The sequence below is a fragment of the Streptomyces huiliensis genome, from assembly GCF_020037025.1.
GTDB classification, from domain to species: domain Bacteria; phylum Actinomycetota; class Actinomycetes; order Streptomycetales; family Streptomycetaceae; genus Streptomyces; species Streptomyces huiliensis.
The window spans coordinates 1-113,458 of the sequence record NZ_JAIQLH010000004.1 but is presented as its reverse complement, the minus strand read 5'-3'; the positions used below and the strand labels follow the sequence as shown (position 1 = coordinate 113,458).

Genomic DNA, 113,458 nt, shown 5'->3' with positions numbered 1-113,458 from the left:
CCGCGCTCGTTCAGTCCGCTCAGCTCGGAGAGCAGGACCGCCGGGTCGACGACGACACCGTTGCCGATGACCGGGGTGCACCCCGGCGAGAGGATCCCGGAAGGGAGGAGATGCAGCGCGTATTTCTGGTCACCGACGACCACCGTGTGACCGGCGTTGTTGCCGCCTTGGTAACGCACCACATAGTCCACGGAGCCACCGAGCAGGTCGGTGGCCTTTCCCTTGCCCTCGTCACCCCACTGAGCACCGAGCAGCACAAGTGCGGGCACAGGCGTACACCCCTTCCGGGCGGGGCATGTCCAACGTGCGCGGGTGGCGTGAGCCCATGTTTCAGGGCGTCCACCACCGCTAGAGCCGTCGAACCGGTGCCCCGGATAGACGAAGCCCCTGGCGCAACAGCGACAGGGGCTCTTGCACCGAGAGGTTACCTGAGGAAGGACGAACGTGTCGGCTGCAGACCCGACTGGACAGCAGCTGCTGATCGTCGTCGACCCGGTCGCGCGGCGCGTGGACGGTGAATCCGTGCGGATCGCCAAGGACGTGCTGACGGCCGGGTCGATGGCCAGAATCTGTCTCCCGGACGGCCCCGGCGAGGTCGCGCGGGCGGTCGCCCGGCGCGGCCGGCGGCGGACGGTCGTGGTCGGGGACGACCGCGCGTTACTCCGAGTGGTCGGCCAACTGCACCGGCAGCGGGAGCTGGCCGAGACGCCCCTCGCCTGGGTCCCGGTCGGCCCGCTGCCCGCCCTCTCGGTCGCCCGCGCGCTGGGCGTACCCCTGGGGGCCGTGGCGGCCGCCAGAGCCGTCCTGGACGGCGTCGAGCGGCGGCTGGGCCTGCTCGCCGACGAGGACGAGGGCGTGGTGCTCGGCGGGCTCTGGGCGCCCGCCGCCCTGCCGCGCGAACGCGCCGGCCATCCGGCGGCGGCCCGGCCGGCGTACCGCCCGTGGTGGTCCCCCGCCGCGCGGACGGCCCGGACGGCGCTGGCCCTGCTCTCGCGGCCGGCGGGGCGGCCCGGGGTCGGCCCTCGGCTGCGCGTCGAGGCCGACGGCGTCCTCCTCGCCGACGAGGACCATCCGCTGGAGCGGGTCGCCGTCACGGCGGCGGGCGGCTTGGCGGAGGTCTCCGTCCATCCGCAGGGCGACGGTGCGCCTCTGCGCTGCCGCGCCCGGTCCGTGACCCTGTCGGGTCCGGATTTCCGCTACCGGGCGGATGAGCGGCTTCGGGGGCCGGTGGGGGAGCGGACGTGGACGGCGTTGGGGGAGGCGTGGCGGTTGGTGTTGCCGGGGTAGGGGGAGCCCCGGTCCCGCCCTTTCACCGTTTCGCTGAAATCAGCCCGTCCGGCGTTTGAGGACAGCGCGCGCAGCGCGCTTCGGGGGTCTGGGGGCTTCGCCCCCAGGAATCGGCGAAGGGGCGGGTCTGGGGCACCAGCCCGCCGCAGGCGCCCCGCTCCCGCTACCCACCCGGCGTGATCAACCCCGCCTCGTAGGCGAAGACCGCGGCCTGCGTCCGATCCCGCAACCCCAGCTTCACCAGAATCCGGCTCACATGCGTCTTCACCGTCGACTCCGCCACCACCAGATAAGAAGCGATCTCCGCGTTCGACCGCCCCTGGGCGACCAGCACCAGCACCTCCGTCTCCCGCTCCGTGAGCTCCCCGATCCGCTCCTGCGTGGGCTGCCGCGGCGTGCCGAGCCGCGAGAACTCGTGGATGAGCCGCTTGGTCACGGTGGGCGCGAGCAGCGCCTCGCCGGCGGCGACGACCCGGACGCCGTCGGCGAGCTGCCGGGCGGACGCGTCCTTGAGGAGGAAGCCGCTCGCCCCGGCCCGCAGCGCCTGGTAGACGTACTCGTCCAGGTCGAAGGTGGTGAGGACGAGCACCTTCGCGTCCGCGTCCGCCGCGACGATCTCCCGGGTGGCGTCCAGCCCGTTGAGGCCGGGCATCCGGATGTCCATGAGGACGACGTCGGGACGCAGCTCCGCGACCTTCTCCAGCGCCTGGTGCCCGTCCACCGCCTCGCCGACGACCTCGATGTCGGGCATGGCGTTGAGCAGCACGGAGAAGCCCTCGCGCACCATCATCTGATCGTCGACGATCAGCACCCGGATGCTCACGCGGCCGCCTCCGCCCGGACGTCGACGGGCAGGAAGGCGCTGACCTCGTAACCACCGTCCGCGGTGGGCTCGGCCGTCATCTCGCCGCCGAGCATCCCGACGCGCTCCCGCATGCCGAGGACGCCGTGGCCCGCGCCGGGCGACGGCTTGGCCAGCCGGTCGGGCGGCCCGTTGACGACACGCAGGCCGAGCCCGCCGAGGACGTACGAGACCTCGACACGCGCCTCGGCGCCCGGTGCGTGCCGCAGGACGTTGCTGAGGGCCTCCTGGACGATCCGGTAGGCGGAGAGCTCCACGCCCTGCGGCAGCGGCCGGACGGCGCCCGTGACGACGTGCTCGACGGTGAGGCCGGCCTGCCGGACGTTGGCCAGGAGCACGTCCAGCGCGTCCAGGGTGGGCTGCGGGGCCTCCGGCCCGTCGAGGACGTCGGAGCTGTCGGAGCGGATGACGCCGAGGACGCGGCGCAGCTCGGTGAGGGCGGCGACGGCGTTCTCCCGGATCGTCGCGAAGGCGGCGGCGAGCTCGGGCGGGGTGTCCTGGACCCGGTAGGGGGCCGCCTCGGCCTGGATGGCGACGACGGACATGTGGTGCGCGACGACGTCGTGCAGCTCGCGGGCGATGGTCGTGCGCTCCTCCAGGACGGTCCGCCGGGACCGCTCGACCTCGGTGACGGCCGCCTGGGCGGCCACCTGCCGGCGGGAGTCGCGCAGCACGCGCAGCGCGAGGACGGCGAACAGCAGGACGCCGGAGGCGACGAGGTACTCGAAGAGCGAGGGGCCGGCGAGCACCGGATGGATCACGGTCAGGAAGACCCCGATGCCCGCCGTCAGGAGCCACATCTCGCCGGCCACCCGCGGCCGGCTGCGCATCGCGACGAGCAGCATGACCAGGGCGTGGACGGCGAACGGTATCGACATCGACAGGCCGGACCCCGCGGCCGTGACGCTCGACAGGAAGATCGCGGCGACCGAGCACCACCAGGCGCCGATGGGCCGGACGAGGGTCAGGAGCACGGGCACGCCGACGAGCAGCGAGGTCACCGGCGTCCCGCCCTGGATCAGCGCCTGGAACATCAGGAACAGGGTGAACGTCACCAGCGCGGTGTGCGGCAGCCACCGGACGTACCGGCGGGTCGCGCGCGGCACCACGGCGAGGAGCCGGCTGCCGTCCGCGAGCGGCGCCAGCGGCCGGAAGGCGAAGGCGTCGGTGAAGAGGTCGCGGTGGATGCCGTCGAGGGCGCTCTTCAGCATGAGCAGCTCACTGCGGAGGGTCGTCCCGGGGGAATGGTTCACGCGTTCCACCGTAAGCACCCGGACGGCGTACGTCGTCCCCGTTCATGGGGATCCGTCGGCATCCGTCTCAAGTACTACGCGGCCCGCTCCCGGCCACGGATCCGGCTTGGTGCTCGACGCGACGAGCGCCAGCAGCACGTCGCAGGCGGGGGTGCCGGGGGTGACGGGCGCGTAGTGCCCGACCCCGGGCAGGACGCGCAGCTCGGCCGCGCCCAGCAGCCGGGCGGCGACGGCGTACCGGTGGGACAGCTCGACCGGCACCTCGGGGTCGGCCGAGCCGTGCAGCAGCGTGACGGGGACGCGGGGCCGCAGCAGCGCCGGGTCGGCCTCCGCCGCCGGCCGGTCGCCGAGCAGGGCGTCGACGGCGCCGCCGCCGGTGCCCAGCTCCCGGGCCCGGGCCAGGTCGGCGACGGCGGCGACGGCCACGACCGCGTCCACCCCCGCGTCCTCCCGCGCGGCGGCGCACAGCGCGAGGTGGCCGCCGGCCGAGTGCCCGACGAGGACGTGCGGCCGGGTGCTCGGCGGCCCGACGGCGAGGGCGGACCGCACGTCCGCGAAGGTGGCGGGCCAGCCGCCCCCGGCGCCGACCCGCCGGTACTCCGCGAGGGCGGTGTCGAAGCCGTGCGCGGCCAGCGCGGCCGCCAGCGGAGCGAGGTGCCGCCGGTCGTACGCGGCGCGCCAGAAGCCGCCGTGCAGCAGGGTGACGCGGACGCCGTTGGGCATGCCGGGGGGCAGGTAGTGGTCGACGACCTGGTCGGGGTGCGGCCCGTAGGCGGTCGTCGCGTCCGGCGGCACGTACGGGAGCCCGAACAGCTCCGCCTCTTCGTCGACCACGCCGCTCACAGCACTTCCGCCAGCGTCCGCGCCGCCCGCTCGGCGTCCGCGAAGCCCGTGTAGAGCGGCGCGAAGCCGAACCGGAGCACGTCCGGCCTGCGGTAGTCGCCCACCACGCCGCGCTCCACCAGCGCGGCCATGGCGGCGTCCGCGCCCGACGGGCAGCGCAGCGACACCTGGCTGCCGCGCTCGGCGTGGGCGGCGGGGGTGACCGGCTCCACCCGGCCGGGCGGGACCAGCGCGGCCACGCAGCGGAGGAAGAAGTCGGTGAGGGCGAGGCTCTTGGCCCGGACGGCGGCGAGGTCGACGCCGTCCCAGACGTCCAGCGCGGCGTCCAGGGCCAGCAGGGAGAGGATCTCGGGCGTCCCGGTCCGGCCGCGGGCCGCGCCGTCGGCGGGGGTGTAGGCGGGCTCCAGGGCGAAGGGGTCGGCGTGCGAGTTCCAGCCCGGCAGCGGGGAGTCGAAGCGGTCCTGGTGGTCGCGGCGGGCGTAGAGGAACGCGGGCGAACCGGGGCCGCCGTTCAGGTACTTGTACGTGCAGCCGACCGCGAGGTCCACGCCGTGCGCGTCCAGCCCGACGGGCAGCGCGCCCGCGCTGTGGCACACGTCCCAGACGGCGAGCGCGCCGGCGGCGTGCAGGGCGGCGGTGGTGCCGGGCAGGTCGTGGAGCCTGCCGGTGCGGTAGTCGACGTGGTTGACCAGGGCGGCGGCGGTCCGCGGGCCCGCCGCGGCGCCGAGTTCGGCGGCCGGGACGGCGCGGATCCGGCAGCCCGTCAGCCGGGCGGCGGACTCGGCGATGTAGCCGTCCGTCGGGAACGTCGCGGCGTCGACCAGGATCTCGTCCCGGCCCTCCCCCGCCAGGCGGACGGCCCCGACCACGGCCTTGAACACGTTGACGCTGGTCGAGTCGCCCACCACCACCTGCCCGGGCGCGGCCCCGACCAGCCGCCCGACCCGGTCGCCGACCCGCTCGGGCGCGGACCACCAGCCGGACTCGTCCCAGGAGCGGATCCGCAGCCGCCCCCACTCGCGGCCGACGACGTCGGCGAGGCGGGGGGCGACGGCGCGCGGCAGGGCGCCGAGGGAGTTGCCGTCGAGGTAGGCGACACCGTCGTCGAGGTCGAAAGCGTCGCGTTTGCCGCGCAGTTCGTCGGCGGCGTCCAGGCGGGCGGCTTCGGCGGCGAGGCCGGCGGAGGTGTCAGACACGGCCGCGCGCCGTCCACAGCTCCGGGAACACCGTCTTCGCGGCCCGCTTCTCCAGCCAGGCGACCCCCGAGGAGCCGCCGCTGCCCGGCTTGGCGCCCATCGCCCGCCGGGTGGCCACCAGATGGTCGTTGCGCCAGCGCCACACCCGCTCGGCGACCTCGGTCAGCCACTCGCCGAGCCGGCACTCGTCGCTGCCCTGGTCACCGGCGTAGATCCGCTGCCATACGTCCTCCACGCCCGGGTCCGGCTCGTAGCGCGCCGTCACGTCCCGCGCGAGCACGGCCCGGGGCACGGGGTGGCCGCGCCGGGCGAGCCAGCGCAACGCCTCGTCGTACAGGGACGGTTCGTGTAGCGCCTTCTCCAACCGGGCGCGGACGCGCGGCACGTTGCGGTACGGCACCAGCAGCGACGTCGACTTCTCGCCGAGCAGGAACTCCACCCGGCGGTACATGGCCGACTGGAACCCGGACGCCTCGCCGAGCGCCGACCGGAACCGGTTGAACTGCACCGGCGTCATCCGCGCGACCGGCTCCCACGAGGCGTTGAGCGCCCCCAGTTCGTGCACCGACCGTTCGAGCGCGGCCAGGGCCGCCGGCAGGTCGTCCCGGCGCAGCGCGCGGGCGGCGGCCTCCCACTCGTGGACGAGGAGGGTGAACCAGAGCTCCATCACCTGCGTGGTGACGAGGAACGCGGGCTCTCCGGGGTCGTCGGTGAGCGGGTGCTGGAGGCTGGAGAGGATCTCGGCGCGGACGTAGTCCTCGTAGGGCGTCGTGCTCTCGAATTCCAGGGTGGGGGGCGTGGGCGGCTGCGGCATCGTGGGCTCCTCGGCACTGCATGCGGCTTCCGGGTAGCGGTCCGCCCCTTTCCGTCGCGTGGAGCCCCGGTCCCCTGTTCGCATCATGCGTCCCTTGGGGCGCGCCCGCAAGAGGCAAGCGCCGGACGGGCAGTTCGGCCCGTCCGGCGCTGGAGGACAACCGCAGAGCGCGGTTTTGCCGGGACTGGGAGGTCAGCCCAGCGTGCTCGCCGCCGTCGGCGAACTGTCCCGCAGGAACGCCGAGCACCGCTCGTACTCCTCCTGCTCCCCGATCGCCTGCGCGGCACGGGCGAGCGCGTGCAGCGCCCGCAGGAAGCCACGGTTCGGCTCGTGCTCGAACGGCACCGGCCCGTGCCCCTTCCAGCCGCTGCGCCGCAGCGCGTCGAGGCCGCGGTGGTAGCCGGTCCGGGCGTAGGCGTACGACTCGACGACGCGCCCGGCCTCGAACGCCTCGTCGGCGAGCTGCGCCCAGGCGAGCGAGGAGGCGGGGTACTTGGCGGCGACCTCGGACGGCGCGGCGCCGGAGGCGAGCAGCTCGCGCGGCTCGGGGTCGTCGGGCAGGTGGGTCGGGGGCGGTCCCCCGAGCAGGTTCTCGTGAATGGCCATGGGCTCCAGTCTGCACTGTCGCCGCACGGGCGCCAGGAGAGGACCAGCCCGGGTACCGGCGGCCGGCCGGGTCAGCGTTCGCCGGGGTCCAGCGGTGGCGCGCTCACCCCGCAGTGGTAGTCGCACTCCGGATGGCACCCCCCGCGCCGGGGCGCCCGAATGGTCGTCCACGCCAGGGCCGCCCCCACCACCAGTGCCCCCGCGCACCAGGCCATCGCCCGCCGGAAGGCGCTCCCGAACGCGCCGGGGTCGCGGTACGCCTCGGGCCCCATCCCGGCGAGCAGCGGCAGCGCGGCCACCGCGACCAGTCCCGCGGCCCGGGCGGCGGCGTTGTTGATGCCGCTGGCGAGGCCGGCCCGGCCGACGTCGACCGAGGCCAGGACGGTGGCGGTGAGCGGGGCGACGAGGAGGGTCATGCCGAGGCCGAGGACGACGAGGGCGGGCAGCACGTCCCGCCAGTAGCTCGCGCCCGCCCCGGCGCGCGTCATCAGCAGCATGCCCGCCGCGCACAGCAGCGGCCCGGCGGTGAGCGGCAGCCGGGCGCCGACGGCCTGCCCGAAGCGGCCCGCGCGGGAGGAGAGCAGCAGCATCAGGACGGTGGTGGGCAGCAGCGCCGTGCCGGCGGCCAGCGCGGACCAGCCGACGACGATCTGGAGCTGGAGCACGGAGAGGAAGAAGAAGCCGCTGAACGCCGCGTAGACGCACACGGTGACCGCGTTGACGGCCGAGAAGGTCCGGTTCGCGAAGATGCCCGGCGGCAGCATCGGATCGGCGAGGCGCCCCTCGACGTACACGAAGAGGACGCCGAGCAGCACGCCGGCGACGGCCGGGCCGATGACCCAGGGGGACACGCCCCGGTCGGGGGCGGCGATCAGGGCGTAGGTGACCAGGGCGAGGGCCAGGGCGCCGAGCGCGGCGCCGGTGACGTCGAAGCGGCCGCGGGCCTCGGGGTCGCGGGTCTCGGGGACGTGCCGCAGGGCCACCGGGACGCAGACGGCCGCGACGGGCAGGTTGATGAGGAAGACCCAGCGCCAGCCGGGCCCGTCCACCAGCCAGCCGCCCACGAACGGGCCGATCGCGGAGGCCACCCCGCCCAGGCCGGACCAGGCGCCGACGGCGGCGGCCCGGTCGTCGGGCCGGAAGACGGCCTGGAGCAGGGCGAGGGAGCCGGGGGTGAGCAGGGCTCCGCCGACGCCCTGGAGCGCGCGGGCGGCGATGAGGATGCCGGCGTTCGGGGCGAGCCCGCAGAGCAGGGAGGCGAGCGCGAACCACACCACGCCGACGACGAACACCCGCCGCCGCCCGAACCGGTCGCCGAGCGAGCCGCCGAGCAGGATCAGCCCGGCGAGGGTGAGCATGTAGGCGTTCACCGTCCACTGGAGGACGGCCAGGTCGGCGCCCAGATCGGCGCCGATGTGCGGCAGGGCGACGTTGACGACGGTGCTGTCGAGCATCGCCATGCCGGACCCGAGGACGGCCGTGAGCAGCACGAACCGGCCGGTGGCGGTGCCCATCCGGATCCCGGGGCCGGCCGCCTCGGACGGTGTCCCCGCCGACGTGGCCGCGCGCTCGCGCTCGGACTCGCTCATGCCCCGATGGTCCCCCGGCGCGCCGGGCCCGGCCACGCGAGAGGGCCCGGCGCCGAACGCCGGGCCCTTCCCAGGGTTCCTGCCGTGCGACTACTTGAGCTTGGTGCCCGTGGAGCGCAGGTCGGCGCAGGCCTTGGTGACGCGCTCGGCCATGCTCGCCTCGGCCAGCTTGCCCCAGGTGCGCGGGTCGTAGGTCTTCTTGTTGCCGACCTCGCCGTCGACCTTCAGGACGCCGTCGTAGTTGCTGAACATGTGGGCCGCCACCGGGCGGGTGAAGGCGTACTGGGTGTCGGTGTCGAGGTTCATCTTCACGACGCCGTTCTCCAGCGCGGTGCGGATCTCCTCCTCGGTGGAGCCGGAGCCGCCGTGGAAGACGAAGTCGAACGGGTCCTGCTTGCCGTGCTTGGCGGCGATGCCGTCCTGGAGCTCGCGGAGCAGCTCGGGGCGGAGGACGACGTTGCCCGGCTTGTAGACGCCGTGGACGTTGCCGAAGGAGGCGGCCAGCAGGTAGCGGCCCTTCTCGCCCAGGCCCAGCGCCTCGGCGGTCTTCTCGACGTCGGCGACGGTGGTGTAGAGCTCGTCGTTGATCTCGTGGGTGACGCCGTCCTCCTCGCCGCCGGTCGGGGTGATCTCGACCTCGAGGATGATCTTCGCCTTCACGGCCTCGGCGAGCAGCTCCTTGGCGATGGCCAGGTTCTCGTCGAGCTTCTCGGCGGAACCGTCCCACATGTGGGACTGGAACAGCGGGTTCTGCCCGGCGGCCACGCGCTCCTGGGAGATCTTCAGCAGCGGGCGGACGTAGCCGTCCAGCTTGTCCTTGGGGCAGTGGTCGGTGTGCAGGGCGATGTTGACCGGGTACTTCTTGGCCACGACGTGCGCGAACTCGGCCAGCGCGACGGCGCCGGAGACCATGTCCTTGCTGTACTGGCCGCCCAGGAACTCCGCACCACCGGTGGAGATCTGGATGATGCCGTCGCTCTCCGCCTCGGCGAAACCGCGCAGCGCGGCGTGCAGCGTCTGCGTCGAGGTCACGTTGATGGCCGGGTAGGCGAACTTGCCTGCCTTCGCCCGGTCGAGCATCTCGTTGTAGACCTCGGGAGTTGCGATGGGCATCTGTCCGCTCCTTGTGATGTGCGGGTGAAGCTACGGATGGGCCCTGACCTAGGGGGCGACGTTCATCGTCGTCCCCATCTTCCCAGACTCCCCGATTCGCTCCACACGGTGCGTCCCGGCCAGACCGCGACGGCATACGTCGGCGGGGGCGAGGTTTCACGTGAAACCTCGCCCCCGCCGTCGACGCCCGAACCGGAAACCGCAGGTCAGGCCAGGTCGAGGTCCCCGAGCTGGTAGCCGGTGACGTACCGCAGGCCGGCGCCCTCGATGGCGGACGCGGCACCGCGGTCGACGATCGTCGCCACGGCGACGACCTCGGCGCCCGCCTCGCGGGCGGCCTCCACCGCGGTCAGCGGCGAACCGCCGGTGGTGGAGGTGTCCTCGACGACCAGCACCCGGCGGCCCTTGATGTCCGGGCCCTCGATGCGGCGCTGCATGCCGTGCGTCTTCTGCGCCTTGCGGACGACGAAGGCGTCCAGCTTGCGGCCGCGCGCGGCGGCGGCGTGCAGCATCGAGGTGGCGACCGGGTCGGCACCCAGGGTCAGCCCGCCCACCGCGTCGTACTCCAGGTCGGCGGTGGCGTCCAGCATCACCTGGCCGACCAGCGGGGCGGCCTCGGCGTCGAGGGTGATCCGGCGCAGGTCGATGTAGTAGTCGGCCTCCTTGCCGGAGGAGAGGGTCACCTTGCCGTGGACCACGGCCTTGTCCTTGATCTGCTGCAGCAGGGCGTCACGCGCGTTCATGGGCATGAGCCTATGCCAGGCTCCGCCAGGTCCACGTGGTGGAGATCTCCAGCGGGTCGATGGGGGTGACCAGGCGCGGCAGGGTGTTCAGCCCGTTGGGCGGTCCGGACTGCGGCTCGACGCAGACGGCCTCGTCCTGCTCGTCGTAGACGACGACCCACTCGGCGCGGCTGGTGACCGTGAGCTCCAGGGCCCCGGGCCAGGTGAGCGTCACCCTGACCCCGTCGGGCATGCCGAAGCAGTCGTCCCAGGGGCCGGGGCGGGGGTCGATCCGGCGGCCGGTGGGCAGGTGGTCGGCGCCGCGCTCCTCCTGCCAGGCGGGGGCGAAGTCCAGTTCGACGTCGCCGCCGGTGCCGAGGTCGCGCAGGAACCAGGGGTGCCAGCCGGCCTGGGCGGGGAACGAGTCCGAGGCCGCCTCGACGCCCAGGGTGAGGGTCAGCGAGTCCTCGGTCAGTTCCGCCAGCTGGGTGACGCGGCCGGGGTACGGCCAGGGGTCGGTGAGGTCGTAGGTGAACGCCGCGAAGGAGTCCTCGGCCCGGGAGACGCTCCAGGCGGTGTCGCGACCGGTGCCGTGGATCGCGTGCGGCGGGTGGTTCACGGGCATCTGATGCGTCTCTGCGCCGTTGCGGAAGCGGCCTTCGGCGATCCGCCCGCACCAGGGGACCATGGGGAAGGACCCGTACTTCGGGCCCTGGCGAAGGAGTTCGGTCCCGTCGATCCTGAGGCTGGAGAGGCGGCAGCCGTTCTCCGGGTCGACGGTCGCCTCGGCCTTGCCTGCGGTCAGTGTCGTCTGAGCGTTGGTCACCCTTCCGACGATAGGCGCGCGGCGGCCCGGGCACGCGGCGGCCCGCTGCGTCAGCGCCTGCGGCGCAGCACCCGTCCGACGACCACCGCGGAGGCGAGGGCGACGGCCGCCGCCGGGGCCGCCCAGCGCAGGGCCGCCCGTCCCGACGTGGTCTCGGGCGCGGGGACCGGCGCGTACCGGCCGCGCGGCGGCGCGTGGTCGACCTCCTCGGCGCTGCGGCCGATCATCGTCCGGCGGGCGTGGGCGGCCTCGGCCGGCGGTCCGTCGTCGGGCAGGACGTCGTCGGCGGGGGCGAACGTCTCGTCGTCCAGGGGCGGCAGTTCGTCGCGGAGCGCCGCGTCCCGGACGTCCTGGGCCAGTTCCTCGGCGAGCGCGGTGGCGAAGCGGTCCAGCAGTCGGCGGGCCGTTCCCTCGGCCGTCCGGGTGTCGAACTCGGCCAGCCGGCCGGCCCGCGAGACCGTGCCGGAGCAGGCCACCCGGGTGCCGCCGGGGGCCTCCTCGGGCAGGGCGCTCAGGGTGAGGGACACCGTGGCCGAGCCGCGCGCCTCCGTGCCCTCGGCCGACAGCTCGTACGCGCCGTCGTGCTCGGTCAGCCGCAACGACCCGCGGTAGGTGATCGTCGACCCGCCGATGCGCAGCCGCAGCCGGCCGGCCACCGTGATGCCGGTGCTCGCCGGCGCGCCGCCCGCGTCGTCCGTCCCGCCGTCGTCCTGCTGGAGGCCCGGGACGCACCGGGCCACCCGCGCGGGGTCGGAGAGGGCCCGCCGGACGTCATCGACGGGGAACGGAACGAAAACCTCGTGCTCCATGGCAAGCGAGCCTACCCACCGGTTCCTTCACCAGGGACTCCCCGGTCGAATCCGATCGAACTTTCCGGTGGGTGCGGCTTCGTGGGGTCAGTCGGCGACCGTGAAGCGCTCGCCGATGTGCCGCGGCTCCTCGATCTCGTCGACGAGGGCGACGGCGTAGTCCTCCGCGGAGATGCGGCTCTTGCCGTTCTCGTCCACGACCAGGTCCTCCAGGCCGGTGCGGTAGGTGCCGGTGCGCTCGCCGGGCTCGATGAGGCCGGCGGGGCTGAGGTTGGTCCAGCGGACGTCGGTGACCGTGCGGTAGAAGTCCAGCGCGTCACCGTGGGCGTGCATGATCTGGAGCAGGAACTCGGGCAGCCCCTCCGCGTCCCAGACCCGCTTGCCGTCGGGCGTGCGCAGCGAGCCGGCGCCGCCGACCGCGATCAGCCGCGGGGCCGCGTCGCCGAGCGTGCGCAGGCCCGCGACCAGGGACTCCGCGGCGGGCTTGATGGTGGCGACGTGGCCCGGGCCGTCGCCGCCGCCGACCGCGCTGACGACGACGTCCTGGCCCTGGGCCGCGGCGGCGACGGAGGCCGGGTCGAGCACGTCACCGGTGGTGACCGTGAGGTTGGGGTGCCGCTCGGTGAGCTTGGCGGGGTCGCGGACGACGGCCGTCACCTGGTGGCCGCGGTCCAGGGCCTCGCGCAGCACGCGGCTGCCGATGGTGCCGTTGGCGCCGAAGAGGGCGATCTTCGCCATGGGGATCTCCTGAGGGGGTTGAGGGGGGTGGGGGTTACGCGCCGGTTCCATGCTCGTCGAGGGCACGGGTGAGCGCCTGCGCGGAGGAGGTGGGGCCGCCGAGCCGCCGGACGCCGCCGTCGGCGGTGTGCAGCAGCAGGGTGGGGAAGCTGTCCACGCCCAGCCGCCGGACCTCGCGGAAGCCGGCCAGCGCCTCCTGGCGCACGTCGGCGCGGGCGTAGGCGGCGACGGCCTCGTCCGCGTCCAGGCCGGCCTCGGCGGCGACGGACCGGAGGGTGGCCGGGTCGGACAGGCCGCGCCCGTCGCGGTACCAGGCGCCCTGGAGGGCGCCCGCCAGTTCGAGCGTCCGCCCGGGCGCCTGCCGGGCCAGCGCGACGAGCGCCGTCGCCGCGTCGGCGGAGTCGAGCACGGTCGTGCCCTCCGCCACCGCGCGGGCGTACGCCGCGCCGAAGACCGCGCCGGTCAGGTCGGCGATCCGGGCGTCCGCCTGGGGGATGTACGAGGCGTACGCGCCCACCGGCTGCGCCCGGGGGCCGGTGAACAGGCCGCCGCTCAGCACCCGGAGGTCGAGCCGGTCGGCGTTCACGGCCGCGAACTCGCGGACGGTGGGGCCGTAGCCGTAGCACCAGCCGCAGTAGGCGTCGAATGCGTAGGTGACGGTCCGCCGGGGCCGTGCCATGGCGCTCACCTCGTTCTCCTCGGGTAGTTGTCTGTGAAATCACCGTGGTGACTGATGTCAACGCTACGAGGGCCGGGCGTGTCCAACCAGGTACGCTCGGGCCCTGTCATGGTGAAAAAGCGACACGAGTGCACCGAGTCCGTCGGTGGCGACAGCGCGGCCGACGGGATCGTCGAGCTCACCTACCGGCCGCCGCCCGGCACACCGCAGGGCATCGAGGTGATGACCGTCGCCGAGCTGCGCGCCCGGGCGCCCGAGGGGCTGCTGCCCCGGCCGCAGCGGCTGGACTTCCACCAGCTCGTGGTCGTCGACGCGGGCGCCACCTCGCACACCGTGGACTTCACCGGCTACTGGCTGACCGAGGGCTCGGTGCTCTGGGTGCGCCCCGGCCAGGTGCAGAGCTTCGGGGACGCGGCCCGGATCGAGGGCACGGTGATCCTCGTCCAGCCGAACTTCCTGCCGCCCGGCTCGCCCGTCGCGGCACTCGCCGACGACCCGTTCCACCCGGTGCTGTGGCAGCCGGTCGGCACCGACCGCGAGGCCGTGACCTGCGCGGTACGCCACCTCGCGGCCGACTTCCTGACCGGCGCGGGCCTGCCCGCCGACGTCCACGCCGACGTCCTGCGGCACCTGCTGTCCGTGCTGGTCCTCCGGCTGGCGCACCTCACCGCGCCGGTCGGCAGCCGCGTCCCGGCGGCGGCGGACGCGTTCCTCCGCTTCCGCGCCGCGGTGGAACGCGACTTCGCCGCCGTCCACCGGGTCGCCGACTACGCGCGCGCCCTCGGCTACGCGCCCCGCACCCTCTCGCGCGCCACCCTGGCCGAGGCCGGGGTGGGCGCCAAGGAGTTCATCGACCGGCGGGTGGTGCTGGAGGCCAAGCGGCTGCTGGCCCACAGCGACCTGGCGGTCGTCCGGGTCGGGGAGCGGCTGGGGTTCGAGGACGCCGCGAACTTCTCGAAGTTCTTCCGGCAGCGGGCCGGGATGACGCCGGGAGCCTTCCGCGAGACGGTCCGGGGGCCAGAGCGGTAAGCCCCCTCCCGCGCCTCACTCCTCGTACCGGGGACGCATCAGCGTCGACGGCGGCACCCCCGCCCCCGGCGGCCGTACGACGGGCCGGGCGCCCGCGCCGTACGCCTCGGGCGGGCCCGCGGGCGGCCCCTCGCCCCGCCCTGGGGCTCCGCCTCCCGGCCGGGCGGCCAGCAGGAACCCCCACTCCTCCCCCGCCGCCCCGGCCCGGTACGCCGTGGTCGTCAGGCCGACCGAGCGCAGGGTCGCGTCCACCGTCCAGAAGTCGTGCGCGTTCCCGGACACGCGCCCCGCGTGCACCACCAGGCGCCCGCCGGGCGCCAGGCGCCGCGCGGCCAGCCCGTAGAACTCCTGCGAGTAGAGCTTGGCGCCGCCGGGCCCGTCCGGCCCCGGCAGGTCGCAGACCTCCGCGTCGTAGGGACTCTGGGCAGCCCCGGCACGCCGCAGCCAGGTGAACGGGTCGGCGTGCGCGACGGCGACCCGGGGGTCCGCGTAGGCGTCCCGGTTGAGGCGGCGCAGACCGGGGTCGGTGCGGGCGAGCCGCACCACCGCCACGTCGGGCTCGACGACCGTCACCGCCGCCACGCCGGGCCGGCGCAGCACCTCGCGCAGGGCGATGCCGTCGCCGCCGCCGAGCACCAGGACGCGCCGGCGGGGGCCGGCCGTCGCGGGCCGTACCAGAGCCTCGTGGTAGCGGGAGGGCTCGCCGGCGGCGCGCAGCCGCCCGTTGAGGAAGAGCGAGAGCGGGCGGCCGCCCCGGCCGCCGCCGGCCAGGACGAGTTCCTGGAGTTCGGTGCGGACGGCGACCCGCACGTCCTCGCCGTACACCGCGTGCCGGGCGGCCCGCTCGAACGGCCCCGTGAGCGCCGAGCAGACCGCGAGCAACGCCAGGACCAGCGCGTTGGCGGCCACGACGGCCCGGCGGCCGCGGGCGCTCAGGTCGCCCCGGAACACCCAGAGCACCAGCGCCCCGCCCGCCACGGCGTTGATCGCGCCGGTCACCAGCGCGCCGGTCAGCTGGCCGAGCATCGGCAGCAGCAGGAACGGGAAGGCGAGCCCGCCGACCAGGGCGCCCACGTAGTCGGCGGCGAAGAGGTCGGCGACCGCGCCGCCCGCGTCCTGCCGCCGGACGCGCTGGATGAGCGTCATCAGCAGGGGCACCTCGGCCCCGATGAGCACCCCGATGACCAGCGAGAACACCACCAGGGCGGGCCACGCCCTGCCGTACCAGGCGAAGCAGGCGTACAGCGCCATCGCCGACAGGCCGCCGACCAGGGCCAGCACCGCCTCCACGGCCGCGAAGCCGAGCGCGGCGCGCCGTCGCAGCCGTTTGGCCAGCAGCGATCCCACGCCCATGGCGAAGACCATCACCGACAGCACGACGGACGCCTGGGTGACGGAGTCGCCGATGAGGTACGAGGCCAGGGCGACCAGTTCCAGCTCGTACACCAGGCCGCAGGCGGCGCAGACGAAGACCGTGATCAGCACGAGCAGGCGGCCGAGCCCGGCCGGTACGGGCAAGCGTGCGGGTACCGGTCGGTAGATCATGCCGGAACGCTACGTCACGATCCCGCCACGTCTTGTCACCCACACGAGTTCAATGCGGGTGTCGCACGAGCTAGTTGAGGGACGAACCGTTCGCCAGGGGGCTCGCGCCAGGGCGCAGAGCGGCCCCCCGCGCGCCCACCGGTGCGCAGTCGGCGCGCACACCCACTCGGGTACGGGTGACGACGAGCCGCCCCTCCTGCGGGTACGCGTGCCAGGTACGCCAGCTGACCTGGCCGTCCCGGCGCTGGGCGAGCAGGGCGGTGAAGGCGTGCGGATCGCCCGGAAACGTTCCGGCGAGCCCCTGGGGGTGCTCGGCGACCAGCGCCAGCAGCTCCTGCGCCCGTCCTGCGAACGAACATCGGGACAAGGTCTCGACGCGCGCCGCGAATTCGTACTCCCAGCAGCCGACGCGCTTGGCGACGCCCAGGGGCAGCGGGGTGCTGCTGCCGGGTATGCAGGCGACCGTTTCCGAACAGCTTCCGCTGTCCTCCTCCAGAAGGACCTGGTGGGAGGCGCCGAGCAGCCGCAACTGCACGTACGCCGCGTCGAGTTGGAGATCCAGTACGGCCAGCGCCGGCAGCGGCTCCCGGCCCAGGCACCAGGCCAGGTCGGCCGCACGGGTGTCGGTGTAGCTGGTCTTGAGGGTGGTGAGCATGGGTCGGCTCCGCGAGCGAACAGTGGGGGGATGGCCGGCCCACCCGAGGAGGACCAGGTCTTCGAGGCGCCGGCTCATGCCCACTTTGGAGGCTCCCGGATCCGGCGGAGGCGATTCCGAGAATCCCAGGAGTTTTCTCTGAACGTGGCTCTGATCGAGAGGAAATCATGAAGCCAAGGGCGCCCACAGCATTTTTACCCATCATCGTCGATTTTCCATCCACGCGTGGGCCGGACAGCTCACATGTTCAACGAAACAACGCCCGGCGGCAGTTGTCACCGCCGGGCGCATATGCGGTCAAGCATGGGCCACTTGCAAATCCCCAGATCAAACGGCCTTTGCCGCGGGTTTCCCGGCGCGTTTAACGGCGGATCGACGCCGGTTTTCGCGCGGGACCCCGGGGCGGGGCGGGGGCGCCCCGGCGCCCGCCGGGCGCGCATCGGCGCTCGTCAGCGCGCTGCACGTGGCGCTCCGAGACGGGCGCTCCGGGGTCAGCGCGGGCCCGCCGCCGCCTCTTCCAGCCGCCGCACGGCGTCGAGAACCGCCTCCTCGCGCTTGCAGAACGAGAATCGCACCAGATGGGACGGGGCGCCCGGGCGCACAAAGAAGGCGGATGTCGGAATGGCCACCACCCCGGCGCGCAAAGGGAGTTCACGGCAGAAACGCACGCCGTCCTCATGCCCCCACGCGCGGATGTCCGCCTGGACGAAATACCCGGCGTCCGCCCGGTACGGGCGCAACCCGGCGCGCATCAGTCCCTCGCTCAGCAGATCGCGGTTGCGCCCCAGCGTCCGCCGCAGCTCCGCCGCCCACTCCTCCACGCCCCCCAGTGCCCGGGCCAGCGCGTCCTGGAAGGGCGCGCCCGAGGTGTACGTGAGGAACTGCTTCACTCCCGCCACGGCGGCCACCAGCGGCGCGGGACCGCAGACCCAGCCGACCTTCCAGCCGGTCACCCCGAACGTCTTGCCGGCCGACGAGACGGTCAGCGTCCGCTCCCGCATGCCCGGCAGCGCGGCGATCGGCCGGTGGACGGGCCCGCCGTCCCCCTCACCGAACACCAGATGCTCGTACACCTCGTCCGTCACCACCGTCAGCCCGTACTCCCGGACCACCTCGGCGACGGCCGCCAGCTCCGCCGCCGTGAACACCTTGCCCGTCGGATTGTGCGGCGTGTTCAGCACCAGCACCCGGGTCCGCGGCGTGACGGCGGCCCACAGCGCCTCCGCGTCCAGGACGAAGGCGTCCCCTTCCGTGACCAGCGGCACGGGCACGAGCTTCGCACCCGCGAACCGGGCCACCGCCGCGTAGGCGTCGTAGCAGGGGTCGAAGGCCAGCACCTCGTCCCCCGGGTCGCAGAGCCCCAGCAGCGCCCCGGCGAGCGCCTCGGTCGCGCCCGTGGTGACCAGCACCTCGTCCCCGGGGTCGTACTCCAGCCCGTACCTCCGGCGCTGGTGGGCGGCGACCGCCTCGCGCAGCGCGGGTGTCCCGTGCGCCGGCGGGTACTGGTTGGCCCCGGCCAGCACCGCCGCCGCGACGTCCTCCAGCAGCGCCCGCGGACTGCCCAGCTCCGGCACGCCCTGCCCCAGGTTCACCGCCCCGGTGCTCCGGGCCAGCTCGGTCATCTCCGTGAACACCGACGTACCCAGCCCCGCGAGCCGCGCCGCCGCCGGCTCCCGCGTCCCGTTCCGGCCCTTTTCCGCGCTCATCCGCGCCCCTCCCGGTCGTCCTCCGGACTGTCCGTGACGCGGACCACCCTAGGCGGGCGCTACCATCCGTGCCCGGGTACCGCGCGCCGCGGCCGGGCGCTCCGGCATCGCCGTCCCGGTGCGCCAGCCGGGTGGAAGCCGCGCCCCGTACGGGCGTGACGCACCGCGCGCGCGAAGCCCCCGACGCATGGTCGGTATGCCGCACGTCCAAGCACCGTCCGTACCGGCGCCGTCCCCGGCCCCCCGACCGGTCCCGCCGCCCGGCCCGTCCCCGCGGGGCCCGGCCGCACCCGTCCCCGGCAGGCCCGGGAGGTGCCCCGAGGAGGTCCCGTGTCCGCCGACACCGCCGTGCCCGTCCATGCCCCGGAGCCGCGCCGCGACCCCGCCGGCGGCCTGGCCCGGCGCGGGGAACGGGTGCGCGAGGCGCTGCGCCGCGCCCTGCCCGCGCTCACGCTCTACGCCGCGGCCCGGCTGGCCGGCGTGGCCACGATGGCCGCCTGGGCCTGGTCGACCGGCCGCCACCCGCGCACCCTGCTCGGCCACTCCTGGGACGCGATCTGGTACGCCACCATCGCCGAGGACGGCTACGGGCTCACCCTCCCGTCCCCCACCAGCCACTCGGTCGTCTACAGCGACTACGCGTTCTTCCCGCTCTTCCCCGGCCTGGTGCACGGGGTGACCCTGCTGACCCCGTTCTCGATCGTCTCCGCGCAGCTCGTCGTCTCGTGGACCGCCGCGGCCTGCGCGGCCTGGGGCCTCTACGCCGTCGGCGAGCGGCTGTACGGGCGCCGGGCGGCCACCTGGCTGGTGCTCCTCTGGGGGCTGCTGCCGCACTCCATCGTGCAGACGATGGGCTACACCGAGTCCCTGATGACCGCCCTCGCCGCGTGGGCGCTGTACGCCGCCGTAACCCGCCGGCACGTCTGGGCGGGGGCTCTCGCGCTGGTCGCCGGGCTGTCCCGGCCGAACGCCATCGCCGTCGCCGCCGCCATCGCCGTCGCCGCGCTGGCCGTCCTGCGCCGGGAACCGCGCTCCCGCGCCGACTGGCGGCTGTGGACCGGGCTGGCGCTCGCCCCGCTGGGCTGGGCCGGGTACGTGCTGTGGGCCGGGTACCGCTCGGGCTTCGGGCCGCTGGGCTACTTCACCGTGCAGCGGCGGTGGGGGTCCCGGTTCGACTTCGGCGCCGACGCGTTCCGGTTCGTCCGGCACCTGTTCACCGGGCGCGACGTGATGGCGTACTACGGCTCCCTGGCCGTGCTGGTCGTCGCGCTGGTCGCGCTGGCCTTCCTGGTGGCGGAGCGGCCGCCGGCACCGCTGCTGGCCTACACCCTCGTGCTGTGCGTGATCGCCCTCGGCGGCTCCAGCTACTTCGCGTCCAAGCCGCGCTTCCTGCTGCCCGCGTTCCCGCTGCTGATCCCGCTGGCGCTGGGCATGACGAGAGCCCGGTCGCGCACCGTCGTGGTGACGGTCGGCGCGCTGGCCGGGCTCTCGTTCGTGTACGGGACCTACCTGGTGACGGCGGCCCGCCTGCCCATGTGAGGGCGTGCCCGGGGGATCCCCGGGATCAGGCCTCGGCGTCGGGCTTGTCGTCGCCGTCGCCGTCGCCGGACTCCAGGTCCTCCTCCAGGCCCAGCTGCTCCACCAGCCAGCGGTCGAACTCGACCGAGGCGCGGACCCAGCTGACCGTGCTGGACACGAAGTGCTCCAGCGACACCCCGACGCCGATCAGCATCTGGGCCTCGCCGATGAGGCGGACCGTGCCGTCGTCGTTGGTGTGCGTGTAGACCTTCGGCCACAGGGTGCGGCGGTTCCAGTCGTCGATGACCTCGAGCAGCTTGCCCTTGTCGTCGATGCCGTGCGGCCGGTCGTAGAACGTCCGGACCGAGAAGACCTGCTGCTCCTCCTCGCCGCGGAACATGAAGTACGTACGGAACTGCTCCCACGGAGCCGCGAGGTCACCCTCGTCGTCCACGAGGTACTTCAGCTCCATCTGCTCGAGGAGCTGCTTGACCAGGTCCTGGTCGGGGATGACGGGACCGGCCGGGCCCGTCTCTTCGGGCTGCGGCTCGGGCTGGCCCCCGAAGTTCGGAATCGAGGACGGGTCGATGCTCACCGTGGATTTCCCTTCGTACGGTTGCGGCCATCCTCCCCCACACCAGCCCCTGCCCCGCAACCCCTGGCGCATGCGTCGCTCACCGACCACGCGCCGGGAGGTGCGGTCCGGGCCGTTCGACGCTTGAACGGCCCGGCTTCGACCCGTTACGCCGCCGCCCGCACCGACAGCCCCTCCTCGCCCGGGACCCGCTCCACGCGGACCGTGTCGCCGTCCCGCACCTCACCGGCGAGGATGGCGCGCGCGAGTCGGTCGCCGATCGCGGTCTGCACCAGGCGGCGCAGCGGCCGGGCGCCGTAGGTGAGGTCGGGTGCCTCCTCCGGGCCCTCGTGACCCAGCGCGGCCAGCCAGCGGAGCGCGGACTCGTCGACGTCGAGGGTGAGCCGCCGGTCGGCGAGCCGCCGCTGGAGCTGGTCGATCTGGATCCGGGCGATCCGCTCCAGCTGACCGGTGCCCAGCGGGTGGAACACCACGATGTCGTCGAGCCGGTTGAGGAACTCCGGCCGGAACGCGGTCCTGACCGTCTCCAGGACCTTCTCCCGCTTCTGCTCCTCCTTCAGCAGCGGGTCGACCAGGAACGTCGAGCCCAGGTTGGAGGTGAGGATGAGGATGGTGTTGCGGAAGTCAACCGTCCGCCCTTGGCCGTCGGTGAGCCGCCCGTCGTCCAGCACCTGGAGCAGGATGTCGAAGACCTCGTGGTGGGCCTTCTCCACCTCGTCCAGCAGCACCACGGTGTACGGCCGGCGCCGCACCGCCTCGGTGAGCTGGCCACCCTCCTCGTAACCGACGTAGCCGGGGGGCGCGCCGACCAGCCGGGCGACCGAGTGCTTCTCGCCGTACTCGCTCATGTCGATGCGGACCATCGCCCGCTCGTCGTCGAACAGGAAGTCCGCGAGCGCCTTGGCCAGCTCGGTCTTGCCGACGCCGGTGGGGCCGAGGAAGAGGAACGAACCGGTGGGCCGGTCGGGGTCGGCGATCCCGGCGCGCGAGCGGCGCACCGCGTCGGAGACGGCCCGGACGGCCTCCTCCTGCCCGATCAGCCGCCTGCCCAGCTCCTCCTCCATGCGCAACAGCTTCTGCGTCTCGCCCTCCAGCAGCCGGCCGGCCGGGATGCCCGTCCAGGCGGCCACCACCTCGGCGATGTCGTCGGGGCCGACCTCCTCCTTGACCATGAGGTCCCGGGAGGCCGCCTCCTGCTCGGCCTCCGCCTCCGCGGCCTCCTCCAGCTCCCGCTCGACGGCCGGGATCTCGCCGTATAGCAACTTGGACGCGGTGTCGAAGTCACCGTCGCGCTGGGCGCGCTCGGCCTGCCCGCGCAGGTCATCGAGGCGTTCCTTCAGCTCGCCGACGCGGTTGAGGGACTGCTTCTCCTTCTCCCAGCGCGCGGTGAGCCCGCGCAGCTCCTCCTCCTTGTCGGCGAGGTCGCGGCGGAGCTTGGCCAGCCGCTCCTTGCTCGCCTCGTCCGTCTCGTTGCGGAGCGCCAGCTCCTCCATCTTGAGCCGGTCGACGGCCCGCTGGAGCTCGTCGATCTCCAGCGGCGAGGAGTCGATCTCCATCCGCAGCCGGGAGGCGGCCTCGTCGACCAGGTCGATCGCCTTGTCCGGCAGGAACCGGGAGGTGATGTAGCGGTCGGAGAGGGTGGCGGCGGCGACCAGCGCCGCGTCCGCGATCTGCACCTTGTGGTGCGCCTCGTAACGGCCCTTGAGCCCGCGCAGGATCGCGATGGAGTCCTCCACCGACGGCTCGGCGACCAGCACCTGCTGGAAGCGCCGCTCCAGCGCCGGGTCCTTCTCGATCCGCTCGCGGTACTCGTCCAGCGTCGTCGCGCCGACCATGCGGAGCTCGCCGCGGGCGAGCATCGGCTTCAGCATGTTGCCCGCGTCCATCGCCGAGTCCCCGCCGGCGCCGGCTCCGACGACGGTGTGCAGCTCGTCGATGAAGGTGATGATCCGGCCCTCGCTGGCCTTGATCTCCGCCAGGACGGTCTTCAGCCGCTCCTCGAACTCGCCGCGGTACTTGGCACCGGCCACCATCGCGCCCAGGTCCAGCGAGACGAGCCGCTTGTCCTTCAGCGACTCCGGGACGTCGCCCTTCACTATCCGCTGCGCCAGCCCCTCGACGACGGCCGTCTTGCCGACGCCCGGCTCGCCGATGAGTACGGGGTTGTTCTTGGTGCGGCGGGAGAGCACCTGCACCACGCGGCGGATCTCGTGGTCCCGCCCGATGACCGGGTCGAGCTTGCCGTCCCGCGCGGCGGCGGTGAAGTCCGTGCCGAACTTCTCCAGCGCCTTGTACGTGCCCTCGGGGTCGGCCGTCGTCACCCGCTGCCCGCCGCGCGCCTTCTCGAACGCGTCGAGCAGCCGCCTGGCGGAGGCCCGCTGCTGCTCCAGCAGCTCGGCGACCCGGCCGCCCTTGGCGGCGAGCCCGATCAGCAGGTGCTCGGTGGAGATGTACTCGTCCCCCAGGTCGCGGGCCCGCTCCCCGGCGTCCACCAGCACCGCCTGCAGCTCGCGGGTGGGCTGCGGGGGCGCCACGGTCGACCCCTGCACGCTCGGCAGCCCGGCCAGCACCCGCTCGGCCCCGCCGCGCAGCACCGCGGCGTCCGCCTCCACGGCGGCCAGCAGATCGAGCAGGTTCTCGTTCTCCTGCCCGGCCAGCAGCGCCAGCAGCAGGTGGGCGGGGGTCATATCGGCATGCCCGGCCGACACGGCCCGCTCATGGGCGGCGCTCAGCGCCTCACGGCTCTTGTTGGTCAGCTCGGCATCCACGACGGGGAGCTCCTCCTCGGGTTCGCTTTCGCTCTTGGGTCCTGCTCGGGTCCTGCTTCACACAACGTGCAATAAGTTGAGTCTATTCCACTCAACCCGCGCCCCGGTAGCCCGCCTGGGCGCTCCCCCTTGCGAGTGAACCGGTACGACGAACGCCTCGCCACCGGGGGCGGGGCGCGATGCTGGCGTTCGACCACGGGGAGGTGCAGCATGACGGCCATGGCACAAGAGCCAAGGCTTATGACGTCGGAAGAGACCCTCCTGGACTACTTCCTGTCCCTGGAGACTCCTGAGGGGTTCCGGGCGCAGCTCATCGAGGGGGAGATCATCGTGTCACCGGCGCCGGACGGCGATCACGAGGACGCCATCGAGCTGATCGTCGCCCAGATGTACGACCATTCGAAGGTCCGCATGCAGTACTCGGGCAACAAGGGACTGAAGATGCCCCGGGGTGGGGCGTGCCCGAAGAACTACGCCATCCCCGACGCCACCTTCGCCCCGCGGGAACGACGCCTCTTCCGTGGCGCGCCGACCTGGATGCCCCCGGACGGCGTCGCCTTGGTCGCCGAGGTGACCAGCAGCAAACCGGAACGCGACCGCATCGCCAAGCGCCACTGCTACGCCCGTGCCGGCATCCCCCTCTACCTCCTCGTGGACCGCGACGAGAGCACGGTGACCCTCTTCGCCGAGCCTGCGAGGGATGACTACGCGGAGGTGCACAGCGTTCCCTTCGGCAAGCCCCTCCCCTTGCCCCCGCCCTTCGACTTCGATCTCGACACCACCGACTTCCTCTGACCCCCGGCCCACTACCCTGGCGGCCATGGCCCACGACCTCCGCAACCTGCCGGACGCCTACGTCGCGTTCTGGCGTGAGCGCCACTTCCCGACCCTCACCACCCTTCGCCGGGACGGCAGCCCGCACGTCGTGCCGGTGGGTGCCACGTTCGACCCGGAGACATCCATAGCCCGGGTGATCACCCGCAAGCAGAGCGCCAAGGTGTCCAACGTCCTGGCGGCCGGTCCGGACGGCCTGCGGGTCGCGCTCTGCCAGGTCGCGCCGGGTGGACTGTGGGCCACCCTGGAGGGCACGGCCGTCGTCCGCACGGAGCCGGAGGCGGTCGCCGACGCGGTCGCGCGCTACGCGGAACGCTACGAGCGGACCCCCGAGCCCAACCCCGACCGCGTCCTGATCGAGATCGCGGTCACACGGGCGATGGGCTCCCAGCGGATCTCCTGACGCACTCCAACTCCCCGGCTTTGCACAGGGGTTGACGTACGTCCGGGATCGCCGCCCCGCCCCGCCGGCCCGCGATTTAGGATGCCCCGCATGGTTCCCGTGCACTGCGAGCCCGTCACCGCCGACACCTATGAGGCGGTGATGGCTCTCGACGTCCTGCCCGGCCAGCGCGACTACGTCGCCCCGAACGTCCGCTCGCTGGCGGACGCCTGGGCCTGTCCGGCGGCGGAGCCGCTCGCCCTCCGAGAGGGGGCCGAGCTGGTCGGCTTCGCCCTACTGAAACCGGCGGCCGACGTTCCGGGGACCGTCTCGCTCTGCCGCTACATGATCGACCACCGCTTCCAGGGCCGTCGGCTCGGTCACGCCGGCCTCACCGCCGTCCTCGACCGCGCTCGCGCCGCCGGCTACACCCGGGTCCGGCTGAGCGTCGTCCCCGGCAACCACGTCGCCTTCCGCCTCTACCGCACGGCGGGCTTCGGCGAGACGGGCGAACTGGAGGACGGCGAGATCGTCCTCGCCCGCGACCTCACCCCGGACGACGCGGCGATGTCCTAGCGGGACCGCGCTGGGCCCGGCGCTCCGGGCCTCTCGACCGGACGCGCCCTATCCGGACGCGCCCTACGCGGCCCGCCCCACCTCCTGCCCCGCAAGCTCCACCACCGTCCGTACCAGCCGCCCCACCCACCCCTCGTTGATCCCTTCGCGCCAGGCGACCACCGTCTCGTAGGACCTCGCGTCGGGGACCGGGCGGTACACCACGTCACTCCGGGGCGTGCCTTCCGCGAGGGACAGCGGGATCAGGGCCACCGCCTGGCCCAGGGCCACGGCCTCCATGAGCTGTGAGCTGTCGTGGATGACCGGACCGGGGACGCCCGGCTCCGACCAGTAGGCCCGTTCCGGGCCGCTCAGCCCCGGGCAGTGCGGCATGGGCATGCCTTCGAGGTCGGCACAGCGAAGTGCGGTGCGCCCGGCCAGTGGGTGGCCCGCGGGGAGCGCGGCCACCCGCGGTTCCGAGAACAACGGCTCGTACTCGACCCCGTGCCGGTCGAAGGGGGTGCCGAGGAGGGCCACGTCCGCACGTCCGTCCCGGATCATCGCCGCCTGCTCGCCGAAGCCGCTGACGGTGATCCGGACGTCCGGGGCGCCGGGCAGGGCGCCAAACGCGGTGACCACTCGGCGCAGCAGGTCCGTCGCCACGCCGGCCTTGGCGGTGAGGACCAGCGACGGCAACACCGAGCCGGCCCGGCGCGCCCGGCGGACGGCCGCCGACACCGCGTCGAGCGCGCGGGCCGCCTCCTCCGCCAGAGCGGCGCCCGCGGGTGTCAGCTCCAGCCTTCGGTGGGCGCGCTCGAAGAGCCGTACGCCCAGGCGTCGTTCGAGTTGCGCGATGGCACGGGAGAGCGGGGGCTGTGACATCCCGAGGCGCTGCGCCGCGCGCGAGACATTGAGCTCCTCGGCCACCGCCTGGAAGTACCGCAGCTCCCGCACCTCGATGTCGACCATACCCGCAGGGTATAGCACCAGTCCGAACCGGTCTTTCCCCAACCGGCCTGCCCGATGCTGAAGTTGACGCGTCGACCGCAGTACGGACAAGGAGGACGCTGATGCAGCACCGTGGCGAAGTCGCACTGGTGACCGGTGCGAACAAGGGGATCGGGCGCGAGATCGCCCGCCGGCTGGCAGCCGAGGGGATGACCGTGTACCTCGGCGCCCGCGACCCGGAACGCGGCGCGCGGACCGCGGCCGAACTGTCCGACGGGGACGTGGACATCCGCTTCGTCCCGCTCGACGTGACCGACGGGCAGCAGGCACGGGACGCGGCGCGCAGGATCGAGGAGGAGCGGGGAAGACTGGACGTCCTCGTCAACAACGCCGGAATCGTGGGCGCTTGGGGCGTCCCCGTCGACGACGTCACCGCCGCCGACGTCCGAGGCGTCTTCGAAGTGAACGTCCTCGGCGCGATCACCATGATTCAGGCGTGCATCCCTCTCCTCCGCCGCTCCCCGTCGGGCCGGATCGTGAACCTCTCCAGCCCGCTCGGTTCGCTGACCGCGCTGAGCGATCCGGACCACCCCATCAGCGGGGCCGGCCTGATCGGGTACAGCGCGTCCAAGGCGGCCCTCAACGCGGTCACCCTTCTCTACGCCAACCACCTCAGGACCGCGGGCATCCACGTCAACGCGGCCAACCCCGGCCTCGTCGCCACCGACCTCAACCGGGATTCCCCACGGAACCGCGGCAACCGCACCCCCGAACAGGGAGCGGACGTCCCGGTGGCCCTGGCCCTCCTGGGCCCCGACGGCCCCACCGGCACCTTCCGAGGCGGCGACGGCACGTCGGCGGAGGACACCGTGGCCTGGTGACGCCAACCACGGGGGGCTCCCCCCTCCCCCCTCCCCACCCTCCCCTCGGAACCTCCCTCGAAATGAGAGACCCCATGACCATGGCCTCCCAAGACGCCCGCTCCACCACCGAGCGCAACAAGCGCACCGCTCAGGAGTTCTTCTCCCTGGCCTTCAACGACAAGCGCCCGGACGAGGCGGCCGCCCGCTGCCTGGGGCCCGTCTACATCCAGCACAACCCCGGGGCCCCCGACGGAGCGGAGGCGTTCGTCGCCTTCATCACCCGTTTCGGCAAGCAGTTCCCCGAGCTGAGCATGGAGTTCAAGCGTGTGGTCGCCGAAGGTGACCTCGTCGTCCTGCACAGCCACATGCGGACGTCACCGGAGGACCGTGGCAGCGCCGTCATGGACATCGTCCGCTTCGAGGACGGCCGGATCGTCGAGCACTGGGACGTCGTCCAGGCCGTTCCCGAGGCCGTCGCGAATGACAACACCATGTTCTGAGGGGAGGACCGCCGGCCGCGCACGGCGCCTCGCGCTCGTGCCCCGGATGCGACCGGACGCACCGCCTACGAAGCGAGCCCCCACGCCGCCGGACTGGGCTCCAGCGCCCGCCGCACCGTCCGTACCAGCGACACCGGCCGGTGGAACACGTCGTCGGCCGTGAACCGCAGCACCCGCCGCACCGCCGGGCAGCGCGTCAGCTCGTTGTAGCGGGCGACGTCCCGCTGGTGGCGGGCCCGGTCGCCGTGCCAGGCGTAGCCCTCGATCTCCACCACCAGTCCCCGGTCCCTGAAGAAGAAGTCGGGGTACACCCGGCGCCCGCCGGAGAGCGGCAACTCGGCCTGGGGCTCCGGGTGCAGGCCCGCGTCGTTCATCCGCAGCCGGGCGATCGTCTCCGCCGGGGAGCCCGCCCGCTCGTCGGCGAGGGCCAGCCAGTCCAGCGCCCGTCTCGCCCCACGCATCCCCGCGCCGTCGCCCACCGCGTCCCGGACGGCGTCGAGGACCGTCAGCGGCCCGCGCGTGCCCCGCTCGCCGTCGGGCCGGCGGCTCACCGCGGATTCGACCGCCACCAGCGCGTCGTCCCGCGGCCCCGCCCGTAAAAGGTCGGCCAGGGTGCGCGGGACCGTCGTCACCGCCAGCCCCGCGCGGAGCGTCACCTCGTCCGGCCGCAGGGGAAGGCGGTGTACTTCCCGCCCGCCGGCCCGGGCGATGAACTCGGGCCGCTCCACCCGCCGTTCGATCCCGTGCACCAGCGCCGCCGACCAGTGGCTCACCACCAGCTCCGGCCGGGCCAGCTGCCGCGCCCACAGGTGCGCCACCAGCCCGGCCGGCCGCCCGGGCGTCGCGTACGCCCCCGGGCGCACGGGCTGCCAGCCCTCCTTGCGCAGTCGCCGCCGCAGCGCGCCCCGCGACCAACCCAGCCGCTCCGCCTGGGACAGGGCCACGACCCCGCCCTGCTCCTCCGCCAACGCGGCCACCGCCGCGAACTTCCGTGACTCACCGCACCTTTTCGCGCTCATGTTCACTGAGTGTGACGACCTCCGGCGGTCTTCGCCACGCCTGTGGAAAACCCCCTGTGGAGAATCGTTTCCTCCATACAAAAGAGGCCCGCCCCCTCACGGGGACGAGCCTCTCGGCGAAGAACGGATCAGAAGAACGGATCAGAAGAGCGAACCAGCGGTCAGCGATCCCGCTTCGGCGGCCGCCAGACGACCAGCGCGCTCGCCTGCTGCACCTCCTGGTACGGGACCAGGTCCCGCCGGTACGAAGCGTGCACCGCCGCCTCGCGCTGCTGCATCGCGGCGGCGGCGCCGTCGACGACCGCCTGGAGCTCCGCGACCCGGGCCGACAGCGCGGCGACCTGGTTCTCCAGTTCGATGATGCGCTTGATGCCGGCCAGGTTGATGCCCTCGTCCTGCGACAACTGCTGCACCTGCCGGAGCAGTTCGATGTCACGGGCCGAGTACCGGCGGCCGCGCCCGGCCGTGCGGTCGGGCGAGACCAGGCCGAGGCGGTCGTACTGGCGCAGGGTCTGCGGGTGCAGGCCCGAGAGCTGAGCCGCGACCGAGATGACGTACACGGGCGACTCATCGGTCAGCTCGTACGGCTGAGCGGGTTCGAAGCGCCGACGGGTGCGGCCGTCACCGTTCATCGCGGTCACTCTCCCTTCGCCGCCCGGAACAGCTCCGCGCGCGGGTCCTCACCCGCCGTGGCGTCGCGGAAGGCCTCCAGGGCGTCCCTGGCCTTGTCGTCGAGATCCTTGGGAACCACGACCTCCACGGTGACCAGCAGGTCGCCGCGGGTGCCGTCCTTGCGCACCGCGCCCTTGCCGCGGGCCCGCATGGTGAGCCCGTTGGGCGTGCCCGGCGGGATCCGCAGGGTGACCGGCGGTCCGCCGAGGGTGGGCACCTTCACCTCGCCGCCCAGTGCCGCCTCCGGGAAGGTGACGGGCACGGTGACGGTGAGGTTGTCGCCCTTGCGTCCGAAGACCGGGTGGGTGCCGACGTGGACCACGACGTACAGGTCGCCGTTGGGCCCGCCCCGCTCGCCCGGCGCCCCCTTGCCGCGCAGCCGGATCCGCTGGCCGTCGGAGACGCCCGCCGGGATCCGGACCTGCATGGTGCGGGAGGACGTGGCCCGGCCGCTGCCCTTGCAGACGTCGCAGGGGTTCTCGGGGATCAGCCCGCGGCCCTTGCAGTCGGGGCAGGGGTCGGTCAGCGAGAAGCCGCCGCCGCTGCCGCGCGACACCTGGCCGGTGCCCACGCAGGTCGGGCAGACCCGCGGGGTGCCGGCCTTGTCGCCGGTGCCGGAACACGCCTTGCAGGCCGCCGAGGAGGACATCCGCAGCGGGACCGTGGCCCCGTCCACCGCCTCGGTGAAGCTGAGCGTCACCTCGGACTCGATGTCCTGGCCGCGACGCGGCTGGGTGCGCGTAGTGCCGCCGCCGCGGTTGAACAGGCCGCCGAAGACGTCACCGAGGCCGCCGCCGAAGCCGCCGGCCCCCGCCCCGCCCTGGGCACCCCCGAAGAGGTCGCCCAGGTCGAAGTTGAAGGAGCCGCCGGCGCCGCCGGGACCGGGCCGGAAGCCGCCGTTGCCGAACAGGGCCCGCGCCTCGTCATACTCCTTGCGGCGCTTGGGATCCGCGAGGACGTCGTACGCCTCGGAGATCTCCTTGAACCGCTCCTCGGCCGAGGCGTCGCCCTTGTTGGCGTCCGGGTGGAACTCTCGGGCGAGCTTTCGGTACGCCTTCTTGATGTCGGCCTCGGCCGCGTCCTTGGGCACGCCGAGGACCTTGTAGTAGTCCTTCTCCACGAAGTCCTTGGTACTCATCCCCGGCGTCCCTCCTCCCGGTACGTACGGTGTGTACGACCCATGCGGTGCGTACGGTGTGCGCGGTGCTTGCGGTGCGTACGGTCAGTGCCCCGCGTCATCGCGTCAGCCCTCGTCCGGGCCACCGCTCTCCTCGTCCGACTCGCCCTCGGCCTTGCCCTGGACGCCCGGCTGCGGCTCGGCGACGGCGACCCGCGCGGGGCGGATCGTGCGCTCGCCGATGCGATACCCCGGCTGCAGGATCTGCACGCACGTCGTCTCGGTGACGTCGGGCGCGTAGCTGTGCATCAGGGCCTCGTGGATCAGCGGGTCGAAGGGCTCGCCCTCCTTGCCGAACTGCTGGAGGCCCATCTTCGCCACGACCGTCTCCAGGGACTCGGCGACGGACTTGAAGCCGCCGACGAGCTCGCCGTGGTCACGGGCGCGGCCGATGTCGTCGAGCGTGGGGAGCAGCTCTGACAGGAGGTTCGCGACGGCGACCTCCTTGACCTGCACCCGGTCGCGCTCGACGCGCCGGCGGTAGTTCTGGTACTCCGCCTGGAGCCGCTGGAGGTCCGCGGTGCGCTCGTTGAGCGCGGCCTGGGCCTGGTCCAGCTGCGCCTGGAGGCCCACCTCGACCAGCTCCTCGCCGGCCGGGGCCGGGCCCGCCTTGTCGGCGGGACCGGCGCCCTTCTCGTCGGCCGGCTTGTCGGAGGGAGTGCCTTCAGGCTTTTCGTCGAAGCCCGGGGTCTCCTCCGTCACGCCGACGCACCGCCCTTCGGCTTCTCGTCGTCCACGATCTCGGCGTCGACGACGTCGTCCTCGGCCTTGGCCTGCTGGCCGGCGCCCGCGCCCGCACCGGCGGCACCCTCGGCGCCCGGGGCACCCTGGGCGGCCTGCGCGTCGGCGTACATGGCCTGGCCGAGCTTCTGGCTGACCGCGGCGACCTTCTCGGAGGCGGTGCGGATCTCGGCGGAGTCCTCGCCCTTGAGCTTGTCCTTCAGCTCGGTGACGGCGGTCTCGACCTCGGTCTTGACGTCGCCGGGGACCTTGTCCGCGTTGTCCTTGAGGAACTTCTCCGTCTGGTAGACGAGCTGCTCGGCCTGGTTGCGGGTCTCGGCGGCCTCGCGGCGCTTGTGGTCCTCCTCCGCGTACTTCTCGGCCTCCTCGCGCATCCGGTCGACCTCGTCCTTCGGCAGCGAGGAGCCGCCGGTGACGGTCATCTTCTGCTCCTTGCCCGTGCCGAGGTCCTTCGCGGCCACGTGCATGATGCCGTTGGCGTCGATGTCGAAGGTGACCTCGATCTGCGGGACGCCGCGCGGGGCCGGGGGCAGACCGGTCAGCTCGAACATGCCGAGCTTCTTGTTGTACGCCGCGATCTCGCGCTCGCCCTGGTAGACCTGGATCTGCACGGACGGCTGGTTGTCCTCGGCCGTCGTGAAGATCTCGGAGCGCTTGGTCGGGATCGTGGTGTTGCGCTCGATCAGCTTGGTCATGATGCCGCCCTTGGTCTCGATGCCGAGGGACAGCGGGGTGACGTCGAGCAGCAGGACGTCCTTGACCTCGCCCTTGAGGACACCGGCCTGGAGCGAGGCGCCGATGGCGACGACCTCGTCCGGGTTGACGCCCTTGTTGGCCTCGCGGCCGCCGGTCAGCTCCTTGACGAGCTCGGCGACGGCGGGCATGCGGGTGGAGCCGCCGACCAGGACCACGTGGTCGATCTCGGACAGGGCGATGCCCGCGTCCTTGATGACGTTGTGGAACGGGGTCTTGCAGCGCTCCAGCAGGTCCGAGGTGAGCTGCTGGAACTGGGCGCGGGTGAGCTTCTCGTCCAGGTGCAGCGGACCCTCGGCGGAGGCCGTGATGTAGGGCAGGTTGATCGTGGTCTCGGTGGACGAGGACAGCTCGATCTTGGCCTTCTCGGCGGCCTCGCGGAGGCGCTGGAGGGCCATCTTGTCCTTGGACAGGTCGACGCCGTGGCCGTTCTGGAACTGCTTGACCAGGTAGTCGACGACGCGCTGGTCCCAGTCGTCACCACCGAGGTGGTTGTCGCCGTTGGTGGCCTTCACCTCGACGACGCCGTCGCCGATCTCCAGCAGCGAGACGTCGAAGGTGCCGCCGCCGAGGTCGAAGACGAGAATGGTCTGGTCGTCCTTGTCGAGGCCGTAGGCCAGCGCCGCGGCCGTCGGCTCGTTGACGATGCGCAGGACGTTGAGGCCCGCGATCTCGCCGGCCTCCTTGGTGGCCTGACGCTCGGAGTCGTTGAAGTACGCCGGGACGGTGATGACCGCGTCCGTGACCTTCTCGCCCAGGTACGCCTCGGCGTCCCGCTTCAGCTTCTGCAGGATGAAGGCGCTCATCTGCTGCGGGTTGAAGTCCTTGCCGTCCAGGTTGATCTTCCAGTCGGTGCCCATGTGGCGCTTGACCGACCGGACGGTCCTGTCGACGTTGGTGACGGCCTGGCGCTTGGCGACCTCGCCGACCAGCACCTCGCCGTTCTTCGCGAAGGCGACGACGGACGGCGTGGTCCTGGCGCCCTCGGCGTTGGTGATGACGGTGGGCTCACCGCCCTCGAGAACACTGACGACGGAGTTCGTCGTACCCAGGTCGATGCCGACCGCACGTGCCATGTCGATTCCTCCAGCTGACTTGAGTGGAACAGGCTCAAGGGTGCAACACGGATGGCGGACTGTCAACGGAGCTGAGTCAAGCCGACTCAACTCTTATGCGGGTCTTATCCGCAATGCTTCGCGACGGCGAGGCAGTCGCGGCCCGCACGCCGCCCGCGCGACGCAGATCACCGGCGCTGCGGGTATATCGCGGGCGCGAGAGTGAGTAGTCTCGTACGGACTGGATAAGTTACCGAGTAGTAATCCCCGCAAACCCGCTCTCGCAGGCCCGAGGAGCCATCCCATGCAACTCGCCGCGATCATCGTGTCGCTGGTACTCATCGCGGTCGGCTTCGCACTGTTCGGCCGCGCCATCCTGCAGATCTACCGCCACATGCGGCTCGGTCAGCCCGTGCCGGCCGGCACCCGGACCGACGACCCGGCACGCCGCACGGTGACGGTGGTCAAGGAGTTCCTCGGCCACACCCGGATGAACCGCTGGGGCATCGTCGGCGTCGCGCACTGGTTCGTGGCGGTGGGCTTCTTCTCCCTGCTGCTGACGATCGTCAACGCCATCGGCCAGCTCTTCCAGGCCGACTGGATCCTGCCGATCATCGGCGACTGGGCGCCGTACAACGTCTTCGTCGAGTTCCTCGGCACGATGACCGCGCTCGGCATCCTGACGCTGATCGTCATCCGGCAGCTGAACCGGCCGGACAAGCCGGGCCGCAAGTCCCGCTTCGCCGGCTCCAACACCGGCCAGGCGTACTTCGTCGAGTCCGTCATCCTCATCGTCGGCGTCTGCATCTTCATGCTGCACGCGCTGGAGGGCGCCCAGCACCACGTGGACGGCTACGAGGCGTCGTTCTTCGTCTCGTACCCGGTCGTCTCGTGGCTGGAGGGGATGGACGTCTCCACGCTCCAGAACCTCACCTACTTCTTCGCGGGCCTGAAGATCGCGACCTCCTTCATCTGGATGATCACGGTCTCCCTGAAGACGGACATGGGCGTCGCCTGGCACCGCTTCCTGGCCTTCCCGAACATCTGGTTCAAGCGTGAGGCGAGCGGCGACGTCGCCCTGGGCGCGCTGCAGCCGATGACGAGCGGCGGCAAGCCGATCGACTTCGAGGACCCGGGCGAGGACGACGTCTTCGGCGTCTCCAAGGTCGAGGAGTTCTCCTGGAAGGGCATCCTCGACTTCTCCACCTGCACCGAGTGCGGCCGCTGCCAGTCGCAGTGCCCCGCCTGGAACACCGGCAAGCCGCTCTCCCCGAAGCTGCTCATCATGTCGCTGCGCGACCACGCGCACGCCAAGGCGCCGTACCTGCTCGCGGGCGGCGGCAAGGACATGGAGGGCAACGAGAAGGCCACCGAGGAGCAGCTGAAGGACGTTCCGGCCGCCGCCCTGGCGGAGGCCGAGCGCCCGCTGATCGGGACCCTCGAAGAGAACGGCGTCATCGACCCGGACGTCCTCTGGTCCTGCACCACCTGCGGCGCGTGCGTCGAGCAGTGCCCGGTGGACATCGAGCACGTCGACCACATCGTCGACATGCGCCGCTACCAGGTGATGATCGAGTCCTCGTTCCCGTCCGAGGCGGGCACGATGCTCAAGAACCTGGAGAAGAAGGGCAACCCCTGGGGCCTCGCCAAGAAGCAGCGCCTGGCGTGGACCAAGGAGGTCGACTTCGAGGTCCCGGTCGTCGGCAAGGACATCGAGGACCTCACCGAGGTCGACTACCTCTACTGGGTCGGCTGCGCCGGCGCCCTGGAGGACCGCGCCAAGAAGACCACCAAGGCGTTCGCGGAGCTGCTGCACATGGCGGGCGTGAAGTTCGCCATCATGGGCGGCGACGAGGCGTGCACCGGCGACTCCGCGCGCCGGCTGGGCAACGAGTTCCTCTTCCAGCAGCTCGGCCAGCAGAACGTCGAGATGCTCAACATGGCCTTCGGTGAGGATGCCGAAGAGGGCGTCAAGGTCGAGAAGTCGAAGAAGAAGATCGTCGCGACCTGCCCGCACTGCTTCAACACCATCGCCAACGAGTACCCGCAGCTCGGCGGCGAGTACGAGGTCATCCACCACACGCAGCTGCTCCAGCACCTCGTGGACGAGGGGAAGCTGGTCCCGGTCACCCCGGTCGAGGGCCTGATCACCTACCACGACCCGTGCTACCTGGGCCGGCACAACAAGGTGTACACGCCGCCGCGCGAGATCATCGCCAAGGTGCCGGGCCTGCGGAACGAGGAGATGCACCGCCACAAGGAGCGCGGCTTCTGCTGTGGCGCCGGCGGCGCGCGCATGTGGATGGAGGAGCGCATCGGCAAGCGCATCAACAACGAGCGCGTGGACGAGGCGCTGTCCCTCAACCCGGACATCGTCTCCACCGCCTGCCCCTTCTGCCTCGTCATGCTGACCGACTCGGTCAACGGCAAGAAGAACGACGGCAAGGCCAAGGAGTCCATCCAGGTCGTGGACGTCGCCCAGCTGCTGCTGGAGTCGGTGAGGACGCCGGTGGAGCCGGAGGGCGACGGCGAGACGGCTGCCGCGCCGGAGCCGGATCCGGAGCCGGTGAAGTAGCGCCACCAGTACGCCACCCGTGCGGTGACGACGGCCGGGACTCGCGGTGATCGCGGGGCCCGGCCGTCGTCGTTCCCGGCGCCCGGCCGTTGTCGGAGGGGCGTGGGACGATGACACCGTCAGCGCTCGCAGCACGCACTCGGCAGGAGCCGGATCATGGATTACGCACGGATGCGCGCCATCGCGGACGAGCTGTCCGCTCTGCCCGACGCCGGCAAGGTCGAGATCTCGGACGGCACCATCGTCATGATGATGAGCCCGTCCGGCACGCACGAACTCGTGGCCATGCGGCTGCGGCGGCAGCTCGACCGGCAGCTTCCGGACGACCTCGTCGCCCACACCGGCGGAGACGTGGAGGATCCGGCACTCGGCATCCTCCGCCGGCCCGACCTGGTCGTCCTCCCGGAGCCGGCGATGGACACCCCCGGGCCCTTCCACCCCAGGGACCTGGAAGTCGCCGCGGAGATCGTCTCGCCGTCCAACCACGCGAACGACTACGCCCAGAAGGCGCGCGACTATCCCGCCCTGGGCATCCCCCTGTACCTCTTGGTCGACCCGCGCAAGGGCACCGTCACCGTCATGTCCGACCCCGGGCCGGGGGCCGACGGGCAGCGGTGCTACCGCGGTCGGCACGATTACGTCTTCGGCGACGAGGTGCCCGTGGGCGAATGGACCGTCGACACCTCCGAGTTCCCGCGGTACCACTCGTAGCGGTTGACAGGTCCTTGATCTCAACCGCGGTCGAGGTCCTAGCGTCGTCCCCATGACGAACCGGACCGCCTCCGTGAAGCCCGCCGACCCGGCCACCCCCGACGACTTCGCCGCCCTCGCCGCCCAGCCCATCGGCTACTGGAGCGGCGTGGCCCACGACGCCGTCATCCGGCACATCCGGAACGGGATGGCGGGCGTCGACCTCGCCCAGCCCCAGTGGTGGATCCTCAACCAGGTGGCGGGCGCCGGTCCTTCCGGACGGAGCCGGGCCGAGCTGGTCGAGCGCCTCGGCGGCACCATCGGCGTCCAGCCGGACGAGATAGGGCGGGCGGCCGACAGCCTGCTCGCCCGCGGCTGGCTGACGGCCGACGAACAGGGCGCGCTCCGGCTGACGGACGCCGGGCGGGCCGCCAAGGCCCGTGCCAAGGAGCTGGTCGACCGGATGCGGGCGGAGATCCACGAGGGCATCACGGACGAGGAGTACGTGGGGGCGCTGCGGGTGCTCCGCCGGATGATCGACAACGTGGCGGCGGCGCAGGGCGCGGGCGGACGCTGAGGGGTGGTCCGCACCCTTGAAACCCCGCCTTCTCCCGGGTCTTTCCCCTAGGGGATGTCACAGCTCAGCAGCAAGGAAGCCCCTGCGCCCCCGCCCCCTCACCACCGCTTCCCGGGAGCGGGTACGTTCGAAGGCGTGGCTGGATTCAGGATGGGACGCGGGCAGGGCTCGGAAGAGGGCAACGCCGCACGACAAGCACGACACCCCGGGCAGCAGGCCCCCTACGGGGGTGCCCCGTACGGTGCGCCCGGCGGGGCGGCGGGGCACGCCCCCGGTGCGCCCGGCGGTTGGCAGGGACAGCAGTGGCAAGGGGGACAGGGGGGACAGGGCGTCCCGCCCGCCGGCCGGGACGAGCCGGAGTACTTCGGCGGCGAGCCGTCGCACCCCCGGCCCCCGCAGGGCCCGGGGCCGTCCTACGGCGGGCAGCAGACGTACGGAGGGCCGGCCTACGGCGGTCACGGGGGGAACGGCGGGCAGGGCGGTCAGGGCGGTCAGGGCGGGCAGCCCTACCCAGGCCACGGTCAGGGCCAGGGCCAGGGCCACGGTCAGGGCCACGGGCCCGGGCAGCCGTACCCCTCACAGGGCGCCCCCGGCCGGCGCCCCGACCCGTCGTACGACCCCTACGTCCCCGCGACCCCGCCCCCGCCCCCCGGCCCCGGCGGTCCGGGCCAGGGCGCGGGCCAGGGCGGATATCCGGGCAACCGGCAGGGCAGCACCCAGCAGTTCGGCCTCGGGGAGGCCCCGGACGCGTACCCGCCCCAGGGCGGCGGCGCCCCCTACGACGACGGTTACGGAGACGACGACGGCTACGGGGACGACGGTTACGGCGACCCCCAGCCGTACAACGGCCCCCCGCCCGGCCCCAAGCTGCACTGGAAGGAGCTCCTGACCGGCCTCGTGCTGCGCCCGTCCGCCACCTTCTGGCGGATGCGCGACCACCCGATGTGGGTCCCCGCGCTGCTCGTCACCTTCGTCTACGGCCTGCTCGCGGTCTTCGGGTTCGACAAGGCCCGCGAGGACGTGCTGAACGCGACGTTCGCCAACAGCATCCCGCTGGTCCTGATCGCCGGTGTGATCGTGCTCGTCTCCGGGCTGATCCTCGGCGCGGTGACCCACACCCTGGCCCGGCAGCTGGGGGGCGACGGCCTGTGGCAGCCGACCATAGGCCTGTCCCTGCTCATCATGTCGCTCACGGACGCCCCGCGGCTGGTCCTCGCGGTCTTCCTGGGCGGCGACAACCCGGTCGTGCAGCTGCTCGGCTGGGCCACCTGGCTGCTGGCGGGCTACCTGTTCACCTCGATGGTGAGCAAGTCGCACGACCTCCCCTGGCCGAAGGCGCTCGGCGCGTCCGCGATCCAGCTGGTCGCCCTCCTGTCGATCATCAAGCTGGGCACGCTGTAGGGCTGTAGGGCTCTAGCTCCAGGGCTGCAGAGCCGAGCACCCTGGACAACGGCAGGGCCCCGGACGCACACCGTCCGGGGCCCCGCCGTTCTCCCCGGGAAAGATCCATGGCACGATCACCTCGGCGTCCCCCCACACTCCTTGCGCCACCGGTTTTCCTCAGCAAGGACCTCATCCCGCATGCTCCGACGCACTGCCCGACGCACGTCCGTCACGGCGCTCGCGCTCAGCTCCGTCGCCCTCGGGCTCACCGTCCCGGCCGCCACCGCCCACGCGGCGCCCGCCACCACCTGCGCCCCCGGCGTCTGGAAGGCCGAGTTCTTCCCGAACACCACCTTCCGCGGCGCCCCCAAGAAGACCACCTGCGACGACGCCATCGCCGAGAACTACGGCACGGGTGCCCCCGCCGGCACCGGCCTGCCGCGCGACGGCTTCGGCGTCCGCTGGACGACCACCCGCGACTTCGGCTCCGGCGGCCCGTTCACCTTCACCGCGGAGGCCGCCGACGGCATCAGGGTCTACCTCGACGACAAGATCAAGGTGGACCTCTGGAAGGACGTCCCGAAGACCCAGAAGAAGGCCGTCCGGGTCGCGGTCCCCAAGGGGAAGCACACGCTCCGGGTCAACTACGCGGCCTTCACCGGCCCGGCGAACGTGAAGTTCACGTACACGCCCGTCACCGGCAAGACCGACGACAAGGTCAAACCCCTCGCCCCGGCCGGCCTGAAGGCGGCCTTCGACGCCCCGTCCGGCAAGGCGACCCTGCGCTGGGCACGCAACAACGAGCTCGACCTGGCCGGCTACACGGTCCACCGCCGCGTCCTGCCCGCCCACGGCAAGCCCGGCGCCTGGACCGTCGCCAGCGGCAAGAAGCCGCTGACCGCCACCTCCTTCACCGACCGCCCGAAGGCGAACGGGGACGGCTACGCCTACGCCGTCACCGCCGTCGACAAGACCGGCAACGACTCCGGCCGCTCGGCGGAGGCGCGGATCACCACGCCGCCACCGGCGCCCACGACGCCGACCGCCCCCGCGCGGCTCAAGGTGTCGGCCGACGGCCTCCAGGCCAAGCTGACCTGGGCCAAGAACACCGAACCCGACCTGGACGGATACAAGGTCTGGCGCCGGCACGACGGAGCCGACTGGACCCTCGTCGCCACCACCCGCGAGAACGCGGCCGCCGACGCCCCCTGGTCCGACGGCACGGCCTACGAGTACGCCGTCTCCGCCTTCACCACCCACGGGAAGGAGTCGCCGCGCTCCGCGCCCGTCTCCTTCCGCTCGGCGCACCACCGCCCCCAGCCCCCGACCGGGCTCAAGGCCGCCGACGTCCGCGGCACCGGGATCCTCCTGAGCTGGCAGTCCCCGGACCGCACCGCCACGTCCTTCCACGTCTACGCCCGCGACCTGCGCGACGGCCCCGACGCGGGCTTCCGCCTGATCGGAAGCGTGAAGGGGACGTCGTTCCTGGACCAGAAGATCAGGACCGTCACGACCCGCTTCTACTACGTCCGCGCCGTGAACGCCGAGAACAGGGAGTCCCTGCCCAGCGGCACGGTCCGCGCGACGCACTGAGCCCGTACGCACTGACGCACGCAGGCCCCGGCTCCCGTCGTACGGGGAGCCGGGGCCTGCGCGGCAGAACGTTCGGTCAGGCGTCGAGGACCTGGCCCTCGCGCCGCACCACGGGCGGCTCGACGCTCCACGGGAAGTTGATCCACTCGTCGGTGCGCTTCCACACGTACTCGCACTTCACCAGGGAGTGCGACTTCTCGTAGATCACCGCGCTGCGGACCTCGGCGACGTGCTCCAGGCAGAAGTCGTGGACGAGCTTGAGCGTCTTGCCGGTGTCCGCGACGTCGTCCGCGATCAGGACCTTCTTGTTGGAGAAGTCGATCGCGTTCGGGACGGGCGACAGCATGACCGGCATTTCCAACGTCGAACCCACGCCGGTGTAGAACTCGACGTTCACCAGGTGGATGTTCTTGCAGTCCAGCGCGTAGGCGAGGCCGCCGGCGACGAAGACGCCGCCGCGCGCGATGGAGAGGATGATGTCGGGCTCGTAGCCGTCGTCCGCGACGGTCTGGGCCAGCTCCCGGATGGCCTGCCCGAAGATCGGGTAGGTCAGGTTCTCGCGGATGTCACTCACTTGCTCTTCGCCCTGTTCCCTGGTCGTCGGACCACGCGGCCTGCGCGGTCAGACCTGCGTGCGATGGAAATTCTGGAAGGACCGCGACGGCGTCGGCCCGCGCTGGCCCTGGTAGCGGGAACCGTGCTTCGCGGACCCGTACGGGTGCTCGACCGGCGACGTGAGCCGGAACATGCACAGCTGCCCGATCTTCATACCCGGCCAGAGCTTGATCGGGAGCGTCGCCATGTTCGACAGCTCCAGCGTCACGTGACCGGAGAAGCCCGGGTCGATGAAACCCGCGGTCGAGTGCGTCAGCAGGCCGAGCCGGCCCAGGCTGGACTTGCCTTCCAGCCGCGAGGCGATGTCCGCGGGCAGCGTGATGACCTCGTACGTCGAGGCCAGCACGAACTCGCCGGGGTGCAGGATGAACGCCTCGTCCCCCTCCGGCACCACCTCACGCGTGAGGTCCGCCTGCTCCACGGCGGGGTCGATGTGCGGGTACCGGTGGTTCTCGAACACCCGGAAGTAGCGGTCGAGGCGCACGTCGATGCTCGACGGCTGCACCATCGACGCGTCGTACGGGTCGATCCGCACCCGGCCGGCGTCGATCTCGGTCCGGATGTCCTTGTCTGAGAGAAGCACGGGTCGAGGATACGCGGAGAAGAAGGACGACGCGGGCCCGGTCCTGACCGGACCGGGCCCGCGTTGCCGCTCACCGCGCGGCGATCACCGCTTCTGCTGCCCCACCGGCACCGAGTGCCGCAGCCGCGCACAGCGCGGACAGCGCAGCAGCCGGCCGGGACCGATCCGGCCGGGACCGAGGTTCTGCATCGGGAACGAAGCGGTGCTGAACACGTGCCCCTCGGCACAACGGACGACGGTGCGCTCCATCGAGTCCCTTTCCCCATGGACGTGAAAGACAAAAGCCACATTAGGGGATGTAAGGGACGCGCTCGCACGCGGCACTCCCACCACCCCCGGGCCGGCCACCCCGCCCCACGGTACGCCCCAACTCCCGCACCCCACGCCCGCGTCCCCACCCCTTCCACACCACCCCCGCAAACGAAAAAGCCCCCTGCGGCACGTGCGCCGAGGGGCTCGAATGGGGTAGAGTGTGCGACGATGCGACGCCCTGACAGGCGTCCTCGCGGGCGTAGTTTAATGGTAGAACATGAGCTTCCCAAGCTCAGAGCGCGAGTTCGATTCTCGTCGCCCGCTCTTGCAAGAAGCCCCAGGCCGGATGGCCTGGGGCTTCTTCGTGTTCGGACCACTTCTTCACAGCCGGGGCCTCCGAACCCTTTCCCGGGCCGGTCGTTGTCATAGGTATGACGGTACGACGACGGGTGGGTGGGCAGGGTGCCGCGTCGGCCGGTCTCTGGCGGCACCGGGGCTTTGTCCACTACTGGGCCGCGAACGCCGTCGACCTCGTGGGCAGCGGGGTCACGCAGGTGGCGCTGCCGCTGATCGCCGTGGTGACGCTGCACGCCTCCGTCTGGCAGGTCGCGCTGTTGTCGTGCGCGCAGAAGCTCCCGCCCCTGCTGGTGTCGCTCCCCGCCGGGGCGCTCGCGGACCGGTACCGCAAGCGCCCGGTGATGGTGGGCGCGGCGCTGGTCGGCGGTGCGGCGTTCCTCGTCGTCCCGCTCGCCGACGCCGCGGGCCGGCTGTCGCTGGAGCTGCTGTGCGGGGTGGCGCTGGTGAGCGCGGTGGCGGAGGTGTTCGGCTCCACCGCGCGGATCAGCTTCCTTCCCTCGCTGCTGCCCCGCTCACGGCTGCTGGAGGCCAACTCCAGGCTCGGCGGCGTCGGATCCCTGGCCGACAGCGCCGGCGCGCAGCTCGGCGGCGCCCTGGTCGCCGTCCTCGGCGCCGCTCGCGCCGTCTGCCTGGACGTCGCCTCCTACCTGGTCTGCGCCCTTCTCCTCGCCCGCATCCGCGTGCACGAACCGGCCGCGGAGCGGCGCGGGAAGCACACGACGCTCCGGGCGGAGATCGCCGAGGGGATGCGCTACGTGTGGGCCCACCCCACGATCCGGCCGCTGATGCTCGCCGCCACCGCGTACGTCGCCGTCATGGCCTTCCTCACCCCGCTGTGGTCCGTCTACCTGCTACGCGACCTGCGCTACTCAAGTGCGGCGCTGGGTACGACGCTGAGCGTGGCCGCGCTCGGCGGGTTCTGCGGCGCGCTCGCCGTCCGCCCGCTGGTCACCCGGTACGGGCCGGTGCGCGTCATGCTCACCGCCCTCGCCCTCGCCCCGTGCACCGAGGTGCCGCTCCTGCTCGCCACGCCCGGCCGCGTCTGGCAGCTCGCCGTCGGTCTGGCGATGTTCGTCCAGCTCGGGTGCGCCGTCGCCCAGGGCTCCACCCAGCGGACTCTGCGGCAGGCCGTCTGCGACCCCGCGTTGCAGGGCCGGATGCTCGCCACGAGCCGTTGGGTGGTGTACGGCTCCCAGCCGGTGGCCGCACTGCTCGCCGGTGCCGTCGGGACCTGGCTGGGGCTGTGGAACGGCCTGGCTGTCGGCACCCTCGCCCTGGCCGTTCCCTTCCTCGTCCTGCGCGCTTCCGCGCTCACCGATGTCCCCCAGTGCACCGCCGTCCCGGATGGACCGGATGAACCGGCAGAACCGGCAGAACCGGCAGAGCCGGCAGAGCCGCATCAAGCCGACCGGGCGGGCGCGTGCCCGCGAACAGAAAGCGATGCCCCATGAGCTCCGGAGGAAACGCCGGCCCCACCCGCCCGCGCCGCACGGCCGGACGGTACGTCCCCGCCCGGGGGATCCACACGGAGTCGGCGCGCCTCCAGCGGCTCGACTGGCTCCGCTCCACCACCCGGACGCCCCTGGACTCCCTGCAGCACACCCGGCTCGACGCCGGCCGGCTGACCGGCAACATCGAGGGGTTCGTCGGGACCGTCGAGATCCCCGTCGGCATCGCCGGGCCCCTGCTGTTCCGCGGGGAGAACGTCCAGGGGGAGGTCTACGCGCCCATGGCGACGACCGAGGGCGCCCTCGTCTCGTCCGCCACACGAGGTGCCCTGGCCGTCACCATGGCCGGGGGCGTCACCACCCGTGCCGTCTCCCAGGCGATGACGCGGGCGCCGGTCTTCGCCTTCCACCGGCTGTCGGCCGCCGGCCGCTTCGCCTCGGCGGTCCCCCGGCACCTCGACGAGCTCCGCGCGGCCGTCCGGCAGGTCTCCCGCCACGCCGAACTCGTCTCGGTCGAACCCGTGGTCCTCGGCCGGACCGTCCACCTGAGGTTCCGGTACACCACCGGGGACGCGGCCGGGCAGAACATGACCACGGCCTGCACCTGGCACGCGTGCCAATGGGTCCTGGCACAGCCGTGGTTGGTCGGCGACGGGGACCTGGAGTCCTTCATCATCGAGGGCAACACCTCGGGCGACAAGAAGGCCTCGGCCCAGGCCATGGGGGAGGGCCGCGGCATCAGGGTGTCCGCCGACGTCGTCCTGCCGGGAGGCGTCGTCGAACGCGTCCTGAAGACGACCCCGGACGCGCTGGTCAGGGGCTACCAGCACATCGCGGCGGGGGCCGTGCACAGCGGGGTGGTGGGCTCGAACGCGAACACTGCCAACATGGTGGCGGCGCTCTTCACCGCGACGGGCCAGGACATCGCCTGCGTCCACGAGTCGGGGGTGGGGCAGTTCGTCCTCGAACGGACGCCGGACGGCGTCTACGCGAGCATGACGCTCCCCGGCCTGGCGGTCGGGACGGTCGGCGGCGGCACCCATCTCGCCACGCAGCACGAACTCCTGGAACTGATGGGGTGCACGGGACGGGGCAGCGCCGCCCGGCTGGCGGAGATCATCGCCGGCTTCGCCCTGGCCCTGGACCTGTCGACGGTCTCGGCCGCCGTCTCCGGGCAGTTCGCGAGCGCCCACGAGCGCCTCGGTCGCAACCGGCCGGTCAGCTGGTTCCGGCGCGACGAACTCGACGCCGCGTTCCTCGAGTCGGCGCTCGGCCACTCCGCCCTGCCGGGAGTCAAGGTCAGGAGCGTCGAGGCCGCCGACCTCCCCATGGGACCCAGCGTCCTGTCGGAACTGACGTCCAGGACGGTGAAGAAGGACGTCGGGCTCTTCCCCATGCGGCTGGTGGTCGACCGCGGCGGGGTGGAGGACAAGCTCGACGTCATGGTCAAGGTGAAGCCCACCGACCGGGAGGTCATCAAGATGGCCGGGCTCGCCGCCGGCCTGTGCGGCGGCCCGGTGGCGACCCACTACCGCAGGTTCGAGCAGCGGCTCGGCTTCGTGGGCTGCGACGTACGCGAACTGGCCCTGTACGAGCAGACGGACACCCGCTTCACCGACTTCATGCCGCGGACGTACCGGACCTACCGCGACGACCGGCGGGAGGCGTACGTCATCGTGATGGAGTGCCTCGGCGGCATGGAGCTGATGGACACCTCCGAACGTCCCCGCGGCTGGTCGCGCCGGCACCTCGGCATCGCCCTGCGCGACCTCGGCCGACTCCACTCCGTCTGGTACGGCAGGGAACCGGCGCTCCGCCGGATGCCGTGGATCGGGCACGTCCCCAACGCCGCGGACATGGCGGGGATGCGGGACCTGTGGGTGGCCCTGGCCGACCACGCGGCGGAGGAGTTCCCCGAGATCGCCGACGCGCGGCAGCACGCCCGGCTGCTGTCCCGCATCGGCACGATCGACCGCTGGTGGCCGGAGATCGAGGCGATGCCGAGGACCCTCGCGCACAACGACTTCAACCCGCGCAACCTCGCCATCCGGGCGGACGGCAGGCTCTGCGCGTACGACTGGGAGCTCGCCACCCTGCACGTCCCCCAGCACGACCTCGCCGAGCTGCTCTGCACCGCCCTGGACCCGGCCGACATCGACGCCGCGACGGTCGCCGAACTCTCGGAAGTCCACCGCGAGTCGCTGGCGGCCCACGCCCGCACCGCCATCGACCGGGACCGGTGGGAACGCGGGTACCGCCTGGCCCTCTGGGACCTGGCGGTCAACCGCTTCGGGCTCTACTTCGTCGCGCACACCGTCCGCCACTACGGCTTCCTGGAGCAGTGGTGGCGGAACCTGTGGGCGCTCATCGACCTGGCGGAGGCGACCGGGGGCGATTCTTCCGATCACCGTCTCTCCGGACCGTAACCCCGGATCCCGCGTTCCGTTAGGCCGAGCGGGTGAGGGCGGCGGCGCGCGCCGCGCCCCTCACCTCGCCGTATCCCACCGAAAGACAAGGCGGAGCAGTGGCTTCTTCTCTCAGGCGATTCGCGGTCCTGTCCGGCATGGCCGTGGCCATCCTGGCCTCCCCGGCGGGCATCGGTGCCGCGAGCGCCGACACCGTCGACGCGGGGGTGGGCGGCCTGCTGTCCAACATCCTCGCCAAGAACGCCTCCGCGCACTCCAACCTGTGCGGTGCCGGCAGGGTGAGCGTCCTCAACGAGCGGACGTGCCTCGCCCGGTACGACTCCCGCCACCACCACGGCGAGGGCCGCAAGGTGACCGGCCCGACCGGCGGTCTGCTGTCCAACATCGACTCCCGCAACGCCTCCGGGTTCAGCAACAACTGCGGGACGGACACCGTCGGCATCCTGAACCGCACCACCTGCGTCACCGAGGAGAAGTAAGGCGTCAGGGCCCTGGGGTCGGCGGTCCAGGGGTTCTCCCCCCTTCCCCGGCGGTCCGGTGGCGTGCGCGCTACCCCACCGGCACCCCGCCGTACAGCGCTTCGCCCATCGGGGAGTTCCCGCCGGTCACGTGGGAGCGGATCGAGGCGATGTAGTCGGCGCGGCGGACGCGTCCGTCGTGCTGGGTGTCGAGGACCGCGAAGGCGGCTTCGGCGTTGGCGGGCGGGTTGTTGAGGGCGGTCCGGAGGGCGGTGAACTCGGCTAGGTCGAGGGTGCCGTCGCCGTCGGTGTCGGCGAGGTCGAAGAGGGCTCCGAGGACGGGGGCGCAGACGGTGTCGAACGCCTCGGCGCCCGCCCAGGCCGCGTACTCGTCGAACGTCATCCCGCCGTCGCCGTCGGCGTCCATCAACGCCCACGCCCGCTCGCCGAGGGTGCGCGCGGTGACGACGAGGGGGTCGTCGTCCTCGCGTCCCGCCGCCCGTGCCGCGTTCGTGGCGCGCGCCATGTACTCGGCCCGGGAGACGACTCCGTCCCCGTCCGCGTCCAGCATGGCGAAGACGAGCCGCTGTGCTGCTGCCTGGTCCATCGCATTCCTTCCGCCGGGGCGCCGGGGCGCTCGGCCGTGAGTGCCGGAGTCCGGTTCGGCTGTCCTACCCGCCGGACCGCGGGCCGAGGCCACCCGGCCGGGTGCACCGGGTGCACGTCCCGCGTGCGGAGCGGGGCGTGCGCGGTCGGCGCACCGCAAGGAGCCGGGGGCGGTGGCGTCGGCCCGGGGTGGGGAGGGCCTGTCGGCGGACCTGATTCCCTGGAGGGCGCATGTTCGGCAGTCGCGGCGCGGCAGTGTTGCTGGGTTCCTTGATGCTGGTGGGTTCGTCGGTGGTGTGGACCCCGGCCGGACACGCGGACGGGGGGAGACACGGCGGCACGGGCGAAGGCGCGGAAAGAGGCACGGGCACGCACACGGGCCCCATCTCCTGCCGGGGAGCCAGCGAGAGCACGTACCAGCCGCCGCTGACCCTTCAGGCGCGTACGACCCTCGTCCGCACGGAGGCCGGGTACGTGTGCACGGTGGCACCCGGCCGGACCCTGCCGGCCATGGGCTTCCTCGAAGCGGTGTCGCCGGGCGCGTCCTGCAACTCGCTGAACAGCCCCCGCGCCGTGGAGAAGGTGAAGTACGCCGACGGGAAGTGGTCGTTCATCTCCTACGACCGCGGCACCGCCGTCCGCGCCGCCGGCATCCTCACCGTCACGATGTCGGGCCGGGTCGTCAAGGGCCGCGGCGCCGGAGGGCAGGCGGAACGGACCGTAGTGCTCGCGCTGCCCCGCCAGTTGCCCACCGACTGCCTTGCCTCGGGGCTCCGGGGAAACAGCGGCGACGCCCGATTGGAGATCCGGTCATGACCACCACCCCCGAGGGGATCCCCACCGAGCCCATCGGCAGCCTCCCCCGTCCGCCCGAGCTGCTGGCGGCCATGGCGGAGCACGCCGCCGGCCGCATCGGCGACGACGAGCTCGCGGCCGCCCAGGACCGCGCGGTCGCCGACACCGTCCGCCGCCTGGAGGAGGCCGGCTCCCCCGTCGTCACCGACGGCGAGCAGTCCAAGCCCAGCTTCGTCACCTACCCCCTGGCCGGTCTGGACCACCTGGCGCCCGACGGCGCCGTCATCCCCTTCGCCGACGGCCACCAGCGGCAGCTGCCGCGCCTGACCGGTGGGCCGCTGCGCTACGCCGTCCACGCCGACCGCTACCTGCGCGCCGCGCGGCGGCACGCGACCGTACCCGTCAAGCAGGCCGTCATCGCGCCCTCGGCGCTCAGCCTGCTGTACCCGGCCGACGGTATCGACGGCTATCCCCGCGAGGCATTCCTCGACGACCTCACCGCCGAGGCGGAGGCCGACATCCGCGGCTGCCTGGACGCCGGCGCCCACCGCGTCCAGCTCGACTTCACCGAGGCGCGCCTCGCGCTGAAGCTCGATCCGAGCGGCGGTGTGCTGGAGCAGTTCGTCGCGCTCAACAACCGCGTCCTGGAACGCTTCTCCGACGCGGAGCGGGCGCGGATCGGCGTCCACACCTGCCCCGGCGGCGACCAGGACTCCACCCACAGCCTGGACGTGGACTACGCGGAGCTGCTGCCCGCGCTCCTCCGGCTCAAGGCGGGGGCCTTCTACGTCCAGCTCGCGAGCGAGCCCGATCCGGAGAAGGTGCTGGCTCTTCTCGCGGAGCATCTCCCGTACAATGCCTGCGCGTTCGTCGGCGTCATCGATCCGATCGACCCCCGCGTCGAGACGCCCGAGGAGGTACGCGACCGGGTCCTGACCGCCGCCCGCCACCTCCCCGTCGACCGCCTCGGGAGCTGCGACGACTGCGGCTTCTCCCCCTTCGCCGACGACACGTCCACCTCCCGCGACATCGCCTTCACCAAGATCCGCGCACGCGTCGAGGGCACCGCGCTGGCCGCCCGCGAGCTGCTGGGCTGAGGAGCCGGCGGGCCGAGCCGCCGATGGCAGGGCCCGCCGGCCGTCGCACGCGCTGCGGGGGACGGCGCGCGCTACGTGGGGCGCCGCAGCAGGCCGCGTTCCATGGCGACGACGACCGCGCGGGTCCTGTCGTTCACGTCGAGCTTGGCGAAGAGCCGCAGCAGGTGGGTCTTGACCGTGGCCTCCGCGATGACCAGCCGGGCGCCGATCTCGGCGTTGGTGAGCCCGTCGGCGACCGCGTTCAGCACGTCGGTCTCCCGTGCGGTCAGCGGGACCTCCGCGGGCTGCCGCAGCCGGGCGACGAGCTTGGCGGCCACACGCGGGGCGAGGACGGTCTCGCCGCGCGACGCCGCGTGGATCGCGTCGACCAGTTGGTCGCGGGTGGTGTCCTTGAGCAGGTAGCCGATGGCGCCGGCCTCCACGCCGCGTTCGATCTCGGCGTCGGTGTCGTAGGTCGTCAGGATCAGGACCCGGGTCTCCGGGTGCCTGGCGGCGATCTCGGTCGTGGTGGCGACGCCGTCGAGGACCGGCATCCGCAGGTCGATGAGGGCGACGTCGGGCCGGTGGCGGTCGACGAGGTCGAGGGCCTGGCGTCCGTCGGCGGCTTCGCCGATGATCTCGATGCTGGGTTCGGAGGCGAGCAGGGCGATGACCCCGGCGCGCATGACCGTGTGGTCGTCCACGACGAGGACGCGGAGCTTCCGTACGCCCGTCATCACACTCGTCACGCCCGTCTTGCCCGTCATGCCCGTCACGCCGCCGCCTCGCTCTCCGCGGGATCCACGGGATCCACGGGATCCACGGGAATCGTCGCCAGGACGCGCGTCCCCTCCCCGACCGAGCTGGTCACGGTGAGCCGCCCGCCCAGCTCGGCGAGCCGCTTGCGCATCCCGTCGAGCCCGAACCCGTGCGACCGGTCGACGAGGAAGCCGCGTCCGTCGTCGGTGATCTCCAGCTCGACGCCGAACGGCTGCCGCGCGAGGACGACGCCCACCGTCGACGCGGCCGCGTGCTTGCGGACGTTGGCCAGCGACTCCTGCGCACAGCGCAGCAGGGCGATCCGGGTGGGCTGGTCGCAGACGATGTCGGCCAGGTCGGCGTCGACCGTGAGGCCGGTGTCCTCGGTGAAGCGGTCGAGCGTCCGGCGCAGCGTCCGGGCGACCGAGCCCGCCGCCACCTGGTTCGGCTGCGCGGAGCCGACGAGGACGCGGGCCTCGGCGAGGTTCTCGCGCGCCGTGCTCTCGATCGACCGCAGCTGCTGTGCGCTGCGTTCGGTGTCGGTGCCGAGGCCGGCCCGCGCGGCCTCGGCGAGGACGACGATCGACGCGAACCCCTGCGCCAGGGTGTCGTGGATCTCCCGCGCCATGCGCTCCCGTTCCTCCGTGGCGCCCTGGCGCTGGTGCGCCTCGGACAGTTCCAGCTGTGCCCGCTCCAACTCGGCGATCAGTCCGGCCCGTTCCCGGCTCTGTTCGACGACGGAGTGCACCCACAATCCCATCAGGACGCTGGCGGCGACCACGACGAGCGTGGAGACGAGGGTCTCGCTGAGGAACTCCGCGCTCCAGCCCTGCCGCAGCCAGCTGCCGGTCAGCGAGGACACGGTGGCGAGTCCGGTGTAGACCACGGAGGTGCGCGGGGTCCTGCCGAAGAGCCAGAAGTGCGGCAGCGCCACGATGAACAGCGCCGCGTAGCCGCTGCGCAGGTACGAGAGCCCGCCGATGCCGAGGACGAGCATCCACAGGTAGGTGTGCGGCCGGAGCACGGGGTTGTCCGGCCACCGGTCGAGGACCGCGTACCCGAGCACGACGCAGCCGAGCAGCGCGAGCACGCCGTACCGCGTCCCGCCGGGCCGGCCCGTCACGACGAGCCCGAGGGACATCGCGCCGAACAGCGCCCGGCAGACCGTGTTCCACTGGCCGAGGGTCCTGACCCAGAACGGGTCGGCGGGATGGCCGGGGGTCGCGGTGGCCGTGGGGGCCACAGGGGCTACAGGGGCCACGGGGGCCACGGGGGCCGGGCCGTGACGGGAGTGCTCGCGGTTGCCGATCCTCGACCACAGGTTCATGGGGATCAACGTACGTCGGCCGGTACGCCGGCCGGGGCTCCGCCCGGGTGCGCCGGAATGGACCGGGCCCTTCGGATTCCGCGCGAAGGCCACCAACTCGCCGCCCCGAGCAGCAGCATGGCCGACGGCAGGATCATGACGCGGATGACGAAGGCGTCGAGCAGGACGGCCGCCGCCAGGACGAAGCCGATCTGCTTCATCTCGATCAGGTGCAGGAAGACGAAGCTCGCGAAGACCGTCACCATCACCACCGCGGCGCTGGTCACCACGCCCGCCGAACTGCCGATGCCGTCGAGCACCGCCGTGCGGGTGGGGACGCCGCGCAGCGCCGCCTCCCTGATCCGGCTCACCACGAACACCTGGTAGTCCATGGAGAGTCCGAAGAGGATCACGAAGAGGAACAGGGGCACACGGGCCCCGATCGACCCGGTGGAGTGGAAGCCCAGCAGGCTCTCGGCCCACTCGCCCTGGAACACCAGCACCAGCAGCCCCAGTGCCGCAGCGGCGGACAGCAGGTTGAGGACGACGCCGACCAGCCCGAGGACCACCGAGCGGAACGCCAGCAGCGTCATGACGAAGGTGACCGCCAGCAGCGCCCCGACGACCAGCGGCAGCTTGCCCTTCTGGTGGGCCGGATAGTCGGCGTACCGGGCGACGTCCCCCGTCACGCCCGTCTCGGCGGCCGGCACCCGGCCGACCGTCCGGGGCACGTAGTCGTCCCGCAGGTGCACCAGGGACGTCCGTGCCTCGGCGGAGCCGCTCAGATGCGGAACAGACAGCTCCAGGACGCTGATCCGGTGGTCGGCCGAGGTCCGCAGCCGCGGTTCGCCGGTGAACAGCCGGTCGGCCCGCGCCCGTCGGCCGAGCTCCCGCAGCCCGCCCGCCACCTCGTCGGCGCGGTCCGCCCGCGCGCGGACGACGACCTGGTGCCTGACCCGCAGCTCCGGGAACGCCTCGTTCAGCCGGTCGTACGTCCGCATGGCGGGAATGGCGCGCGAGTGGGTGTCCTGGCTCATCTCGGTCAGCTTCATCCCGGCCACCGGGACGGCGAGGGCGAGCATGGCCAGCGTCGAGACGCCGAGGGTGAGCGCGGGGTGCCTGCTCGCGGGCCGCATCAGGACGGTCCACACCCGGCCGGTCCCGGCCTTCCGCTCCCGCCGGGGCTTGGGCGTACTGCGGGGTTCGTAAATCCGGCGAAGCTTGTGCGCCCTGCGGGCCGCACGGCGCTGCGCCCGCTGCCCGATCTTGACCAGCAGCGCGGGCAGCACGGTCAGCGAACTGGCCATGGCGACCAGGACGACGAGGACGGTCCCCGTGGCCAGGGAGGAGAAGATGACGTCGGACGCCAGGTACAGCGTCGCCGTCGAGACGACGACCGCGAGGCCGGCGACCACGACCGCCCGGCCCGACGTCGCCGCGGCCAGCTCCACCAGCGCCTCGGGGGCGAGCCGGCCGCCGGAGCGCTCCCGTTCCTCCCGCTCCCGCTTGAGGTAGAAGAGGGTGTAGTCGACGCCGACCGCGAGGCCGATGAGCAGGATGACGTTGTTGCCGACTCCCGCGTCGGGAGAGAGGTGCGAGGCGAGCATCGACAGCCCCATCGCCGCGGCGATCGACGAGAGCGCCAGCAGCACCGGCACCAGGGCGGTGACCAGGGAGCCGAAGGCGACCAGCAGCGTGATCAGGGTGACCGGCAGGGTGATCTTCTCGGAGAGCGCCAGGTCGCTGTCGCGCTGGCCGTCGACGCCCTTGCTGACGGAGGGGTGCCCGGTCTCCTCCACCAGCAGCCGCGGGTTGCTCCGCTGCACCGCCGACGTCTGCTCCCGCAGCGGACCGACGTGCTTCTGGGCGTCCAGCTCCGAACCCTTCATGGTCACTTCGACCATGAGCGCCTCGCCGTTCCCCGCGACGCGCGGCGCGGCTGTCCGCTCGACCTCGGGCAGCCGCGCCATCCGCGCCGCGACGTCCCGCGCGGCGGCGTCGGCCGCCGCCCGGTCCAGGGCGCCGAACCGGGCGGTTATCAACACCTGTTCGGTGGGCCTGCGTTCCAGATGGCCTTCGGCCGCCATCGCCTCGGCGCGGCCGGCCTCGCCGACGCGATAGTCCTCCGTGGTGGCGCTGTTGGTGCCGGCCGTGATGCCCGCCCCCAGGCACAGCACCACGAACGCCAGCCATCCGACGATCGCGCGCCAGGGGTGCAGGGCGCTCCAGCGGGCGGCGCGCACAGGTAGCTCTTTCATGCGGAAAAGCCTGGTCGTTCGGGGTGTTCCCGCGACAGCACCGCCCGGTCGTACTTGCCGTCCACCGGTCGGTGGACCCGGCGGGTGGGGATGTCCCCACCCCGGGCGGCGCGGTGGGCCGGCAAGCGCGGTGGGCCCGCTCACGGCAGGAGCCGCTGCTCCTTGGCGACCGCGACGGCGCCGGCCCGGGTGTCGACTCCGAGCTTGTCGTAGATGCGCCCGAGGTGGGTCTTCACGGTGGCCTGGCTGATGAACAGGGTCCGGGCGATCTCCCGGTTGCCGAGGCCCTCCGCCAGCCGGGCGAGGATGTCGAGTTCGCGCGGGGTCAGCGTCGGGCGGCCGCCGCCGCGCATGCGGTCCAGGACGCGGCCGGCGACGGGCGGGGAGAGGGCGGGCCGGCCCTCGGCGGCGGCGCGGATCGCCGCGAAGAGCTCCTCCGGGCGTTCGGCCTTGAGCAGGTAGCCGGTGGCGCCCGCGGCGATGGCGCGCGTGATGTCGGCGTCGGTGTCGTAGGTGGTGAGGACGAGGACGTGGACGCCGGTCGGGGCGATCCGGCGGGTGGCCTCGACACCGTCCATGCCGGGCCCGAGCTGGAGGTCCATCAGGACCACGTCGGGGCGGAGCCGCGCGGCCGTGGCCACGGCCTCCTCGCCGCTGCCGGTCTCGCCCACGACCTCGATGTCGGGCTCGCTGCCGAGCAGGGCGAGCAGCCCGGCGCGGACGACCGCGTGGTCGTCGCAGAGCAGGATACGGACGGGGGTGACGGGGGCGACGGGATCTTCTGGGACTCCGGGGACTCCGGGGACCCTTGGGGCCCGGGTCATGGCAGCGGCTCCAGGGGGACGGCGGCGGACAGGACGGTGCCCTCGCCCGGCGCCGACTCGACGGTCAGCGTGCCGCCGAGCCGCCGGACCCGGGCACGCATCGCGGGCAGGCCGTGCCCGCGCTCGCCGGGGGCGGACGCGGCCACGGTCCGGGCGTCGAAGCCCCGGCCGTCGTCGGCGACGTCCAGCAGCACCTGGTCGTCGAGGCAGGTCAGCGTGAGGGTGACCGTGGTCGCGCCGGCGTGCTCGCGGACGTTCGCCAGCGCGCCCTGCGCGATGCGCAGCAGCGCGGACCCGACGGCCTCGGGCAGCGGCCGGTCCTCCGGCAGGGCGCCCTCGACGTGGCAGCGGACGACGAGCCCGCCGGCCTCCTCCGCCGCGCGCCGCCAGCGCGTGCAGGGCCTCCTCCAGGCTGCCGCCGGCGAGGTCCGCGGGCGCGAGGTCGTGGACGAAGCGGCGGGCCTCGGCCAGGTTGCGTCCGGCGATCGACGCGGCGGCGCGTACGTGGCGGTGGGCGGCCGACGGGTCGGTGGCCCACACCCGGTCGGCGGCCTGGAGCAGCATCTGCTGGCTGGACAGGCCCTGGGCCAGGGTGTCGTGGATCTCCATCGACAGCCGCTGCCGCTCCGCCAGCGTGCCCTCACGGCGTTCGGTGGCGGCGAGCTCCCGCCGGGTGCGGATCAGGTCGTCGATCAGCTGCCGCTGCCGGTCGGCCTGGTGCCGCATCCGGACGAACACGGCGGCCCCGATCGCCGCCACCGCGGGCGGGGCCAGGACGAGGTTGGGGTCGAAGCCGCCCGTGGACAGCTTGAGCTGCGCCACGACCACGAACGCGGTGAGCATCACCACCAGGGCGAGCGCCGCGCGCGGCGGCAGCGTGCGCAGCCCCGTGAAGAACAACGGCACCGCGCACCACGCGAAGCTCGGTGCCAGCACCACCAGCACCATCCAGACCGCCACCACCGCGCCCAGCCAGACGAACCGGCGCGGCACGGGCCGGGCGAGCCGCCCCTGACCGACCACCTGCAGCAGCGCCAGTCCGGCGCTCAGCGCGATGATCCACGGCGTGCGGGGCTCGCCCGGGTGGCGGATGAGGAAGCGGGCCAGGGAGGCGCCGAGCAGCAGGAAGAACGCGGCGTGCAGGACGAACGCGAGCCACCGCTCGGCGGCTGTCGCCGGGGGGTGGTGGGCGGCTGGGGCCTCGCCGGGTTCCGTGGGGGCGTACGGGTCGGGGGGCCGGCCGTGCGGGTACGGGTACGGGGCCTGGGCCTGGTCGTACGGGTCCGGGGCCGGGGCCTGGCCGTACGGGCCTGGGGCGTGGGGGCCGGACGCACGCGGCCCCGGCGCCCCACCCGTCCCGGACGCCCCGCCTGTCCCGGCCATCCCGCCCGTCCTGGCCATCCCGCCCGCCCCCGGCGTTCCCATTTCCCGCCGCATCCCACGTCCTCACACCGCCCGGGTACTCCACACCACGCGCGGCACACACTCCCCGTACCGCAGTACCGGAACACCCCGCACGCGCGTCCATCCTCACCGCACACGGCCGTCCCCGCATCAACCGATCGGTCGACCCCGGCGTCGCCCGTACCGCCCGGACGGGCAGCCCGCCGGCCGACGCGCCCGCGCCCGGTCCGGCCGGAGGATCGGTGCATGACCAAGGCCAAGAAGCTCCTCACCACCGCCTCCGCCGTCGTCGCCGCCGGAGTCGTCGGCGCCGTCGCCGCCAACGCCGCCACTCCGGCGGCCGGCGCCAAGGACGCCTCCCTGCGTTCCACGCGCCACCTGACGATCGCCGCCGCCACCAAGGCGGCCCAGGCCACCCTCGACGCCGCCGTCAAGGAAGGCCAGGCGGTCTCCGTCGCCGTCGTGGACCGGGACGGCAACACCCTCGTCACCCTCCGCGGTGACGGCGCGGGCCCGCAGTCGTACGCGAGCGCCGAGAAGAAGGCGTTCACGGCCGTCTCCTGGAACGCGCCGACCTCCGCCCTCGTGGACCGCCTCGCCAAGACGCCCAACCTCAAGGACATCCCCGGCACCCTCTTCCTGCCGGGCGGCGCGCCCGTGCAGGCGAAGGGCGCGCCGGTCGCCGCCATCGGGGTGGCCGGGGCGCCCAGCGGCGACCTCGACGAGAAGTTCGCCCGGGCCGGCGTCGCGGCGCTGGGCGGCTGACCGGGGCCGGAACCCGGCAGCTCGTCGGGGTCCGCTCCCGGCCGCGCCGATCGACGGCCGGGTGACGAGCCCCCGTGCCGGCGGCCGGGTGGCGAGCCCCCGTGCCGGGGGGCGTCACCCCCGCACGCCCGCCGGCCCTCCCAGCTTCTCCTCGATCCACCGGACCCCGAAGCGGACGACGTCCGGCGCCTCGAAGAGGTGGCACTCCGCCGCCCCGACGGTGCCCCGGACGCCGAGGCCGGCGGCGAGCATGTCGCGCGCGATGACCGCGAACGGCCACTCGCCCTCCGGCACCACGGGGGTGTAGTCGAAGGCGCCGTCCTCGGAGTCGATGTCCCGGAAGCGGCGCCAGGTCCGTACGCCGTCGAGGAGGACCGGCTGCTCGTACTCGACGAACCGCTTGCCGGGCGCCTCCGCCAGGGCCTCCGCGTGGTGCAGGAGGGTGATGCTGTCGAGGGGCGCGCCCAGCAGCAGGACGCGTCCGCCCGCCGCCGCGAGCCGGGCCAGCGGCGTACCGGGACCGTGGGGGTCGTCCCAGGGGTGGTCGGCCACCAGGGCCTCCGCCCGCGCTCCGACGGCCGCGAAGCTGACGTCGGGGTGCCGGCTGCGCACGGCGCCCGGCCACCGCCGGAGAGCTTCCGGAAGGCGGCCGTTGGCGTGGTCCGCCTCGCTGAGGAGCGGATCGTAGGCGGGGCACTCGGCCCGCATCGCCGCCTGCCACTCCTCGGGCCAGGAGGGGAGGTCGTAGGGCGGGGCGTCGTTCCACCCGCAGTACGCCATCAGCGTGCCGGACGCGCCCACGGCCTCGGTGAGCGCGGCGATGACGGTCGCGGTGCCGCCCGGCACGTAGCCGAGGGCGGACAGGCTCGTATGGACCATGATGGTGTCGCCCTCGGCGAGACCGAGCGACCGCACCTCCCGCACCAGACGGCCACGCGTCACCGGTCCGCCGGCCCGGGCCAGCAGTTCTCTCTCGTCCACAGGGGGACGCTAACTCCCCGACGCGGCACCGCGCACGCCATTTTCGCCACCCAACTTCCCTGATGGGCAGGCCGGTTGACGCGCACATGCCGGAAGCTCCCTCACCAGACGAGGGCGTCGGCCGGGTCCGTCTGCCAGTAGGTGACGGCGGCCGAGTCGTCGATCCACGTACCGCGGGGCAGCGTGACCCGGACGGAGTCGTCGGCGGAGCCCGACCCGTCGTGGAGGTGGACCCGGACGGTGCGCACCCAACGGCCGTGGTCGGCGCTGCCGTCGGCCGCGGAGAGCCCGATCCCGGCGTACGCGGACTCGCCCGGCGCGAGGGTGACCACGGCCTGCGGCTTGCTGTCCTCCACGACGCGGATCACCGACTGCTCGTCGTCGAAGCCGAGGTACGGGTGAGCGAAGGCGTTGCACCTGGTGCTGCCGGTGTTGGTGAGCGTCAGGAGCTGGTGGTTGATCGGGCGACTCACGTTCTGGACGGTCAACTTGGTGTGCGCCGCGGAACACGCCGCCGTCTTCGGCGCCGCGGCCGGGCGGGACGCCGGTGCGGCCTGACTCTGCCCGGCGGCGAGCGCGAGGGTGGTGGCCGCGAGGAGGGCGGAGGCGGCGAGGCGGGAGGTACGCATGGTGTGACTCCTGTCGGAGGGAGGAGAGGAGTGGGTGGACTTTTGGCCCGGGAGCGCTGGGAGCGCTGGGTGGCGCGTCACAGGTGACGCAGGAGCGCCACGACCGACAGGACGGACACGACCAGCATTCCCAGGGCCACGGCGTCGACGGGGTCGAGACGGAGGCGGAACCTGATCCGCACGGCAGCTCCTGTTCCGACCGCGTCCGGTGGGTCCGTTCCCTGGCCGCGGTCTGTGCCGACAGCCTGTGCCGTGGCGCGTTCCGGCGGCAAGGCGTGTCGCGTCCTTGGGGAAGCCGGAACGGCTGCATATAGTCCGACCTGGAACGATGCCGCGGCCTGGAACGCGGATCTGGGACGGGAAGAGCCTGTATGTCCGAGGGGATAGCCGAGTTCGCGGCTCGGCTGCGGGAACTGAAGGGCCGTTCGGGACGCAGTTACGGAGTCCTGGCGAAGCGGCTGCACATGAGCACCTCCACACTGCACCGGTACTGCAACGGCGTCGCCGTACCCACGGAGTACGCCCCGGTCGAACGCTTCGCCCGACTCTGCGGCGCCTCCCGCGACGAACTCGTCGAACTGCACCGCCGCTGGATCATCGCGGACGACGCCCGGCGCCGGAAGGCACAGCCGACGCCGACACGGACGCCGGGAGCGGGCGAACGGACCGGGGAGAGCGCATCGCCCGACGCGGACGGACGGACCGGCGGGAGCGCGACACCCGACGCGGACGGGCGGGCCGGCGCGGACGAGCGAACCGGCACGGACGGGCGGAGCCCGGGCGGGCGGCATGGGGCAGCGGGCCTGCCTCCCGCGCACTCGCGGCCCTCCGCGGACGGACTGTCCTCCGCCGGTGGGCCATCCGTCGCGGCCGAGTCATCCGCCGCAGCGGGTGAGCCATCCGGCGCAGCGGGCGAGTCATTCGGTGCAGCGGACGAGCCATCCGGCGCAAGCGGGCCATCCGCCGCCGGCGAATCGGCCGCCGAGAGCGGGCCGTCCAACGTGGCCGCGTCCTCCTCCGCCTCCGCGGCTGACGGAACGTCCGACGCGAGCGCGCGACCCGCCGCCGGCGAACCGGCCGCCGAGAGCGAGCCGTCCAGCGCGGTCAAGCCCTCCCCCAGGGCCAGCGGACCATCCAACCCGAGCGCGCCATCCGCCGCAGCCGGACTGCCCTCCGAGAGCGGTCCCGCGGGCGAGCCGTCCAGCGCGGCCGCGTCGTCTGCCGCGGCTGACGAGCCGGCCGGCGCGAGCAGGACATCCAGCCCGAGCGAATCACCCACCGCGGCCGGGCCTTTCGACGCGGCCGGGGCACTCACCGCAGCCGACGGATCTTCCAGCGCCAGCGAGTCATTCGCCCCAGCCGGGCCGGCCGGCGCAAGCGGGCCGGCTGCCTCAGCCGGATCATCCGCCTCAGTCGAGACATCCGCCGCAGGCGACGGGCCGTCCGGCGCGATCGGGTCACCCACTCCGGCCGGGCCGTCCAGCGTGGGCGGGCGATCCGGCCCGATCGACTCATCCTCTGCGGCCAGGCCGTCAGGCACCGCCAGGCCTTCCGCCGCACCCAGCGGACCGCCCGGCACGAGCGAGTCATCCACCCCGACCGGTGCGTCCAACGCAAGCGGGCAAGCCGGCGCGACCGGGTCATCCGGCACAGCCGGGTCTTCCGCCGCAGCCGACGGACCGTCCGGCGTGAGGGGATCTGCCGACGCGGGTGACCCCTCCGGCACGGGCGAGCGCGGCGGCGCGGGGGAGATACCCGCCGCTGTCCGAACGCTCGGGACGGACGACGCAGCGGCCAGGTGTACGGGTACGCGCGGCGAGGCCGGCCCGGGAGGGTCGCCGGACGAAGCCCCGGCCGCCGCAGCGGCCGGGTGCACCGTCGCGAGCGGGGAACCCGGCACGGGCGAGCGCCCCGGGTCGGACAGTGCCCTTTCCCCACCCACGCCCGCCACATCCGAGCGACCCCTGGCAGCCAGGGCCACCCCCGACGCGCTCGCCGAGGAGCGGTGCGCCGGCGGTCCCGGCCCGGCCGCGCCTGCGGCCGGCGAGGCGGACCCGGGTGACGTGGGCGTCGGCGGCCCGGCGGCCACGCCCTCGCAGGGACCGGAATCAGCCGTTTCCGAAACGGCGCCCGCATCCGCGCCGGACGAAGCTGCCGCGGCTGTGGCGGAACGTTCCGTCTCGGCCTCCCGGACCGCACCCACACCCGCCGCCGCCCGGAAGCGGATCCGGCGTGCCTTGCTCGCCGCCGCCGTGGCCGTCGCGATCCCCGCGGCGGTCGTCGTCAGCTACGCGGCCACCAAGCCCGACTCCCGTACGGGAGCGAGCGCCGACGGCTCGCCGACGGGCAGGACGGAGCGGCGCCTCTCCGTCGACCGACGCCCCGGAGGGCCGGGCGCCGCTTCCACCGCGCCGGCACCGGGCGCCCCGGTGCTGCCCGACCTGGACGCACCGCCCGCCACGAGCGTCCCGTCCCTCCCGTCCTTCCCCACCGGCGGGCCCGCGCCGGGCGGCCCGCAGGGGAACCCGCCGGACGCCGCGCACGAGACGGCGCTCCCCGGGGCGACGCGCCCGGCGACCGGCGCGCCCGCCCCTGACGCGCCCTCCGGGACGCCCCTGACGGTGACCACCAGCCCGTACACCTTCATCGACCGCTGCGACCAGGTGTTCCTCACCGGCCGCACCCCGGCCGAGGTCCCGCCGCCCCCGCCCCAGCAGGACGCCCGCGGCTGGGTGACCGCGCTGCGGGCGGTGCCCGGCGGGCGGCTGCAGCTCGAACTGACCGTCCAGGGCACGTCCCGGCAGGCGGTCGTGCTGCGCGCGCTCCACGTCCGGGTGGTGGGCCGGGGGGAGCCCCTCGCCTGGCCGGTCTACGTGATGGCGGACGGCTGCGGCAGCGGTGTCACCCCCGCCACACTCGACATCGACCTGGACCGCGACCGCCCGGCCGCCCGGCCGGTGGCCGGCGTGCAGGGGGACATCCCGATCCCGGCCACGGACTTCCCCTACAAGACGTCCACCACCGACCCCCAGGTCCTCGACGTGGTCGCCCACACCGACCGCCACGACGTGCAGTGGTACCTGGAACTGGAGTGGAGCAGCGGCGACCGGAACGGAGTCCTGCGGATCGACGACGGCGGCCGCCCCTTCCGCACCAGCGCGATCAAGGACCGCCCCCAGTACCTCTTCGATACGTCCACCGACACCTGGAGGCTCGCGGAAGACCACGAGCGGAGATGACGGCCGGGAGACAACGCCCGGGAGCCAACGGCCGGGAGATGACGGCCGGGAGCCAACCACCGGGAGCCAACCGCCGGGACGCGCCAGGGCACCCCTAAGGGGCTCCCCCGTCCTCCTCCTCGTACGGCGTCTCCTCATACGGCGCCTCCTCGGCGAGCCGCTCGCCGATGTCGTCGGCCCAGAACTGGGCCCAGCGCCGAAGCCCCTCCGCGTCCGCTCCGGCCGGCCCGCAGGCGGCGAAGTCGGCGTCCCCGAGCCAGTCCAGCCCCTCCAGCCGCGCCTTGAGGTCGGCCAGTTCGAAGGCGTCCGGGGCATGGCGGCGGCCGAGTTCCTCCAGTTCGACGCGCGACCAGCGGTCCGACGCCGCGTGGACGTCGACGAGGTCGCGCGCGAGCCCCCGGTCGGCCAGGGCCCTGACCCTGATCCCCACCGCGTCCTCCACGGCGAGGACGAGAACGGACCCGCCACGGGCCGGCGCCCGCCACAGCGTCTCCTTGGCGATTCCGACCCCGCACTCCTCGCCGTTCAGGGAGTCGGTGGCGGTGAACCGCGCGGCGAGCGGTTCCGCCGCCGCGTCCCGCACCCGCCACCCCCGCGCCTCCAGCCCCGCCCGCACCGTCGCCAGCACCTCGGCCATGGGCGTCTGGGTGTCCGTGGCGAGCTCGAGACCGACGTCCGACGCGTCACCGCCCACCCCGTGCGCCAGGCCGTGGAACCGCACCGCGTGCCCACCGGCCAGCACGAGCGGGAACCCGGCGCCCACCTCGGACAGGTCGCCGAGCAGCCGCCGCCGCGTCCCGGACAGGACGGCGGCCAGCCGCGGGTCCTCCACCCGGTCGGACGGCGTGGAGGGCACGGGCGGGGTGGACGGCGCGTGGGGCGCGGACGGCGAGTTCGTCATCACCCGGATTATCCGGCCGCACGCCACCCCCCGCACCCCGCCCGCACCCCGTCCCCTCGCCGGCCGGCGCGGGCGCCTACGCGCTCGCGCCCCCGTCCACCACCAGGTCGTGCCCGACCACGAACGCCGCCTCGTCCGAGGCCAGCCACGCCACCGCGGCGGCGATCTCCCGCGTCTCCGCGACCCGCCCGATCGGCACCGCGGCCCGGACCCGCGCGTCGCGGTCCTCGACCGACTCCCCGGGCCGGAACGACATCGGGGTGTCCGTCCCGCCCGGGCTCACCGCGTTGATGCGCACGCCCTCGCCTATGTACTCGCGCGCCGCGGTCCGAGTGAGGACCGACACCGCCGCCTTGGACGCGGCGTAGGCCCCGAGCCCCGGCCGCCGGGTGTGGAAGCCGATGTTGGAGGCGGAGTTGACGATGGCGCCGCCGCCGTGGGCGCGCATGTGCGCGATCTCGTACTTCATCGACAGCCAGACGCCGGTGGTGTTGACCGCGAGGACGGACGACCACGCGTCCTCCTCCTGTTCGGCCACGGGAGCCGGCTTGCCGAAGATCCCGGCGTTGTTGAAGGCGATGTGCAGACCGCCGTGGCGCTCCACGGCCGCGGCCACCATGGCCGCCGCGTCGGCGGCGCGGGTGACGTCCGCGACCACCGCGGAACCCCGGCCTCCGGCGGCCTCGATCAGCCGTACGGTCTCCTCCAGATCGGCGAGGCCGGGCCCGGCGACGACCACGGTGGCGCCGCCGCGGGCGAAGGTCAGCGCGGCCTGCCGGCCGATGTTCCTCCCGCCACCGGTCACCAGGGCCACCTTGCCGGCGAAACGTTCGGTCTCAGTGAGGGCGGAGGCGGGAGCAGGGGTGGACGGGGACGGGGACGCGGGCGGATGGCTCATGACGAGGACTCCTCGGTTTCCGATGTCTGCAAGGTTCCGGATGGTTCCGAACGGCTCTGACGGCCGGGGCCGGGGTCACGGTTGGGGTCAGGGTTGGGGCCGGGGTCAGGGTCAGGACCGGGATCAGGGTCGGGACCGGGATCAGGGTCGGGACCGGGATCAGGGTCGGGGCTGAAATCGAAGCCCGGGTCGGCATCAGGGTCGGCATCAGGGCCGACGTCCCCGCCCCGCCGCAGCGCGTACGCGACGAGCGCCGCCCCGGCCGCGCACCCCGCCGCGGCCGCGGTCAGCGTGAACCCGTAGCCGGCCGACACCGCCTCGGCCGCGCCGGTCCCACCGTCGCGCAGCCGGTCGGCGCGGGTGGTCGCGAGGGTCACCAGCACGGCCAGGCCGACCGTCGGCCCGACCTCCATGACCGTGTTGACGACCCCGCCCGCCAGCCCGGCCCGGCCGTCCCCCACCCCCTCCAGGGCGGCGACGGTCGCCCCGGAGAAGACGCAGGCGATGCCGACGGGGAAGAGGAGCAGCCCGGCCAGGGTGGTGCCGGCGTACGGGGTGTGCGCGCCGAGTCGCCCGAGCAGCAGCAACCCGCCCGCGCACAGCAGGAGTCCGCCGGCCGTGACGGCGCGGACGCCCAGGCGCCGGACGGCCCGGGCGGCGAGCGGCCCGGCCGCCAACTGGGCCACGCCGAACGGCAGGAAGGCCGCCGACGTCAACAACGGCGAGGTGGAGCGCACCTCCTGGAAGTACAGCGAGAGGAAGTAGAAGATGGCGGACATCGCGGCGGACCCGACCAGGATCGCCGTCAGGGCCGCCGCCCGCCGTCCAGACCGCAGGAATCCCAGCGGCAACAGCGGTTTCGCGACCCGTAGTTCGACGGCGACGAAGGCAGCAAGCAGCAGCAGGCCGCCGGCGACCGGCACCCAGACCCGGGAGGCACCCCACGCCCGTTCGCCCGCCTCGACGAGGCCGTAGCTCAGCACCGACAGCCCGGCCGTCACCAGAACGGCCCCCGGCACGTCCAGCCGGACGCGGACCGGCGCGGGACCGGCCGGCAGCAGCCGCGGCGCGGCGAGGACGACGAGCAGCGAGACGACGGCCGGGACGAGGAAGGTCCAGCGCCAGGACGCCCACGTCGTCACGGCGCCCGAGAACAGCGTGCCCGCCGTCGCCCCGAAGCCGCCCAGCCCGCCCCAGACGGCGAGGGCCCGGGCGCGCCGCGCCTCGTCCGGGTGGAGGGTCCGGACCAGCGTCATGGCGGCGGGCGCCGCTAGGGCGGCCCCGGCACCCTGGACGAACCGGGTGGTCAGGAGCGTGCCGAAGTCGGGGGCGAAGCCCGACGCCGCGGAGGCCGCCCCGAAGACCGCGACGCCGGCGACGAGCAGCCGGCGGCGGCCGTACAGGTCGGCCAGTCGCCCGCCGAGCAGCAGCAGACCGCTGAAGGACAGCCCGTAGGCGGCGCTGACCAGGGTGAGCCCCGCCCCGGAGAGGTCCAGGTCGCGCCGGACGGCCGGCAGGGCCGGGGAGAGCATGGTGATGGCGAGGATCAGGACGACCTGCACGGCACCCAGCAGGGCGAACGCCGGGACGGTGGCGCGGGGAGGCCCGGCGGTACGTGCGGTGGCGGACGACGGCATGCGAGAACTGTCGGCCGGGGACGGCCGGGCTCCCAACCGTGCCGCGATAGTCCGTCAGATGCGTCGGGGCGCCTCGGCGCCCGTCGGGCCCCCGGGTGGCCCCCTGAGGGGCGGGGCGCCGCGAGCACGAGAAGCCGCCCCCGGGCGGACCGGGGGCGGCTCGTTCCGCGGCGTCGACGGGGTCAGTGGCCGTGGTTGCCGTTGGCGTTGAACGACAGGAGGGGGATGTCGTCCAGGATGTGCGACAGCGGGTCGTCGCCGTCGTTGATCGTGGAGTTCTCGGTGCAGACCTGCTGCTGCTCGGACGAGAGGATCGGAATGTCCTGCAGACCGAGGTTCAACAGGCCGACGATGTTCTGGAGGTTAAGCCTTCCGACGGCGATGCACGGCTTGTTGAACGAGCCGTTGATGAGACCCATCTGGGGGCTCATGTAACCGCCGGTGTAAGTGTTTCCGTACATTTGGACGGCCTGGTTGCCATTGGCGACGTCCTGGCTGTCGTGTCCGGATGCCAGCGCGGGGCCGACGGATCCGCCGACTGCCGACGCCGTCAGGGCGGCCGTGGCCACTACCTTCTTGATCACGATGGTTCCTTCGCTCTGGTCGGTTTACGAGCGCTACTTGCCTAACCCGGCGCGGTGGGGGAAGTTATCGAGCTTCATTCATTCGGCCTTCATTCATTCGGGCTTGTATTCGGCCGCGCTCGGGTTCCGCCGGGGTCCCTTCGGCCGGAACCCGGAAAACGGAAACCCCCTGCCGCGGGGCCCGCACACCCGCCGCAGGGGGATTCCCGTGCTCTTCTGCCGGATCAGCCGTTGGCCGAACCGTTGCCCGAGATGATCGGGATGTCGTCGAGCAGGTGCGACAGCGGGTCGTCCCCGTCGTTGATCGTCGAGTTCTCGGTGCAGACCTGCTCCTGCTCCGACGAGAGGATCGGAATGTCCTGCAGGCCGACGTTGAGGAGGGCCAGGATGTTCTGGATGTTCACCCGGCCAAGCCCGATGCACGGCTTGTTCAGCGTGCCCTGGATCAGGCTCATCTGCGGGCTTTCCTTGCCCCCGGTCTTGGTGTTGCCGTAGCCGGACTTCGCGCCGTTCGCGTTGGCGACGTCCTGCGAGTCGTGACCGTGACCCGTGGCCATCGCAGGGCCGCTGATGGCTCCGACCGCGGAGACCGTCAGAGCGGTCGTGGCGAGTACCTTCTTGAGCACGTCCATAGCCTTTCGATCGTGTAGCGCCCCCACTGAGAAAGCGATCTGGATAACTTCGACCGGAAGGAGAGGTTCCGGGCTTTCACTCATTCGAGCCAGTGAACACCCGGCATGGGGAGGGTAAGGGCCGGAGAAGCTCCGGTACGAAAAGAAGCTGGTCGCCGCGTTTTCTCTCCGGGAATTCGCCCGAGAGATCCGGGATGATTTTCGGAATTCCCGCGGGCCTGCCGTTGCCCCTTAGGCCGTTGCCCCTTAGGCCGTTGCCCCTTAGGTCGATGCCTCTTACACGGTGCGCTCAGCGCCGGCCCTGCCAGCTGATGGGACCGGTGAACCCGGTCGGCCGCCAGCGGGCGGGGGTGCACGACAGGCCGTACTCGGAGATCTCGGGGCCCGGCCCGGCCCCGAGGACGGCACCGGTGTCCGCTCCTGCGTCGCAGCCGGTGGCGGCACAGGCGAGGAGCACGGTGGTCACGGCGGCGAGCTCCTCCTCGCCCGCGACGCCCTTCTCGACCCGCACGAACATGTCGGTCATAGCCGTTCCACTCCCTCGGCGCACCGGACGTCCGTGCGGCGGCGCCGCGAGTGTCCGGTTCCTCCCACCGTGCTCCCGCCGACGGCGGGGAGGAACCCCGATACCTCCGAACGGGTGACGCCCGTGGCGACGGGCGGTTCGCGCATCCGGATGAACCGTTCCGCCCACGGCCCGCGGCGGTCCGCGGACGGCTTGCCGGCAGGCTGTCGACGCGCGTAGGGCGGGCTGCCCGCGGACCGGGCACAGGCCGCCCAGGGACCGGCCAAGGGCCGGCACTCAAGGGCCAAGGGCCGTCCCTTAGGTGTCGGGAGCATCCGGGAGCAGCCGGAAGACGGGCAAGGAGCCGGCCCGGGCGGGCGGAGAACCCCGTCGCGACTCCGGTGTAAGGGCCAAGCGGACGTGCGCCGTCCCGCATCGGGCGGACCCGGAGCACCCATGGCGGGCCGTCCGCCGGGTAGGAGGCCCGGGAACCGATGGTTACCTGAGCCATGATCTCTCTCCTCGCGGCCGCGGACGGCCCACCGGCCGGTGACGGGTACGGGCCGAGGCGGCCGCGGGGGGACGCTCCGACGACGGCAGTACGGGCACAGCGGAACGAAGGAGAGCAGGGACCACATGGGCAGTACCCCCCACACGCGCAGGAGCGACACTCGTGAGCGCATCCAGCGGACCGCGCTCGATCTCTTCGTCACCCGGGGCTACGAGAAAACCTCCCTGCGGGAGATCGCCGAGCGGCTCGGAGTCACCAAGGCGGCGCTGTACTACCACTTCAAGACGAAGGAGGACATCCTCGTCGCCATCTCGGACCAGGTGGGGGCGCCCGTGGACGAGCTGATCGCCTGGGGCGAGAGCCGGCCGCCCACGCTGGAGACGAAGCGCGAACTCCTGTGCAGGTACAGCGAGAAGCTGCGGGAGGCAGTGCCGGTGTTCCGCATCCTGCAGGAGAACCAGGCGTCCCTGCGGACCCTGGACATCGGGACCCGGCTCAGGGAGCGGGTCACCCGGCTCTCCCGGCTGGTCCACTCGGGCGCCGACGACCTGGCCACCCGGGTGCGCTGTGCGAGCGCCCTGCTCACCGTGCACTTCGGCGCCCTCGTCCTGGACGACCTGGCGGGCGACCCGGAGGAGCGGAGGCTCGCCGCGCTGACCGTCGCCCTGGAGATCCTGGACACGACGGCCCCGGGCCCCGCGCCCGCGGAGGCGGCGACCGCCTGACGACCGGCCGGGCCGGACCGAGGCCGGGCCGGCACCACGTCCGGGAAGACCCGCACCACGACCGAGAAGGCCGGCACCACGTCAGGGAAGGAACGCCCTCCGCGCCTCCGGGCGACGGCGGCGGATGCGCCCCGTACGGCCCGGGATGGCCGGGCCGTACGGGGCGGTGGACCCGTAGGGGGCGTGCGCCCCTTGGGGGTCCGGGGAACCGGGCCCCGGTCAGCCGACCCCGACGGGGGCAGGGGTCGGCGCCGGCCCGGTGGTCTCGGCCGCGCTCAGCCGCTCGGCCTCGGCCAGGGCCCGGGCGCCCCGGCCGGGGGCCATGTCGAGGCGGGCCAGCACGGAGGGCACGGCGACGCTCGGCATCACGTGCTCGTAGAGCGAGATGGCGCGGCGTTCCAGGTCGGCGCGGCCGGTCACGACCTGGGACATGATGTTGATGCCGGCGTACGCGCCGACGATCAGCTCCGCCGTGTCGGCGGGCTCCACGTGCGGCAGCACCTCGCCGCGCTCCTTGCCCTCGGCGAGGACCCGGGTGTGCACCTGGGTCCAGCCGTGGAACGGGCCGCTGCGGTTGAGGGTGGTGGAGCCGTGCTCCAGGGTGAGCCGGACGCTGCCGCGCAGCAGCGGGTCCGTCCGCAGCCGGTGGGCGAAGATCAGTCCCATGTCGACGAGTTGCTGCATCCTCGACGCCACCACCGGCTCGGGGATGACGGGCGACTCCGTCAACTGGGCGTCTATGACCGCCAGGGCGAGGTCTTCCTTGGACGCGAAGTGGAAGTAGAGCGCGCCCTTCGTCACCTCGGCCCGCGCCAGGATCTCGGTGATGGTCGCCGCGTCGTAACCCCGTTCGTCGAACACCACCGCGGCCGCTTCCAGGATGGTCCGGCGCGTTCTGATCGCGCGGTCCTGCTTTGCCACGGTCTGCCTCCGCATCGCTAGCCCGTCCCACCGCGCGGTCGGCGACGGGACGGTGCGCGGCCGTTGTCGTCCGACGCCTTGGCGCGCGTGCCCCGAAGCAAACCGACGCGTACGTATCGTAGGACCGCCCCGCAAGGGCCGGGCAGCCGGGGGACGTCGGGACCGTCCCGTAGGGGACCGGCCCGGGAACTCCCTTACGGTACGGGGCCGGTCCCCCGCGCGACGAGCCTACGCAGCGCGGGCACCCCGGCGCAGACGGTGAACCGGCCATGTACGGCGGCCCGCTCCGGCCACCGCGCCCGGTGCGCGCCCCCGGCGGGGACGCCCCGAAGACCGCGGCCCCGGCGGGTCCGGGCGACCCCTGGCAAGGCCGGACGCCGGCCGGGGCAGGCGGCGCGGCGGGTTCCGCCCGGCCGGAAGTGGCCGTTGCGAGGCAGGCGGAGGACCGTCGAACACAGACCGGCCGGTACGGAACGGCGGCGGGTCCGTAAGGTGGCGGGTCCGTAAGGCGGGACCCCAAGGGTGAGCCGTAAGGACAGCGGGGCCGTAAGGGCCGACGGCCCGCCGCGGACCCGCGCGCGAGCGGAAGTCGTCGCGCGGACGGGCGGGTTGCGGCGGGCCGGGCAAGAGTTCGACGGGCGCGGGCGGGAGTTGGCGTACGGAGTGCACCGGGCGCGCGGGGCGCGGCCGGTGCCGGATGCGCGGGCGCACCCGCGGTGAGCGGAGTTCGAGAGTCGGCGCCGAGCCTCAGGGCTGAATGTTGCCGATCATGTAGCAGACGATCGCGATCACTATGAGGGCCAGAACGACAACGGTCTTTCTTTCCTTGCGCGTCATGGATTCCATCACGCCTCCCAGACAACAGCCGGTGATTCGGACCGCCCTGACCAGGAAACTACTCGTGATGGGAGGGCGACACTACGGATGCATCGAAAGTCTGAGCAGGACTTGAGGTTGCTCCTCCGGTTGCCCCCGCGCCGGACATATGACCGTTTGGACCACCGGACCCATCCGGGTTCTCGTCTCCCGTTCCGCCCGATACCCGCACGTTCCGTCGTTATGGTCTGCCGTGCCGTCGCCTGTCGGCGGCCCGACCGAGGGAGATCACAGCGGGATGACTCTCAGCCTCACCGGAACCGCCTTCTTCGCCCTGCTCGTCGCCTTCACGGTGCTGTCCGTCCTGGCCACGCTGCTGTTCTGGACGAGGATCCCGGGCCCCGGGCCGGTGCGCTGGACGACCCGCGTGCTGTTGATCGTCGTGTGCCAGCTCACCGCGATCTGCACCGTGGCCACCTGGATCAACACCAGTTACGGCCTCTACGCCTCCTGGGACGACCTGCTGGGCCGGACGGACGGTGCCGGGCCCGTCGCCATGCAGGGGCCGCCCGCCGAGCACGCGAAGTTCGCCGAGGACGACCACGGGATGCGGGAGACGTACTTCCACGGGACCCGGTCCGCCCTGTCGGGGCAGGTCCTGGTGTGGACCCCGCCGCAGTACGACGACCCCCGCTACCGCCGCGTCTCGTTCCCCGTCGTGATGCTCCTGCACGGCGTGCCGGGGACGCCGCAGTCCTGGATCGACCAGGGCCGGATGCCCCGTTCGTACCGGAAGCTGCTCGCCGCGGGGCGCACCCGCCCGTTCATCCTCGCCGTGCCGGTCATCAACCCCGGCGGGCGGGACACCGACTGCTCCGACGCGGGCGGACGCAAGGTCGCGACCTGGCTCGCCCGGGACGTCCCGGAGCTCGTCCGGCGGCACTTCCGGGCCGCGCCGCAGCCCGGGTCGTGGGGGCTGCTGGGGATCTCCACCGGCGGCTTCTGCGCGGCGAAGCTGCCCCTGCAGTTCCCCCGGGTCTTCTCCGCCGGCGCGGCCCTCGACCCCGACCCGCTCAACGGTGACGGCGGGGCCCTCACCGACCCCGTCCTCCGTCGGCACAACAGCCCCACCTGGCTCGTCGGTCACACCAAGGCCGACGTCGCCCTCTTCCTCGCCACCTCCCGCCAGGACCGGGACAGTCCGCCCTCCTACATCGAGGAGTTCCAGCGGGAGGCGGCCGGCAGCCGGGTGCGGCTGAAGACCATGCTGCTCGACAAGGGCGGCCACAACTACCGCACCTGGTCCGCCCTCTACCCCGAGGCCTTCGCCTGGCTCGCCCGCCAGCTGCCGGGCGGGCCGCCGGTGCGCTGAGGACCGGTGAGGGCCGGTGAGGGCCGCGGGACGGCGGACGGGCGGGGTCAGCCCTGCTCGTTCTCCTCGTCGTCCTGCCGCTTGTCGTCCTGCCGCTTCGGATCGGCGTCCCCACCGGCGTTTCCGTCGGCGTCGCCGTCGACCTTCACCTCGCCGTCCTTGGCGCCGCCGGCCTTCCCCTCGTCCTCCGGCTTCTTCTCCTCCGGCTTCTTCTCCTCCGGCTTCTTCTCCTCGCCGGGCTTCTTCTCCCCGCCCGGCTTCCCGCCACCCTCCGTGTCCTGCGGGAAGGTGAGTTCCTTGCTCATCCACTCCATCACCGGGCCGATCTCGCGGCGCCAGGTGGCGAACTGGTGGCTTCCCTCGGGGAGGACGATGGTCGCGGTGCGGAGCTTCTTCTCGGCGGCGAGGCGGAGGAACTCCTCGGTGTCGTGGTAGTTCTTCTCGCCCTTGCGGCTGGTCGCGAGGAGCAGGGAGACGGGCGGGGTGGGGAGGTTGTTGAGGCGCCACACCAGGTCGTGCTCGCGCTTGCGCTGCCTGCCCTTCTCGCCGCCGCCGAAGAGGTCGCCGGTGGCCATGTCGTTCTTGACCTTGAGGTCCCCGGAGAGGGAGGCGGCCACCGGATAGACGTCAGGGGCACGCATGGCGAGCTGGAGGGCGCAGGTGCCGCCGGTGGAGTAGCCGAGGATGCCCCAGGCGGTGGCGTCCTTGCCGACCCGGTAGGTGCTGCGCAGCGCGTCGGGGAGGTCCTTGGTCAGGAAGGTCTCGGCCTGCGGGCCGTCCGGGACGTCGACGCACTCGGTGTCGCGCGGCTGGGCGATGGTGGGGCTGATCATCACGATGACCGTAGGGGCCATCTTCTTCTCCTCCAGGAGCCGGGCCGCGTTCAGCGGGACCTGGAGGTTGCGGGCGAGGCTGACCCGGCCGCCCGGGTAGCCGCTGACGACGACCATGACGGGGAACCGGGCGCGCTCGTACTGCTTCTGGAAGTACTCGGGCGGCAGGTAGACGTACGCGGAGTTGACGGCCAGGGTCCGCTTGCCGATGACGCGGACCGAGCGGACGGCGCCCACCTTGTCCTCGGGCCCCTTGGGGTAGCCGGCGAACTTCTCGACGTCCTCGCCGCCGGTGGGCCGGATGAGGCCGTCCCTGGTCTCGTCGATCGAGGCTCGGGGGCCGTTCCCGCTGTTCATCTGGGTCACGTTGACCGGGGCCTTGTCGACGCGGCCCAGCAGCTGGTTCCAGGTGCCGAAGAAGCCGACGCTGGAGTTGACCACCAGCAGCGCCGCGGCCATGATCGACAGCTGCGTCAGCAGGATGGCGCCGAGCCGGCCGAAGACGGGCAGCGGTCCCCGCCCGGAGAGCCGCGGCCAGATCCACACCATGAGAGCCACACACAACACGGCGGCGAACGCCACCGTGTACATCAGCGACCTGCTGGTCAGGCCCATGCGGTTCTCACTCCCTGCCCCCGATTCCGTGGGTACTCGTGTTCGGTTCCGCCGTGCTCACCCGATAAGAGGCGAGAAAGGGTCGGCAGGGTTGCCCGGTCTCCGGCTCTTCCTCGACCCTTGCCCTGCCCGCCTCCTGCCCGACCTCTCTCCGACTCCCCGGCTTTTCCGAGGGTTCCCCCTAAGGGATCGACGGTCTCCCTTAGGGGAAGGGACGCCCGAACACCCTCGAACACCTGGCGCGGTCTGGCCGAACGTCGCCTTCCGCCGGATGGTGGTGGCAGGTTCCGCGGGGGCGGGCCGGGACACCGGTGGAGGTGGGGGACATGCCGAACGACGCCACCAGGGCGGTCGGCCCGGGGGCCAACCCCTGGCTCAGTGGCCTGTTCGAGCCGGTGCGCGAGGAGATCACGGCCGTCGACCTCCCGGTGACCGGGCGCCTGCCGGACGCGCTGCGCGGCCGCTACCTGCGGAACGGCCCGAACCCGCTCCAGGTGGACGATCCGGCCACGCACCACTGGTTCTCCGGCGAGGGCATGGTGCACGGCGTCCGGCTGCGGGACGGGCGGGCCGCCTGGTACCGCAACCGCTGGGTGCGCTCCGACGCGGTGGCCCGCCGGCTGGGCGAGAAGGTGCTGCACGGGCCCCGGCACCTGGTGGACTTCGCGCCCAACACCCACGTCCGCCGGTTCGCCGGGCACCTGCTGACCCTGGTCGAGGGCGGGGCGCTCCCCTACGAGCTGGACTCCGAGCTCGACACGGTCGGCCCCTTCGACTTCCACGGGACGCTGCCCGGCGGGCTGGCCGCGCACACCGTCCTCGACCCGGCCACCGGCGAGCTGCACGCCGTCGCCTACTGCCCGGCCTGGCCGTACGTGCGGTACCTGGTCGCCGGGACGGACGGGCGGATCCGCCGGCACGTCGAGGTGCCGGTGACCGGCCGGCCGATGATGCACGACTTCTCGCTCACCGAGCACCACGTGCTGCTCTACGACCTGCCGGTCGCCTTCACCCTCGGCCCCGACCTCTCGGTGACCGCCTTCGGCTGGGACCCGGACCGCCCGGCCCGGCTCGGGGTGCTCCCCCGGGAGGGGACCGCCCGGGACGTGCGCTGGCTGGAGATCGAGCCGTGCTTCGTCTACCACGCCATGAACGCCTACGAGCGGGACGGGCTGATCACCGTCCACCTGGCCCGCTACGAGCGGCTGTTCGACGGCTCCCGTAAGGGTCTGGACAAGCAGCCCGCCCACCTGGAGCGCTGGACCGTGGACCCGGCCGCGCGGACCGTCCGGCGCCTCCGGCTGGACGACCGCGCGGTGGAACTCCCGCGGATCGACCCGCGCCGGGCGGCCCGGGCGCACCGCTACGGGTACGCGGTGCGCGAGCCGCTGGGTGAGGACCGGACGGGGTGCGGCGTCGGGCTGCTCAAGTACGACCTGGAGCGCGGTACGTGCGACGAGTACCCCGTACCGCCGGGCGGCGACGTCGGCGAGGGCGTGTTCGTCCCGGCGGCGCCGGGGGCGGCGGAGGACGACGGGTGGGTGCTGGCCTACGCCTTCGACCCCGAGCGCGGCGCTTCCGACCTACTGGTGCTGGCCGCCCGGGACTTCGCCGCGGGACCGGTCGCCCGGGTGCACCTGCCGGTGCGGGTGCCGGTGGGGGCGCACGGCGATTGGATCGCGGATCCGGGGTAGGCGAGGGGCAGCGCTCCGGTGGCTGCATCGGGCCCGGCCCCGGGCCCAGCCTCGGACCCGGGGCAAACGGGACCAGCGAGGAGCACGTTACTGACGAGGCGTTAGGGCTAGCCTTACCGGAGTCGCACAGTAGGTACATTCCAGACAAAGGTAAGGATTTCTCCTCATGGGAATTCGCAGCCTGCTGCGGAACGCGTTCGGCCGGTCGAAGACAGACGGCGACGAACGGCCCGGCCTCCCCCAGCAGAGCACCGCACCCGCATCCACGCCCACCTCCACACCCACCCCCGCGTCCGCACCCGCCTCCGCGCCGGCGGCGGACCGGGTCCCGGCGGCGGCCGTGCCCGCCCAGGCCACCACTGACCGGGTCCCCGACCCCGGCCCGCTGCACCCCGTCCCCGGGCCGCCCACCCCGGGCCCGCGCCCTGACCCGGTGCCGGACCCGGAGCCGGCCCCGACCCCGATGCCCGAGCCCAAGCCCGTACCGCAGCCGGAGCCCGTCCCCACTCCCGACCCCCACCCGGTGCCCGAGCCGGCGCCGGGCCCCGAGCCGGAGCCGTCGCCGGCGATGACGGCGGCGGCCGCGGCACCGGCGGCCGTGGCCGCACCGGTGGCACCGACCACACCGGACACGGCGGACACGGCGGACACGCCCCCAGCGGGCGCGGACGGCGGGCGCGGGTCCGCCATCAGCCTGGAGAAGGTGCGGCGCTCCGCCCCCGGCCTGGTCAGCCTCTACAAGTCCGCCGGCGTCTCGCTGCGCAAGCGCGGCCTCGACGGGCAGCGGGCCGCCGTCTACCTGGTGCTCGACCGCTCCGGTTCGATGCGCGAGTACTACAAGGACGGCAGCGTCCAGCGCCTCGCCGAGCAGGTGCTCGGCCTCTCGGCGCACCTCGACGACGACGGCACCGTCCCCGTCGTCTTCTTCTCGACGGACGTCGACGGCGTCGCGGAGCTCGACCTCACCGACTACGCGGGCCGTGTCCAGGAACTGCACCAGTCCCTCGGGCACATGGGCCGGACCAACTATCACCTGGCCATGCGGGAAGTGATCAAGCACTACAAGAAGTCCGGCGCCACCGACCCGGCGTTCGTCGTCTTCCAGACGGACGGTGGCCCTTACAGCAAGTCCGCGGCCGAGAAGGCCCTCTGCGAGGCCGCCGACCTGCCGATCTACTGGCAGTTCGTCGCCTTCGGCGACCCGGAGGGGAAGGGTTTCGACTTCCTGCGGAAGCTGGACGCGCTGCCCGTGCCGGACCGCCGCGCGGTGGACAACGCGGGCTTCTTCCACGCGGGCCGCGACCCCAAGGGCCTCTCCGACGACCTGCTCTACGAGGAGCTGACGGCCGGCTTCCCCGCCTGGCTGGAGGAGGCCCGCGCGGCCCGGGTCATCCGGCAGCGCACCCGCTGATCCGTCCGCCCACCGCCTGCCGGCCGTCCCCGCGGACGGGGACGGACGGCAGGCGGACGCGCAGGCGGACGGAGGGCGGACGGCGGGCGGACGCGCAGGCGGACGGAGGGCGGACGGCGGGCGGACGGCGGGAATCCGGCAATTGGGGCGACAGAGAGTAACCACCCCGCCGATCGCAGGGCGTAAGCATGACGCCCTCGCAGATCACCCTCCGTACTCCGCCTCATCCTGATCAGAAGCCGCTGAAGTGGGCATCGTAGGGGTGTGAACGATGAATTCCCCCTCGGCAGCTACGTCGTCGACACCCGCACCGGCCGGCTGGGGCAGGTCATGGACACCCACGCCGGTTACGTTCAGCTACGTCCGCCGCGCGGCGGGATCGAGTGGTCCTGTCCGCCGTCGGCCATCCGGTTCCCGTCCGAGGACGAGGCCGAGGCGCAGGCCGGTGCCGTGGGCGGCGGCCGGTCCCGCGGAGGTGCGGAGGCGGGCGGCAACGCGGGGGAGCGGGGGTGGAGTCGGTGAGTCCGCGCAGCGTCTTCCGGTTCGACACCTGGACGTTGCAGGCCGACCGCGAGCCCGACGCGGAGCCGGTGACGTACGCGATGCGGTGCGTGGTGTGCGGGGCGGCCTCGGAGCCGGCCGAGGACTTCCTGGACGCCCAGCACTGGACGTTCCGGCACGCGGGCCGCAACCCGTCGCACCACACGTACCGCGAGACGGTCAACCGGCCGTGGCGCGCGTGGCGGGGCCACCCGCGGGACGCCCTCCCGGCCCAGGCCGACGGCGCCCGCCCGGCAGCGTCCGACACCACCCGCCCACCCCGGTCCGACGGCATCCGCCCCGCCCCCGCCGAGGCCGTCCGCCCCGCCCCCGCCGACACAAGGCCGTCATGAACGCCGCGCTGCCGCCGCCTGGTACTCGGATACGCTAAAGGTGCCTGTGGACACAGGGTCACAGGCTCCGTACCCGAGCACCGACCAGGGAGCAGCCGGCATGGCTCGACACCTCATCACCAGCGCCCTTCCGTACATCAACGGGATCAAGCACCTGGGCAACATGGTGGGGTCCATGCTCCCGGCGGACGTCTACGCGCGCTACCTGCGCCAGACCGGCCGCGAGACGCTCTACATCTGCGCCACCGACGAGCACGGCACCCCGGCCGAACTGGCCGCCAAGGAGGCCGGTCTGCCGGTGGACGCGTACTGCGCCCAGCAGCATGAGGCACAGAAGGCGATCTACGACGGGTTCGGGCTCTCCTTCGACTACTTCGGCCGCAGCTCCTCCGCGCAGAACCGCGAGATCACCCAGCACTTCGCGCGGCAGCTGCAGAAGAACGGGTTCATCGAGGAGCGCGCGATCCGCCAGGTGTACTCGCTGGCGGACGAGCGCTTCCTGCCCGACCGCTACATCGTCGGCACCTGCCCGCACTGCGGCTACGACAAGGCCCGCGGCGACCAGTGCGAGAACTGCACGCGCGTACTGGACCCCACGGACCTGATCGACGCCCGCTCGGCGATCAGCGGCAGCAGCGACCTGGAGGTGCGGGAGACCAAGCACCTGTTCCTGCTCCAGTCCAAGCTGCAGGGCGAGGTCGAGGCGTGGATCGACGAGCAGGGCAAGGACTGGCCGGTCCTGGCGTCGTCGATCGCCCGCAAGTGGCTGACCGAGGGCCTGCACGACCGCTCGATCACCCGTGACCTGGAGTGGGGCGTCCCGGTCCCGGCCGACACCTGGCCGGAGCTGGCGGCCGAGGGCAAGGTCTTCTACGTCTGGTTCGACGCCCCCGTCGAGTACATCGGCGCCACCAAGGAGTGGGCTGACGAGCTGCCTGCGGAGCGCGACTGGAAGTCGTGGTGGTACGAGGCGACGGACGTCCGCTACACCCAGTTCATGGGCAAGGACAACGTCCCGTTCCACACGGTGATGTTCCCGGCGACGGAGCTCGGCACCCGTGAGCCGTGGAAGCGCGTCGACTACGTCAAGGCCTTCAACTGGCTGAACTACTACGGCGGCAAGTTCTCCACCTCACAGCGGCGCGGCGTCTTCACGCACGACGCGCTGGAGATCCTGCCCGCCGACTACTGGCGCTACTTCATGATGGCCAACGCCCCCGAGTCGGACGACACGTCGTTCAGCTGGGAGCTGTTCTCCGCGACGGTCAACAAGGACCTCGCGGACGTGCTGGGCAACTTCGTCAACCGCGTCCTGTCCTTCTCCCGCAAGCGGTTCGGCGACGAGGTCCCGGCCGGCAGCGAGGCGGGCGCGGCGGAGACCGAGCTCGGCCGGGAGGTCGCGCGGCTGCTCGCCGAGTACGAGGCGCACATGGAGGAGATGCAGTTCCGCAAGGCGGCGCAGGCGCTGCGCGCCCTGTGGAGCGCGGGCAACTCCTACCTGGAGACCAAGGCCCCCTGGCTGGAGATCAAGACCGACCCGGACGCGGCGGCGCTGACGCTGCGCACGGCGATGAACCTGATCCACCTCTACGCGGTGGTCTCCGAGCCGTTCATCCCGGCGACGGCCGCCGCGATGCGGTCGGCGTTCGCGCTCACCGGGGACGACCGGACCTGGGTGACGCAGGACGAAGCCCGCTCGCTGTCGTCGGTGCCGGCCGGCACGGCGTTCACCGTCCCGCCGGTGCTCTTCGCGAAGATCACGGAGGAGGACCTGGAGTCCTACCGCGAGCGCTTCGGCGGGGGCGACGAGGCCGCCTGATCCGCTCCTCGAACCCGTACGCGCAGGGCCCGGAACCTCAGGTTCCGGGCCCTGTCCCGTCTCCGCGCAAGCCCTGTCCCGTCTCCGTGCGACGCGCGTTGATCGTTCGGCAATCGTTCGTTGAGCGGGCCGCGGCAGGCTGTCCGGTGTTGGCCGTGGGGGAGACCGAAGGAAGACCGGACCAGTGTTGGATGACCGAATCACCGTGAGTGTGCACGCCACCGACGAGGTGGGCCGCGCCCGCCTCGCCCGCGAACTGCGGGCCCTGCCCGGCATCCGGGTGGTGAGGGACGGCGCGGCGGTGCAGATCCTGCTGCTCGGGCGGCACGACCGCGACGCCGCGGGCGAACTGCGCCGGCGGAGCCGGGGAAGCTGGGCGCCGCTGGTGGTGGTGGCCGACGGGCTCGGCGACGCGGAGCTGATGGCGGTGTGGGAGTACGGCGCGCGGACCGTCCTCCAGACGCCCCGGGTCACCCCGCGGCGGCTGGGGCGGGCGGTGCACGCCGCGGCCGGCTGCTGCCCGCCGGAACCGCTGCCGGAGATCGGCGCGCTGGTGTGAGCCACCCCGGCACGCGCCACGCCGGTGCGGGCCGGCCGACGGCTCCCCACGGGGGTGGGGGCCGCCCCGGCAGCTCAGGCCATGGGCGCGCGGGTACGAGGAAGGGCCCGGCACATCGGCGCCGGGCCCCTCGTCGTCACCTCATGGCTACTTCACCGTCGGCGGCTTGCGCAGCGACAGGTGGAGCTCCTTCAGCCGGGACTCGTCGACCTCGCTCGGGGCGCCCATCAGCAGGTCCTGGGCGTTGCCGTTGAGCGGGAAGGCGATGGTCTCGCGGATGTTCGGCTCGTCGGCCAGCAGCATCACGATGCGGTCGACGCCCGGGGCGATGCCGCCGTGCGGCGGGGCGCCGAACTTGAACGCGCGGAGCATGCCGCCGAACTCGCGCTCGACCTCCTCCTGCGAGTAGCCGGCGATCCCGAACGCCTTGTACATGACCTCGGGCTCGTGGTTCCGGATGGCGCCGGAGGAGAGCTCGACGCCGTTGCAGACGATGTCGTACTGCCAGGCGAGGATGTCCAGCGGGTCCATCGTCTCCAGGGCCTCGAGGCCGCCCTGGGGCATGGAGAACGGGTTGTGGGAGAACTCGATCTTGCCGGTCTCCTCGTCCTTCTCGAACATCGGGAAGTCGACGATCCAGCAGAACCGGAAGACGTTCTCCTCGAACTGGCCGGCGCGCTTGGCGGCCTCGACGCGGACCGCGCCCATGATCTTGGAGACCTCGTCGAACTCGCCCGCGCCGAAGAAGACGGCGTGGCCGGCGGCCAGGCCCAGCCGCTCGGTGAGGACCTTGACGTTCTCCTCGGTGAGGAACTTGGCGATCGGGCCGGACAGCGTCCCGTCCTCGCCGACGCGGACCCAGGCCAGGCCCTTGGCGCCCTGCTCGACGGCGAACTCGCCGAGACCGTCGAAGAACTTGCGCGGCTGGTCCTGGACGTCCGGCACGGCGAGCGCACGGACGTGCTTGCCGGCGAAGGCCTTGAACTCCGAGCCCGCGAAGACGTCGGAGATGTCGACGAGCTCCAGCTTGGCGCGCAGGTCGGGCTTGTCGGAGCCGTACTTGAGCATCGCCTCGCGGAACGGGATGCGCGGGAACGGCGAGGTGACGTGGCGGCCGTTGCCGAACTCCTCGAAGAGGTCGGTCATGACCTTCTCGATGACCTGGAAGACGTCCTCCTGCTCGACGAAGGACATCTCCATGTCGAGCTGGTAGAACTCGCCCGGCGAGCGGTCGGCACGGGCGTCCTCGTCGCGGAAGCAGGGCGCGATCTGGAAGTAGCGGTCGAAGCCCGCGATCATCAGCAGCTGCTTGAACTGCTGCGGCGCCTGCGGCAGCGCGTAGAACTTGCCGGCGTGCAGGCGGGAGGGGACCAGGAAGTCGCGCGCGCCCTCGGGGGAGGTGGCGGACAGGATCGGGGTGGCCAGCTCGTTGAAGCCGAGCGCGGTCATCTTCTCGCGGATGGAGCGGATGACGGCGCCGCGCAGCATGATGTTGCGGTGCATGCGCTCGCGGCGCAGGTCGAGGAAGCGGTACTCCAGGCGGCGCTCCTCGTTGACGCCGTCCTCGGTGTTGATCGTGAAGGGCAGCGGGTCGGCGGCGCCGAGCACCTCGACGTCGGTGACCTCGACCTCGATCTCGCCGGTGGGGAGGTCGGGGTTGACGTTCTCCGCGCCGCGGCTCATGACCTTGCCGTCGATGCGGACGACGGTCTCCTTGGTGAGCCGGCCGAGCGCCTCGTTGGCGGGGGTGCCGGGGCGGGCGACGAGCTGCACGAGACCGTGGTGGTCGCGGAGATCGATGAAGAGGATGCCGCCCAGGTCGCGCCGATTGTGCAGCCAGCCACTCAGCCGCACGTCGGTGTCGACGTCAGCCGCACGGAGCTCGCCGCAGGTGTGGGACCGGTAACGATGCATCGTTCATCCAAGTCGTGGTCGAAGGCGTGGTTCGAGAGGCGCGCGGCACTGGCTCGCCGCACTGGGTTAGCGTGCATGCCAGCGGTTGGCGCGTGCATACAGCACTGAGCAAGGGTACTGCCCCACCCGCCATCGGTGGTCTGCACCGACCGAACCCACATAAAGTGGGGCAATGCGCACCGAGGACGTGCTGGCCGCCGTGGCGACCGGCCTGTGGCACTGGGACCGGGCCACGGGACGCGTCACCTTCGACGCCGAGGCGGCCCGGCTGCTGGGCCTGCCCGCCGAGCGGACGGAGCTGTCCGAGTCGGCCGCGCGCGCCCGGTTCCACGCGGTCGACTGGGTGGAGTTCCAGGGCCTGCTCAGCGTGGCGATCTCCGAGGACGCCCTCGCCGAGGCCCGGGTCCGGGTGGTGGACGAGACGGGCCGGATCCGCCGGACGGTCCGCGTCCGCACCCGGCAGTCGGACGGGAACGGCTCCCCGGCGCTCGTCGGCACCCTGGCGGAGGTCCCCGCTCCGCATCCGGGCACCTCGCCCGCCCGGACGCCCGTCACCGGCGACTGGCGCCGCAACCGGGAGGCGTTCTTGCTGGACGCGGGCCGGGCGCTGGCCGAGGCCCGGTCCACCGCCGAGGTGCTGCGGGTGGCGGCGGGCCTGTCGATGCCGGGCTTCGAGCCGTCGGCGCTGGCGGTCTTCGGCACCGACGGCGGCCGGGTGACGCTGATCGGCCACCACGGCTACGCGCTGGACGACGTGTCGGCGTTCCTGGAGATACCGCTGGACGGCCACCACCCGGCGCCCGAGGTCGTCCGCACCGGCCGGGCGATCTACATCCCGTCCCCGGAGGAGTACGCGCGCCGCTTCCCGGCCGTCTGGCCGCTGGTGGCGAAGTTCGGCCGGCGCTCCTGGGCGTTCCTGCCGCTGATCAACGCCGGGCGGACGATCGGCGCCTGGATGGCCGGCTTCAGCGTCCCGGTGGCCTTCACCCCGGACGAGCGGTCGGTGCTCACCACGGTCGCCCGGATGCTGGCGCAGGCGCTGAGCCGGGCGAGCGTCCACGAGTCGGAGAAGGAGCTCTCCGTCGGCCTCCAGCGCTCGATGATGCCGACGGTCCAGCCGGACATCCCCGGGATGTCGGTGGCGGCCCGCTACGTGCCGACCGGCGGCGGCCTGGAGGTCGGCGGCGACTGGTACGACATGATCCCGCTGCCCTCCGGCCGGCTCGCGCTGGTCATCGGGGACGTCCAGGGGCACGACGTACGGGCCGCCGGGCTGATGGGCCAGCTGCGGATCGCGCTGCGCGCCTACGCGTCCGAGGGCCACCACCCGGACGCCGTCCTCTCCCGGGCCTCCCGCTTCCTGGCCGGCATCAACGTCAGCGGCCTGTCCGGCGTCGACGACGGCGTCCCCCCGGACCCGCGCTTCGCCACCTGCCTCTACATCGAGGTGGACCCGGCGACCGGGCTGCTGGTCATCGCCCGGGCCGGCCACCCGGACCCGGCGATCCGGCTGAGCGACGGCACGATGCTGGTCCGCGCCACGGCCGGCGGGCTGCCGCTGGGCATCGACCCGGACACCGACTACCCCACCACCCGGCTCGTCCTGGAGCCCGGCGAGACGATGCTGGTCTGCACCGACGGCCTGATCGAGACCGGCGGGCACGACCTGGAGACCGGCTGGTCGCGGCTGCGGGAGGTGATCGAGGGCGAGCGGGCGGCGGACGACCCGGCGTTCCTGGAGACGCTGGCCGACGCGCTCGTCCAGGCCGTCCACGGCCCGTCCTCGCACTACACGACCGGGCCGCTGGTGGACCGGCGGGAGGACGACATCGCGCTGCTCCTGCTCCGCCGCGAACCGCCGGCCCCGGCCGCCGCGCGCGCCGCGGAGGTGCCGCCGCGGCGGACGGTGATGAGCATCGCCCAGGCCGAGCCGGAGCGCATCGCGGAGGCCCGGCAGCAGGTGCGGGACCTGATGCACGACTGGCCGGACGCGGACCAGACCGACTCGGCGGTGCTCATGGTGTCCGAGATGCTCACCAACGTCCTGGTGCACACGGACGGGGACGCGCTGCTGATGGCGTCCATAGCCGGGGAGCCGGGGCACCGGCGGGTGCGGGTGGACGTCGCGGACACCAGCGACGAGCTGCCGCACCGGCGCCACCCGGGCGAGATGGCCTCGTCGGGGCGCGGTCTGGTGCTGATGGAGCTGCTCGCGGGGGCGTGGGGGGTGGATCCGCAGGGCGAGGGCAAGAACATCTGGTTCGAGCTGTACGAGGCGGACCGGCCGTCGCCGGACGATCTCGCGGCGATCACCTAGGGGTCGCGGCTGCCGTTTCCGCGGGCAGGGCGGTGGGGGCTCACCCCCTGAACCGGGTGAGCCCCCACCGCGTCCGGGACACCTCCCCTGACGGGCCCGGAGCGGCCGGGTCCGTACGGGAGGCGGTGGGCCTGCGCCGGAAGGGCGGGCCCCGCCGGAAGGGCGGGCCCGATTTCTTCCCCCGCGCCGGGTGGCGGGAACGCCGACCGCCTTCACTCGTTGGAGTGATTCACCGAATGAATGGACCGCTTTCGGTGGCGGTTGGGCGGACGGGCCGGGCACGCCCGCGGATCAGGACGCCGGGATCGTCCCCAGCCGGCCGGCCTTGAAGTCGTCGAAGGCCTGGGCGAGCTCCGCGTGCGTGTTCATGACGAACGGGCCGTAGTGCATCATCGGCTCGCGCAGCGGCCGGCCGCCGAGCAGGACCACCTCGAACCGCTCGCTGCGGGAGTCCTGGACGTCCCCGGCCTGGACCACCAGCGCGTCCCCGGCCCCGAAGACCACCGACTGCCCGCTGCGGAACGGCCGCCGCTCGGTGCCGGCCGAGCCGTGGCCGGCCAGCCCGTAGGCGAGGGCGTTGAAGTCGGGCCGCCAGGGCAGCACCAGCCGGGCGCCGGGGCTGAGCGAGGCGTGGATCATCGTTATCGGGGTGTGCGTGGCGCCGGGCCCGGCGTGGCCCGCGACGTCCCCGGCGATCAGCCGGACGAGCGCGCCGCCGTCCTCCGAGGCGAGCAGCTTCACGTTGCCGCCGCGGATGTCCTGGTACTTGGGCGCGATCATCTTGTCCGCGCGGGGCAGGTTGACCCACAGCTGGAGGCCGTGGAACAGCCCGCCGCTCGCCACGAGCTCCTCGGGCGGCGTCTCGATGTGCAGCAGCCCGGAGCCGGCGGTCATCCACTGGGTGTCGCCGTCGGTGATCACGCCACCGCCGCCGTGCGAGTCCCGGTGCACGAAGGTGCCGTCGATGATGTAGGTGACGGTCTCGAAGCCGCGGTGCGGGTGCCAGGGGGTGCCCTTCGGCTCGCCGGCCGCGTAGTCCACCTCGCCCATCTGGTCCATCATGATGAACGGGTCGAGGTGCCGGTAGTCGATGCCGGCGAAGGCCCGGCGGACCGGGAAGCCCTCGCCCTCGAAGCCGGCGGGCGCGGTGGACACCGCCAGCACGGGACGGGCCGCCGGCCCCACCGGTGCCGTCACGCGCGGCAGGCTCAGCGGGTTCTCCGCAGTTACAGCAGGCATGTCGCCCTCCTCGGACGTCGCGTCCCCCAGGTCGCGTTCAATTTAGTTGAAGGGTTAACAACCTGCAAGGAGTGGGTGTTCCCGGCCGGTCTCCTGGGACACTTGATCAATGCGCGTCAGACCCGCCGCCAGACCCGCCGCCAGATCCTTCGCCGGCCCCGGCAAGGCCGGTTACACCGTCCTCGTCGCCACCGTGCTGGCCCTGGCCGTCCTCGGCGTCCTGGTCGCGACCAGGGGCGAGGCCATCGACGGGCCGCTGGCCGCGGGCGAGTCCTCGGGCCACTACGCGGAGCCGGAGTCCGTCGGGGACGACGCCGCGGTCGCGATGGCCTCGGCCGTACGGACCGAGCCCGGCGTGCCGCGCCCGGGCGCCGCCCGGGCGGCGGCGGACCGGGCCGCCCGCCTCGACCCCCTGCCGCCCTCCAGCCCCCTGGAGGCGGCCCCCCGGGACCCCTCGCCCGCGATCGGCCCCCTCTTCTACACCGACCAGGACGGGCCCGCCCACGGCTGCACCGCGAGCGTCGTCCACAGCCGGACGGGCGACCTGCTGGTCACCGCCGCGCACTGCGTGTACACCGACGGCTTCCGCACCGACATCGCCTTCGCCCCCGGCTACCACGACGGCGAGGCGCCGTACGGCGTCTGGGTCCCCACGTCGGTCGACGTCACCCCCGAGTGGATGAGGAACCGGGACGAGGACCACGACGTCGCGTTCCTGCGGGTGCGTCAGGTCGGCACCGACGCGCGCGTCGAGGACGTGACCGGCGCCGAACGGATCGCCTTCCGCCCGGCCCTGGACCGGCCGGCGCGGGTCCTCGGCTACCCAGGGGAGGGTGAGCGGCCGCTCGCCTGCCAGAGCGTGGTGCGGCGGGAGAGCGCCTCGCAGGTGCGGTTCGCTTGCGCGGGGTTGCCCGGGGGGACGAGCGGGAGCCCGCTGCTCACCGATGTGAGCGCGGGGTCCGAGCTGGGGACGGTGGTCGGCGTCCTCGGCGGTAAGGAGGAGGGCGGGGACGACGAGGTGTCGTACAGCTCGTACTTCGGGGACGCGGTGGAGCGGCTGTACCGGCGGGCGACCGCCGGGTGAGGGTGCCCCAGTCCCGCCCCTTCGCCGCTTCCCGAGGGCAAGCCCCCGGGACCCCCAAAACCGCGCTCCGCGCGGTTGTCCTCAAACGCCGGACAGGCTGAAGTGCCCGCCCAGGGCGGCACTATCCAGCCCGTCCGGCGTTTGAGGACGAGCGGCGAAGCCGCGACAAGCGGGGTCTGGGGCGCAGCCCCAGGAAACGGCGAAGGGGCGGGCCAGGGGCGAACCCCCTACCCGTACATCCGCCGCATCGCGAAGTCCACCATCTGCTCGACCGCCTTCGCGTCGAACACCATCCGGTGGTCTCCCTCCATGTCGAGGACGAACCCGTACCCCGTCGGCAGCAGATCGATCACCTCCGCCCCCGTGATGACGAAGTACTTCGACTCCTTGCCCGCATAGCGCCGCAGCTCCTTCAGCGTGGTGAACATCGGGATCACCGGGTGCTGCGTGTTGTGCAGGGCGAGGAAGCCGGGGTTCTCGCCGCGGGGGCAGTAGACCTTGGAGTTGGCGAAGATGACCTGGAAGTCCTCGGCGGACATCGAGCCGGTGGTGAAGGCCCGTACCGCGTCGGCGAGCGACGGCGGGGACGGCTCGGGGTAGAGCGGCTGCTCGCCGTAGCCGCCGGGCTGCTGCGGCGGGGCGTAGCCCTGTTGTCCCACGTTCTGGTCGTAGCCGTACATGGGCCAAAGCGTAACCAGTCACAGTTGGCCCAACAGGGGTTGCTTCTTATTACCGGTGGGTAGCATCATGCAGATTACCGATCGGTACGCACTCGGTAAGCACGAGGAACGCCCTCCCGTCACCCCTTACGGAGCCGTTGTCATGGGCCACTACAAGTCGAATCTCCGCGACATCGAGTTCAACCTCTTCGAGGTGCTCGGCCGCGACAAGCTGTACGGCACCGGCCCGTTCGCGGAGATGGACGTCGAGACCGCCAAGGACATCCTGTCGGAGATCGCCCGCCTCTCGGAGAACGAGCTGGCCGCGTCCTACGCCGACACCGACCGGAACCCGCCGGTCTTCGATCCCGAGACCAACACCGCGCCCGTCCCGGACACCTTCAAGAAGAGCTACCAGGCGTACATGGACGCCGAGTGGTGGCGCCTGGGCATCCCGGAGGAGATCGGCGGCACGGTCGCGCCGCGCAGCCTCCTGTGGGGCTTCGCGGAGACGATCCTCGGCTCCAACCCGGCCGTCTGGATGTACTCCTCCGGCCCGGCCTTCGCCGGCGTGCTGTTCGCGGAGGGCACCGAGCAGCAGAAGCACATCGCGAAGATCGCGGTCGAGAAGCAGTGGGGCTCGACCATGGTCCTGACCGAGCCGGACGCCGGCTCGGACGTGGGCGCCGGCCGCACCAAGGCCGTGCAGCAGGAGGACGGCTCCTGGCACATCACGGGCGTGAAGCGGTTCATCACCTCGGGTGAGCACGACATGGCCGACAACATCCTCCACTACGTTCTGGCCCGCCCCGAGGGCGCCGGACCGGGCACCAAGGGCCTGTCGCTCTTCCTCGTGCCGAAGTACGAGTTCGACTTCGAGACCGGTGAGCTCGGCGCCCGCAACGGCGTCTACGCCACCAACGTCGAGCACAAGATGGGCCTCAAGGCGTCCAACACCTGCGAGATGACCTTCGGCGACAAGCACCCCGCCAAGGGCTGGCTCATCGGCGAGAAGCACGACGGCATCCGCCAGATGTTCATGATCATCGAGTTCGCGCGGATGATGGTCGGCACGAAGGCCATCGCCACCCTCTCCACCGGCTACCTCAACGCGCTGGAGTACGCCAAGGAGCGCGTGCAGGGCCCGGACCTGGCCAACTTCATGGACAAGAAGGCCCCCAAGGTCACCATCACGCACCACCCGGACGTGCGCCGCTCGCTGATGACGCAGAAGGCGTACGCGGAGGGCATGCGCGCCCTCGTCCTCCACACGGCCGCCGTCCAGGACGAGATCATGGTCAAGGAGGCCGCGGGCGAGGACTCCAAGGCCCTGCACGGCCTCAACGACCTGCTGCTGCCGATCGTCAAGGGCTACGGTTCCGAGAAGTCGTACGAGCAGCTGGCGCAGTCGCTCCAGACGTTCGGCGGCTCCGGGTACCTCCAGGAGTACCCGATCGAGCAGTACATCCGCGACGCCAAGATCGACACCCTCTACGAGGGCACCACGGCCATCCAGGGCCAGGACTTCTTCTTCCGGAAGATCGTCCGCGACCAGGGCCAGGCGCTGACCACCCTCTCCGAGGAGATCAAGAAGTTCCTCGCGGAGGCCGCCGGCGGCGAGGAGCTGGCCGCCGCCCGCGACAGCCTGGCCAAGGCCGCCGGCGAGCTGGAGGCCATCGTCGGCACCATGCTGACCGACCTCGCCGCCACCGAGAAGGACGTCAAGTCCATCTACAAGGTCGGCCTCAACACCACCCGCCTGCTGATGGCCTCCGGTGACGTCGTCGTCGGCTACCTCCTCCTCCGCGGCGCGGCCGTGGCGGCGGAGAAGCTGCCGGCCGCCTCCGCCAAGGACAAGGCGTTCTACACCGGCAAGATCGCCGCCGCGAAGTTCTTCGCCGCGAACGTCCTGCCCGGCGTCTCGGTCGAGCGCACGCTCGCCGAGTCCGTCGACCAGTCGCTGATGGAGCTGGACGAGGCCGCCTTCTGAGGCCCCGACGGTTCTCCGCCTCTTGACGCACGAGGCCCGCTCCGCGCCGGAGCGGGCCTCCGCGCGTTCCCGCCGCGCACCTTGCCGCGCTCCTTATCCTGAGGCCATGAGCACTGCGCACCGCTTCGACCGCGGCCATACCGACGACCTCATGTCCTTCCTGGCGGCGAGCCCCTCGCCGTACCACGCGGTGGCCAACGCCGCGGCCCGGCTGGAGAAGGCGGGGTTCCGGCAGCTCGCGGAGACGGACGCGTGGGACGCGTCGGCGGGCGGCAAGTTCGTCCTCCGCGGCGGTGCGATCATCGCCTGGTACGTGCCCGAGGGCGCCACGGCCGCCACGCCGTTCCGCATCGTCGGCGCGCACACCGACTCCCCCAACCTGCGCGTCAAGCCGCGGCCCGACACCGGCGCGCACGGCTGGCGGCAGATCGCCGTCGAGATCTACGGCGGCACGCTGCTCAACACCTGGCTCGACCGCGACCTGGGCCTCTCCGGGCGCATCACGCTGCGCGGCGGCGAGCACCGGCTCGTCCACGTCGACCGCGCCCTGATGCGCGTCCCGCAGCTCGCCATCCACCTGGACCGCACGGTCAACGAGGGCCTGACGCTGGACAGACAGCGCCACATGACACCGCTGTGGGGCCAGGGCGCCGTCCGCGAGGGCGACCTCGTCCGCTTCGTCGCCGAGGAGGCGGGCGTCGGCGCCGACGAGATCACCGGCTGGGACCTGATGACACACAGCGTCGAACCGCCCGCCTACCTCGGCCGCGACCGCGAACTCGTCGCCGGGCCGCGGATGGACAACCTCGTCTCCGTGCACGCCGGCACCGCCGCCCTCGCCGCCGCCGTCACCTCCGAGGCGCTGCCGTACATCCCCGTCCTCGCCGCGTTCGACCACGAGGAGAACGGCAGCCAGTCCGACACCGGCGCCGAGGGCCCGCTGCTCGGAAACGTCCTGGAGCGCTCGGTGTTCGCGCGCGGCGGGACGTACGAGGACCGGGCGCGCGCCTTCGCCGGCACCGTCTGCTTCTCCTCCGACACCGGCCACGCGGTGCACCCCAACTACGCGGAGCGGCACGAGCCCGGCCACCACCCGGTCGCCAACGGCGGGCCGATCCTGAAGACCAACGTCAACCAGCGCTACGCCACGGACGGCGGTGGGCGGGCCGTCTTCACGGAGGCGTGCGAGCGGGCCGGCGTGCCGTGGCAGCACTTCGTCTCCAACAACTCCGTTCCCTGCGGCGCCACGATCGGCCCGATCACCGCCGCCCGGCACGGCATCACCACCGTCGACATAGGCATCGCTATCCTCTCCATGCACTCCGCCCGTGAACTCTGCGGAGCGGAGGACCCGCATCTCCTCGCCTCGGTGCTCACCGCCTTCCTGGCGGGCTGAGTCGGTCCCGCGGGCGGGATGCGCCACCTGCACCACTTGCGCCACCTGATCCACCCACATCCCACCCGGGGGAACCCATGACCCACCGCCTCCTGCGGACCACCGCCGTCGCGTTCACCGCCGCGGCCGCCCTGACGCTGACCGCCTGCGGCGGGGGCGGTGACGGTAAGGATGACGGTGACGGCAAGAAGAGCGACAAGGCCGTGGCGACGGCGCCCGCCTCGGAAGGCGAGGACAGCGCCGGCAAGGGCGTGAAGAAGGGTGACGCCTGCGCCCCTGCCGACGTCAAGGTCGAGGCCCGGCCGGCGAAGAAGCCGGCCGGGGCGCTGCTGCTCGTCGCCACGGCGAAGAAGGAGTGCACCGCTTACGGCTTCCCCTTCCTCCGCTTCGACAAGGACCAGGCGACCGCCGACATGGACGCCGCCAGCAAGCCCAAGGAGCCGGTGCGACTGGCGGCCGGCAAGGCCGCTTACGCCGGGGTCCGGCCCACGTCCTCCGACGGTGGGTCGGCCCGGGAGGCGAAGGAGCTTTCCGTGTCGCTCCAGGCGGCGAACGGGGATCCGGTGGAGGGCGGGGAGGTTCAGGCCGCGCTGCCGGGGGGCAAGTTGCGGATCGACGATTCGGTTCGGACGTCGTACTGGGTGGCGAGTGAGGCGGCTGCGCTGGGTGGGTGAGGTTGCCCCAGTCCCTCCCCCAGAGGGGGCACCCCCACTTCGCCGTTTCCTGGGGCTGCGCCCCAGACCCCCCTTTCGCGGCTGCGCCGCTCGTCCTCAAACGCCGGACGGGCTGGATAGTCAGCCCGTCCGGCGTTTGAGGACAACCGCGCGGAGCGCGGTTTCAGGGGGTGCGGGGGCCCGCCCCCGCAAGAAACGGTGAAAGGGCGGGGCCGGGGCACATCCCCGCCCGTCCCCCGGGTAGGCGCGTCCATGAACGACCGACCCCACCCGGAAGGAGTCATGCCATGGGCATGGGATGGTGCATCGGTCTCATCGCCACCGGCGCGATCCTCACGTTCGCAGTCGACTGGCACATGGAAGGCGTCAACCTCACCCTCGCCGGCCTGATCCTCATGGCCGCCGGCCTCATCGGCCTCAACGCGTACGTGGCCGTCTTCAAGCGCCGCCGCACGCAGCCGCCGCCCCCCGCGGCGCCGGTGGTCGAGGAGGACCACCGGTTCGTCCGCTGACCCCCGGTACCCCGGGGTCAGGCGTCCGCGTCGAACCCGGCCAGGACCAGCGGCAGCCGGTCCGCCCCGCCGGGGGTGACCCGGACGGGGACACCCCAGTCCTGCTGGTGCACGTGGCAGGCGGGGTACTCGTTGGCGGGGTCGTCGTCGCAGGACGCGGCCATCGCCGAGACGTGCAGCACGCCCTCCCCGACGCCGTCCGCCAGGACGACGCGCCGGGCGAGGTCGGTGCCCGCGCCGGCGCCTTCCGCGAGGAGCTCCGGCGGGGTGGCGCTGACCAGCAGCCGGGTGGACGGCCCGTAGCGGGTGTCCAGCTTCTGGCCGGTGGGCGCGTGGAAGACGACATCGAGGAGCAGTTCGCCGGGCGCGACCTCGGTCGCCTCGCGCCGCGTGCGGTGGGCCACGGACTCGACGCGTACCGCCTCCTCCGGCAGCCGCAGCCGCGTCAGCCGGTGCCGGGCGGACTCCACGACGACGATGTCGTCGCCGTCGAGAACCGCGTCGGAGGGCTCGCGCAGGTCGGTCGCCAGCGTGGTGACCTGGCCGGTCGCCGGGTCGTAGCGGCGGAGCGCGTGGTTGTAGGTGTCCGCGACGGCGACCGAGCCGTCGGGCAGCGCGGTGACGCCCAGCGGGTGCTGGAACAGGGCCTGCGCCGCGTCGCCGTCCCTGTGCCCGAAGTCGAACAAGCCGGTGCCGACGGCGGTGCGGACCGCGAAGCCGTCCCCTTCGGAGGACCGCTCGACGTAGCGCAGGGCGGAGGTCTCGGAGTCGGCGATCCACAGCCGGTCCTCGGCCGCGGCCAGCCCGGACGGCTGGGCGAACCACGCCTCCCCGGCGGGCCCGTCGACCAGGCCCTCGCTGGTGGTGCCGGCCGCGACCCCGACGGTGCCGGCGACCGGGTCGTAGCTCCACAGCTGGTGGACGCCGGCCATGGCGATCCACAGCCGGTCCGCGAACCAGGCCAGGTCCCACGGCGAGGACAGCGCGACCTCGCGCGCGGGGCCCTGCGTCGCCGCACCCTGCCACCACTGGCGGCCGGTCCCGGCCAGCGTGCCGACCTCGTGGGTCTCCGGGTCGTAGACGCGCAGCGCGTGGTTGACGGTGTCGGCGACGGCCACCCGGCCGTCGGGCAGCAGCGCGAGCCCCTGGGGCTCGTTGAACCGCGCCGGGCTGTCGGTGAACCCGCGCTCCCCCGTCCCGATCCGCCGGACGACGGTCTCACCGTCCGCGGCGAGCTCGACGAGCTGGTGGCGGGTGGTGTCGGACACCAGGTAGGTGCCCCCGGGCAGGGCCAGGGCCTTCCCCGGGAAGCGCAGCTCCCCCGCGACCGGCTCGGGGGCCACGTAGGGGGTGTCCCCACGGCGCAGCGTCCCCTTCGCCTCGTGTTCCTTCTCCAGCTCGGTGACCAGCGTCTCCAGGGCGTGCGCGTGCCCCTCGCCCGCGTGCTGCGCGACGACGTACCCCTCGGGGTCGATGACGACGAGGGTCGGCCAGGCGCGGACGGCGTACTGCTTCCAGGTGGCGAGCTCGGGGTCGTCCAGTACGGGGTGGTGGACCCCGTACCGCTCGACGGCGTCGACGACGGCCTGGTGCTCGGCCTCGTGGACGAACTTCGGCGAGTGCACCCCGATGATCACCGTGGTGTCCCGGTGCTTCTCCTCCAGCTCCCGGAGCTCGTCCAGAACGTGCAGGCAGTTCACGCAGCAGAACGTCCAGAAGTCGAGGATCAATGTGCGACCTCGGAAATCGGCGAGCTTCAGGTCCTTCCCGCCGGTATTGATCCAGCCGCCCTTGCCGATCAGCTCGGGGGCACGGACACGGGCACGGCGGGGCGCGGGCGCGGGGGTGGGCGCCGAGGCAGCATCGTTCATATTTCAAGATTGCCATCCGCTTGTGAAGGCGGGATCACGCCCGTACGAAGCGACTCAGGGCACCCGCTCCACCACAGCGACTTCCGAGAACTCCCGGAGGAAGGTCATGTGACCGGTCCGGCCGGTGTGCTGTATGCACATGTCGGTGCACACGTCAGCCTTCCCGGTCGGTTCGGAGGTCCACTGGCAGTCCGGGTTCAGGCACCGCGCGGTTGCCGTGGTCTCGGCCGATGGGTGGCGGCGCATGACGTAGCTCACGTACCGCAGCACAGCTTTCACACTCACGTCGACTCCCCCGGATGCGGGTGATTCCGGAGCTCCACGTTGCAGTCACTGACCACGGAGCCGTCGCCTTCGAGGCGGGCCTCTCGACGCTGCGCGGTCAGGGCGGCGCAGACTCCGCAGCCGGCTGCCGGTACGGGCTCCGGATCCGTTCGCAGCGGCAGCTCTACCGGGGGCTGCGCATAGGTGATCGGCTTCACGGCCCGATCTCGTGTCGTCCGCATGGTGACCACGCTAGGAACGCCGAGGTCGCACTTCCCATGAGATTGCATGAGGTGGCACGGCTATCACCGCAGGGTCTGAATGACGCTCGTGATCAGCGCTCGGGCCTTCGCTCCGTAGACCGCCATGTCAGCCAGCTCCCTGAACGTGTCCGCGTAAGCGGCAAGCTCACTGGGCTGGGTCAGCGTGAGGTAGCCCGAGACCAGCTCGACGTTGACCTGTCCGGTGTCGAAAATCCAGAACCCTTCCACCGGCATCCGGGAGCGTTCGGTTCGTGTGGGGACCACGCCCAGGCTGACGCTGGGCAAAGAGCCGACCGTGAGGAGGTGGCGGAGCTGTTCCTCCTGTACCTCTGCCCCACCGAGCCCGTTCCCCAAGACCGATTCCTCAACCAGGAACGCGAACCGCCGATCACCCTTGTAGAGCACGCGCTGACGCTCCATGCGGACGGCGACCGCATCGGCAACGTCGTCCACTTCGACCCGTCTGCGCTGGACCGCGCGCAAGACGGCTTCCGTGTAACCGTAGGTCTGGATCAGGCCCGGAACGAACCACGAGGAGTACGCGCGGAACCGGCGGGTTCGCTCGAAGAGCGGGAGACGGGCTTCCTGGGCTTGTTTGAGCCCGGCGCGCTCCATTCGCCGCCACCCGACCCACATGCCTTCGGCGGTACGCAGCGAGGCCAACAGGTCTTCCGTCTGATCTTCCGACCCGCACGCCTGGCACCACGCCCGGATGTCGTCAGCGGACGGGGGCGTGCGCGCGTTCATGATCCGTGACGACTTGGACGGATGCCAGGAGCACAGACGGGCGATGTCCCGTCCGGTGAGGCCGGCATCCCGGCACAGCTCAGCGAGTCGATTCGCCAGAGCCTGCCGGGCCTGCTGTGCGCTTGATGAAGGTGAGACGGCCATGGTGGTGACAGCTCAGCGCGGTCGGTACTCCTCGTGCGGAACGGCCCGTTGCCAGGCTGCTTCGAAGGCGACGGCGCACAGCTTCACCCGCTCGGGCTCCTCCGTGTACTCCCGCCCGTCCTGGTCGAGCTGCCCGTTCCCGGTGAAGTGGTGGAACAGCGCCTGCGCGCTGTCGAACAGCCAGAAATCGGTACCCGGCAAGGCCAAGTCCGTCGTCTGCCGCCGTGGCAGCCACCGGACCAGTTCGCCCGCCGCGATGTTCGTGAAGGTGCAGTCGTACTCGTACCGCACGTAGTCGCTGATCGGCTCCGACACGATCCGGAGCCGCCGGACCACGACCCCTCGGGCCGTCGCTTCGCTTACCGCGTCGTGCCAGCCGCCCCACCACGAAGACCGGTCAGCGGGGTCGAGGCGCTTTCCCTGCTGCCACGCGATGAACTCGGGATCATCGAGCTTGTAGCTGTCACGCAACTCAAGGTGCACCGCCGAGTGCTGTGCTCGTGCCAGTGCATGACGGGCGGGTGGCTGCACGGCCTGCCTCTCAGTTGTCGTCCGGGCGCGGGATGTACTTCAGCATCACCGCGGGCAGCCGGATGATCGTCTCGTGGTCCGGAACGTCCGTGGAGTGGCCCGGGATCGAACCGATCTCCTGGCAGGCCCTGACTTCGTCCTCGGTCGCCTTGTACGACTGGATCAGAAGGTCGCCGGTCTCCTCGTGGAGCCAGATCGTCGGAGACTCGTCAGTCGGCGTGTTCGGGATGATGCCGAGGAACTTTAGGGTCATGGTCGCTCCCGCCGTCGAGTGGGTTGCACCAGCGTGCACGAGCCTCACCCCTGCGGCTGAGCCGCGCAAGAGGGCCTTAAGACAGGGCGGTTGGGGTGCCAGCGAAGGGACGAGAGCCCCCGAGCCCGCCCTCCCGATCGGGAGGGACGACTGCGGAGGCTCGTGGTGTTGCCCTGCCCTCCGGACTGCATCATGGGGCGTTCGGCAGGCTTTGCACGGCGTTAACTGTGTCGCTCTGGCGCCTGCGGCGGTCAATATTCGCTGGTCAGGGTGATGATGGTCCCGAAAAACGGCGCCGCACCCAGCGTGCGTATTTCGAGCTGGGGCCGGGGTCGGGATGGTGACCCCCAGCGCAACTTCGCGCCGACCCTCCGATGGCCCCAGTGACGAAGTGACGGAATGACGTTTTGCTCTATTCCATCTATAGAGACTCAGAACATCTCTTAAAGGGGTAATGGGCTTCGACCGTCATTCCGTCACTTCGTCACCCGTGGATTCCACCCCAGCCTCGCTTCTGGTCGCCCAGACGATCCGGCAGCGCTCGTCACCGTTGAACCTCACGCCCACCTTGCCTCGCTGGACTTCCACGCGATCGATTGCGAGGCCGAGGCGTTCACGCCTTCCGGCTGCGTCGTCGGCCTCCCAGGCTTCACGCAGCAGGTTCGCATCCAGGAGCGGAGAGATGTCCACGGAAGGAGTCGGCATCCGCAGCAGGTCCGCGCGCAGCCCCTCGATCCGGGTACGAAGTCGTCCGGCGAGCCGGTTGTACCGGTCGATCGCGTCTTCGCCGGTGAACTCGCCACGGACGTACCTGGCCTCCTCCAGGTCCGCCAGACGGGCCCCCTCGTCCGCGATCTCCGCCTCGATCGCGTCCCGCTTCGCGAAAACCTCCGGGTCCTCCCTCTGTACCCAGCGATCGGCGATCACGGCGAGCAGCGGGTCCTGAGGCTCCAGGGACGGCAGGCGTGAGAGGAACGCCCGAGTCACGTAGTCGTCAATGCTCTCCACACGGGCCGAGACACCGGAGCATCCCCGCCCCATGCGGTGGCTGGAGCACTGGTACGACGTGCCGGCCTTGCTCATCCGGGCCCCGCAGAGCCCACAACGTGCTATTCCGGTGAGCAGCGACTTCCCCTGCTTGTGACCGTGCCGCTTCCCCGCCAGAGGAAACGTGCGCGCTTCGAGTTGGCGGAGGATGAGCTCACGCTCCCCGACCGTGATGATCCCCTCACCGATGCTCACGGTCTCCAGCGTCTCCGGGTCTCGGTAGGGAGAGACCCGGTTCATGTACTTGCGTGTCCCGTCCGGCTGCTCCTCGCACTCGGTCTGCGGCATGAGACCGGCGAAGGCCGGTGAACGAAGGAGTTGCATGACGCTGGACGAGTTCCACTCGCCCCCACGGGCGGACTCCACCCCGTGCTCGTTCAGCAGCCGGGCGATGTGGACGAGGGCCTTCCCGGACAGCGCCTCGTCGGCGATCAGGCGGGCGTAGACGGCGGTCTCGGGGTCGTGGACGAGCTTCTTCGCCTCCGGGTCCACCAGCAGCCCGTAAGGCGGCTGTCCGCCGATCCACTGGCCCCGCTGGCGCAAGTACCGCTTTGCGTTGCCGACGCGCATCCCAAGGTTGCGGGACTCATTGCGCGCCAGTTCCGCCAGCATCGCGATGGTGACCCGGGCGCTGTCGTTCTTCGTGTCGAGGCCGTCCATGACGGAGACCAGGCGTCCGCCGACTCGGCCTATGTCGTCCAGCGCCTTGCCGACCTCGCCGATGCCCTTGCGGGACAGGCGGTCGAGCTTCCAGACGATCAGAACGCCCACGACGCCGGCCGTGGCTGCTGTGATCGCCGCATCGAATCCCTTGCGGCTGACGTTCTTGTAACCGGAACGTCCACGGTCGATGTGGACCTTGCGGACGGTCAGTCCGTTGCGCTCCGCCCATGCGCGGCAGTCGGCTTCCTGGCGGTCGATCGCGGTCTTGCCCTCCCGGTCCAGGGACAGGCGCAAGTACAGGTCAGCAGTGGTGTGTTGGTGCACGCGCCCAACGCTAGCGAGGAGTGCTCACATTGGTTCATGAAATCCACAAGTCGGGGATCACGATCCGGCCGCGCAGCGCGGCCAGGGAGAGCTCCTCGCCCCCGCGTTCAGCCAGCCGCCCTCGCCGACGAGCTCGGGGGCGCGGACACGGGGGCGGCGGGGGGCGGGCGAAGCGGCGTTCATGACACCAGGGTGCCATCCGCCGGTGAACGCGGTGTCACGCCCGTAAGAAACCCGCTGCTCAGCGGTGGCCGCCGCCCCTGGTGTCAGGAGCGCTTGAGCACGGGGAGGGTCGCCCTGGCGTCCTCTACGAGGGCGTCCGCCACCTTGTCCGCGTCTCCCTTTCCGGCGGAGGAGGTCACTTTCGCGACGTACACGGCCCCGCCGTCCAGGACGCTGAGGGTGGTGAAGCGGGCGTACTCCATGTCCGTCCGGACGAGGTAGGCCCGCTCCCCGAGGCCGGAGACCTTCTTGACCGTGGTCTTGCTCTTCGGGAGGTAGTCGGCGCCCTCCGCCTCGGCGACGAACGCGGGTCCCGGGTCGGCCTTCCGGTGGAGGCTGAGGCTGGTGTTGAGCATCATGCCGCCGGCCCCGTCCGGCCCCTTGCCCTCCAGATCCCGGTGGCATTCGGCGCGGTCCATGTTCGCGTGCCGGAGCACGGACGACTCGGGGCTCTTGAGGGTGTAGAGGCGTTCGAGCGCCTTGGTGGTCTCCTGCTCGCAGAGGTTCGCGCCGGCACGGTAGCCGCTCGGGCCGGGCGCGCCGCCGCTCCCGCCGCTCCCGCCGGTCAGGGCCAGGGCGGCGCCCCACACGACCGAGGCGGCCACCGCGCCGGCGACCGCCGGAATCCAGGGACGCCGCCGCGCCGGGGGAAGGGGAGGAGGTGTCGCGAGGGACGGCTCGGTCGGGGCGTACGGCTGCTGGTCGTTCATGGGTCTGAACGTACACGGTCACACATTCCGCTGACCGGAACGTCTGCTTCCGGGGCGGGAGTTGGCGGGTGTGCCGGGCTCTCAGCGGCCGAGCACCCGGTTCCGCAGCGCCGGGAACTCCTCGCGCGTCGTCGCCACCCGGTCCATGTCCAGGTCGGCGGTGAGCACCTCCTCGTCCGGCCCGGCCTCGGCCAGGACCTCGCCCCAGGGGTCGATCACCAGGCTGTGGCCCGCCTGGGCCACGCCCGCGTGCGTTCCCGCCGTGCCGCAGGCCAGGACGTACGCCTGGTCCTCGACGGCCCGGGCGCGGGCCAGCAGCGTCCAGTGAGCGCGGCGGCGCTCGGGCCAGCCGGCCGGGACGACGAGGGTCTGGGCGCCGGCGTCGACCAGGGCCCGGAAGAGTTCGGGGAAGCGGAGGTCGTAGCAGGTGGCGAGGCCGAGCACGGTCTCCGGGAGCGGGGCGGTGACGATGTCGTGGCCCGCGCCGAGCAGGACGGCCTCGCCCCGGTCGAAGCCGAAGAGGTGGATCTTGCGGTAGGTGCGGGCGAGCGTGCCGTCGGGGGTGAAGAGGAGGGAGGTGTTGAACAGGGCGCCGTCCGCGGACCGTTCGACGATCGAGCCGGCGTGCAGCCAGACCCCGGCGTCCCGCGCGGCGGCCGACATCGCCGCCGCCGTGGGGCCGTTCAGCGGTTCGGAGCCGGTGGCGAAGGAGTCGAAGGCGAAGGCGCCGACCGTCCAGAGCTCGGGGAGGACCACCAGGTCACGGCCGTGCTGGGCGCGGACGAGGTCCGCCGCGCGCTGCCGCCGGGCGTCCGTTGTCTCCGTCGGGTCCACGGCGAGCTGGATCAGGGAGACGCGCACAGTACCACCACTCTCGGCCCGGGAAACCTCTGCCGTGCTGCCCGTGCGCAGCGTAACTTAACTGCTGAGACCCAGACAGCACTTGCCCCGTAACCATGCCGCCGAACGCACGCACCGCACGAGGGATCACGTGACCGTCCACCCCAGTCTGCAGCCCGCCATCGACGCCTGGACCCATTCCATCGAAGCGATCAACGAGTTGGTGAAACCGCTCGCCGAGGGCGACTGGAACCGGCCCACGGAGTGCCCGGGGTGGTCGGTGCGGGACGTCGTCTCGCACGTCATCGGGGTGGAGAGCGAGATGCTGGGCGAGCCCCGGCCGATCCACACGCTCCCCCGGGACCTGTTCCACGTCACCGACGAGTTCTCGCGGTACGTGGAGGTGCAGGTCGACGTGCGGCGCTGCCACACGGCGCTGGAGATGACGTCCGAGCTGGAGTTGACGATCATCCGGCGGTCGCGGCAGCTGCGGAACGAGACGCGCTCGCCGCTCGCGCCGGTGCGCTGGCCGCTGGGCGCGGGACCGGAGCGGACGCTCGAACAGCAGCTGAACATCCGGGCGTTCGACGTGTGGGTGCACGAGCAGGACCTGCGGCGGGCGCTGGGCGTGCCGGGCAACCTGGACGCGCCGGGCGCCCTGGTCGCGCGTGACCTGCTGCTGTCCGGACTGCCGAAGGTGGTGGCCAAGGACGCGGGGGCGCCGCCCGGCAGCGCGGTGGTGGTGGACGTGCACGGGCCGGTGGAGTTCCTGCGGACCGTCCGCGTCGACGCGGCGGGGCGGGGCACGCTCGACTCCAGTGTGTCGCTCGGCCCCGCCGTGACGCTCGCCATGGACTGGGAGACGTACCTCCGGCTGGCCTGCGGGCGGGTGCGGCCGGAGGGGGTGGCGGACCGGGTGACGGCGGAGGGCGATCCGCGGCTGGCGGAGGCGATCCTGCGGGGGTTCGCGGTGACGCCGTAGGGGGGACGCCGTAGGGGGGGGACGCCGTAGGGGGAACGCCCTAATGGGGACGCCCTAATGGGGACGCCCTAATGGGGACGCCCTAATGGGGACGCCCTAGGGGGAACGCCGTAGGGGGCCGTACAAGGCCCGCCCGTCACACCGGTACGTGCACCGTCTCCACCCGCGACGCCACCACCCGTTCCCGCTCCCGCCGCCGGGCCCGTTCGCGCAGCCGCAGGATCTGGGCCAGGCCCACCGCCTGGACGACGAAGAAGGCGGCGAAGGCGGCCCGGTAGTCGTCCCCGGTCGCGTCGAGGACGACGCCGATGGCCAGCAGCGTGGTGATGGACGCGGTGAAGCCGCCCATGTTGACGATGCCGGACGCCGTGCCCTGCCGCGCCGGCGGGTTGGCCGGCCGGGCGAAGTCGAAGCCGATCATGGAGGCCGGGCCGCAGGCGCCGAGCACCGCGCACAGGGTGATCAGCAACCACATCGGGGCGTGCGTCCCCGGCCAGGCCAGGGTGGCCGCCCAGAGGAGCGCGGTCGCGCCGATCGTGCCGAGGGCGAGCGGCAGCCGGGCGGCGTGGTGCCGGGCGACGATCTGGCCGTACACCAGGCCGACGGCCATGTTCACCAGGACGACGAGGGTGAGCAGCCGGCCCGCGGTCTCCCGGCTCAGCCCCTCGGCCTCGACGAGGAACGGCATGCCCCACAGCAGCAGGAAGACGATGGCCGGGAACTGGGTGGTGAAGTGCACCCACATGCCCAGCCGGGTGCCGGGCTCCCGCCAGGCGCGGGTGATCTGCTGCCGGACGTAGCCGGCGCCGGGGTGCGGGGCGGGCTCCGGCTCGTACCCCTCCGGGTGGTCCCGGAGGAAGACCAGGAGCAGGACGAGGACGACGACGCCGGCCGCCGCGCTGCCCCCGAACGTCGAGGTCCAGCCGCGGGAGTGCAGCAGCGGGGCGAGGACGAGGGTCGAGACGAGGTTGCCTGCCATTCCGAACAGCGCCGCCACCTGGGCGACCATCGGCCCGTGCCGGGCGGGGAACCAGCGGGCGCCGAGCCGCAGGACGCTGATGAACGTCATCGCGTCGCCGCAGCCGAGGAGGGCGCGGGCGGCCAGGGCCGTCCCGTAGGAGTGGGAGAGCGCGAAGCCCAGCTGCCCGGCGGTGAACAGGACGGTGCCGAGGGCGAGCACCTTCTTGGTGCCCATGCGGTCGACCAGCAGGCCGACGGGTATCTGCATGCCCGCGTAGACGAGCAACTGGAGTATGGAGAACGTCGACAGGGCCGAGGCGTTGACGTGGAACCGCTCGGCCGCGTCGATCCCGGCCACGCCGAGGCTGGTCCGGAAGACGATGGCGACGAAGTAGACGCCGACCCCGACCGCCCAGACCGCCGCCGCCCGCCGGCCGCCCGGCGGGTCCCCGGGCAGGCCCTGACAGGGGGCGGTCATCGCTCGTTCCCCTGGGCGAGCGTGCGCACCCAGCCGACGTGCCGGTCGACGACGGCGACGGCCGCGGGCGCGTCCCCGGCCCGGAGGGCCTCCAGGATCTCGGCGTGCTCGGCGATGTTCTTGGCGATGCGGTCCGGGTGGGCGTGCATCGCGGCGACGCCCATCCGCAGCTGGCGGTCGCGCAGCTGGTCGTAGAGGCGGGACAGGATCTGGTTCCCGGCGCTGCGGACGATCTCCGCGTGGAAGGCGCGGTCGCTGACCGAGACGGCGGCGAGGTCGCCCTCGGCGGCCTGCCGACGCATGTCCGCGAGCAGTTCCTCCAACCGGGTGATGAGGGCCGGCGGGGCGGGTACGGCCTTGGCCGCCGCGTGCTTCTCCACCAGCAGCCGGGTCTCCACCACATCCGCGATCTCCTGTGCGGACACGGCCAGCACGAGCGCCCCCTTCTTCGGGTAGAGCTTGAGCAGTCCCTCACCCTCCAGGCGCAGCAGCGCCTCGCGGACGGGTGTCCTGGAGACCCCTACGGCCTCCGCCAGCCCGCCCTCCGTGAGCAGCGTCCCGCCGGCGTACCGCCGGTGCAGGACGCCGTCCTTGACGTGTGCGTAGACGCGGTCGGCCGCGGCGGGCCGGCCGGCGGGTGCCTTGGCGGGTGACAGGGAGGGGGGAGAGGGGGTGGCAGGCATGCACACAGCATAGATACAAGACAGATGCTTGATGAGGGGCTGTCCGCGATCCGGACGGGTCGTGGTACGGACCGCGGCGGGGCCGGTCCGCACCGGTGCGGCGGACGCGGGTGGACGCCGGCGGGCGGGGGCACCGCGCTCAGTCGGCCAGCGGGGTGATGAAGACGAAGCGCAGGTCGGGGCGTTGTATCGGCAGCAGGACATGACTCGTCACCCGGATCTCGGCGTAGCCGTGGTACGGCAGCCGCAGCCGGAAGACGTGGCCGTCGCGGTGCTCGACGACGTCGTGCTCCTCGGCCCAGATGCGGCGGCAGTCCGCGTCGGAGTCCAGCACCTCGCGGACCAGGGCCCGCAGCCCGGCGTCGGCCGGGTTGCTGTTGGCGGCTACGCGGAGCATGGCCAGGTAGGCGCGGGCGCAGCTGTTCCCCCAGTCGAGCATCTGCTCGCGGGCCTCGGGGTGCAACAGGGCCCACCGCATCAGGTTGGCCCCCGGGCGGAGCACCCAGGGGAACCACTCGCCCATCAGGCGGTTGGAGGCGACGACGTTCCAGGCGTTGTCGGAGAGGTAGGCGGGGTACGTCGTCTGCTGGACGAGCAGGTCCTTGACGCCCTGGGGGAGCTCGCCGGCCGGGCACGGGGAGCCGGGCGGGCGGCGGCCGCAGACGGCGAGGAAGAGGGTCAGCGTCTCGGCCTCGCTCAGCCGCAGCGCGGCGGCGACCCGGAGCAGGAAGCTCTCGGAGAAGTCCTGGCGGCGGCCGGCCTCCAGGGCGCGGTACCAGCCCTCGCTGACGCCGGTGAGCCGGGCGACGTGGCGCTGCGACAGCAGCCGGCCCGGCCGGGGGTGGACGCCGCGCAGCTCGGGGACGGTCCGCGCGTCGACCCGGGCCCGCCAGGCCCGGAGCAGACGGCTGATGGACTCGCCGTCCTCCGCCGGGTCCGGTATCCCGCCGTTCGACGTCCCCCCGTTCGACATCCCCCCGCCCGCACTCGCACCCGCCACGGGGAGCCTCCCATTCCGACACTGCAAGTGTCGGTCAATCTTAAGTAAATTGCCCCACACGGGCCATTCCACCCTGCCAATGGAATGGCTCGAGGCCGCTCTGCCATGAAAACGGAGGGCCCGGACGCCGCTCGCTCCTCACCGGAGGGGGGTGAGGAGTGGGCGCGTCCGGGCCCTTTTGGCCGTTCCGGCCATTCAGTGGGCCGTTCGCCGTCAGCCCCAGGTGAGCAGCCGCTTCGGGTGTTCCAGGACGGCCGCGATGTCGGCCAGCACCCGCGACCCGAGCTCCCCGTCCACCAGGCGGTGGTCGAAGGAGAGCGCCAGCGTGGTGACGTGCCGGGGTTTGACCTTGCCCTTGTGCACCCACGGCTGGAGCTTGATCGCGCCGAAGGCCAGGATCGCCGACTCGCCCGGGTTGAGGATGGGCGTCCCGGTGTCCACGCCGAACACGCCGACGTTGGTGATCGTGACCGTGCCGCCGGACATCTCCGCCGGGCTGGTCTTCCCCTCGCGCGCCGTGCTCACCAGGTCGGAGAGCGCCCGCGACAGCTCGGGGAGCGTCTTGGCCTGCGCCTCCTTGATGTTGGGCACGATCAGCCCGCGCGGCGTCGCCGCGGCGATGCCCAGGTTGACGTAGTCCTTGCGGACGATCTCCTGGTTCTCCTCGTCCCAGGAGGCGTTGATGTCCGGGTTCCGCCGGATGGCCACCAGGAACGCCTTGGCCACCAGCAGCAGCGGGTTGACCCGCAGCCCGGCCATGTCGGGGTCGTCCTTCAACCGCTGGACGAGCTTCATCGTGCGGGTGACGTCGACGGTGACGAACTCCGTGACGTGCGGCGCGGTGAAGGCGCTGGCCACCATGGCCTGGGCGGTGGCCTTGCGGACGCCCTTGACCGGGATGCGCGTCTCCCGGGCGGCCCACGCGCCGGCGGGGGCCGGGGCCGCGGCGGTGGGAGCCTCGGCCGGGACCGCCGCCGGGGCCACGCTCGCCTGGTGGGCGGCGTGCACGTCCTCGCGGGTCACCACGCCGTCGGGGCCGGTCGGGCTGACGGCCGCCAGGTCGATGCCGAGGTCCTTGGCCAGCTTGCGGACGGGCGGCTTGGCCAGCGGACGGGCGCTCCCCGCGGCGGCGGGGGCGCCGGTCACCGGAGGGGCCGGAGGAGTTATGGGTGCGGCGGGGGCGGCGGGGGCCGCCGGGGCCACGGCGGGGGCCGCGTGCCCGTTCAGCTCCGCCTGGACCGCCGCGCCGACCGTCGACGCCTCCGGACGGGCCTTGCGCGGCCGCCGCTTGGTGGACGACGGCGCGGCGCCGTAGCCCACGAGGACGGCCTGCCGGCCCTGTCCCTGGCCCTCGCCCTCCGGCGCGGCCGCCGTCTCGGCGTGCGCGGCGGGCTCGGCCGGGGCACCGGCGGCGGTCGGGTCGATCACGTCGCCGGTCGCGGTGGCGGGCCCCTCACCGGGCCGGGTGTCGACCGAGATGATCGCGGTGCCGACGTCGACCGTCACGCCCTCCTCGAAGCGCAGCTCGTGCACCACGCCGTCGAAGGGGATGGGCAGTTCGACGGCGGCCTTGGCGGTCTCGACCTCGCAGACCACCTGGCCGTCGGAGACGGTGTCCCCTACGGCCACGTACCACTTGAGGATCTCGGCCTCGGTGAGACCCTCGCCCACGTCGGGCATCTTGAACTCGCGGAAGCGCTGGTCGCTCGCTGTGCTCGCAGTCATCGTCACGACTCTCCTCAGCCCTCAGTACGCAAGCGCGCGGTCTACGGCGTCGAGCACCCGGTCCAGTCCCGGAAGGTACTCGTCCTCCAGCCGCGACGGGGGGTAGGGGGCGTGGTAGCCGCCGACCCGCAGGACGGGGGCCTCCAGGTGGTAGAAGCAGCGCTCGGTGATCCGGGCCGCGATCTCGGCGCCGGAGCCGAAGAAGACCGGGGCCTCGTGGACGACGACGAGTCGGCGGGTGCGCTCCACGGACGCCTGGATGGCGTCGAAGTCGATCGGGGAGAGCGACCGCAGGTCGAGCACCTCCAGGTTCCTGCCCTCCTCGGCGGCGGCCGCGGCCGCCTCCAGACAGGTCTTGACCATCGGCCCGTAGGCGGCCAGCGTCAGGTCCGTGCCGGGGCGCACCGTACGGGCGGTGTGCAGCGGGCCGGGGATCGCCTCGGTGTCGAGCTCGGAGCGGTCGTGGTAGCGGCGCTTGGGCTCGAAGTAGATCACCGGGTCGTCGCTCTGGATGGCCTGCTGGAGCATCCAGTACGCGTCGGACGCGTTCGACGGCGACACGATCTTCAGACCGGCGACGTGGGCGAACAGCGACTCGGGGGACTCGCTGTGGTGCTCGACGGCCCCGATGGCGCCCCCGTAGGGGATGCGTACGACGACCGGCAGCTTGATCTTGCCGAGCGCGCGGGCGTGCATCTTGGCGAGCTGGGTGACGATCTGGTCGTACGCGGGGAACACGAACCCGTCGAACTGGATCTCCACGACCGGCCGGTAGCCGCGCAGGGCCAGGCCGATGGCGGTGCCGACGATGCCGGACTCGGCGAGCGGGGTGTCGATGACCCGGTCCTCGCCGAAGTCCTTCTGGAGGCCGTCGGTGACGCGGAAGACGCCGCCGAGCTTGCCCACGTCCTCGCCCATGACGATGACCTTGGGGTCGTTCTCCAGGGCGGTGCGCAGGGAGGCGTTGATCGCCTTGACGATGGAGAGCTTCTCGGTGGCCATTACTTGCTCTCCTCGTCGGCGAACGAAGCCTGGTAGGCGATGAATTGTTCGCGTTCCTCGTCGACCAGCGCGTGGCCGTCCGCGTAGATGTTCTCGAAGATGGCCGTGCTCTCCGGGTCGGGCATGGCGCGCACGGTCTCGCGGACGCGCTTGGCCAGCGCGTCGCTCTCCGTCTCCAGGGCGGCGAAGAACTCCTCGTCGGCGATGCCCTCGCGCTCCAGGTGGCGGCGGAGGCGCAGGATCGGGTCCTTGGCCTCCCACAGCTCCCGCTCCTCGTCGCGGCGGTAGCGGGTGGGGTCGTCGGAGGTGGTGTGGGCGCCCATCCGGTAGGTGAACGCCTCGACGAAGGTGGGGCCCTCGCCGGTGCGGGCGCGCTCCAGCGCGGCCCGGGTGACGGCGAGGCAGGCCAGGACGTCGTTGCCGTCGACGCGGACGCCGGGGAAGCCGTAGCCCTGGGCGCGGCGGTAGAGGGGCACGCGGGTCTGCTTCTCGGTGGGCTCGGAGATGGCCCACTGGTTGTTCTGGCAGAAGAAGACCACGGGGGCGTTGTAGACGGCGGCGAAGGTGAAGGCCTCGGCCACGTCGCCCTGGCTGGTCGCGCCGTCGCCGAAGTAGGCGATGACGGCGGAGTCGGCGCCGTCCTTGGTGATGCCCATGGCGTAACCGGTGGCGTGCAGCGCCTGCGAGCCGATGACGATCGTGTAGAGGTGGAAGTTGTTCTCGTTGGGGTCCCAGCCGCCGTTGTTGACGCCGCGGAACATCCCCAGGAGGTTGGTCGGGTCCACGCCCCGGCACCAGGCGACACCGTGCTCGCGGTAGGTCGGGAAGACGTAGTCGTCGTCGCGGGTGGCCCGGCCGGAGCCGATCTGGGCGGCCTCCTGGCCCAGCAGGGAGGCCCACAGGCCCAGTTCACCCTGGCGCTGGAGGGTGGTCGCCTCGCCGTCGAAGCGGCGGGTCAGCACCATGTCGCGGTACAGGCCGCGCAGTTCCTCGGGCGTCACGTCGATGGCGTAGTCCGGGTGCTCGACCCGCTCGCCCTCGGGCGTCAGCAGCTGTACGAGCTCGGGCTCGCCCGCCCCGGCGGCCGGCTTCTTCGCTCCGGCGCGTTTGCCGCCCCGCGGCTTGCGCGCGGCGGTGCTGTCCACGGTCACGTGTGCTCCTCCGTCTGTCCGGCCCCCGGGGTCGCCGGTTGCCGTAGGGGGTCCCCCCGCCGTGGGGCTGGGGGATGCTCGCCCGCTTCCCGACGGCACACGGGGTGGGTGTGCCGAGGCCGAACCGGGCGTGACAGGTGTCCCGCCGAATGGCCTGCAATAAGCACGTTACCCAGTACTCCGCATTCCTGCGAAACCCTCTCTGACCTGCGATTTTGCTTGGATTTCCAAGTAAATCGAGAAAGGGCCGCCAATGCACTGGTCACAGCCTTGCGGGCCGTCCCCGCCGAGGCAGGGTTACCGCCGGAACGACGGCACGTTATCCCGGAGGACAAGAGCAGGGGAAGACTCGATGTGTGAGACTGACACTGTGCGCGAACAAGGAAAAATCACGGTATTTCTGCTCGACGACCACGAAGTCGTGCGGCGCGGCGTTCACGAGATGCTCGCCACGGAGGCCGACATCGAGGTCGTCGGCGAGGCCGGTACCGCCGCGGACGCACTGGTGCGCATTCCCGCCACCCGGCCCGACGTCGCTGTTCTGGACGTTCGGCTTCCGGATGGCAGCGGGGTCGAAGTCTGCCGTGAGATTCGTTCGCTCGATCCGGGAATCAAGTGCCTGATGCTGACGTCGTTCGCGGACGACGAGGCCCTTTTTGACGCGATCATGGCCGGGGCCTCGGGTTATGTACTGAAAGCGATTCGCGGCAATGAGCTGCTGTCCGCCGTGCGGGATGTGGCGGCCGGGAAGTCGCTGCTCGACCCGGTGGCGACGGCCCGGGTGCTGGAGCGGCTGCGCGACGGCAAGAGCCCGCGCGGCGACGACCGGCTGGCCTCGCTGACGGAACAGGAACGGCGGATCCTGGACCTGATCGGGGAGGGGCTGACAAACCGCGTGATCGGCGAGCGGCTGCACCTGGCGGAGAAGACCATCAAGAACTACGTCTCCAGCCTGCTCTCCAAGCTGGGGATGGAACGGCGTTCGCAGGCCGCCGCCTACGTCGCGCGTCTGCAGGCGCAGAAGCACTGAGGGGAGCGGGGGTGGACCCCTGAGGCCCCCGAAGGCCGAGGTGCCCGTTTAGGGACCAACGTCCCGTCCGCGACGGGGCGGGTGGCTCTACGTGCACCGGGCGTGACGGTGCAGAGTAAGGCGCATGCCTGCACCGGTACCGCCGGCCGCCCCGCCGGCCACAGACGAACAGCGAGCGCTCGACCTGCTCGCACGCGCCCCCTACGGGCACCTCTCGGTGACCCTGCGCGCCCTCCCGTTCGTCATCACCACCCGGCACATCGTGTCCGACGGACGGGTGCTGGTGCGGCTGCACGGCGGCTACGGCTACAGCCGGGCATGCGACGGCAGCGTCATCGCCTACAACGCCGACAACTTCGGCGGGCGGGAGGAAGGCGACGAGGACGTCTGGCACGTCCAATTCGTCGGTACCGCACGCCGGTTCACCCCGGGAGCGGCGGAGCTGCTGCGGTTCGGCCCGGCCCCCCGGGTGGCGGACAACGCGCCCTTCCTTCCCGAATACCTGTGCATAGAACCGCAGTTCATCACCCTGCACCACCTCGAAGGCGTACCCGCGCGACAGGCCGCGCACTCGTCGTGAACTAACATTTGGGGCGTGCCGCGCTCACTTGTCCCCCCTGTCGCACCTCCCGACGGCGGCACCCTGCGCACCCTGCTACGCCGCTACCGGCACGCCGGCGAGCCGCTGGCCTGCGAACCGCTCACCGAGGGCCTGCTCAACCACGGCTACCGCCTCTCCACCAGCAGGGGCCACTTCTTCCTCAAGCACCACCTGGACGGCGACCGGGCCGCCATCGCCCGGCAGCACGCCGCCACCCAGCGGCTCGGCGCCCTCGGCCTGCCGGTCGCCCCGCCGGTGGCGGCGGAGGACGGCTCGACCGTGGCCGTCCTCGGCGGCCGCTGCTACGCCCTGCACCCCTGGGTCGAGGGCCGGCACCGCGACGGCGGGGAACTCACCACGGCCCAGTCGCGCGGCCTGGGCGCGCTGCTCGGCACCGTGCACGTGAGCCTGGAGACGGTGATGCGGGAGGTCGCGGGGCCGGCGGAGACGCAGGCGGGAGCGGGGGCCCGGACGCCGGGCGGACGAGTGGCCGGCGCCTCGCGGGCGGGCGCGGGGAGCGGCGCCTTCCGGGGAGCCTCCCGGGAGGCGGAGGCCGGCGCGTTGACGAGCGTGGGCGCGGGCCCCGACCTCGGCACGGAGCCACGTGGCCGCCTGACGGCGACGCGTCCGGGAGCCGCCGGCGTACGCCGTGGGGCCGCCGGACGGCGCTCCACGGGCCCGTGGGGCAGTACGGCGGAGCCGACGGCGCGCTGGAGCCCGGAGAGCGCCCCTGAGGGGCTTCAGGGCGACCTGAGGGGTCCGGAGCGCGCCCCTGACGCCGCTCGTTCCCTCGATGCCCCTGACACGCTGGACGTGGCGGCCGACCCCGAGGACACGTACGCGCTCATCGAGGAGCTGCTGGTCCTGGTCCGCCGCCACCCGCGCGACTCCTTCGACGAACTCGCCGAACACCGCCTCGTCGAACGCCGGGTCCTGCTGGAGCGGCACGCCCACCGCCGCCCGCCCCCGGCCGCGACCCCGGCGCGCGGCTGGGTGCACGGCGACTTCCACCCGCTCAACCTGCTGTACCGGGACGCCGAGCCCGCCGCGATCGTCGACTGGGACCGCCTCGGCGTCCGCCCGCGCGCGGAGGAAGCCGTCCGCGCCGCCGTGATCTTCTTCCTGCGCCCCGACGGCACCCTCGACTTCGCGAAGATACGGCCGTACGCCCGCGCCTACCGGCGCACCACCGGCGCCGGCCCCGAGGAGCTCGCGGCAGCCGTGCACCGCGTGTGGTGGGAGCGCCTCAACGACTTCTGGATGCTCCGCTGGCGCTACCAGCTCGGCGACCACCGCGCCGACCCCGGCTTCCCCGCGTCGGCGGCCCTGGCGGTGTGGTGGACGGGCGCGTACGAGGACGTACGGGACGCGTTCACGGACTGAGGCGAAGAGCCCCCCGGATATGCCCCCGGATACGGGACGAGGCGGGGCCGGAGCCCCGCCTCGTGGCGGCCGTCAGGGGGTCGTGTTGCCCTCTGTGGTGTTACCGGGGTTGTTCGCCGAACCCGGGTTGTTCGCCGTCCCCGGGTTGTTGGTGGTACCCGGGTTGTTGGTCGTCCCCGGGTTGTTCGTCGTGCCCGGGTTGTTGGTCGTGCCAGGGTCGGTGGTCGGGTTGTTGCCGGTGCCCTCGCTGGTGCCCTTGGACGTGGTGCCCTTGCCGTCGTCGGTCGGCTTGGTCGTCGGGTCGTTCGACGGGTCCTTGGACGGCTGCTCGGTGGGCGGGTTCGTGTACCTGTGCCGTGTTCCGCCGGTACCGCTGTAGTTGTCGTTCTCGTCCGAGGTGTCACCCGTCGTGCCGGTCCCGGTGTCGGGCTCGGACGACTTCTCGTCCTTCTTCGGCGTCGCCGACTTCGAGGGGTCGGCACTGGAGGACGACGAGTGGCTCGGCTTCTTGGTGGGGTCGGTGTCCGCGCCCTTGCTGCCCTTGTCCTTGTTCACCGCCGCGTACGCCGCGACAGCGACCACCACCGCCGCCACCAACGCCACGATGGCGATCAGCTTGCCGCGGTTGCTCCCGCCGCCCCGCCCGTGCCCGCCCGGCTCGTAATCGTCGCCGCCCGTCCCGCCCACGCCCTCCGGCAGGATCCGCTGCGGGGAGGTCTGGCCGTGCTGCGGGTGCGGCATGGCGGTGGTCTGGCCCAGCCCGACGCCGCCCATGACCTGGGTGGCCGCGGCGGCGGGCACCTGGCCGGTGTCCCAGGCGCCGGTGTGGCCGCCGGCCTCGTGCAGCATCTGGAGGCTGTACTGGACCAGCGAGCGCATCTCCTCGGCGCTCTGGAACCGGTCGTCCGGGTCCTTGGCCAGGGAGCGCATGACGAGCCCGTCGAGCTCCGGCGGGACGGAGTCCAGCACCTGGGACGGCGGGATCGGGTTGTCCTGGACGTGCTGGTAGACGACCGAGAGCGGCGTCTCCCCGGTGAACGGCGGCCGCAGCGACAGCAGTTCGTACAGCATGCAGCCGGTCGCGTAGAGGTCGGAGCGGGCGTCGACGGTCTTGCCGAGGGCCTGCTCGGGCGACAGGTACTGCGGGGTGCCCATGACCATGCCGGTCTGGGTCATGGTGGAGGCGGCGCCGTGCAGGGCGCGCGCGATGCCGAAGTCCATCACCTTGACGGCACCGTTGTTGGTGATGATGACGTTGGCGGGCTTGATGTCGCGGTGCACGATGCCGTGCTGGTGGCTGTACGCGAGCGCATCCAGCACGCCGGAGACGATGATGAGCGCCTGCTCGGGCGGCGGCGCCTCCGAGGTGAGCAACAGGTCGCGGATGGTGCGGCCTTCAACCAGTTCCATGACGATGTACGGCACGGTCTGGCGGCCGACGATGTCCTCGCCGGAGTCGTAGACGGCCACGACGGCGTGGTGGTTCAGCCCGGCGACGGACTGTGCCTCGCGGGTGAAGCGGGCCTTGGAGACCGGGTCCTCGGCCAGGTCGGCGCGGAGCAGCTTGACGGCCACGGTGCGGCCGAGGCGCACGTCCTCGGCGGCGAAGACCTCGGCCATGCCGCCGCGGCCCAGCCGGTGGGTGAGGCGGTAGCGGCCGTCGCCGACCATGCCGCCATTACCCCACATTTCCGGCACATCGGGCATTCCGCCCCCGTTGGCGTCAGGGTCGGACGGACCCTGGGCGCTCTGCGTCTGTGCCATCAGTCCTCGCCGTCGTGTCTGGCCGCTCGCGGGGGCCAAGCCTTGGGGCAGTGCTCACGCTGCTGAGCCGTACGCGGAGCAATGCAGTCTTCCGATAAGGCACGCTACAGGTTCCGCGACGCGCGCCGGTCGGGGATGGACGGGCAATCAAACCCGCAGCGGGCCGGGCAAGGCAAATTCCGTGACGGCTTGTCGCGCATCCGGTCACGGAACGGGCACGCGGCTTGACGTGCCCCTGGCCTGCGGCACACTTGGCCGGGATACGTGTCCGGCCGGATGGGATCCGGCCGGATCCAACCTATGAGCCGGGCCCGGCCCGGGTGTCGCGTCACCGACCCGACGCCGGTCGGCGCCGAGGGGGAAGCAACACCATGAGCCAGGACGGCGCACAGGGCCGCTACGCGGGACGGGCCGTCGGCGGCGGCCGCTACCAGCTGCGCGACCTGCTCGGCGAGGGCGGCATGGCCTCCGTGCACCTCGCGTACGACTCCGTGCTCGACCGCCAGGTCGCCGTCAAGACCCTCCACACGGAACTCGGCCGGGAGTCGTCCTTCCGCGAGCGGTTCCGCCGCGAGGCCCAGGCCGTGGCCAAGCTCACGCACACCAACATCGTCTCCGTCTTCGACACCGGCGAGGACGACCTCGACGGCACGACGATGCCGTACATCGTCATGGAGTACATCGAGGGCAAACCGCTGCGTTCCGTCCTCGACGAGGACGTGGCACGGTACGGCGCGATGCCCGCCGAGAAGGCGCTGAAGATCACCGCCGACGTGCTGGCCGCGCTCGAGGTCAGCCACGAGATGGGCCTGGTCCACCGGGACATCAAGCCCGGCAACGTGATGATGACCAAGCGTGATGTGGTCAAGGTCATGGACTTCGGCATCGCCCGGGCCATGCAGTCGGGGGTCACCTCGATGACGCAGACGGGCATGGTCGTCGGCACCCCGCAGTACCTCTCCCCCGAGCAGGCGCTGGGCCGCGGCGTGGACGCCCGCTCCGACCTGTATTCGGTCGGCATCATGCTCTTCGAGCTGCTGACCGGCCGGCTGCCCTTCGACGCGGACTCGCCGCTGGCCATCGCGTACGCGCACGTCCAGGAGGAGCCGGTCGCGCCCTCCACGATCAACCGCTCGATCCCGCCGGCGGTGGACGCCCTGGTGGCGCGGGCGCTGAAGAAGAACCCGAACGAGCGCTTCCCCAGCGCCGCCGCCATGCGGGACGAGTGCGCGCGGGTGGCCGGTACGGCGCGGACGGCGGGCTCGCCGGTGATCGCCGGGGACGCGCCGGCACCGGGGAGCGGCGCGGGGGTCTCCTCGGCGGTCTTCCCGCCGGTGGACCAGCAGGCGGTGCCCGGCCCGGGCATGCAGTCCGTCCAGACGCCCTACCAGGCGCCGCATCAGCAGAACCCCTACGGGGGGTACCCCTCGTCCGGCTACCCGACGCCGGCCCCGACCCCCGCTCCCGCCCCGGCCCCGGCGTACCAGACGCCCCCGCCGTACCAGGGCGCCCACACGCCCCCGCCCGGCGGCCTGCACACGCCCTCCGCCCCCGCTTCCGGCGGCGGCAGGAACAACAAGCCGGTCATCATCGGCTCGGCCATCGTCGCCGCGCTGGCGGTCGTCGCCGTGATCGCCGTCGTCGTCCTCAAGAACAACGGCGACGACGAGGAGCCGGCCAAGGCGGACCGGCCCGTCGTCCGGAACTCGCAGTCCGCGGCCCCGGTGGGCGGCACCTCCGGCGGCTCGTCCGGGGGCGGCACCAACGGGTCGGCGAGCGGCGGCACCGGGGGCGGCGTGGGCAACAAGCACGTCGACGGCGACAAGTCGAAGGTCATAGACCCCACGAAGTGCACGCAGGCGCGCCCCAGCTTCCTGGACAAGACGAAGACCAGCATGCCGGAGGTCACCTTCGTCACCGTCGAATCGGTGAAGCAGTGCTTCACGGACGCGGGCTGGAAGTACCGCGAGGACAAGCAGAACGAGAACGTCTTCGGCAAGGGGACGGTCGTGATGCAGAACCCTCAAAAGGGGGATCCCTTCGACCCGAAGACCACCACGATCGTCATCACGGTCTCGACGGGCGACCCGGCGTCCTGACGCCTGATCAGGCAGGCGGCAGGACTCCGGCGTCCTCTTAGGGTTACGGGTTCCCTAGGGGGTGCAGATCCCCTACGGGTTGCAGGTCCCCTACGGGTTACGGGGCCCTACGGGTTACAGGTAGGGGCCCGAGCGTGCCCCCTGCTGCGGGCGGCCGCCTTCGCCCTCGTCGTCGCCGGTGCCGGCCGGGAGGGCGCGGCGCATCTGCTCCAACTGGGCGCGGGCGGCCATCTGCTGGGCGAACAGCGCCGTCTGGATGCCGTGGAAGAGGCCCTCCAGCCAGCCGACCAGCTGGGCCTGGGCGATGCGGAGTTCGGCCTCGGTGGGGATGGTGTCGTCGGTGAACGGGAGCGACAGGCGCTCCAGTTCCTCCACGAGCTCGGGGGCGAGCCCGTCTTCCAGTTCCTTGACGGAGCTGTGGTGGATCTCCTTGAGCCGCACCCGGCTCGCCTCGTCCAGAGGCGCCGCGCGTACTTCCTCCAGCAGCTGCTTGATCATGCTGCCGATGCGCATGACCTTCGCGGGCTGTTCGACCTGCTCCGTCACGGGGACCTCGCGCGACTCGTCGTCACCCGCCCCGCCGCCGGGGCTGGTGCTGCCGAGAGCCATGCCGTCCGGGCCTACGACCAGGATGTGCGGGCTCTCCTGCGACCGTTCGTTCCTCGGCATATCCATGCCGCCATTCTCTCGCACAGATGATTTCCCCCTGGTGATGCCCCCGTACGCGTCTGATCCACCGGGTTGCGCCGGCGCGCTCGCGCCCGGCCTGCGAGCGGGAGGGCAAGCGGGCGGTCGAGCGGGCACGCCCGTCAGCGACGCCGCAGGCGCAGGGCGAGGAAGCCCAGCCCCAGGCCGGTGAGGGTCATGCCGGTGCCCAGGGGCAGGACCCGCATCACGGGCTCCTCGTCTGGTGCGGTCCGGCCGTTGCCGCCGTTGGCTCGGGCGGGCGCGGGCCCTGCGGGACGCTCAGGAACGAGCCGGGCCGGGGTCCAGGCGGGTTCGGGTTCGAGATCGGCGGCCGTGCCGGGGGTCGGGGACCCGTAGGGGCCGGGGGGCCCGTAGGGGTCCGGGTCCGCCCCGTAGGGGTTCTCGGACGGCCCGGGGGCGCGTCCGGGGTGCGGGCGCCCCTGGCCCGCGACGGTCCCCGCCAGGCGGTCGGCGTCGGTGACGGGCGCGTTCCCGGGAGAGGGAGGGGGAGAGGGCGCGGGCGGCGCGAGGGGCGGCGAGAGCGCGGGGGGCACGGGTGAGGCGACGGGCGCAGGTGACGCCGGAGGCTCCGGAGGCGCGAGGGCGACGGGCGGCGGGAGGACCGCCGGCGGGCCCACGAGCGGCGGCCGGCCCACGAGCACCGGCGGGCCC

The 113,458-nt window shown here is 72.6% G+C and carries 102 protein-coding genes, 1 tRNA gene and 3 pseudogenes (1 of these 106 cut by a window edge); 41 read left to right on the top strand and 65 right to left on the bottom strand.

The window, feature by feature from the left end; all coding sequences use genetic code 11:
* On the bottom strand, positions 1-269 hold the 5' portion of the coding sequence (locus tag JNW98_RS01165) for an adenylosuccinate synthase (RefSeq protein ID WP_223766140.1). 1,018 nt of this gene lie to the left of the window's left edge; the window shows 269 of its 1,287 coding nt (coding positions 1-269); its start codon is at positions 267-269; its stop codon lies off the left edge, out of view.
* Positions 270-444: 175 nt separating this feature from the next.
* On the opposite strand from JNW98_RS01165, the gene JNW98_RS01160 reads away from it, so the two are divergent.
* Positions 445-1,287 carry a diacylglycerol kinase gene (locus JNW98_RS01160; RefSeq protein ID WP_223766139.1) on the top strand — a complete coding sequence of 281 codons (843 nt, stop codon included), beginning with the start codon at positions 445-447 and terminating at the stop codon, positions 1,285-1,287.
* Between the two features lie 163 nt (positions 1,288-1,450).
* On the opposite strand, the gene JNW98_RS01155 is transcribed toward JNW98_RS01160, so the two are convergent.
* The 13 genes from JNW98_RS01155 to JNW98_RS01095 form a co-directional block, all read right to left on the bottom strand.
* Positions 1,451-2,110: a response regulator gene (locus JNW98_RS01155; protein ID WP_223766138.1), complete on the bottom strand. Its 660-nt coding sequence runs from the start codon at positions 2,108-2,110 to the stop codon at positions 1,451-1,453.
* The gene (locus JNW98_RS01150; protein ID WP_223766169.1) at positions 2,107-3,360 is read right to left on the bottom strand and encodes a sensor histidine kinase; all 1,254 of its coding nucleotides are present in this window, start codon (positions 3,358-3,360) and stop codon (positions 2,107-2,109) included. The genes JNW98_RS01155 and JNW98_RS01150 overlap by 4 nt, the downstream gene beginning before the upstream one ends.
* A gap of 84 nt (positions 3,361-3,444) precedes the next feature.
* Complete coding sequence (locus tag JNW98_RS01145) at positions 3,445-4,245, bottom strand: alpha/beta hydrolase (RefSeq protein ID WP_223766137.1); 801 nt, start codon at positions 4,243-4,245, stop codon at positions 3,445-3,447.
* The gene (gene kynU / locus JNW98_RS01140) at positions 4,242-5,441 is read right to left on the bottom strand and encodes a kynureninase (RefSeq protein WP_223766136.1); all 1,200 of its coding nucleotides are present in this window, start codon (positions 5,439-5,441) and stop codon (positions 4,242-4,244) included. The genes JNW98_RS01145 and kynU overlap by 4 nt, the downstream gene beginning before the upstream one ends.
* Positions 5,434-6,255, bottom strand: a complete 822-nt coding sequence (locus JNW98_RS01135; protein WP_223766135.1) for a tryptophan 2,3-dioxygenase — start codon at positions 6,253-6,255, stop codon at positions 5,434-5,436. Before JNW98_RS01135 ends, kynU begins: the two co-directional genes overlap by 8 nt.
* Positions 6,256-6,447: 192 nt before the next feature.
* Complete coding sequence (locus tag JNW98_RS01130) at positions 6,448-6,861, bottom strand: DUF3151 domain-containing protein (RefSeq protein WP_223766134.1); 414 nt, start codon at positions 6,859-6,861, stop codon at positions 6,448-6,450.
* A gap of 71 nt (positions 6,862-6,932) precedes the next feature.
* Positions 6,933-8,450 (bottom strand): MFS transporter, encoded by a 1,518-nt coding sequence (locus tag JNW98_RS01125; protein ID WP_223766133.1) that lies wholly within the window; start codon positions 8,448-8,450, stop codon positions 6,933-6,935.
* Positions 8,451-8,540: 90 nt separating this feature from the next.
* Entirely contained in the window at positions 8,541-9,563 is a 1,023-nt protein-coding gene (gene fbaA, locus JNW98_RS01120) for a class II fructose-bisphosphate aldolase (RefSeq protein ID WP_223766132.1), read from the bottom strand.
* Between the two features lie 206 nt (positions 9,564-9,769).
* Positions 9,770-10,306 (bottom strand): orotate phosphoribosyltransferase, encoded by a 537-nt coding sequence (pyrE, locus tag JNW98_RS01115; protein WP_223766131.1) that lies wholly within the window; start codon positions 10,304-10,306, stop codon positions 9,770-9,772.
* A gap of 10 nt (positions 10,307-10,316) precedes the next feature.
* Positions 10,317-11,111: an aldose epimerase family protein gene (locus tag JNW98_RS01110; protein WP_223766130.1), complete on the bottom strand. Its 795-nt coding sequence runs from the start codon at positions 11,109-11,111 to the stop codon at positions 10,317-10,319.
* Positions 11,112-11,161: 50 nt separating this feature from the next.
* Positions 11,162-11,920: an SRPBCC family protein gene (locus JNW98_RS01105; protein ID WP_223766129.1), complete on the bottom strand. Its 759-nt coding sequence runs from the start codon at positions 11,918-11,920 to the stop codon at positions 11,162-11,164.
* An 87-nt stretch (positions 11,921-12,007) separates the two neighbouring features.
* Positions 12,008-12,658, bottom strand: coding sequence for an NAD(P)-dependent oxidoreductase (locus JNW98_RS01100; protein ID WP_223766128.1), 651 nt, complete (start codon positions 12,656-12,658; stop codon positions 12,008-12,010).
* 34 nt (positions 12,659-12,692) lie between these two features.
* Entirely contained in the window at positions 12,693-13,337 is a 645-nt protein-coding gene (locus JNW98_RS01095) for a DsbA family protein (RefSeq protein ID WP_223766168.1), read from the bottom strand.
* Between the two features lie 108 nt (positions 13,338-13,445).
* On the opposite strand from JNW98_RS01095, the gene JNW98_RS01090 reads away from it, so the two are divergent.
* Positions 13,446-14,366, top strand: coding sequence for a helix-turn-helix domain-containing protein (locus tag JNW98_RS01090; RefSeq protein WP_223766127.1), 921 nt, complete (start codon positions 13,446-13,448; stop codon positions 14,364-14,366).
* A gap of 15 nt (positions 14,367-14,381) precedes the next feature.
* On the opposite strand, the gene JNW98_RS01085 is transcribed toward JNW98_RS01090, so the two are convergent.
* From JNW98_RS01085 to JNW98_RS01075, 3 genes are all read right to left on the bottom strand, one after another.
* Entirely contained in the window at positions 14,382-15,911 is a 1,530-nt protein-coding gene (locus tag JNW98_RS01085) for a polyamine aminopropyltransferase (protein WP_223766126.1), read from the bottom strand.
* 70 nt (positions 15,912-15,981) lie between these two features.
* Complete coding sequence (locus JNW98_RS01080; RefSeq protein WP_223766125.1) at positions 15,982-16,566, bottom strand: DUF2617 family protein; 585 nt, start codon at positions 16,564-16,566, stop codon at positions 15,982-15,984.
* 491 nt (positions 16,567-17,057) lie between these two features.
* Entirely contained in the window at positions 17,058-18,272 is a 1,215-nt protein-coding gene (locus JNW98_RS01075; protein ID WP_223766124.1) for an aminotransferase class I/II-fold pyridoxal phosphate-dependent enzyme, read from the bottom strand.
* 330 nt (positions 18,273-18,602) lie between these two features.
* On the opposite strand from JNW98_RS01075, the gene JNW98_RS01070 reads away from it, so the two are divergent.
* Positions 18,603-19,811 carry a putative hexosyltransferase gene (locus JNW98_RS01070; RefSeq protein ID WP_223766123.1) on the top strand — a complete coding sequence of 403 codons (1,209 nt, stop codon included), beginning with the start codon at positions 18,603-18,605 and terminating at the stop codon, positions 19,809-19,811.
* 25 nt (positions 19,812-19,836) lie between these two features.
* On the opposite strand, the gene JNW98_RS01065 is transcribed toward JNW98_RS01070, so the two are convergent.
* A complete protein-coding gene (locus JNW98_RS01065; protein ID WP_223766122.1) occupies positions 19,837-20,385 on the bottom strand; it encodes a YbjN domain-containing protein in 549 nt (182 codons plus the stop codon).
* Positions 20,386-20,531: 146 nt separating this feature from the next.
* The gene (gene clpB, locus JNW98_RS01060; RefSeq protein ID WP_223766121.1) at positions 20,532-23,153 is read right to left on the bottom strand and encodes an ATP-dependent chaperone ClpB; all 2,622 of its coding nucleotides are present in this window, start codon (positions 23,151-23,153) and stop codon (positions 20,532-20,534) included.
* A gap of 210 nt (positions 23,154-23,363) precedes the next feature.
* Here clpB and JNW98_RS01055 point away from each other — a divergent pair, with 210 nt between their 5' ends.
* The 3 genes from JNW98_RS01055 to JNW98_RS01045 all read left to right on the top strand — a co-directional run bounded on the left by JNW98_RS01055 (position 23,364) and on the right by JNW98_RS01045 (position 24,945).
* Positions 23,364-23,948 (top strand): Uma2 family endonuclease, encoded by a 585-nt coding sequence (locus tag JNW98_RS01055; RefSeq protein ID WP_223766120.1) that lies wholly within the window; start codon positions 23,364-23,366, stop codon positions 23,946-23,948.
* Positions 23,949-23,973: 25 nt separating this feature from the next.
* Complete coding sequence (locus JNW98_RS01050) at positions 23,974-24,390, top strand: pyridoxamine 5'-phosphate oxidase family protein (RefSeq protein WP_223766119.1); 417 nt, start codon at positions 23,974-23,976, stop codon at positions 24,388-24,390.
* Positions 24,391-24,480: 90 nt separating this feature from the next.
* On the top strand, positions 24,481-24,945 hold the full coding sequence (locus JNW98_RS01045; RefSeq protein WP_223766118.1) for a GNAT family N-acetyltransferase: 465 nt from the start codon (positions 24,481-24,483) through the stop codon (positions 24,943-24,945).
* A gap of 63 nt (positions 24,946-25,008) precedes the next feature.
* Here the strand turns inward: JNW98_RS01045 and JNW98_RS01040 are convergent, their stop codons facing one another.
* Entirely contained in the window at positions 25,009-25,893 is an 885-nt protein-coding gene (locus JNW98_RS01040) for a LysR family transcriptional regulator (RefSeq protein WP_263420257.1), read from the bottom strand.
* A 101-nt stretch (positions 25,894-25,994) separates the two neighbouring features.
* Between JNW98_RS01040 and JNW98_RS01030 the strand changes: the two genes are divergently transcribed.
* Together JNW98_RS01030 and JNW98_RS01025 are read left to right on the top strand one after the other, a co-directional pair.
* The gene (locus tag JNW98_RS01030; protein WP_223766117.1) at positions 25,995-26,753 is read left to right on the top strand and encodes an SDR family NAD(P)-dependent oxidoreductase; all 759 of its coding nucleotides are present in this window, start codon (positions 25,995-25,997) and stop codon (positions 26,751-26,753) included.
* A gap of 74 nt (positions 26,754-26,827) precedes the next feature.
* Positions 26,828-27,235, top strand: coding sequence for a nuclear transport factor 2 family protein (locus JNW98_RS01025; RefSeq protein WP_223766116.1), 408 nt, complete (start codon positions 26,828-26,830; stop codon positions 27,233-27,235).
* 65 nt (positions 27,236-27,300) lie between these two features.
* Here the strand turns inward: JNW98_RS01025 and JNW98_RS01020 are convergent, their stop codons facing one another.
* From JNW98_RS01020 to dnaK, 5 genes are all read right to left on the bottom strand, one after another.
* Positions 27,301-28,254, bottom strand: coding sequence for a type IV toxin-antitoxin system AbiEi family antitoxin domain-containing protein (locus JNW98_RS01020; RefSeq protein ID WP_223766115.1), 954 nt, complete (start codon positions 28,252-28,254; stop codon positions 27,301-27,303).
* 161 nt (positions 28,255-28,415) lie between these two features.
* On the bottom strand, positions 28,416-28,886 hold the full coding sequence (locus JNW98_RS01015; protein ID WP_223766114.1) for a heat shock protein transcriptional repressor HspR: 471 nt from the start codon (positions 28,884-28,886) through the stop codon (positions 28,416-28,418).
* A gap of 5 nt (positions 28,887-28,891) precedes the next feature.
* Complete coding sequence (dnaJ, locus tag JNW98_RS01010) at positions 28,892-30,064, bottom strand: molecular chaperone DnaJ (protein ID WP_223766113.1); 1,173 nt, start codon at positions 30,062-30,064, stop codon at positions 28,892-28,894.
* A 105-nt stretch (positions 30,065-30,169) separates the two neighbouring features.
* On the bottom strand, positions 30,170-30,805 hold the full coding sequence (grpE, locus tag JNW98_RS01005; protein ID WP_223766112.1) for a nucleotide exchange factor GrpE: 636 nt from the start codon (positions 30,803-30,805) through the stop codon (positions 30,170-30,172).
* Positions 30,802-32,673, bottom strand: a complete 1,872-nt coding sequence (gene dnaK, locus JNW98_RS01000) for a molecular chaperone DnaK (protein WP_223766111.1) — start codon at positions 32,671-32,673, stop codon at positions 30,802-30,804. The genes grpE and dnaK overlap by 4 nt, the downstream gene beginning before the upstream one ends.
* Positions 32,674-32,956: 283 nt before the next feature.
* Between dnaK and JNW98_RS00995 the strand changes: the two genes are divergently transcribed.
* From JNW98_RS00995 to JNW98_RS00975, 5 genes are all read left to right on the top strand, one after another.
* Positions 32,957-35,227, top strand: a complete 2,271-nt coding sequence (locus tag JNW98_RS00995; protein WP_223766110.1) for a (Fe-S)-binding protein — start codon at positions 32,957-32,959, stop codon at positions 35,225-35,227.
* Between the two features lie 156 nt (positions 35,228-35,383).
* On the top strand, positions 35,384-35,938 hold the full coding sequence (locus JNW98_RS00990) for a Uma2 family endonuclease (RefSeq protein ID WP_223766109.1): 555 nt from the start codon (positions 35,384-35,386) through the stop codon (positions 35,936-35,938).
* Positions 35,939-35,990: 52 nt separating this feature from the next.
* Positions 35,991-36,494: a helix-turn-helix domain-containing protein gene (locus JNW98_RS00985; protein ID WP_223766108.1), complete on the top strand. Its 504-nt coding sequence runs from the start codon at positions 35,991-35,993 to the stop codon at positions 36,492-36,494.
* Positions 36,495-36,629: 135 nt separating this feature from the next.
* Entirely contained in the window at positions 36,630-37,895 is a 1,266-nt protein-coding gene (locus tag JNW98_RS00980; protein ID WP_223766107.1) for a Yip1 family protein, read from the top strand.
* Positions 37,896-38,075: 180 nt separating this feature from the next.
* Entirely contained in the window at positions 38,076-39,470 is a 1,395-nt protein-coding gene (locus JNW98_RS00975; protein WP_223766106.1) for a PA14 domain-containing protein, read from the top strand.
* Positions 39,471-39,546: 76 nt separating this feature from the next.
* On the opposite strand, the gene JNW98_RS00970 is transcribed toward JNW98_RS00975, so the two are convergent.
* The 3 genes from JNW98_RS00970 to JNW98_RS00960 all read right to left on the bottom strand — a co-directional run bounded on the left by JNW98_RS00970 (position 39,547) and on the right by JNW98_RS00960 (position 40,917).
* Positions 39,547-40,044 carry a phosphoribosyltransferase gene (locus JNW98_RS00970; RefSeq protein WP_185944345.1) on the bottom strand — a complete coding sequence of 166 codons (498 nt, stop codon included), beginning with the start codon at positions 40,042-40,044 and terminating at the stop codon, positions 39,547-39,549.
* Positions 40,045-40,092: 48 nt separating this feature from the next.
* Positions 40,093-40,668, bottom strand: a complete 576-nt coding sequence (dcd, locus tag JNW98_RS00965; RefSeq protein WP_223766105.1) for a dCTP deaminase — start codon at positions 40,666-40,668, stop codon at positions 40,093-40,095.
* A gap of 84 nt (positions 40,669-40,752) precedes the next feature.
* A complete protein-coding gene (locus tag JNW98_RS00960) occupies positions 40,753-40,917 on the bottom strand; it encodes a hypothetical protein (protein WP_004947509.1) in 165 nt (54 codons plus the stop codon).
* Between the two features lie 256 nt (positions 40,918-41,173).
* On the opposite strand from JNW98_RS00960, the gene JNW98_RS00955 reads away from it, so the two are divergent.
* The 4 genes from JNW98_RS00955 (at position 41,174) to JNW98_RS00940 (ending at position 45,630) form a co-directional block, all read left to right on the top strand.
* Positions 41,174-41,244 (top strand) — tRNA-Gly (locus tag JNW98_RS00955).
* 107 nt (positions 41,245-41,351) lie between these two features.
* Positions 41,352-42,728: an MFS transporter gene (locus JNW98_RS00950; RefSeq protein ID WP_223766104.1), complete on the top strand. Its 1,377-nt coding sequence runs from the start codon at positions 41,352-41,354 to the stop codon at positions 42,726-42,728.
* On the top strand, positions 42,725-45,151 hold the full coding sequence (locus JNW98_RS00945; RefSeq protein ID WP_223766103.1) for a hydroxymethylglutaryl-coenzyme A reductase family protein: 2,427 nt from the start codon (positions 42,725-42,727) through the stop codon (positions 45,149-45,151). The genes JNW98_RS00950 and JNW98_RS00945 overlap by 4 nt, the downstream gene beginning before the upstream one ends.
* 98 nt (positions 45,152-45,249) lie before the next feature.
* The gene (locus tag JNW98_RS00940; RefSeq protein ID WP_223766102.1) at positions 45,250-45,630 is read left to right on the top strand and encodes a hypothetical protein; all 381 of its coding nucleotides are present in this window, start codon (positions 45,250-45,252) and stop codon (positions 45,628-45,630) included.
* Between the two features lie 70 nt (positions 45,631-45,700).
* Here JNW98_RS00940 and JNW98_RS00935 read toward each other — a convergent pair whose 3' ends face one another.
* The gene (locus tag JNW98_RS00935; RefSeq protein ID WP_223766101.1) at positions 45,701-46,216 is read right to left on the bottom strand and encodes an EF-hand domain-containing protein; all 516 of its coding nucleotides are present in this window, start codon (positions 46,214-46,216) and stop codon (positions 45,701-45,703) included.
* A 230-nt stretch (positions 46,217-46,446) separates the two neighbouring features.
* On the opposite strand from JNW98_RS00935, the gene JNW98_RS00930 reads away from it, so the two are divergent.
* Together JNW98_RS00930 and JNW98_RS00925 are read left to right on the top strand one after the other, a co-directional pair.
* On the top strand, positions 46,447-47,031 hold the full coding sequence (locus JNW98_RS00930) for a hypothetical protein (RefSeq protein ID WP_223766100.1): 585 nt from the start codon (positions 46,447-46,449) through the stop codon (positions 47,029-47,031).
* On the top strand, positions 47,028-48,107 hold the full coding sequence (locus JNW98_RS00925) for a cobalamin-independent methionine synthase II family protein (protein WP_223766099.1): 1,080 nt from the start codon (positions 47,028-47,030) through the stop codon (positions 48,105-48,107). Before JNW98_RS00930 ends, JNW98_RS00925 begins: the two co-directional genes overlap by 4 nt.
* Positions 48,108-48,178: 71 nt before the next feature.
* Here the strand turns inward: JNW98_RS00925 and JNW98_RS00920 are convergent, their stop codons facing one another.
* The 5 genes and pseudogenes from JNW98_RS00920 to JNW98_RS00900 form a co-directional block, all read right to left on the bottom strand.
* Positions 48,179-48,823, bottom strand: coding sequence for a response regulator (locus JNW98_RS00920; protein WP_223766166.1), 645 nt, complete (start codon positions 48,821-48,823; stop codon positions 48,179-48,181).
* 35 nt (positions 48,824-48,858) lie between these two features.
* Positions 48,859-50,172 (bottom strand): sensor histidine kinase, encoded by a 1,314-nt coding sequence (locus JNW98_RS00915; RefSeq protein WP_223766098.1) that lies wholly within the window; start codon positions 50,170-50,172, stop codon positions 48,859-48,861.
* Positions 50,173-50,177: 5 nt separating this feature from the next.
* Complete coding sequence (locus JNW98_RS00910) at positions 50,178-52,409, bottom strand: MMPL family transporter (RefSeq protein ID WP_223766097.1); 2,232 nt, start codon at positions 52,407-52,409, stop codon at positions 50,178-50,180.
* Positions 52,410-52,549: 140 nt separating this feature from the next.
* On the bottom strand, positions 52,550-53,233 hold the full coding sequence (locus JNW98_RS00905) for a response regulator (RefSeq protein WP_223766096.1): 684 nt from the start codon (positions 53,231-53,233) through the stop codon (positions 52,550-52,552).
* A pseudogene (locus JNW98_RS00900) lies at positions 53,230-54,670 on the bottom strand (sensor histidine kinase). Before JNW98_RS00900 ends, JNW98_RS00905 begins: the two are co-directional and overlap by 4 nt.
* A 213-nt stretch (positions 54,671-54,883) precedes the next feature.
* On the opposite strand from JNW98_RS00900, the gene JNW98_RS00895 reads away from it, so the two are divergent.
* Positions 54,884-55,402 (top strand): GlcG/HbpS family heme-binding protein, encoded by a 519-nt coding sequence (locus tag JNW98_RS00895; RefSeq protein ID WP_223766095.1) that lies wholly within the window; start codon positions 54,884-54,886, stop codon positions 55,400-55,402.
* Between the two features lie 114 nt (positions 55,403-55,516).
* Here the strand turns inward: JNW98_RS00895 and aac(3) are convergent, their stop codons facing one another.
* The gene (gene aac(3) / locus JNW98_RS00890; protein WP_223766094.1) at positions 55,517-56,383 is read right to left on the bottom strand and encodes an aminoglycoside 3-N-acetyltransferase; all 867 of its coding nucleotides are present in this window, start codon (positions 56,381-56,383) and stop codon (positions 55,517-55,519) included.
* 101 nt (positions 56,384-56,484) lie between these two features.
* Positions 56,485-57,012, bottom strand: a complete 528-nt coding sequence (locus JNW98_RS00885) for a DUF4232 domain-containing protein (protein WP_223766093.1) — start codon at positions 57,010-57,012, stop codon at positions 56,485-56,487.
* Between the two features lie 371 nt (positions 57,013-57,383).
* On the opposite strand from JNW98_RS00885, the pseudogene JNW98_RS37010 reads away from it, so the two are divergent.
* Positions 57,384-57,632 (top strand): annotated as a pseudogene (locus JNW98_RS37010) (helix-turn-helix domain-containing protein); the annotation flags it as partial.
* A 1,542-nt stretch (positions 57,633-59,174) separates the two neighbouring features.
* Entirely contained in the window at positions 59,175-60,251 is a 1,077-nt protein-coding gene (locus JNW98_RS36460; RefSeq protein WP_223766172.1) for a transcriptional regulator, read from the top strand.
* Positions 60,252-60,345: 94 nt separating this feature from the next.
* On the opposite strand, the gene JNW98_RS00870 is transcribed toward JNW98_RS36460, so the two are convergent.
* The 6 genes from JNW98_RS00870 to JNW98_RS00845 form a co-directional block, all read right to left on the bottom strand.
* Positions 60,346-61,056, bottom strand: a complete 711-nt coding sequence (locus JNW98_RS00870) for a ferredoxin reductase domain-containing protein (RefSeq protein ID WP_372459137.1) — start codon at positions 61,054-61,056, stop codon at positions 60,346-60,348.
* 172 nt (positions 61,057-61,228) lie between these two features.
* The gene (locus JNW98_RS00865; protein ID WP_223766091.1) at positions 61,229-62,050 is read right to left on the bottom strand and encodes an SDR family NAD(P)-dependent oxidoreductase; all 822 of its coding nucleotides are present in this window, start codon (positions 62,048-62,050) and stop codon (positions 61,229-61,231) included.
* Complete coding sequence (locus JNW98_RS00860; protein WP_223766090.1) at positions 62,047-63,687, bottom strand: MFS transporter; 1,641 nt, start codon at positions 63,685-63,687, stop codon at positions 62,047-62,049. Before JNW98_RS00860 ends, JNW98_RS00865 begins: the two co-directional genes overlap by 4 nt.
* Positions 63,688-63,869: 182 nt before the next feature.
* Positions 63,870-64,271 carry a rodlin gene (locus tag JNW98_RS00855; protein ID WP_223766089.1) on the bottom strand — a complete coding sequence of 134 codons (402 nt, stop codon included), beginning with the start codon at positions 64,269-64,271 and terminating at the stop codon, positions 63,870-63,872.
* Positions 64,272-64,495: 224 nt separating this feature from the next.
* Positions 64,496-64,897 (bottom strand): rodlin, encoded by a 402-nt coding sequence (locus JNW98_RS00850; protein ID WP_308015439.1) that lies wholly within the window; start codon positions 64,895-64,897, stop codon positions 64,496-64,498.
* A gap of 295 nt (positions 64,898-65,192) precedes the next feature.
* Positions 65,193-65,429 (bottom strand): acyl-CoA carboxylase subunit epsilon, encoded by a 237-nt coding sequence (locus JNW98_RS00845; protein WP_223766087.1) that lies wholly within the window; start codon positions 65,427-65,429, stop codon positions 65,193-65,195.
* 615 nt (positions 65,430-66,044) lie between these two features.
* On the opposite strand from JNW98_RS00845, the gene JNW98_RS00840 reads away from it, so the two are divergent.
* A complete protein-coding gene (locus tag JNW98_RS00840) occupies positions 66,045-66,644 on the top strand; it encodes a TetR/AcrR family transcriptional regulator (protein WP_223766086.1) in 600 nt (199 codons plus the stop codon).
* A gap of 219 nt (positions 66,645-66,863) precedes the next feature.
* On the opposite strand, the gene JNW98_RS00835 is transcribed toward JNW98_RS00840, so the two are convergent.
* On the bottom strand, positions 66,864-67,565 hold the full coding sequence (locus tag JNW98_RS00835) for a ScbR family autoregulator-binding transcription factor (RefSeq protein ID WP_223766085.1): 702 nt from the start codon (positions 67,563-67,565) through the stop codon (positions 66,864-66,866).
* 1,114 nt (positions 67,566-68,679) lie between these two features.
* Here JNW98_RS00835 and JNW98_RS00830 point away from each other — a divergent pair.
* Positions 68,680-69,753 carry an alpha/beta hydrolase gene (locus JNW98_RS00830; RefSeq protein WP_223766084.1) on the top strand — a complete coding sequence of 358 codons (1,074 nt, stop codon included), beginning with the start codon at positions 68,680-68,682 and terminating at the stop codon, positions 69,751-69,753.
* Between the two features lie 47 nt (positions 69,754-69,800).
* On the opposite strand, the gene JNW98_RS00825 is transcribed toward JNW98_RS00830, so the two are convergent.
* On the bottom strand, positions 69,801-71,201 hold the full coding sequence (locus JNW98_RS00825; protein ID WP_308015431.1) for an alpha/beta hydrolase: 1,401 nt from the start codon (positions 71,199-71,201) through the stop codon (positions 69,801-69,803).
* Positions 71,202-71,527: 326 nt separating this feature from the next.
* Here JNW98_RS00825 and JNW98_RS00820 point away from each other — a divergent pair, with 326 nt between their 5' ends.
* From JNW98_RS00820 to JNW98_RS00795, 6 genes are all read left to right on the top strand, one after another.
* Entirely contained in the window at positions 71,528-72,895 is a 1,368-nt protein-coding gene (locus JNW98_RS00820; RefSeq protein ID WP_223766083.1) for a carotenoid oxygenase family protein, read from the top strand.
* A gap of 166 nt (positions 72,896-73,061) precedes the next feature.
* Positions 73,062-74,306, top strand: a complete 1,245-nt coding sequence (locus JNW98_RS00815) for a VWA domain-containing protein (protein ID WP_223766082.1) — start codon at positions 73,062-73,064, stop codon at positions 74,304-74,306.
* Positions 74,307-74,570: 264 nt separating this feature from the next.
* Positions 74,571-74,828 (top strand): hypothetical protein, encoded by a 258-nt coding sequence (locus tag JNW98_RS00810; RefSeq protein ID WP_223766081.1) that lies wholly within the window; start codon positions 74,571-74,573, stop codon positions 74,826-74,828.
* Positions 74,825-75,199 (top strand): DUF7848 domain-containing protein, encoded by a 375-nt coding sequence (locus JNW98_RS00805; protein ID WP_223766080.1) that lies wholly within the window; start codon positions 74,825-74,827, stop codon positions 75,197-75,199. Before JNW98_RS00810 ends, JNW98_RS00805 begins: the two co-directional genes overlap by 4 nt.
* A gap of 100 nt (positions 75,200-75,299) precedes the next feature.
* Positions 75,300-77,018, top strand: coding sequence for a methionine--tRNA ligase (gene metG, locus JNW98_RS00800; RefSeq protein WP_223766079.1), 1,719 nt, complete (start codon positions 75,300-75,302; stop codon positions 77,016-77,018).
* A gap of 184 nt (positions 77,019-77,202) precedes the next feature.
* The gene (locus JNW98_RS00795; RefSeq protein ID WP_223766078.1) at positions 77,203-77,577 is read left to right on the top strand and encodes a DNA-binding response regulator; all 375 of its coding nucleotides are present in this window, start codon (positions 77,203-77,205) and stop codon (positions 77,575-77,577) included.
* 147 nt (positions 77,578-77,724) lie between these two features.
* Here JNW98_RS00795 and aspS read toward each other — a convergent pair whose 3' ends face one another.
* Positions 77,725-79,491 carry an aspartate--tRNA ligase gene (gene aspS / locus JNW98_RS00790; protein ID WP_223766077.1) on the bottom strand — a complete coding sequence of 589 codons (1,767 nt, stop codon included), beginning with the start codon at positions 79,489-79,491 and terminating at the stop codon, positions 77,725-77,727.
* 172 nt (positions 79,492-79,663) lie between these two features.
* On the opposite strand from aspS, the gene JNW98_RS00785 reads away from it, so the two are divergent.
* Positions 79,664-81,808, top strand: a complete 2,145-nt coding sequence (locus JNW98_RS00785) for an ATP-binding SpoIIE family protein phosphatase (protein WP_223766076.1) — start codon at positions 79,664-79,666, stop codon at positions 81,806-81,808.
* Between the two features lie 291 nt (positions 81,809-82,099).
* Here JNW98_RS00785 and JNW98_RS00780 read toward each other — a convergent pair whose 3' ends face one another.
* Positions 82,100-83,047 carry a pirin family protein gene (locus JNW98_RS00780; RefSeq protein ID WP_223766075.1) on the bottom strand — a complete coding sequence of 316 codons (948 nt, stop codon included), beginning with the start codon at positions 83,045-83,047 and terminating at the stop codon, positions 82,100-82,102.
* A gap of 109 nt (positions 83,048-83,156) precedes the next feature.
* Here JNW98_RS00780 and JNW98_RS00775 point away from each other — a divergent pair, with 109 nt between their 5' ends.
* Entirely contained in the window at positions 83,157-84,131 is a 975-nt protein-coding gene (locus tag JNW98_RS00775; protein ID WP_223766074.1) for a trypsin-like serine peptidase, read from the top strand.
* A gap of 227 nt (positions 84,132-84,358) precedes the next feature.
* On the opposite strand, the gene JNW98_RS00770 is transcribed toward JNW98_RS00775, so the two are convergent.
* Complete coding sequence (locus tag JNW98_RS00770; RefSeq protein WP_223766073.1) at positions 84,359-84,811, bottom strand: SseB family protein; 453 nt, start codon at positions 84,809-84,811, stop codon at positions 84,359-84,361.
* Between the two features lie 142 nt (positions 84,812-84,953).
* Here JNW98_RS00770 and JNW98_RS00765 point away from each other — a divergent pair, with 142 nt between their 5' ends.
* The 4 genes from JNW98_RS00765 to JNW98_RS00750 all read left to right on the top strand — a co-directional run bounded on the left by JNW98_RS00765 (position 84,954) and on the right by JNW98_RS00750 (position 89,362).
* A complete protein-coding gene (locus JNW98_RS00765) occupies positions 84,954-86,780 on the top strand; it encodes an acyl-CoA dehydrogenase (protein WP_223766072.1) in 1,827 nt (608 codons plus the stop codon).
* Positions 86,781-86,886: 106 nt separating this feature from the next.
* The gene (locus JNW98_RS00760) at positions 86,887-88,176 is read left to right on the top strand and encodes a M18 family aminopeptidase (RefSeq protein ID WP_223766071.1); all 1,290 of its coding nucleotides are present in this window, start codon (positions 86,887-86,889) and stop codon (positions 88,174-88,176) included.
* A gap of 77 nt (positions 88,177-88,253) precedes the next feature.
* Positions 88,254-88,850: a DUF4232 domain-containing protein gene (locus tag JNW98_RS00755; protein WP_223766070.1), complete on the top strand. Its 597-nt coding sequence runs from the start codon at positions 88,254-88,256 to the stop codon at positions 88,848-88,850.
* Between the two features lie 287 nt (positions 88,851-89,137).
* Positions 89,138-89,362 carry a DUF6458 family protein gene (locus JNW98_RS00750; protein WP_185940290.1) on the top strand — a complete coding sequence of 75 codons (225 nt, stop codon included), beginning with the start codon at positions 89,138-89,140 and terminating at the stop codon, positions 89,360-89,362.
* A gap of 17 nt (positions 89,363-89,379) precedes the next feature.
* Here JNW98_RS00750 and JNW98_RS00745 read toward each other — a convergent pair whose 3' ends face one another.
* The 9 genes from JNW98_RS00745 to JNW98_RS00705 form a co-directional block, all read right to left on the bottom strand.
* Positions 89,380-91,233, bottom strand: a complete 1,854-nt coding sequence (locus JNW98_RS00745; protein WP_223766069.1) for an NHL domain-containing thioredoxin family protein — start codon at positions 91,231-91,233, stop codon at positions 89,380-89,382.
* 54 nt (positions 91,234-91,287) lie between these two features.
* Positions 91,288-91,518, bottom strand: a complete 231-nt coding sequence (locus tag JNW98_RS00740) for a DUF7848 domain-containing protein (RefSeq protein WP_223766068.1) — start codon at positions 91,516-91,518, stop codon at positions 91,288-91,290.
* 284 nt (positions 91,519-91,802) lie between these two features.
* Positions 91,803-92,651, bottom strand: a complete 849-nt coding sequence (locus tag JNW98_RS00730; RefSeq protein WP_223766066.1) for a helix-turn-helix domain-containing protein — start codon at positions 92,649-92,651, stop codon at positions 91,803-91,805.
* Positions 92,652-92,663: 12 nt separating this feature from the next.
* Positions 92,664-93,182, bottom strand: a complete 519-nt coding sequence (locus JNW98_RS00725) for a DUF6879 family protein (protein WP_372459136.1) — start codon at positions 93,180-93,182, stop codon at positions 92,664-92,666.
* Positions 93,183-93,192: 10 nt separating this feature from the next.
* Complete coding sequence (locus JNW98_RS00720; protein ID WP_223766064.1) at positions 93,193-93,435, bottom strand: hypothetical protein; 243 nt, start codon at positions 93,433-93,435, stop codon at positions 93,193-93,195.
* A 468-nt stretch (positions 93,436-93,903) separates the two neighbouring features.
* Entirely contained in the window at positions 93,904-95,469 is a 1,566-nt protein-coding gene (locus JNW98_RS00715) for a recombinase family protein (RefSeq protein ID WP_223766063.1), read from the bottom strand.
* Between the two features lie 57 nt (positions 95,470-95,526).
* Positions 95,527-95,652, bottom strand: coding sequence for a hypothetical protein (locus tag JNW98_RS36005; protein ID WP_263420252.1), 126 nt, complete (start codon positions 95,650-95,652; stop codon positions 95,527-95,529).
* Between the two features lie 83 nt (positions 95,653-95,735).
* The gene (locus JNW98_RS00710) at positions 95,736-96,401 is read right to left on the bottom strand and encodes a hypothetical protein (protein ID WP_223766062.1); all 666 of its coding nucleotides are present in this window, start codon (positions 96,399-96,401) and stop codon (positions 95,736-95,738) included.
* A gap of 81 nt (positions 96,402-96,482) precedes the next feature.
* A complete protein-coding gene (locus JNW98_RS00705) occupies positions 96,483-97,262 on the bottom strand; it encodes a carbon-nitrogen family hydrolase (RefSeq protein WP_223766061.1) in 780 nt (259 codons plus the stop codon).
* 130 nt (positions 97,263-97,392) lie between these two features.
* Between JNW98_RS00705 and JNW98_RS00700 the strand changes: the two genes are divergently transcribed.
* Complete coding sequence (locus tag JNW98_RS00700; protein WP_223766060.1) at positions 97,393-98,223, top strand: maleylpyruvate isomerase family mycothiol-dependent enzyme; 831 nt, start codon at positions 97,393-97,395, stop codon at positions 98,221-98,223.
* Between the two features lie 136 nt (positions 98,224-98,359).
* Here the strand turns inward: JNW98_RS00700 and JNW98_RS00695 are convergent, their stop codons facing one another.
* From JNW98_RS00695 to pdhA, 6 genes are all read right to left on the bottom strand, one after another.
* Positions 98,360-99,661 (bottom strand): MFS transporter, encoded by a 1,302-nt coding sequence (locus tag JNW98_RS00695; protein WP_223766059.1) that lies wholly within the window; start codon positions 99,659-99,661, stop codon positions 98,360-98,362.
* On the bottom strand, positions 99,658-100,344 hold the full coding sequence (locus JNW98_RS00690; protein WP_223766058.1) for a GntR family transcriptional regulator: 687 nt from the start codon (positions 100,342-100,344) through the stop codon (positions 99,658-99,660). Before JNW98_RS00690 ends, JNW98_RS00695 begins: the two co-directional genes overlap by 4 nt.
* A 139-nt stretch (positions 100,345-100,483) precedes the next feature.
* The gene (locus JNW98_RS00685; protein ID WP_223766057.1) at positions 100,484-101,344 is read right to left on the bottom strand and encodes a helix-turn-helix transcriptional regulator; all 861 of its coding nucleotides are present in this window, start codon (positions 101,342-101,344) and stop codon (positions 100,484-100,486) included.
* Positions 101,345-101,557: 213 nt separating this feature from the next.
* Positions 101,558-103,069, bottom strand: a complete 1,512-nt coding sequence (locus JNW98_RS00680) for a dihydrolipoamide acetyltransferase family protein (RefSeq protein ID WP_223766056.1) — start codon at positions 103,067-103,069, stop codon at positions 101,558-101,560.
* A 21-nt stretch (positions 103,070-103,090) separates the two neighbouring features.
* Complete coding sequence (locus JNW98_RS00675) at positions 103,091-104,071, bottom strand: alpha-ketoacid dehydrogenase subunit beta (protein ID WP_223766055.1); 981 nt, start codon at positions 104,069-104,071, stop codon at positions 103,091-103,093.
* On the bottom strand, positions 104,071-105,222 hold the full coding sequence (pdhA, locus tag JNW98_RS00670) for a pyruvate dehydrogenase (acetyl-transferring) E1 component subunit alpha (RefSeq protein WP_223766054.1): 1,152 nt from the start codon (positions 105,220-105,222) through the stop codon (positions 104,071-104,073). Before pdhA ends, JNW98_RS00675 begins: the two co-directional genes overlap by 1 nt.
* A 370-nt stretch (positions 105,223-105,592) precedes the next feature.
* On the opposite strand from pdhA, the gene JNW98_RS00665 reads away from it, so the two are divergent.
* The 3 genes from JNW98_RS00665 to JNW98_RS00655 all read left to right on the top strand — a co-directional run bounded on the left by JNW98_RS00665 (position 105,593) and on the right by JNW98_RS00655 (position 108,236).
* The gene (locus JNW98_RS00665) at positions 105,593-106,252 is read left to right on the top strand and encodes a response regulator (RefSeq protein WP_308015429.1); all 660 of its coding nucleotides are present in this window, start codon (positions 105,593-105,595) and stop codon (positions 106,250-106,252) included.
* 124 nt (positions 106,253-106,376) lie between these two features.
* Positions 106,377-106,832: a pyridoxamine 5'-phosphate oxidase family protein gene (locus JNW98_RS00660; RefSeq protein ID WP_223766052.1), complete on the top strand. Its 456-nt coding sequence runs from the start codon at positions 106,377-106,379 to the stop codon at positions 106,830-106,832.
* A gap of 15 nt (positions 106,833-106,847) precedes the next feature.
* The gene (locus JNW98_RS00655; RefSeq protein ID WP_223766051.1) at positions 106,848-108,236 is read left to right on the top strand and encodes a phosphotransferase; all 1,389 of its coding nucleotides are present in this window, start codon (positions 106,848-106,850) and stop codon (positions 108,234-108,236) included.
* Positions 108,237-108,308: 72 nt separating this feature from the next.
* On the opposite strand, the gene JNW98_RS00650 is transcribed toward JNW98_RS00655, so the two are convergent.
* Positions 108,309-110,000: a protein kinase domain-containing protein gene (locus JNW98_RS00650; protein ID WP_223766050.1), complete on the bottom strand. Its 1,692-nt coding sequence runs from the start codon at positions 109,998-110,000 to the stop codon at positions 108,309-108,311.
* A gap of 371 nt (positions 110,001-110,371) precedes the next feature.
* On the opposite strand from JNW98_RS00650, the gene JNW98_RS00645 reads away from it, so the two are divergent.
* On the top strand, positions 110,372-112,099 hold the full coding sequence (locus JNW98_RS00645; protein ID WP_223766049.1) for a protein kinase domain-containing protein: 1,728 nt from the start codon (positions 110,372-110,374) through the stop codon (positions 112,097-112,099).
* A 114-nt stretch (positions 112,100-112,213) separates the two neighbouring features.
* On the opposite strand, the gene JNW98_RS00640 is transcribed toward JNW98_RS00645, so the two are convergent.
* Positions 112,214-112,774: a bacterial proteasome activator family protein gene (locus tag JNW98_RS00640; protein WP_308015427.1), complete on the bottom strand. Its 561-nt coding sequence runs from the start codon at positions 112,772-112,774 to the stop codon at positions 112,214-112,216.
* A gap of 134 nt (positions 112,775-112,908) precedes the next feature.
* A pseudogene (locus JNW98_RS00635) lies at positions 112,909-113,458 on the bottom strand (hypothetical protein); the annotation flags it as partial.

What these genes read in the sequence shown, in the direction of transcription:
- JNW98_RS01150 (WP_223766169.1), bottom strand. Translation starts at nt 3,360, where the DNA reads ATGCTGAAGAGCGCCCTCGACGGCATCCACCGCGACCTCTTCACCGAC.
- JNW98_RS01135 (WP_223766135.1), bottom strand. Translation starts at nt 6,255, where the DNA reads ATGCCGCAGCCGCCCACGCCCCCCACCCTGGAATTCGAGAGCACGACG.
- JNW98_RS01130 (WP_223766134.1), bottom strand. Translation starts at nt 6,861, where the DNA reads ATGGCCATTCACGAGAACCTGCTCGGGGGACCGCCCCCGACCCACCTG.
- JNW98_RS01125 (WP_223766133.1), bottom strand. Translation starts at nt 8,450, where the DNA reads ATGAGCGAGTCCGAGCGCGAGCGCGCGGCCACGTCGGCGGGGACACCG.
- fbaA (WP_223766132.1), bottom strand. Translation starts at nt 9,563, where the DNA reads ATGCCCATCGCAACTCCCGAGGTCTACAACGAGATGCTCGACCGGGCG.
- pyrE (WP_223766131.1), bottom strand. Translation starts at nt 10,306, where the DNA reads ATGAACGCGCGTGACGCCCTGCTGCAGCAGATCAAGGACAAGGCCGTG.
- JNW98_RS01105 (WP_223766129.1), bottom strand. Translation starts at nt 11,920, where the DNA reads ATGGAGCACGAGGTTTTCGTTCCGTTCCCCGTCGATGACGTCCGGCGG.
- JNW98_RS01100 (WP_223766128.1), bottom strand. Translation starts at nt 12,658, where the DNA reads ATGGCGAAGATCGCCCTCTTCGGCGCCAACGGCACCATCGGCAGCCGC.
- JNW98_RS01095 (WP_223766168.1), bottom strand. Translation starts at nt 13,337, where the DNA reads ATGGCACGGCCCCGGCGGACCGTCACCTACGCATTCGACGCCTACTGC.
- JNW98_RS01090 (WP_223766127.1), top strand. Translation starts at nt 13,446, where the DNA reads ATGGTGAAAAAGCGACACGAGTGCACCGAGTCCGTCGGTGGCGACAGC.
- JNW98_RS01085 (WP_223766126.1), bottom strand. Translation starts at nt 15,911, where the DNA reads ATGATCTACCGACCGGTACCCGCACGCTTGCCCGTACCGGCCGGGCTC.
- JNW98_RS01080 (WP_223766125.1), bottom strand. Translation starts at nt 16,566, where the DNA reads ATGCTCACCACCCTCAAGACCAGCTACACCGACACCCGTGCGGCCGAC.
- JNW98_RS01075 (WP_223766124.1), bottom strand. Translation starts at nt 18,272, where the DNA reads ATGAGCGCGGAAAAGGGCCGGAACGGGACGCGGGAGCCGGCGGCGGCG.
- JNW98_RS01055 (WP_223766120.1), top strand. Translation starts at nt 23,364, where the DNA reads ATGACGGCCATGGCACAAGAGCCAAGGCTTATGACGTCGGAAGAGACC.
- JNW98_RS01050 (WP_223766119.1), top strand. Translation starts at nt 23,974, where the DNA reads ATGGCCCACGACCTCCGCAACCTGCCGGACGCCTACGTCGCGTTCTGG.
- JNW98_RS01045 (WP_223766118.1), top strand. Translation starts at nt 24,481, where the DNA reads ATGGTTCCCGTGCACTGCGAGCCCGTCACCGCCGACACCTATGAGGCG.
- JNW98_RS01040 (WP_263420257.1), bottom strand. Translation starts at nt 25,893, where the DNA reads ATGGTCGACATCGAGGTGCGGGAGCTGCGGTACTTCCAGGCGGTGGCC.
- JNW98_RS01030 (WP_223766117.1), top strand. Translation starts at nt 25,995, where the DNA reads ATGCAGCACCGTGGCGAAGTCGCACTGGTGACCGGTGCGAACAAGGGG.
- JNW98_RS01025 (WP_223766116.1), top strand. Translation starts at nt 26,828, where the DNA reads ATGACCATGGCCTCCCAAGACGCCCGCTCCACCACCGAGCGCAACAAG.
- JNW98_RS01020 (WP_223766115.1), bottom strand. Translation starts at nt 28,254, where the DNA reads ATGAGCGCGAAAAGGTGCGGTGAGTCACGGAAGTTCGCGGCGGTGGCC.
- JNW98_RS01015 (WP_223766114.1), bottom strand. Translation starts at nt 28,886, where the DNA reads ATGAACGGTGACGGCCGCACCCGTCGGCGCTTCGAACCCGCTCAGCCG.
- dnaJ (WP_223766113.1), bottom strand. Translation starts at nt 30,064, where the DNA reads ATGAGTACCAAGGACTTCGTGGAGAAGGACTACTACAAGGTCCTCGGC.
- dnaK (WP_223766111.1), bottom strand. Translation starts at nt 32,673, where the DNA reads ATGGCACGTGCGGTCGGCATCGACCTGGGTACGACGAACTCCGTCGTC.
- JNW98_RS00995 (WP_223766110.1), top strand. Translation starts at nt 32,957, where the DNA reads ATGCAACTCGCCGCGATCATCGTGTCGCTGGTACTCATCGCGGTCGGC.
- JNW98_RS00990 (WP_223766109.1), top strand. Translation starts at nt 35,384, where the DNA reads ATGGATTACGCACGGATGCGCGCCATCGCGGACGAGCTGTCCGCTCTG.
- JNW98_RS00985 (WP_223766108.1), top strand. Translation starts at nt 35,991, where the DNA reads ATGACGAACCGGACCGCCTCCGTGAAGCCCGCCGACCCGGCCACCCCC.
- JNW98_RS00975 (WP_223766106.1), top strand. Translation starts at nt 38,076, where the DNA reads ATGCTCCGACGCACTGCCCGACGCACGTCCGTCACGGCGCTCGCGCTC.
- JNW98_RS00960 (WP_004947509.1), bottom strand. Translation starts at nt 40,917, where the DNA reads ATGGAGCGCACCGTCGTCCGTTGTGCCGAGGGGCACGTGTTCAGCACC.
- JNW98_RS00950 (WP_223766104.1), top strand. Translation starts at nt 41,352, where the DNA reads ATGACGGTACGACGACGGGTGGGTGGGCAGGGTGCCGCGTCGGCCGGT.
- JNW98_RS00945 (WP_223766103.1), top strand. Translation starts at nt 42,725, where the DNA reads ATGAGCTCCGGAGGAAACGCCGGCCCCACCCGCCCGCGCCGCACGGCC.
- JNW98_RS00935 (WP_223766101.1), bottom strand. Translation starts at nt 46,216, where the DNA reads ATGGACCAGGCAGCAGCACAGCGGCTCGTCTTCGCCATGCTGGACGCG.
- JNW98_RS00930 (WP_223766100.1), top strand. Translation starts at nt 46,447, where the DNA reads ATGTTCGGCAGTCGCGGCGCGGCAGTGTTGCTGGGTTCCTTGATGCTG.
- JNW98_RS00925 (WP_223766099.1), top strand. Translation starts at nt 47,028, where the DNA reads ATGACCACCACCCCCGAGGGGATCCCCACCGAGCCCATCGGCAGCCTC.
- JNW98_RS00920 (WP_223766166.1), bottom strand. Translation starts at nt 48,823, where the DNA reads ATGACGGGCGTACGGAAGCTCCGCGTCCTCGTCGTGGACGACCACACG.
- JNW98_RS00915 (WP_223766098.1), bottom strand. Translation starts at nt 50,172, where the DNA reads ATGAACCTGTGGTCGAGGATCGGCAACCGCGAGCACTCCCGTCACGGC.
- JNW98_RS00910 (WP_223766097.1), bottom strand. Translation starts at nt 52,409, where the DNA reads ATGAAAGAGCTACCTGTGCGCGCCGCCCGCTGGAGCGCCCTGCACCCC.
- JNW98_RS00905 (WP_223766096.1), bottom strand. Translation starts at nt 53,233, where the DNA reads ATGACCCGGGCCCCAAGGGTCCCCGGAGTCCCCGGAGTCCCAGAAGAT.
- JNW98_RS00895 (WP_223766095.1), top strand. Translation starts at nt 54,884, where the DNA reads ATGACCAAGGCCAAGAAGCTCCTCACCACCGCCTCCGCCGTCGTCGCC.
- JNW98_RS00885 (WP_223766093.1), bottom strand. Translation starts at nt 57,012, where the DNA reads ATGCGTACCTCCCGCCTCGCCGCCTCCGCCCTCCTCGCGGCCACCACC.
- JNW98_RS00865 (WP_223766091.1), bottom strand. Translation starts at nt 62,050, where the DNA reads ATGAGCCATCCGCCCGCGTCCCCGTCCCCGTCCACCCCTGCTCCCGCC.
- JNW98_RS00860 (WP_223766090.1), bottom strand. Translation starts at nt 63,687, where the DNA reads ATGCCGTCGTCCGCCACCGCACGTACCGCCGGGCCTCCCCGCGCCACC.
- JNW98_RS00845 (WP_223766087.1), bottom strand. Translation starts at nt 65,429, where the DNA reads ATGACCGACATGTTCGTGCGGGTCGAGAAGGGCGTCGCGGGCGAGGAG.
- JNW98_RS00840 (WP_223766086.1), top strand. Translation starts at nt 66,045, where the DNA reads ATGGGCAGTACCCCCCACACGCGCAGGAGCGACACTCGTGAGCGCATC.
- JNW98_RS00830 (WP_223766084.1), top strand. Translation starts at nt 68,680, where the DNA reads ATGACTCTCAGCCTCACCGGAACCGCCTTCTTCGCCCTGCTCGTCGCC.
- JNW98_RS00825 (WP_308015431.1), bottom strand. Translation starts at nt 71,201, where the DNA reads ATGGGCCTGACCAGCAGGTCGCTGATGTACACGGTGGCGTTCGCCGCC.
- JNW98_RS00820 (WP_223766083.1), top strand. Translation starts at nt 71,528, where the DNA reads ATGCCGAACGACGCCACCAGGGCGGTCGGCCCGGGGGCCAACCCCTGG.
- JNW98_RS00815 (WP_223766082.1), top strand. Translation starts at nt 73,062, where the DNA reads ATGGGAATTCGCAGCCTGCTGCGGAACGCGTTCGGCCGGTCGAAGACA.
- metG (WP_223766079.1), top strand. Translation starts at nt 75,300, where the DNA reads ATGGCTCGACACCTCATCACCAGCGCCCTTCCGTACATCAACGGGATC.
- aspS (WP_223766077.1), bottom strand. Translation starts at nt 79,491, where the DNA reads ATGCATCGTTACCGGTCCCACACCTGCGGCGAGCTCCGTGCGGCTGAC.
- JNW98_RS00785 (WP_223766076.1), top strand. Translation starts at nt 79,664, where the DNA reads ATGCGCACCGAGGACGTGCTGGCCGCCGTGGCGACCGGCCTGTGGCAC.
- JNW98_RS00780 (WP_223766075.1), bottom strand. Translation starts at nt 83,047, where the DNA reads ATGCCTGCTGTAACTGCGGAGAACCCGCTGAGCCTGCCGCGCGTGACG.
- JNW98_RS00775 (WP_223766074.1), top strand. Translation starts at nt 83,157, where the DNA reads ATGCGCGTCAGACCCGCCGCCAGACCCGCCGCCAGATCCTTCGCCGGC.
- JNW98_RS00770 (WP_223766073.1), bottom strand. Translation starts at nt 84,811, where the DNA reads ATGTACGGCTACGACCAGAACGTGGGACAACAGGGCTACGCCCCGCCG.
- JNW98_RS00765 (WP_223766072.1), top strand. Translation starts at nt 84,954, where the DNA reads ATGGGCCACTACAAGTCGAATCTCCGCGACATCGAGTTCAACCTCTTC.
- JNW98_RS00760 (WP_223766071.1), top strand. Translation starts at nt 86,887, where the DNA reads ATGAGCACTGCGCACCGCTTCGACCGCGGCCATACCGACGACCTCATG.
- JNW98_RS00755 (WP_223766070.1), top strand. Translation starts at nt 88,254, where the DNA reads ATGACCCACCGCCTCCTGCGGACCACCGCCGTCGCGTTCACCGCCGCG.
- JNW98_RS00750 (WP_185940290.1), top strand. Translation starts at nt 89,138, where the DNA reads ATGGGCATGGGATGGTGCATCGGTCTCATCGCCACCGGCGCGATCCTC.
- JNW98_RS00745 (WP_223766069.1), bottom strand. Translation starts at nt 91,233, where the DNA reads ATGAACGATGCTGCCTCGGCGCCCACCCCCGCGCCCGCGCCCCGCCGT.
- JNW98_RS00730 (WP_223766066.1), bottom strand. Translation starts at nt 92,651, where the DNA reads ATGGCCGTCTCACCTTCATCAAGCGCACAGCAGGCCCGGCAGGCTCTG.
- JNW98_RS00720 (WP_223766064.1), bottom strand. Translation starts at nt 93,435, where the DNA reads ATGACCCTAAAGTTCCTCGGCATCATCCCGAACACGCCGACTGACGAG.
- JNW98_RS36005 (WP_263420252.1), bottom strand. Translation starts at nt 95,652, where the DNA reads ATGAACGCCGCTTCGCCCGCCCCCCGCCGCCCCCGTGTCCGCGCCCCC.
- JNW98_RS00710 (WP_223766062.1), bottom strand. Translation starts at nt 96,401, where the DNA reads ATGAACGACCAGCAGCCGTACGCCCCGACCGAGCCGTCCCTCGCGACA.
- JNW98_RS00695 (WP_223766059.1), bottom strand. Translation starts at nt 99,661, where the DNA reads ATGACCGCCCCCTGTCAGGGCCTGCCCGGGGACCCGCCGGGCGGCCGG.
- JNW98_RS00690 (WP_223766058.1), bottom strand. Translation starts at nt 100,344, where the DNA reads ATGCCTGCCACCCCCTCTCCCCCCTCCCTGTCACCCGCCAAGGCACCC.
- JNW98_RS00680 (WP_223766056.1), bottom strand. Translation starts at nt 103,069, where the DNA reads ATGACTGCGAGCACAGCGAGCGACCAGCGCTTCCGCGAGTTCAAGATG.
- JNW98_RS00675 (WP_223766055.1), bottom strand. Translation starts at nt 104,071, where the DNA reads ATGGCCACCGAGAAGCTCTCCATCGTCAAGGCGATCAACGCCTCCCTG.
- JNW98_RS00660 (WP_223766052.1), top strand. Translation starts at nt 106,377, where the DNA reads ATGCCTGCACCGGTACCGCCGGCCGCCCCGCCGGCCACAGACGAACAG.
- JNW98_RS00650 (WP_223766050.1), bottom strand. Translation starts at nt 110,000, where the DNA reads ATGGCACAGACGCAGAGCGCCCAGGGTCCGTCCGACCCTGACGCCAAC.
- JNW98_RS00645 (WP_223766049.1), top strand. Translation starts at nt 110,372, where the DNA reads ATGAGCCAGGACGGCGCACAGGGCCGCTACGCGGGACGGGCCGTCGGC.
- JNW98_RS00640 (WP_308015427.1), bottom strand. Translation starts at nt 112,774, where the DNA reads ATGGATATGCCGAGGAACGAACGGTCGCAGGAGAGCCCGCACATCCTG.